General features: G+C 58.2%; 89 protein-coding genes and 10 pseudogenes. 41 read left to right on the plus strand and 58 right to left on the minus strand.

Translation table 11 applies throughout. The features are described 5' to 3' along the window. Positions 1 to 151 precede the first annotated feature (151 nt). Together GHK62_RS30145 and GHK62_RS30150 are read right to left on the minus strand one after the other, a co-directional pair. Positions 152 to 1495: a M16 family metallopeptidase gene (locus tag GHK62_RS30145; RefSeq protein ID WP_153442615.1), complete on the minus strand. Its 1344-nt coding sequence runs from the start codon at positions 1493 to 1495 to the stop codon at positions 152 to 154. After that, positions 1492 to 2841: a M16 family metallopeptidase gene (locus GHK62_RS30150; protein WP_167528406.1), complete on the minus strand. Its 1350-nt coding sequence runs from the start codon at positions 2839 to 2841 to the stop codon at positions 1492 to 1494. The genes GHK62_RS30145 and GHK62_RS30150 overlap by 4 nt, the downstream gene beginning before the upstream one ends. Positions 2842 to 3864: 1023 nt before the next feature. On the opposite strand from GHK62_RS30150, the gene GHK62_RS30155 reads away from it, so the two are divergent. Continuing rightward, entirely contained in the window at positions 3865 to 5232 is a 1368-nt protein-coding gene (locus GHK62_RS30155; RefSeq protein ID WP_153442617.1) for a cytochrome P450, read from the plus strand. Between the two features lie 347 nt (positions 5233 to 5579). Here GHK62_RS30155 and GHK62_RS30160 read toward each other — a convergent pair whose 3' ends face one another. Further along, positions 5580 to 9032 carry a molybdopterin-dependent oxidoreductase gene (locus tag GHK62_RS30160; protein ID WP_184108916.1) on the minus strand — a complete coding sequence of 1151 codons (3453 nt, stop codon included), beginning with the start codon at positions 9030 to 9032 and terminating at the stop codon, positions 5580 to 5582. A gap of 51 nt (positions 9033 to 9083) precedes the next feature. On the opposite strand from GHK62_RS30160, the pseudogene GHK62_RS30165 reads away from it, so the two are divergent. Further along, positions 9084 to 9283, plus strand: a pseudogene (locus GHK62_RS30165) (Tn3 family transposase); the annotation flags it as partial. A 298-nt stretch (positions 9284 to 9581) separates the two neighbouring features. On the opposite strand, the gene GHK62_RS30170 reads toward GHK62_RS30165, so the two are convergent. The 3 genes from GHK62_RS30170 to GHK62_RS30180 all read right to left on the minus strand — a co-directional run bounded on the left by GHK62_RS30170 (position 9582) and on the right by GHK62_RS30180 (position 11968). Continuing rightward, positions 9582 to 10595: a 1-aminocyclopropane-1-carboxylate deaminase gene (locus GHK62_RS30170; RefSeq protein WP_153442618.1), complete on the minus strand. Its 1014-nt coding sequence runs from the start codon at positions 10593 to 10595 to the stop codon at positions 9582 to 9584. Between the two features lie 93 nt (positions 10596 to 10688). Beyond that, on the minus strand, positions 10689 to 10958 hold the full coding sequence (locus GHK62_RS30175; RefSeq protein WP_153442619.1) for a 2OG-Fe(II) oxygenase: 270 nt from the start codon (positions 10956 to 10958) through the stop codon (positions 10689 to 10691). Continuing rightward, positions 10955 to 11968: a LysR family transcriptional regulator gene (locus GHK62_RS30180; protein ID WP_153442620.1), complete on the minus strand. Its 1014-nt coding sequence runs from the start codon at positions 11966 to 11968 to the stop codon at positions 10955 to 10957. The genes GHK62_RS30175 and GHK62_RS30180 overlap by 4 nt, the downstream gene beginning before the upstream one ends. Before the next feature lie 1549 nt (positions 11969 to 13517). Between GHK62_RS30180 and GHK62_RS30185 the strand changes: the two genes are divergently transcribed. Further along, on the plus strand, positions 13518 to 14468 hold the full coding sequence (locus GHK62_RS30185) for a LysR family transcriptional regulator (RefSeq protein WP_153442621.1): 951 nt from the start codon (positions 13518 to 13520) through the stop codon (positions 14466 to 14468). A gap of 613 nt (positions 14469 to 15081) precedes the next feature. Here the strand turns inward: GHK62_RS30185 and GHK62_RS30190 are convergent. From GHK62_RS30190 to fdxB, 6 genes and pseudogenes are all read right to left on the minus strand, one after another. Continuing rightward, positions 15082 to 15420, minus strand: a pseudogene (locus GHK62_RS30190) (transposase); the annotation flags it as partial. A gap of 113 nt (positions 15421 to 15533) precedes the next feature. Next, on the minus strand, positions 15534 to 16901 hold the full coding sequence (locus GHK62_RS30195; protein ID WP_153442622.1) for an MmgE/PrpD family protein: 1368 nt from the start codon (positions 16899 to 16901) through the stop codon (positions 15534 to 15536). Between the two features lie 297 nt (positions 16902 to 17198). After that, positions 17199 to 17420 carry an exopolysaccharide production repressor protein gene (locus tag GHK62_RS30200; protein ID WP_153442702.1) on the minus strand — a complete coding sequence of 74 codons (222 nt, stop codon included), beginning with the start codon at positions 17418 to 17420 and terminating at the stop codon, positions 17199 to 17201. Positions 17421 to 17693: 273 nt separating this feature from the next. After that, positions 17694 to 18182, minus strand: a complete 489-nt coding sequence (locus GHK62_RS30205) for a NifX-associated nitrogen fixation protein (protein WP_153442623.1) — start codon at positions 18180 to 18182, stop codon at positions 17694 to 17696. A gap of 122 nt (positions 18183 to 18304) precedes the next feature. Beyond that, positions 18305 to 18538, minus strand: a complete 234-nt coding sequence (locus GHK62_RS34935; protein WP_184108917.1) for an exopolysaccharide production repressor protein — start codon at positions 18536 to 18538, stop codon at positions 18305 to 18307. 26 nt (positions 18539 to 18564) lie between these two features. Continuing rightward, positions 18565 to 18882: a ferredoxin III, nif-specific gene (gene fdxB, locus GHK62_RS30215; RefSeq protein ID WP_153442625.1), complete on the minus strand. Its 318-nt coding sequence runs from the start codon at positions 18880 to 18882 to the stop codon at positions 18565 to 18567. Positions 18883 to 20048: 1166 nt separating this feature from the next. On the opposite strand from fdxB, the gene GHK62_RS34645 reads away from it, so the two are divergent. Then, on the plus strand, positions 20049 to 20342 hold the full coding sequence (locus GHK62_RS34645; protein WP_234887103.1) for a hypothetical protein: 294 nt from the start codon (positions 20049 to 20051) through the stop codon (positions 20340 to 20342). Positions 20343 to 20775: 433 nt separating this feature from the next. Here GHK62_RS34645 and GHK62_RS30225 read toward each other — a convergent pair whose 3' ends face one another. The 13 genes and pseudogenes from GHK62_RS30225 to GHK62_RS30285 form a co-directional block, all read right to left on the minus strand. Continuing rightward, positions 20776 to 21264: a NifX-associated nitrogen fixation protein gene (locus tag GHK62_RS30225; RefSeq protein ID WP_153442626.1), complete on the minus strand. Its 489-nt coding sequence runs from the start codon at positions 21262 to 21264 to the stop codon at positions 20776 to 20778. A gap of 3 nt (positions 21265 to 21267) precedes the next feature. Beyond that, complete coding sequence (nifX, locus tag GHK62_RS30230; protein ID WP_153442627.1) at positions 21268 to 21750, minus strand: nitrogen fixation protein NifX; 483 nt, start codon at positions 21748 to 21750, stop codon at positions 21268 to 21270. After that, complete coding sequence (gene nifN / locus GHK62_RS30235) at positions 21747 to 23156, minus strand: nitrogenase iron-molybdenum cofactor biosynthesis protein NifN (RefSeq protein WP_153442628.1); 1410 nt, start codon at positions 23154 to 23156, stop codon at positions 21747 to 21749. The genes nifX and nifN overlap by 4 nt, the downstream gene beginning before the upstream one ends. A 9-nt stretch (positions 23157 to 23165) precedes the next feature. After that, the gene (nifE, locus tag GHK62_RS30240) at positions 23166 to 24653 is read right to left on the minus strand and encodes a nitrogenase iron-molybdenum cofactor biosynthesis protein NifE (protein WP_153442704.1); all 1488 of its coding nucleotides are present in this window, start codon (positions 24651 to 24653) and stop codon (positions 23166 to 23168) included. Positions 24654 to 24705: 52 nt separating this feature from the next. Then, entirely contained in the window at positions 24706 to 26247 is a 1542-nt protein-coding gene (gene nifK / locus GHK62_RS30245) for a nitrogenase molybdenum-iron protein subunit beta (protein ID WP_153442629.1), read from the minus strand. 100 nt (positions 26248 to 26347) lie between these two features. Next, the gene (gene nifD, locus GHK62_RS30250) at positions 26348 to 27847 is read right to left on the minus strand and encodes a nitrogenase molybdenum-iron protein alpha chain (RefSeq protein WP_153442630.1); all 1500 of its coding nucleotides are present in this window, start codon (positions 27845 to 27847) and stop codon (positions 26348 to 26350) included. 103 nt (positions 27848 to 27950) lie between these two features. Further along, complete coding sequence (gene nifH / locus GHK62_RS30255; protein WP_153442631.1) at positions 27951 to 28841, minus strand: nitrogenase iron protein; 891 nt, start codon at positions 28839 to 28841, stop codon at positions 27951 to 27953. 619 nt (positions 28842 to 29460) lie between these two features. Further along, complete coding sequence (locus GHK62_RS30260) at positions 29461 to 30516, minus strand: LLM class flavin-dependent oxidoreductase (protein WP_153442632.1); 1056 nt, start codon at positions 30514 to 30516, stop codon at positions 29461 to 29463. 134 nt (positions 30517 to 30650) lie between these two features. Further along, entirely contained in the window at positions 30651 to 32312 is a 1662-nt protein-coding gene (locus GHK62_RS30265; RefSeq protein WP_459559211.1) for an SDR family oxidoreductase, read from the minus strand. Positions 32313 to 32356: 44 nt separating this feature from the next. Next, positions 32357 to 32935, minus strand: a complete 579-nt coding sequence (locus tag GHK62_RS30270; protein WP_153442706.1) for a nuclear transport factor 2 family protein — start codon at positions 32933 to 32935, stop codon at positions 32357 to 32359. A 249-nt stretch (positions 32936 to 33184) separates the two neighbouring features. After that, the gene (locus GHK62_RS30275) at positions 33185 to 33577 is read right to left on the minus strand and encodes a phasin family protein (protein ID WP_153442634.1); all 393 of its coding nucleotides are present in this window, start codon (positions 33575 to 33577) and stop codon (positions 33185 to 33187) included. Between the two features lie 723 nt (positions 33578 to 34300). Then, positions 34301 to 34935, minus strand: a pseudogene (locus GHK62_RS30280) (energy-coupling factor ABC transporter permease). Further along, a complete protein-coding gene (locus GHK62_RS30285) occupies positions 34929 to 35126 on the minus strand; it encodes a hypothetical protein (RefSeq protein WP_153442635.1) in 198 nt (65 codons plus the stop codon). The pseudogene GHK62_RS30280 and the gene GHK62_RS30285 overlap by 7 nt, the downstream one beginning before the upstream one ends. Before the next feature lie 690 nt (positions 35127 to 35816). Here GHK62_RS30285 and GHK62_RS30290 point away from each other — a divergent pair. From GHK62_RS30290 to GHK62_RS30300, 4 genes are read left to right on the plus strand one after another with little or no spacing between them, the layout of a single operon-like run. After that, the gene (locus tag GHK62_RS30290) at positions 35817 to 36707 is read left to right on the plus strand and encodes a SidA/IucD/PvdA family monooxygenase (protein WP_234887104.1); all 891 of its coding nucleotides are present in this window, start codon (positions 35817 to 35819) and stop codon (positions 36705 to 36707) included. A 19-nt stretch (positions 36708 to 36726) separates the two neighbouring features. Further along, positions 36727 to 37101, plus strand: coding sequence for a hypothetical protein (locus GHK62_RS34650; RefSeq protein ID WP_234887105.1), 375 nt, complete (start codon positions 36727 to 36729; stop codon positions 37099 to 37101). Beyond that, on the plus strand, positions 37098 to 38216 hold the full coding sequence (locus tag GHK62_RS30295) for an FAD-dependent oxidoreductase (RefSeq protein ID WP_153442636.1): 1119 nt from the start codon (positions 37098 to 37100) through the stop codon (positions 38214 to 38216). The genes GHK62_RS34650 and GHK62_RS30295 overlap by 4 nt, the downstream gene beginning before the upstream one ends. A gap of 14 nt (positions 38217 to 38230) precedes the next feature. Further along, complete coding sequence (locus GHK62_RS30300; protein WP_234887106.1) at positions 38231 to 40111, plus strand: class I tRNA ligase family protein; 1881 nt, start codon at positions 38231 to 38233, stop codon at positions 40109 to 40111. Between the two features lie 22 nt (positions 40112 to 40133). On the opposite strand, the pseudogene GHK62_RS30305 reads toward GHK62_RS30300, so the two are convergent. From GHK62_RS30305 to GHK62_RS34025, 4 genes and pseudogenes are all read right to left on the minus strand, one after another. Next, a pseudogene (locus GHK62_RS30305) lies at positions 40134 to 41387 on the minus strand (ATP-binding protein). Positions 41388 to 41890: 503 nt separating this feature from the next. Beyond that, entirely contained in the window at positions 41891 to 42310 is a 420-nt protein-coding gene (locus GHK62_RS30310; RefSeq protein WP_153442638.1) for a type II toxin-antitoxin system VapC family toxin, read from the minus strand. Further along, complete coding sequence (locus GHK62_RS30315) at positions 42307 to 42561, minus strand: FitA-like ribbon-helix-helix domain-containing protein (RefSeq protein WP_153442639.1); 255 nt, start codon at positions 42559 to 42561, stop codon at positions 42307 to 42309. Before GHK62_RS30315 ends, GHK62_RS30310 begins: the two co-directional genes overlap by 4 nt. A gap of 87 nt (positions 42562 to 42648) precedes the next feature. After that, on the minus strand, positions 42649 to 42801 hold the full coding sequence (locus tag GHK62_RS34025) for a hypothetical protein (protein WP_210253346.1): 153 nt from the start codon (positions 42799 to 42801) through the stop codon (positions 42649 to 42651). A 115-nt stretch (positions 42802 to 42916) separates the two neighbouring features. Between GHK62_RS34025 and GHK62_RS30320 the strand changes: the two are divergent. From GHK62_RS30320 to GHK62_RS35405, 3 genes and pseudogenes are all read left to right on the plus strand, one after another. Beyond that, a pseudogene (locus GHK62_RS30320) lies at positions 42917 to 43149 on the plus strand (ferritin-like domain-containing protein); the annotation flags it as partial. 48 nt (positions 43150 to 43197) lie between these two features. Continuing rightward, the gene (locus tag GHK62_RS30325) at positions 43198 to 43470 is read left to right on the plus strand and encodes a CopG family ribbon-helix-helix protein (RefSeq protein ID WP_085026101.1); all 273 of its coding nucleotides are present in this window, start codon (positions 43198 to 43200) and stop codon (positions 43468 to 43470) included. After that, a complete protein-coding gene (locus GHK62_RS35405; protein WP_452595822.1) occupies positions 43458 to 43913 on the plus strand; it encodes a type II toxin-antitoxin system RelE/ParE family toxin in 456 nt (151 codons plus the stop codon). Before GHK62_RS30325 ends, GHK62_RS35405 begins: the two co-directional genes overlap by 13 nt. A gap of 531 nt (positions 43914 to 44444) precedes the next feature. Here the strand turns inward: GHK62_RS35405 and GHK62_RS30335 are convergent. The 5 genes from GHK62_RS30335 to GHK62_RS30355 form a co-directional block, all read right to left on the minus strand. Next, on the minus strand, positions 44445 to 46667 hold the full coding sequence (locus GHK62_RS30335) for a prolyl oligopeptidase family serine peptidase (protein ID WP_153442640.1): 2223 nt from the start codon (positions 46665 to 46667) through the stop codon (positions 44445 to 44447). 919 nt (positions 46668 to 47586) lie between these two features. Further along, on the minus strand, positions 47587 to 47874 hold the full coding sequence (locus tag GHK62_RS30340) for a hypothetical protein (protein WP_153442641.1): 288 nt from the start codon (positions 47872 to 47874) through the stop codon (positions 47587 to 47589). 468 nt (positions 47875 to 48342) lie between these two features. Next, entirely contained in the window at positions 48343 to 49560 is a 1218-nt protein-coding gene (locus tag GHK62_RS30345; RefSeq protein WP_184108918.1) for a cytochrome P450, read from the minus strand. Positions 49561 to 49801: 241 nt separating this feature from the next. Further along, a complete protein-coding gene (locus tag GHK62_RS30350) occupies positions 49802 to 51130 on the minus strand; it encodes a dicarboxylate/amino acid:cation symporter (RefSeq protein ID WP_167528401.1) in 1329 nt (442 codons plus the stop codon). 111 nt (positions 51131 to 51241) lie between these two features. Further along, on the minus strand, positions 51242 to 51919 hold the full coding sequence (locus tag GHK62_RS30355; protein WP_153442643.1) for a nitrogen fixation protein NifQ: 678 nt from the start codon (positions 51917 to 51919) through the stop codon (positions 51242 to 51244). A gap of 572 nt (positions 51920 to 52491) precedes the next feature. Here GHK62_RS30355 and GHK62_RS30360 point away from each other — a divergent pair. Both GHK62_RS30360 and GHK62_RS30365 read left to right on the plus strand, forming a co-directional pair. Next, positions 52492 to 53040, plus strand: coding sequence for a peroxiredoxin (locus tag GHK62_RS30360; protein WP_153442644.1), 549 nt, complete (start codon positions 52492 to 52494; stop codon positions 53038 to 53040). Between the two features lie 276 nt (positions 53041 to 53316). Then, positions 53317 to 55650: a S9 family peptidase gene (locus GHK62_RS30365; protein ID WP_153442645.1), complete on the plus strand. Its 2334-nt coding sequence runs from the start codon at positions 53317 to 53319 to the stop codon at positions 55648 to 55650. Positions 55651 to 55980: 330 nt separating this feature from the next. Here GHK62_RS30365 and GHK62_RS30370 read toward each other — a convergent pair whose 3' ends face one another. Next, positions 55981 to 56961 (minus strand): cytochrome-c peroxidase, encoded by a 981-nt coding sequence (locus GHK62_RS30370; protein ID WP_153442646.1) that lies wholly within the window; start codon positions 56959 to 56961, stop codon positions 55981 to 55983. A gap of 524 nt (positions 56962 to 57485) precedes the next feature. On the opposite strand from GHK62_RS30370, the pseudogene GHK62_RS35310 reads away from it, so the two are divergent. Together GHK62_RS35310 and GHK62_RS30380 are read left to right on the plus strand one after the other, a co-directional pair. Next, positions 57486 to 57932, plus strand: a pseudogene (locus GHK62_RS35310) (insulinase family protein); the annotation flags it as partial. A gap of 211 nt (positions 57933 to 58143) precedes the next feature. After that, positions 58144 to 59552, plus strand: a pseudogene (locus tag GHK62_RS30380) (DHA2 family efflux MFS transporter permease subunit). A 71-nt stretch (positions 59553 to 59623) separates the two neighbouring features. Here the strand turns inward: GHK62_RS30380 and GHK62_RS30385 are convergent. After that, the gene (locus GHK62_RS30385) at positions 59624 to 60496 is read right to left on the minus strand and encodes a DMT family transporter (RefSeq protein ID WP_153442647.1); all 873 of its coding nucleotides are present in this window, start codon (positions 60494 to 60496) and stop codon (positions 59624 to 59626) included. 827 nt (positions 60497 to 61323) lie between these two features. On the opposite strand from GHK62_RS30385, the gene GHK62_RS30390 reads away from it, so the two are divergent. From GHK62_RS30390 to GHK62_RS30455, 14 genes are all read left to right on the plus strand, one after another. After that, complete coding sequence (locus GHK62_RS30390; RefSeq protein WP_153442648.1) at positions 61324 to 61644, plus strand: iron-sulfur cluster assembly accessory protein; 321 nt, start codon at positions 61324 to 61326, stop codon at positions 61642 to 61644. A gap of 102 nt (positions 61645 to 61746) precedes the next feature. Continuing rightward, positions 61747 to 62907, plus strand: coding sequence for a cysteine desulfurase NifS (nifS, locus tag GHK62_RS30395; protein ID WP_327791103.1), 1161 nt, complete (start codon positions 61747 to 61749; stop codon positions 62905 to 62907). A 141-nt stretch (positions 62908 to 63048) separates the two neighbouring features. Further along, positions 63049 to 63501: a nitrogenase stabilizing/protective protein NifW gene (gene nifW, locus GHK62_RS30400; RefSeq protein WP_153442650.1), complete on the plus strand. Its 453-nt coding sequence runs from the start codon at positions 63049 to 63051 to the stop codon at positions 63499 to 63501. A 100-nt stretch (positions 63502 to 63601) separates the two neighbouring features. Then, positions 63602 to 64453 (plus strand): electron transfer flavoprotein subunit beta/FixA family protein, encoded by an 852-nt coding sequence (locus GHK62_RS30405; protein WP_153442651.1) that lies wholly within the window; start codon positions 63602 to 63604, stop codon positions 64451 to 64453. 17 nt (positions 64454 to 64470) lie between these two features. Next, on the plus strand, positions 64471 to 65580 hold the full coding sequence (locus tag GHK62_RS30410) for an electron transfer flavoprotein subunit alpha/FixB family protein (protein ID WP_153442652.1): 1110 nt from the start codon (positions 64471 to 64473) through the stop codon (positions 65578 to 65580). Positions 65581 to 65591: 11 nt separating this feature from the next. Next, positions 65592 to 66899: an FAD-binding protein gene (locus tag GHK62_RS30415; protein WP_153442653.1), complete on the plus strand. Its 1308-nt coding sequence runs from the start codon at positions 65592 to 65594 to the stop codon at positions 66897 to 66899. 14 nt (positions 66900 to 66913) lie between these two features. Then, complete coding sequence (locus GHK62_RS30420; protein ID WP_153442654.1) at positions 66914 to 67207, plus strand: ferredoxin family protein; 294 nt, start codon at positions 66914 to 66916, stop codon at positions 67205 to 67207. Positions 67208 to 67369: 162 nt separating this feature from the next. Beyond that, a complete protein-coding gene (gene nifA / locus GHK62_RS30425; RefSeq protein ID WP_167528402.1) occupies positions 67370 to 69031 on the plus strand; it encodes a nif-specific transcriptional activator NifA in 1662 nt (553 codons plus the stop codon). Positions 69032 to 69253: 222 nt separating this feature from the next. Beyond that, complete coding sequence (nifB, locus tag GHK62_RS30430) at positions 69254 to 70735, plus strand: nitrogenase cofactor biosynthesis protein NifB (protein ID WP_153442655.1); 1482 nt, start codon at positions 69254 to 69256, stop codon at positions 70733 to 70735. Positions 70736 to 70769: 34 nt separating this feature from the next. Next, entirely contained in the window at positions 70770 to 70964 is a 195-nt protein-coding gene (locus tag GHK62_RS30435; RefSeq protein ID WP_028002421.1) for a 4Fe-4S binding protein, read from the plus strand. A gap of 66 nt (positions 70965 to 71030) precedes the next feature. Continuing rightward, positions 71031 to 71357 carry a nitrogen fixation protein NifZ gene (locus GHK62_RS30440; RefSeq protein ID WP_153442712.1) on the plus strand — a complete coding sequence of 109 codons (327 nt, stop codon included), beginning with the start codon at positions 71031 to 71033 and terminating at the stop codon, positions 71355 to 71357. Then, positions 71354 to 71584: a putative nitrogen fixation protein NifT gene (nifT, locus tag GHK62_RS30445; RefSeq protein WP_153442656.1), complete on the plus strand. Its 231-nt coding sequence runs from the start codon at positions 71354 to 71356 to the stop codon at positions 71582 to 71584. The genes GHK62_RS30440 and nifT overlap by 4 nt, the downstream gene beginning before the upstream one ends. A gap of 302 nt (positions 71585 to 71886) precedes the next feature. Continuing rightward, the gene (locus tag GHK62_RS30450) at positions 71887 to 72201 is read left to right on the plus strand and encodes a hypothetical protein (protein ID WP_153442657.1); all 315 of its coding nucleotides are present in this window, start codon (positions 71887 to 71889) and stop codon (positions 72199 to 72201) included. A gap of 13 nt (positions 72202 to 72214) precedes the next feature. Next, on the plus strand, positions 72215 to 73264 hold the full coding sequence (locus GHK62_RS30455; protein WP_153442658.1) for an AbrB family transcriptional regulator: 1050 nt from the start codon (positions 72215 to 72217) through the stop codon (positions 73262 to 73264). A gap of 28 nt (positions 73265 to 73292) precedes the next feature. On the opposite strand, the gene GHK62_RS30460 is transcribed toward GHK62_RS30455, so the two are convergent. The 13 genes from GHK62_RS30460 to GHK62_RS30520 all read right to left on the minus strand — a co-directional run bounded on the left by GHK62_RS30460 (position 73293) and on the right by GHK62_RS30520 (position 85646). Continuing rightward, positions 73293 to 74543, minus strand: a complete 1251-nt coding sequence (locus tag GHK62_RS30460) for a YiiX/YebB-like N1pC/P60 family cysteine hydrolase (protein ID WP_167528403.1) — start codon at positions 74541 to 74543, stop codon at positions 73293 to 73295. A 185-nt stretch (positions 74544 to 74728) separates the two neighbouring features. After that, the gene (locus GHK62_RS30465) at positions 74729 to 75529 is read right to left on the minus strand and encodes a dimethylarginine dimethylaminohydrolase family protein (protein ID WP_153442660.1); all 801 of its coding nucleotides are present in this window, start codon (positions 75527 to 75529) and stop codon (positions 74729 to 74731) included. Between the two features lie 41 nt (positions 75530 to 75570). Further along, a complete protein-coding gene (gene ctlX, locus GHK62_RS30470; protein WP_153442661.1) occupies positions 75571 to 76533 on the minus strand; it encodes a citrulline utilization hydrolase CtlX in 963 nt (320 codons plus the stop codon). Beyond that, a complete protein-coding gene (locus tag GHK62_RS30475) occupies positions 76533 to 77606 on the minus strand; it encodes an ornithine cyclodeaminase (RefSeq protein ID WP_153442662.1) in 1074 nt (357 codons plus the stop codon). Before GHK62_RS30475 ends, ctlX begins: the two co-directional genes overlap by 1 nt. 80 nt (positions 77607 to 77686) lie before the next feature. Beyond that, positions 77687 to 78256, minus strand: coding sequence for a carboxymuconolactone decarboxylase family protein (locus GHK62_RS30480; protein ID WP_202982061.1), 570 nt, complete (start codon positions 78254 to 78256; stop codon positions 77687 to 77689). A 137-nt stretch (positions 78257 to 78393) separates the two neighbouring features. Next, a complete protein-coding gene (locus GHK62_RS30485) occupies positions 78394 to 79446 on the minus strand; it encodes a succinylglutamate desuccinylase/aspartoacylase family protein (protein ID WP_153442664.1) in 1053 nt (350 codons plus the stop codon). Between the two features lie 192 nt (positions 79447 to 79638). After that, positions 79639 to 80424 carry an ABC transporter permease gene (locus tag GHK62_RS30490; RefSeq protein WP_153442665.1) on the minus strand — a complete coding sequence of 262 codons (786 nt, stop codon included), beginning with the start codon at positions 80422 to 80424 and terminating at the stop codon, positions 79639 to 79641. After that, complete coding sequence (locus GHK62_RS30495; RefSeq protein ID WP_153442666.1) at positions 80424 to 81182, minus strand: ABC transporter permease; 759 nt, start codon at positions 81180 to 81182, stop codon at positions 80424 to 80426. Before GHK62_RS30495 ends, GHK62_RS30490 begins: the two co-directional genes overlap by 1 nt. Positions 81183 to 81191: 9 nt before the next feature. After that, positions 81192 to 81983, minus strand: coding sequence for a transporter substrate-binding domain-containing protein (locus GHK62_RS30500; protein WP_153442667.1), 792 nt, complete (start codon positions 81981 to 81983; stop codon positions 81192 to 81194). Positions 81984 to 82019: 36 nt separating this feature from the next. Further along, a complete protein-coding gene (locus GHK62_RS30505) occupies positions 82020 to 82829 on the minus strand; it encodes an ABC transporter ATP-binding protein (RefSeq protein WP_153442714.1) in 810 nt (269 codons plus the stop codon). Between the two features lies 1 nt (position 82830). Next, the gene (locus GHK62_RS30510) at positions 82831 to 84087 is read right to left on the minus strand and encodes an NAD(P)/FAD-dependent oxidoreductase (protein ID WP_167528404.1); all 1257 of its coding nucleotides are present in this window, start codon (positions 84085 to 84087) and stop codon (positions 82831 to 82833) included. Positions 84088 to 84134: 47 nt separating this feature from the next. Next, positions 84135 to 84806: an RraA family protein gene (locus GHK62_RS30515; protein WP_153442670.1), complete on the minus strand. Its 672-nt coding sequence runs from the start codon at positions 84804 to 84806 to the stop codon at positions 84135 to 84137. Positions 84807 to 84821: 15 nt separating this feature from the next. Then, positions 84822 to 85646 (minus strand): carbon-nitrogen hydrolase family protein, encoded by an 825-nt coding sequence (locus GHK62_RS30520; protein WP_184108919.1) that lies wholly within the window; start codon positions 85644 to 85646, stop codon positions 84822 to 84824. Positions 85647 to 85800: 154 nt separating this feature from the next. On the opposite strand from GHK62_RS30520, the gene GHK62_RS30525 reads away from it, so the two are divergent. Next, on the plus strand, positions 85801 to 87126 hold the full coding sequence (locus GHK62_RS30525; RefSeq protein ID WP_153442672.1) for an aminotransferase-like domain-containing protein: 1326 nt from the start codon (positions 85801 to 85803) through the stop codon (positions 87124 to 87126). A gap of 219 nt (positions 87127 to 87345) precedes the next feature. On the opposite strand, the gene GHK62_RS30530 is transcribed toward GHK62_RS30525, so the two are convergent. From GHK62_RS30530 to GHK62_RS30545, 4 genes are all read right to left on the minus strand, one after another. Further along, positions 87346 to 88836, minus strand: coding sequence for an aldehyde dehydrogenase family protein (locus GHK62_RS30530; RefSeq protein ID WP_153442717.1), 1491 nt, complete (start codon positions 88834 to 88836; stop codon positions 87346 to 87348). Between the two features lie 146 nt (positions 88837 to 88982). After that, positions 88983 to 90377 (minus strand): CapA family protein, encoded by a 1395-nt coding sequence (locus tag GHK62_RS30535; RefSeq protein ID WP_153442674.1) that lies wholly within the window; start codon positions 90375 to 90377, stop codon positions 88983 to 88985. Between the two features lie 109 nt (positions 90378 to 90486). Continuing rightward, complete coding sequence (locus GHK62_RS30540) at positions 90487 to 91464, minus strand: substrate-binding domain-containing protein (RefSeq protein ID WP_153442675.1); 978 nt, start codon at positions 91462 to 91464, stop codon at positions 90487 to 90489. A gap of 243 nt (positions 91465 to 91707) precedes the next feature. Further along, positions 91708 to 92724, minus strand: coding sequence for a D-alanine--D-alanine ligase family protein (locus GHK62_RS30545; RefSeq protein ID WP_153442677.1), 1017 nt, complete (start codon positions 92722 to 92724; stop codon positions 91708 to 91710). Between the two features lie 1411 nt (positions 92725 to 94135). On the opposite strand from GHK62_RS30545, the gene GHK62_RS30550 reads away from it, so the two are divergent. From GHK62_RS30550 to GHK62_RS35105, 7 genes and pseudogenes are all read left to right on the plus strand, one after another. After that, a complete protein-coding gene (locus tag GHK62_RS30550; protein WP_153442679.1) occupies positions 94136 to 94549 on the plus strand; it encodes a ParB N-terminal domain-containing protein in 414 nt (137 codons plus the stop codon). 10 nt (positions 94550 to 94559) lie between these two features. Continuing rightward, positions 94560 to 95924 carry a type III PLP-dependent enzyme domain-containing protein gene (locus GHK62_RS30555; protein ID WP_153442681.1) on the plus strand — a complete coding sequence of 455 codons (1365 nt, stop codon included), beginning with the start codon at positions 94560 to 94562 and terminating at the stop codon, positions 95922 to 95924. After that, positions 95911 to 96915: a PLP-dependent cysteine synthase family protein gene (locus tag GHK62_RS30560; protein WP_153442684.1), complete on the plus strand. Its 1005-nt coding sequence runs from the start codon at positions 95911 to 95913 to the stop codon at positions 96913 to 96915. Before GHK62_RS30555 ends, GHK62_RS30560 begins: the two co-directional genes overlap by 14 nt. Positions 96916 to 97223: 308 nt before the next feature. Next, positions 97224 to 98105 carry a 50S ribosomal protein L11 methyltransferase gene (locus GHK62_RS30565; RefSeq protein WP_153442686.1) on the plus strand — a complete coding sequence of 294 codons (882 nt, stop codon included), beginning with the start codon at positions 97224 to 97226 and terminating at the stop codon, positions 98103 to 98105. A 682-nt stretch (positions 98106 to 98787) separates the two neighbouring features. Continuing rightward, positions 98788 to 100044, plus strand: a complete 1257-nt coding sequence (locus tag GHK62_RS30570) for an ATP-grasp domain-containing protein (protein ID WP_153442688.1) — start codon at positions 98788 to 98790, stop codon at positions 100042 to 100044. 113 nt (positions 100045 to 100157) lie between these two features. Further along, positions 100158 to 100276: pseudogene (locus GHK62_RS35100) on the plus strand (histidinol-phosphate transaminase); the annotation flags it as partial. 216 nt (positions 100277 to 100492) lie between these two features. Further along, a pseudogene (locus tag GHK62_RS35105) lies at positions 100493 to 100663 on the plus strand (TniQ family protein); the annotation flags it as partial. Here GHK62_RS35105 and GHK62_RS30580 read toward each other — a convergent pair. From GHK62_RS30580 to GHK62_RS30595, 4 genes are all read right to left on the minus strand, one after another. Further along, the gene (locus tag GHK62_RS30580) at positions 100598 to 100792 is read right to left on the minus strand and encodes a hypothetical protein (RefSeq protein ID WP_153442690.1); all 195 of its coding nucleotides are present in this window, start codon (positions 100790 to 100792) and stop codon (positions 100598 to 100600) included. The pseudogene GHK62_RS35105 and the gene GHK62_RS30580 overlap by 66 nt on opposite strands. 70 nt (positions 100793 to 100862) lie before the next feature. Then, positions 100863 to 101885, minus strand: a complete 1023-nt coding sequence (locus tag GHK62_RS30585) for an LLM class flavin-dependent oxidoreductase (RefSeq protein ID WP_153442692.1) — start codon at positions 101883 to 101885, stop codon at positions 100863 to 100865. Positions 101886 to 102305: 420 nt separating this feature from the next. After that, positions 102306 to 103412 (minus strand): histidinol-phosphate transaminase, encoded by a 1107-nt coding sequence (hisC, locus tag GHK62_RS30590; protein WP_153442694.1) that lies wholly within the window; start codon positions 103410 to 103412, stop codon positions 102306 to 102308. Between the two features lie 700 nt (positions 103413 to 104112). Further along, positions 104113 to 104607, minus strand: a complete 495-nt coding sequence (locus GHK62_RS30595) for a DUF2867 domain-containing protein (RefSeq protein WP_153442696.1) — start codon at positions 104605 to 104607, stop codon at positions 104113 to 104115. 461 nt (positions 104608 to 105068) lie between these two features. On the opposite strand from GHK62_RS30595, the gene GHK62_RS30600 reads away from it, so the two are divergent. Beyond that, positions 105069 to 105518, plus strand: coding sequence for a DUF3846 domain-containing protein (locus GHK62_RS30600; RefSeq protein ID WP_153442698.1), 450 nt, complete (start codon positions 105069 to 105071; stop codon positions 105516 to 105518). 315 nt (positions 105519 to 105833) lie between these two features. Here GHK62_RS30600 and GHK62_RS30605 read toward each other — a convergent pair whose 3' ends face one another. After that, on the minus strand, positions 105834 to 106205 hold the full coding sequence (locus tag GHK62_RS30605) for a Gfo/Idh/MocA family oxidoreductase (protein ID WP_234887107.1): 372 nt from the start codon (positions 106203 to 106205) through the stop codon (positions 105834 to 105836). Between the two features lie 77 nt (positions 106206 to 106282). Here GHK62_RS30605 and GHK62_RS30610 point away from each other — a divergent pair, with 77 nt between their 5' ends. The 3 genes and pseudogenes from GHK62_RS30610 to GHK62_RS30625 all read left to right on the plus strand — a co-directional run. Continuing rightward, a complete protein-coding gene (locus GHK62_RS30610) occupies positions 106283 to 106768 on the plus strand; it encodes a Gfo/Idh/MocA family protein (RefSeq protein ID WP_234887108.1) in 486 nt (161 codons plus the stop codon). A 1157-nt stretch (positions 106769 to 107925) separates the two neighbouring features. Then, the gene (locus GHK62_RS30620) at positions 107926 to 108216 is read left to right on the plus strand and encodes a hypothetical protein (protein ID WP_153442700.1); all 291 of its coding nucleotides are present in this window, start codon (positions 107926 to 107928) and stop codon (positions 108214 to 108216) included. Positions 108217 to 109020: 804 nt separating this feature from the next. Then, a pseudogene (locus GHK62_RS30625) lies at positions 109021 to 109529 on the plus strand (calcium-binding protein); the annotation flags it as partial.

Here is a 109529-nt window from a genome sequence, read left to right on the forward strand (position 1 = left end):
GGTACGGATAGTCAGAAGGTGCTTGACCTCACCACGCCGAATAGAGAAGCCATCGGCGGCTAGGCACGCAGGTTAGCGACCGCGAGACGTAATCTGGGCGCGGTGGAGAAGGTCGGCCCGGCCGCTATCAGCCAGGCTTTCCTCTGGACGGTTATCCTTTCGTTTTCTTGAGGGGCGGTCCGACGACCATCACAGTGGGATCGGCGGACAGCAGCCGTTTCGCGACTGCCCGGACGTCCTCCATCGTGACGGCCTGGATCAGTCGTTTGCGGCGCTCGATATAGTCGATGCCGCGATCTTCCAGCTGGATTTCGACCAAAGTGCCGGCGATCGCAGTTGATGAGTTCAGATTATGGATTGCATAACCGCCGATGAGGTTTTTCTTCGCCGCGTTGAGTTCGTCTTCACTGACGCCCTCCTCCGACATTCGCCTGACTTCGGTGCGGATGAGGGAGAGCGTCTCTTCGGCCAGATCTGGGCGGGTCCCCGTACTAATGATGAGCGCCGAAGCATGGTCGCTGTTCACGAGTGAAGTGCGAATGTCGTAAGCGAGGCCTCGCTTCTCGCGCACCTCATTCCAGAGCCTCGACGTGTACGTGCCTCCGCCGAGGATTTGGTTCATGAGACGGGCTGCGAAGAAATGCGGGTCTTTGCGGGTGATTCCCGGGTAGGCCAGGCTCAGCCGTTCCTGAGGTAAGTCATACGGGATTTGAATTGCCTGCCCGAGCTTAGGTACTATATCAGCAACCGGCATTAAGGAGGGGTCAGTAGGCAATCCGCCAAATATCCGATCTAGATCGCGCTTGAGTGTGCCGGGATCGATCGCTCCCACCGCAGCGATGGTAAGATTGCCACGCGCGAAAATGCGCTTATGAAGCGCCTTCAGATCGGAGGTTGTGACAGCGGCGAGTGTTCGCTCGGTACCTTCCTGCCGCCGCGAATAGGGATGATCGCCATAGACTGCCTTCAACCATGCGACCTGTGCGGTCGTCCCTGGATCCTTGGCTGCCGCCACGATGCCGGAGACGATTTGGGCACGAACGCGGTCCACGGGCGCTTGGTCAAAGCGAGGCTGCTCGACGGCTAGCCGAAGAAGTTCGAACGCATCATCCTTCCGATCGGCAAGCACTCGCATATAGCCGTAAACCGCATCGGCGCCGCCCTCGAAAAACATCTCGGCGCCAACATCGTCCAGCCGCTCCTGAAATGCATCGCTGTCAAGGTCGCCTGCCCCTTCATCGAACAAGCCCGTCATCAGATTCACAAGGCCTTCCTTCCCGGACGGATCCTGCGTGCTGCCGCCCCGGAATGCGAAACGAATGGTGACGATCGGTAGCGAATAATCCTCCACCAGCCATGCCTTTATCCCGCTGGATGTTTTAACCTCCTCGATGGACATGCCCGCGAGAGCTGGCCACACGGCAAGGCCCATCAATAGGTATGCCACCACTATTAGTGGCTTGGCCCCGATTGTCCGTCGCTTGAAGATTATCATCGGTTTTTATCTCCTGACGTAGCGCTCTCGCGGGGCAGCAGATATGCTGCCACCGACCGGTCCGGATTAAGGTATTTCCTCGCAGCCGCCTGTACCTGTGCCGCCGTTACGGCGCGGATCCTCAACGGCCGTGCGTCCACGTCATAGGCAGTATTGCCTGTCGCTAGCGTCGCCCCGTAAGTGTTCGCCATTCCCCACGGGCTGTCACGTTCGAAGATCATCGAGCGTACGAAACGGTTTTTGGCCTTGTCGAGCTCGGCATCCGTAACGCCGGACTCCATGATTTTGCGAACTTCAGCGTCGATCGCATCCTCCACCGCCTCGATCTTCGTTTCGGCCCGCGGCGATCCATAAACCGTGAAGCTCGACGGATCGAACGACCTTCCGTTGAAATAGGCGCCGCCCGAGGAGGCTATTCCCTGTTTAACCACCAATTCCTGGTAGATTCGGCTGCGTGTTCCCCCGCCGAGAATCTCCGACAGGATGTCCAAGGCTTCCGCTTCGCCTGGGTCTGCCACACCATAGGACGTCGTCACCCAGGACTTTTGAAAGCTCGGAACGGTCACGCGCGGGTCGGTGAGCACGACGGTCCGTTTAGTGTTCTGCTCCGGCTCCTGCGGCCTCACCCGCTCCAGAACGTCCGGCCCGCGCGGCAGGGCCCCGAAGGTCTCGTCCGCTAGCCGCCACACCGTCCCGGCGTCCACGTCGCCTGCCACGACCAGTATGGCGTTGTTGGGGGCATAGTAGCGATCGTAGAACGCTAGGGCGTCCTCGCAATCAAGCTGTTCCATTTCGTGCATCCAGCCGATGGTCGGGATGCGGTAAGGGTGGTTCTGATACAAGGTCGCCTGCATCTCCTCCTCGAGAAGCCGCTCCGGGTCGTTCTCGATGCGCCAACGCCGCTCCTCAAGAATGACGTCGCGCTCGGACGCGATTACCGCGTCGGTGAGTTCGAGATGGCGCATCCGGTCAGCTTCGAATTCCATCATTGTCCCGAGCGCCTCCGGCGGGACCGTCTGATAGTAGGCGGTGTAGTCGGAAGACGTGAAGGCGTTCTCCTCACCGCCGATTTCTGCGACCTTTGCGCCAAACTCGCCGGCCGGATGCTCCTTTGTTCCCTTGAACATCAGGTGCTCCAGGAAATGAGCGATGCCGGATTTGCCGGGTGGCTCGTCGGCATTGCCGGCCTTGTACCAAACCATCTGCGTGACGATCGGCGCCCTGTGATCGGGTATGACGACCACCTCGAGGCCGTTGCTCAGCATGAAATTTGCAATCTCTGCTTCATGAGGCAGCGCCTCCGCAGCTGCCACTCCTGAGGTCATCAGAGATTGCAGCGCGACCATACTCAAGGCAAATGCATGGATACGCGAAAACACTCCAGCATGGCTCGTCGGCCACCAGGGAAAAAGCGCCGGTGCAGTCCTGGCTCGACTATTTCTTCGCCTTCTTCTCCATCTGGAAGGTTCTGCGTTGGGATCCCCGGGAGCAGACCCCGGCCCGGCTAAAGAACCTTGTTCTGACATTTCGACATTCTCCGTGCGATTATCGTCGTTGATGACGCGTCTGCAGAGCAACGTGCGTGCCAAACGGAAAACTGTCTAAAATCCAGGAATATCGATCGAACCAGCCACGTCAGCGTTCCAACATTGTCGTACATCGGACAAATGCCAGCTACATTGACCTGTTGCACGTCTCGTAGCCAAAAGCAGGACCATCTTCCAATCAGCAACGGCTTGGTCCAGACTGTCGATCCAGGTTCTTGGATTTAGCCGCGATCGCTGCGCTTGCGTTAGAATGCCCGAAGTCACCAACAGGGGCGGCGTTGTTTTGCCCGCCCAGATTTGCGACTAGAGAGCATCAACAATACCCCGCTTGAGGAGCCGCACTATCCCCACCGGGCGGGTGACACCGCAAGCTGTTATTGCTATTGAAAAGGCCGAGTCAGGGACTTCTGCTTAACGAAGGACAAGCGCGTCCATGCGTAGCTGGGGAAGATCCTGAAACACCAAGTAGATGTCTGGGAGGATTAGGCTCCCCGATCTGACGTGACTCAGCGCGAGGCTCCTCGGTATTGGCTTTTTCCGCTCAAATGATCTGGGTCAATGACCCGGGCGTATGGACGCGGAATCGTTGTCGTGTCAATGCGTTGTGGTAGTTGCTGGGACCATGTCCACGCCACATTCCCGTGAGAATCCATTGAACCGTCGTGAAGCGATGGCCCTGTCGCCGTTACGCTCATCATCGTACAGGACGACTGGTGAGGCGCTCACAGGTATAAACGGACCTCAACTGACACGGACGCCTTGGAAAGGACTACAGCGCGTTTTGACGAATGCAGGAGATGATGTCACTTAAGGAGCTTCTTGATGGATGCGAGCATCGATTTGGGGTCCCCGCTTCCCGTGACGAAGCATTCGACCGCCAAGGCGTTCTTGGCGATGATCAAGAATCCGCTAGACGCATTGCCTGCGGCCGTGTTCAAGGGGCAGCCCATTGTCTTTACCAGGCAGATGGGCAATCTGCAGGTGTATCTGACCGACCCAGTGCTCATCCATGAGGCGCTCGTGGACAATGCGGACCGCCTTAGCAAGGGCGAGCATGTTAGGCGTATGTTGGGGCCTGCGTTGGGCCGGGGTTTGCTAACTGCTGACGGTGCGCACTGGAAATGGCAGCGACAGTCCGTGGCCGCCGCTTTCGGGCATGAAAGGCTTCTTGAACTCCGGCCTGCGATGATCGCCGCCGCGGAAGAAACGAAGGCGCGCTGGCTTTCGCAGCACCGCACGGTTGTGGACGTGGGCCAAGAGATGATGCGCACGACCTTCGACATCATTGTCGAAACGATGATGTCGGGCGGCCACGGTATCGATGTCGCTCGCGTCGAGCGCAGTGTAACCGACTTTCTTGAGCCGAGTGGTTGGACCTTCGCTTTTGGGATGATCGGAGCACCTGAGTGGCTGCCGTACCCCGGCCGCACGAGAGCACGCGCTGCCGTCGCCTTTCTCCGGGCGAGCCTAGCGGCGGTGATCGCGAAGCGCCGACAGCAACCGAATGAAAGGCACGACCTCGTCTCCATGATGTTGAGGGCGTCTGACCCGGAATCCGGCCGCACTATGAGCGACGAGGAGATCATTGATAACCTGATGACCTTCATCACGGCGGGCCATGAGACGACGGCGCTCGGCTTGGCTTGGATACTTCACCTTCTCGCCCGGCATCCGGAAGACGAGGCGAACGTCGTGCGGGAGATTTCGCACGTTACGGGAGGCGGCCCAGTGCTTCCCGAACATCTGGCGCACCTCGTCTATACGAAGCGGGTGTTTTCGGAGGCAATGCGCCTCTTTCCCCCGGTGCCGATCATCACCCGCACAGTAAGCGAAGATTTCCAGCTTGGCCGGTACCTGATCCCAGCGGGCACTGTCGTTTTCATTCCCATCTATGCAATGCACCGTAAACCCGACCTATGGCGGGATCCAGAAAGCTTCGATCCCACGAGGTTCGAGCCGGAAAACGTTCGCGCCCGCCACCGTTATGCATATATGCCCTTTGGTGCGGGGCCACGCGTTTGCATTGGCAACGCGTTCGCGCTTATGGAAGCCGTCGCCGTGCTTGCTGTCCTGCTTCAGTCCTTCAAGTTGACTAACTCCACCGAGACCCCGCCGCGGCGTGTGATGAAGGTCACGTTGCGGCCTCATCCAAATATATTGATGTCGGTTCACCGACGAAGGCATCAATAAGTCAAACGTGTGATACGGCTGCAAGAGCCTTCGCTTTGGACTTTCGATTCGAATGCCCCGGGGCCTTGATTGGATTTAGAGAGGATGAAACAAGGCGTCGAGTGCGATCTCATGGGCGAACGTAGACTTCCCAGGTGTGCAAGGCGATCAGTGTTGGCTAAGCTCAAAGAAACGCGCGGTCGTTTCCATGCTTCTCGTTCACCGCAACATTTCGACTGCCAACCGGCTGCGGCGAGCCGATCCAGCGGTAGGAGCGCCGCAAGCTCAGTCGCGATCAGCGTGATCGGGTCTTCTTTGACATGGATGTTCCCCTTGCTTAGCCAGCTGTAAATTGCAGGCGACACCGGTCAGGCGTCGAGCACCAGATCGCTGGTCGGTACGGCCTGACAAATCAGGCAGATCGCAGGATCTTCCGGCTCGGAGCCATGCAAGTGGCGAACGGTGCCTGAGACGATTCGGACAGCGCAGCTTTCGCATTGCCCGACACGGCAGCCGCTCGGCAGTTTGAGGCCAAGCTTGTCGGCGAAATCCAAGAGTGGTCCTTGCGTTGCCGACCATTCATCCGAGGTTTGGCTGGACTGCGAAAACCGAACCGCGTATGTCCGCCCGTCATTGATGAGAGGGCCGGGCGGAGATCGGAAGACTTCGCTGAAAATGTCGAAACGCGGCACACCGCGGGAAATAAGCCCGTCGGCAAAGGCCTTCATCATGCCGGGAGGGCCGCACATGTAAACTCGTGGTCGACTCTCGATCAGGCTGTCCGGCACGACCTCAGCGCTGATGCGCTTACGGCTGGTGAAGTCGCGTCCCTCCACGTCTTCGGGCAACGGCGCGTCATAGTGGTCGAAGACCTGCAGGCCTGGCAGGCGCTTGCAGTGATCGGCAATACGATCACGAAAGGCATGGGTTCGGCTGTCGAGATTACCGTAGAACAGCCAGATCTCCGTTTTGTCATCGCTCGGCAGCGATTCGAGCAGGCTGATAAACGGCGTAATGCCAATCCCGCCAGCGAGCAGGATCAGCGGTTGCGGTGAGTTGCGTGGCAGGATGAAATTGCCAGACGGTGCTTTCAGCTCGACGACATCGCCGAGCATCATGCTTCGATTGATGTGGCTCGACATCCGCCCTTCGAAGGCGCAACCGTCCTCGGCAATGCCTTTCTGGTGACGCACGGCGATGCTGTAGCTGCGGCGATCCTTTACGCGGGCGGGGCCGGTCAGAGAATAGGCGCGGCTCGTACGTCCTTCGTCGTTCAGGCGGATCTGGATATGCTGACCGGGCCGGAAATCCGGCAGCGGCCTGCCATCCACGGCCTCGAACGTGATGCCGCGCACACCTTCCGCTTCCGTGGTGATCGCGGCGACGCGAAACGGACTGTAGCCAGACCAGGCCCGCTGTCGCCGTTCGGTCAGCGGATCAAGCTCGACGTTGCAACGGAAGGAGCGGTGCGGGATCGATCCGCTGACGGGGTCGATGGCATCTCCCGATATCAGGCTGTTGGCGTTGCTGCTTTCCGCCCCCTGGATGGCCAAGGCCTCGCGGTCGAGTTCCGGACACGCCTGCCACCAGCCGAATTCGGCCACGACGACATCATCCGCGAGGCCAGGTACGATACGGGCAACGAAGCGGGCCGCGCCGTTACGCGTCGAGATCCGGATCCAATCGCCATCGTGTATGTCGCGCTCGCGAGCGAGCCCCTGGCCGATTTCAGCAATCGGTTCCGGAGCCCGCCTTCTTAAGGAAGCCAGCCCGCGATGCTGGCTGTGACAGTAGTAGCCATTCTTGGCCGTACTCAGTACCAGCGGGAAATGACGGGAGAGCCCCTTTCGTCTCGTGATTTCGTCTTCGGCAGGAGGCACAAAGGTCGGGACCGCTGGCTGTCCATTGCGATGCAGGAGTTCGGAATAGAGTTCGATGCGGCGGGTCTGCGTATCGAAGCCGCGGACCCTGCCCGAATTGTCGGGGTGTGGCAGCTGGTATTTGCGTTCGCGCGAATCGATCCTGCATTTGACGCCACGCGGATTGGCGCGTAACGCCTCCACGGACAGGCCGAGCGGCTCCAGCATATGGTCCCAACCCGTCTCCAGACTGCCGCCGAAGAATTCCTCGCTCATGCCGAGCCGGCAGGCGAGATCAAAGAGGATGTCGTTGTCGGAACGCGATTCGCCCTGGGGCGTTGCCATGCGCGGGCGAAACTGCACGTGGGACGCAGCATCGTCGCTGATCTCGAAACCGAAACGGATGCCTTCGTGCTCCCAGGGCGTATTGACCGGCAGGAATATGTCGGCATAGCGGGCGGTAGGGGTCTCGAAGAGATCGCAATGGACATGGAATTCCAGTTGCGCCAGAGCGGCTTCTGCAAGGCCGGTATCGGCCTGGGAGACGGTCAGATTTGCTCCGAACGTCATAAGGCCTCGAATTCTGTAAGGATATCCCTCGGTGATCGCGCGATACATGTCACGCGCAGTGATCCAGCCCATGGACGGCGGACCGATCGGCCTTTCGGTGGCACCCAGCGCCTTTGAGAGCTGCTCTTTCGACAACTGGCCGAGAGCATTGACGGGACGATAGAACGGGCCGCGGCGAACGCGGTTGGCTCCGACAAGATCATAGCTGCCGGAAAGGGCATAAAGACATGCGACGGCACGTTCTGTCTGGGTCGCGTTACTGTGCTGGCCGATGCCGGTCCAGGAGTGGTAGGCGATCCGCCGTCCGCCGCAGAGAAGTCTCGTTGCTGCTGCGAGCGCGTCCGGACTGACGCCCGTGATGCGTTCGACAGCTTCTGGATTGAAGGGGGCTGCGGCCCGTATCAGGAACTCAAAGGCGGGCGAGCAATTGACATGCTTGCCGCCTTCACCGCCAAGGGCGACAGAAATCTCACCGCGCAGGCGCAGTTGCGAACCGTCACCAGCCTGGGGAGGCTGGTCCAGATCGATTACGGCAGGGCACTCCTCGCTGTCGTTCCAGACCAGGTATCTGTTCTGCTCGGCATCCGGCCACAGCATTTGCTCGCGCAGAAAGAGGCCTTCGTCCTGCCGGACGAGCAAAGGCGCGTTCGTCCAGTTCGCTACGAAGCTTTCGTCATGGAGGTTTTCCGCCAGCATTATCCGGATCATGCCAAGCGCCAAAGCGCCATCGGTGCCTGGGCGAACCGGCAACCAGACATCCGCCTGCTTGGCGAGCGCGGTTGGCCGGGGATCAATCACAACAAGTTTCGCGCCGGCGGCGCGTCCTTTCGAGATCGCGTTCGCCTGGGCAAGCCAGGTATTGGTGGGATTATGGCCCCAAAGAAGGATCGTCGCGGCATTTTCGTAATCTGCCGTGGGGATGCCATGGCCGAAGGTGAAGGCGTGTGCGTTGTCCTTGTGCCAGTTGCAGATTTCCGTGCCATAGCAGGTGTTCGGGCTGCCGAAATGGCGGATGAAGCGCTCGATCCAGTCGATGCTGTCGGAGAGCGGCGTACCGCTCGGGGTGGTAACGGAAAAGGCTACTGCCTCCGCTCCGCTCTCGGCCTTGATCGCCGCCAGTTTTTCGGCGGTCTCGACCAGGGCCTCTTCCCAGCTGATGCGAACCCAGCCGGGATTGGCGGCACCCTTAGGCGCGGTTCGGCGCATGGGATAGAGTTGTCTGTGCGGACTGTGGACGAGTTCTGGTGCGGCCCGTCCCTTCGTGCACATTGCCTGGCCAGTCGGGTGGGACGGATCCGGGCGCACGGAAACGAGTTGCCCGTTTTCCACGGTATTGAGCGTACCGCACCGCGATCGGCAAAGTGTGCAATATCCTGCGATCTCTGTCGTCACACCTGACCTCGTGCAACGTGGTCAAAATCCCAGCTTCGAGCCGACAGGGCCAACACCGCGCTTATTCTTGAACATTGGGACGATCTTCTGCGCCTGGACGCCTCGATCACGACGCGCACCGTTGCGCCGTCAACGATCCTCAAAAGGTTCTCCGGCTCATCGAAATCCAGCGATCTCGCCAAAGCCTTGCGCGAACTCGGCCGCATCGAGCGCACCTGTTCATGATCGAGTGGTATTCCAGCCCGGCGCTGCCCTTCTGATCAGCCCGGTTCTCGGTTGAAAGCACCACCGCCGCGAACGTACCATGGCCGGTCTTCGCGCGCGCCAGGGGCGAAAAGGTGGCCTGCTCCCAAGACTGACGTCCGATCAGCGCTCCGAAACCATTGGCAAACTTAACGAACGTCGACCGGGCGGCCGACATCGTTCGCCTACCCGGCTCTGTCTGAATTGGAGGGCGGCGAATGCGGTCTCGATTCTGGCAGTTGTTCCTGTACTTGGATAACCGCATCGGCCCCCGCTGCGTTTGTCTGAGACCGTCGCAACGCAGCGTCAGCCTTCGCGAAACGTGTAGCTATAGCCATTGATGGCTGGCGCGCCACCGAGGTGCGCGTAAAGAACCCGCGATCCTTCTGGGAAGAAGCCTTTCTTGATCAGATCGACCATCCCCTGCATTGATTTACCCTCGTAGACCGGATCAGTAATCATCCCTTCAAGCCGCGCGCACAGACGAATAGCCTCCTTCGTTTGCTCGGACGGGATCCCGTAACACGGGTATGCATACTCCTCGAGCAAGACCACATCGTCCTCAACGATTTCCAACCCTAAGTCGATCAGTTTTGCTGTGTGCCGGGCAATGTCTAATACTTGTGCCTTAGTTTGGGCGGGAGTAGCCGAAGCGTCGATACCTATCACGTTGCGTTGCCGGCCGTCCCTGCAGAATCCGACGAGCATGCCGGCATGCGTCGACCCAGTGACCGTGCATACTACAACATAGTCGAAGGCAAACCCGAGTTGCTTCTCTTGAGCGCGCACCTCCTCCGCGAAGCCTACGTAGCCGAGGCCGCCATATTTGTGAACGGAAGCCCCGGCCGGGATGGCGTAGGGCGTGCCACCTCTTGATTTCACGTCGGCTAGCGCCTGTTCCCAACTGCGTCGGATACCAATGTCAAAGCCTTCGTCGACGATATGCACCTCCGCGCCCATGATGCGGCTCAACAGAATGTTGCCGACGCGATCATATACGGCGTCCTCATGCGGCACCCAGCTCTCTTGCACCAGGAGACATTTCATGCCGATCTTGGCGGCGACGGCGGCAACCATCCGCGTATGGTTCGACTGTACGCCGCCAATCGAAACGAGGGTGTCTGCCTTGGAGGCGATCGCCTCTGGAATGATATATTCGAGCTTGCGAAGCTTGTTCCCACCAAATGCAAGGCCTGAGTTGCAGTCCTCGCGCTTGGCGTAGATTTCGACTTTACCTCCAAGGTGTTTGCCGAGGCGATCAAGCTTCTCAATAGGGGTCGGTCCAAAGGTGAGCGGGTAACGCTCAAATTTTTCTAGCATGTTCTCTCCAGGAATAGGTGATGAAACCGAACCCTGTTTACAGCCCCCTGCCCGTCGCAGCGACTTTACCTTAGCGTCTTTCGCCACTTCGGCTCAAACTGCTTTCTTGTCGCAGTGTGCCCACTTGAAGAAGCCTCTTAAGGGCTCGACTGCGTGCGGCACGTCACGCGCATCGAAGCAATAGAACATTCCGCGTTGTGGCTGAATGCGGAACTCTTCTCCATTTTTATTGAACACAAGAGCGCCTCCCTCGTTTTCACCCAATGTCTCGGCGAACAGAAGGCCAGTCACAGGATTGGTATCTAGCTGAATGTATCCATTAGCAATGGGTGCGCCCGCCGCCGAGGCACGCACCTCGATCATTCAGTCTCGGCCCCTTTTGATTTCGTATTCGGCCCGCTCGGGCCGGGCCGCGCTGCCGCAGCGATTTCGTGGCGGAGCCAACGATGTTCCCGGTCGCGATGGGAACGCTCGTGCCAGATCAACGCAACCTCGTAGGGCGCCAAGTCCACGGGGGGATCGACAATCGCGAGCGGCAGCATGGCGGCGATCCGAGTCGCAACGCGATGCGGGACGACTAGTATTAAGTCAGTTGCCGCGATCACTACAGCCGCCGTCAGCACATTGGAGACCACTATTGGATGGCGATCCGACAGCCCCAGCTTGACCAGACCGTCATAGACCTGACCGAATCGCTCATTGGAGTGGGAGACGATGGAGGCATGGCGCAACGCAGCAAAAGTCCGGATATTCCATTCTTGCTCCAGGGCTGGGTGGTCGTGGCGTAGCAGGCAAGCGAATCGGTCGTCGTAGAGCTTGCGCCGCAAGAAGCCGGCCGGTGCGGCATCGATCTGCCCGACGGCTAAATCGATGTCACCGTGTTCCAGCCGGCGCAGTGTACCTTCCAAGAGTGGATGGGTAACAATGTCGAGATGAGGCGCACACTCGCGCAGGCGCGGCAATAGACGCGGCAGCACTACCAACCCTTGGTGATCGGAAATCGCGATTGTTGCCTTCCAGCGCATGTCTCTTGGCTCAAAGCTGCGATTTACCATCTCGCGGATCGCCTTCAACACCGACGGCAGCATTTTGGCCAAGCGTTCGGCCTGTGGCGTGCGGATCAGGCCGCCCGAGCCGCGAACCAGAAGATCATCATCAAACATGCCACGCAGCCTTGACAAGGCTCGGCTCATTGCCGGTTGACTTCGGCCCATGTGTTGGGCCGCATGCGTTACGTTGCGGTACTGCAGTAGCGCTTCGAGCTCCACCAGCAGGTTCAGGTCGATTGACGCAAGGTTCGGCATCTGCCGTTGCTGTTCGGCATCACTCTCACCGACGATCGCATGTGATTCCATCCTGGCGGGTTGATCCATGATTTCTTCTCCTCGGAGACTGATGTTCTCGGGCTAAATCCTCGGGGCCATCGTGAGAGGGATTAAAGAACCTTGTCTCGCGTAAGGATAACGAGCTGCGACCTGGTGAGACGCGCTTTGGCAATGACTTGCTGGAAGCGCCCGGCGCCGCCTCACCATTGCACGGGCGGCCAACACCTGATTGCGGCGGCGTCGCCGCAGTTGCCTTATCGATTTCGACGGCGCCTTCAAGATGTTCATCCGGCTATGTCGGGTGCACGATCCTTTAGTCGGGCGCTGATATCTTGGGCGAGATTTGCTCGGCTTCGCGCTGCATGACAAACGAGGATCGTCGTGCCGGCCGCTGGTAGACGCCTCGAGATGCTTCGACTGTACCTTAGCCTTCACAAAGGGCTTGACTGCCAGTGCGGTCAAAGGCCGCGTCCGACGCAAGCGCAGGCGCTTCACGGCGTGCCGACTGAATTCATCCGCACGATAGCATGTCGTCTGCTCGCACTCCCATGACCTGCCCTGCAGATGGCGCTCATCGGCACCATGATCGCGGTACAGTGGATGAGTGGCAAAACAGTATGCCCGAAAGATGCTCCTGTTAAACTCGATCATGAAGCCTGCCTGAGTTGACGTGAGGCCCGGATTGCCGATTATGTTCTCTGTGCAACAGTGCCTTTTGGGGCTGGCTCACCTGAATTTCCACTTATGCCTCCTGTATTTACCAACGCTTTCTAGTTGAAATCCCCAAGAGTGGGAAAATGACTTTTCGCATGGCTGTCATCCATGCCATGGATACATCCGTGTTAATGCTCTAGCGATCCAATCGGCTCATTCGCTCGGCTGCAGACAACCAGGCGCAAAGGCCTCACCTTTGATGCTGAGGGGTTTGCATCGTCGCCACCCGCTCCTTGGCTGTCAGCAATTCGGCTCTGCTGACCACAGAGCGGGCACCGTTTCGTTACGCTTCCGCTAGAAAGAGTTCCCCGACCATATCTGAAGTGCATGATTGGATGTGCAGTTTGCATGGGGCGTGGAGGGCGGCGCGCAGTAGTGTTTTCCTTACCTTCCATCTACCGGAGAGATGCCATTGATGTATTCTGGAAAGTCTCAGCGCGCGCCACGTCCAAGCAAGATGATCCCACCGGAACGGCGCGCTGGCGACGCCAAGGTGACGGCGGCGTCAGCGCACTCTGCCGACGAAGCGTGGATGCTTAGTACGCTGTGGCTTGGTTGCACTTCTACCGGTGAAATGGTCGACGGCGATCGGCTGCACGCAAAGTGGTGCGGTCACGTCGCAGTCGATGCTCTACAGAACGCAGGGAACCTGACACGATGTGAACGTCTGTGCGTCTCTGCATGCCGCGGTATAGGAACGAGCTCGGTCGCGCAATGATGTCTATAGTTGTGCACCATCGTCACTGCCTTAGCAAAGGCAAGCGACCCAGCTGCTGCTCTCCCTTGTCGTTGCATAGGCTGGCGCAGAAAAACGCCGAGTCCTATCCGGCGATAGAGTTTACTGTTTGGATGTCAAACATCCCCACTGCGGATACACCAGAGCATGCGTTTTAAGGGCCTTGATCTCAATCTCCTTGTCGCGCTCGACGCTCTGATGACCGAACGAAGCGTCACAGTAGCGGCACGCAGCGTCAAGCTCAGTCAACCGGCCATGAGCTCTGCTCTCGCCCGGCTACGCACCTATTTCGGCGACGAGCTGTTTACAATGCAGGGCCGCGAACTCATCCCAACACCACGTGCTGAAGCCCTTGCTCCCGCAGTCCGCGACGCCCTGCAGCACATCCAGTTTTCCATCATTTCCTGGGACATGTTCAACCCGGCCGCGTCGCAGCGCCGTTTCAGGATCATCCTGTCCGATTTCATGCTGCTTGTGTTCTTTGAGAAGGTTGTAAAGCGTGTGGCGCGGGAAGCTCCCGGTGTCGGTTTCGAGCTGCTATTTCTCGATGGCGATCCCAATGAACTGCTGCGACGCGGTGAACTCGATTTTCTGATCATGCCGGAACTGTATATGTCGAACGAGCATCCCAAAGCGGAACTGTTCGATGAGACACTCGTCTGCGTGGGCTGCCCCGAGAACCAGCAGCTAACGCGACAGCTTTCCTTGGAAGGCTATGTGTCGATGGGGCATGTTGCAGGCACGTTCGGATGGACGCTGAAGCCACCCATCGAAGAATCGTTATTGCTCGAGCATCGTCTCCAGAGACGCATCGAGGTGGCCGCGCCCGGGTTTAGCTCGCTACCGTCGTTGCTGTCAGGCACCGATCGTATAGCCACCATACCCTTTCGGCTCGCCCGTTATTTTGCAAAGACAATGCCCCTACAGATCGTCGAGCTTCCGCTGCAAATTCCAGCATTCACCATGGCTGTCCAGTGGCCCGCCCTCCACAATAAGGATCAGGCAAGCATCTGGATGCGCGAGATTCTGTTACAAGAGGCTGCCCCCACGGCTGCTCCGAATAGCACCGCCGGAAGTCTTGAGCCCAAACAGACTTGAGGAACGCACTTTCATCGTATCGAGCGCTAACCGCGTGCGCATTCGGTCTGTAAAGTTGAGTTACGCCATGGAAAGGCACCTAATGGGTGCTTCGATTGACCAGACCTTGAACGGTTCTAGACTCTCATGGTGCGCTAGATGTCACCGCCGATGGCGAGTCTTACCTTGATTGCGCGTAATGCAGCCATCCAACGCTGTCGGATTGTCGACGTCATTCCCTTCACTAAGTCGAGGTAGGCCCGGGTCTCACTGTATCCCTACGGTGACGGTCGCCTTACTGAGATGGCCTGAAGGCTGCAAGTCCTAGCGCAAGCACTTCTCTATGCGGCGGTTGTGGTCAAGTGCTTTCGAGCTTGCGTTCCGGCCGGCTTGGATGTTCTTCGCGGGGTCTTGCTTCTCTTCGGGATCGGCACCTTGGCCCTCCCACCATGGGATCGGAAGAATGAAGCGGTCCAATCTAGGAGACGTCCTGACCGCAACTGCTGCGACCGGCACAGTGCTTGCAACGAACTCACCTCATCCATCGCCCCGCGAAGGACATCCACACCACCGGGGGCGGAATATCATCACCTCCTCTGTTCGGTCTCGAGACGCCAGGCTCGGCGCGGAGCCCTCAATCAGCGCAGCGTTGAGCCGGGCCAGGACCGTCTTTTCTGCTCCAGCAAAACTCCGTTTCGTCACTCCACATGCGATGCATGATTACCGTCAGTCGGCGGCCAAGCGCGACGACCGCTCTCTTGAGGCCACGTCTCCTAGCGACATTCATCGCCCAGGCCTTTAGCCACGACCATTTCTTTACGCGCGTCAACAGCACCTGCGCTGCTTCATAGACCAAAGTGCGCAGCATCGCGTCGCCGGCAAGCGAAACATGACCGATGCGACAGCTCTCCCCCGACTGGTTGAGCACCGGCGTCAGCCCTAGAGCCGGGCCCACTGCCTTGAAATGCTTGAAAGCACAGCGTCATGTTGACAAAGTCACTCACGGTCGGCCGGTTAAATGGTGACGAGCCCATCAGATCTGAAAATATTTGATTCTTCTGTTGCCTTCACGTGTTGCTAGCGTGTTCAGTCCGCCGCAGTCAGGCGATTCTTGATGGGAAGTACGTCAGGCAGTGGACCGGGTTTCAGAATCATTGCCTTCAGCGCCTCGCACGAGATCTCGTCTAGCACTGTGGTGACAAGCTCGTCGAACTTAGCGATAAGTTCGGCGTCGGTCAGCGGATCGTTGGGGTCGCCCTTTCGGGTTTCCTGATGATGCTCCAGCACCATTCCATCATTCAACTCCACCCGAAGTCGGGCTTGGCGACGGCGGGGGTAGAGCGCGGCGATTTCAGGGTCTTCGATCACCATCACTCGGGGCATGAAGGCACGGATCTCTTGGTTAACCAGCACCTCCGGGGTGAAGGCGGCTCGCCGCACACCGCCAAGCATCAGCAGGGCTGCGGAGCAGTACTGCAGACTAAACCGCGCGTCGCGAGCACTTTCCACATGCAGTCGATCGCAGATCGACTTGGTGGGACCATAGCCGCGCACCGTGATACTTTTCACATCTTGACGGGAAAAGCCATGCTGGCCCTGCATCACGATCAGGCCATCAAGCGTCGGGAATATATGGCCGCAACAGCCGTGGTTCTTGAAGGTCATGCGCGTGATAGGCGTCCAGTCGCCTAGCCCCTCCAGCCCTACGTCCCAATTTCCGGTGCAGTCACTGGTAGCGGCGGCATAGCCATGGGGCGCGTGCAGGCTGTTGAGCGATCCCGTGATCCCCGCCGCGGCCGCCAATCCTGCCAATACCCCTGCATCAGCTGCATGGCCCGAATGCATGGGCTTGGTCACCCCTTCGCCCTGCAGATTCTCCTGATGGCCTCCGGCGAAGCTCGTGGCAATGGCGATCGCGTGGGCGATGGTCTCGGCAGTACCACCCATGAGCATTGCGGTGGAAACGGCAGCGCTGATAGTCCCCACTGTCGCGGTGATGTGCCAATTGCGGTAATGGCTAGGTTGCAACGCCATGGCGATGCGACAGCCCACCTCAAAGCCGCCTATAACAGCGCGTAGGAACTGTTCCTGTGTAGCGCCCACATCCTGAGCGACAGCCAGTGCGGCGGAAATGGTCGGACTGCCTGGATGATAGCCACCATCGCGGAAGATGTCGTCAAACTCGGCCGTGTGACTGGCCGTGCCGTTGAGCATGGCGGCATGACGCGGAGCTCCTGTACCACCGTCAACGTAGGAGACAGCGCAGCCCTTGCCGCGTTCCGATGCCATCGCTGCGGCTAACATCAGCGCTGGGCCATTTGCGCAGCCCGGAATCAAAGCGGCGAACCAGTCAAGCACGGAGCGGCGGGCGTGATGCTCCACCTCCGCAGTTAAGGGACAGGTGGTCCAGTCCACTGCCGCAGCGGCGAGAATAGTGAGAGGGTTCGCAATCATTCTTCAGTTCCTTATTGTACCGCATGCCGGAAGGCGCTTCCGAACGGGCTGCAACAAAGGCCAAAGGTTTGGAGCAGTGACACCCGCGGTCCTCACCGGACGGATACGTCTCACTTTGCCGTTCCCTCGAGCTCTGTGGGTCAAGTTCAGCAAATTGGGGCGGCAGCCGCGGCAGCGGCAAGACGGTGAGCGTCTGCTCGACGGTTTCGTAGAACCCTCAGCACACTATCCCAGGCATTGCATCCCTGATCCAGGAGGACCGGCGCGCGTGATACCTTTTTTTGAACGCATTTTCCGTCAACCTTGTCCGCGCGGGCTGGCCTCGCCAAATGCCAAGCCTTGGTTTTCTTTAGTTGCGCGAGTTGAAAAGACCCAAATGCTCAGTCCTTTGGACATCTTTGCGACCGCAGCGAGACAGACTAGAAGGAAGACGCTTCCGATATAAGCTACCTGAAGAAGCAGCGAATAAGCGAGTGTCGTAACAAACAAGCTGCGAGCGGGATGCGAGACAACATACATAGCAAGTGCATTGGTGCACAGGAGCAAGCAAAAGATGGGAGGAAAGGTTCTGAAGGGCACCGTGGTTCTCCTGGTTCTTCTGCTGAATGGTCCCCTCAGCAGCGTCTAACTGAGTAAGGCCCAATGTTTTTTCGGGCGATGGCCACGCTCCAGTCGGTTGCAAAACCCTAGGCAAGGTCGTGCCAATCCAGCTTGCAGTTCCAGCACGCGACTGCAGCTTTCGAACCGTCTTCTTGGTGTCTTCAGGCTCTGGCGTCTCCTCGAACATAGGCTTCATAACGCCCGTGCTACGTCCGGATAAGCTTCGATGACTCGGGCCGCATCGTTGACCAGCTTCGCGCCTGCATTGGCGAGTTTGCGCAGAGTACTGAAGCCAAACCGGTGAACATCACGCAGCGTTTTCGACAGAATGACCAGCCGTCTGGTTGTAAAAAGCACGCGCCCGAAGCCCTCCTGGTTGATTTCCATGGTCCGCAATACCAGCAGACCGGAGCGCTCCTCGATAGCGACACCGACGGCACGGTAAAAAACGTCGAGCCTCCACAGAACGCCCGGATCGGGATCGCCAATGACTGGAATCGCACAGCGGGTTTCTTCAGGGACGGTAAAGTCGGCGAGCAGTTCAGTGTCGCACTTTTCCTTCCACGACCCATAGGAATCCTGGGCGCGAATCAACCGCACCAGGCACCTTATGAAAGGATTGGCAACGGCCTTGTTGTCGCCAAGAACCGGGATAACAGTGGGATCCGTTAGTGTTGCCATCGTTCAGTCCTCATCCTTCACGCACCTTTGCTCTTCTATCGATGTGGGCATAGGGCACCGTTCGATGCTAATGCGAGCTCACCGCCGCTCCACCATGCAAAATGTGCTTCCAGCCATGCGCACTAGGAATAGTCAGAGCCACGCCTTCTTTGGCTGGTCCCTTCGACAGCTCTCCTGTTGCACCAAGCCCGCCAAACCAGCAAAAGTACGCTTGCGAAGTAGGCAACTTGCAGAAGCAGCGCAGTGCCCAATGTCGCAATTATTACCCTGCGGATCGAATGTGAGATGAGGTAGACCCGTAGAGCGTTGGCGCATAGGACCAATTGCAGAACGCGACGAAAAATTCTGAAAGGCACCGCCGTTCTCCCGGTTCGTCCATCAGTCAAGCAACAATCGTGTCAGCCGCGACATGGGTTTGGCAGTTCTTCGGGCAGACGCGCGCGCAGGCTCCGCAGCCGATGCAGCGGCCGGCGTGGTCGACAACCATGATCATGCGACTGAGCTCGCCATCGAAGTCATCGTCCTCGCCATCGCAGATACCGAGAATTTCACCCGATTCGTCGATGCCGTGCAGGTGCATGACCTCGCGCGAGCAGACCTTGAAGCAGCGGCCGCAACCAATGCAGGTCTTGCCATCGATTGTCGTCAGATATTCCGGTATCCATGTCGAGCCGTCGCGGGTAACGAAATGACTTGCCATTGTTAACTCTCCTGCGCAGCGGCCACCCGCAAAAAGCCTGGAATGTCTTGCAAGATCGGATATGACTTCATCCATCGAAAACGGTGCCGTCCGCTGTGGCTCCAATCTTGTTGTCCAGCTTGTCGGGGGTGGTCTGCTGATCATCGGCGGCCTATTGCAATAACTTACCAAGGCATTTTCGAGATTCAACGTTTGGAAGGTCGCGGCAGCGGGACCGGGGGATGGGGAGGAGTGGTCCCGCTGCCTGACGTCGGCTCCCCGTGGGGAACGGGAGCGCCGGCGGTTCGTCATCGCATGGTCGACCATCAGCCGCGTCACTTCTGGATCCGCACACGATCTGATCTAGACCTGCCATGTTGCTTTCCTTCATTGGTACCCTACCGATCGCCAGCTATCGTCGCCTCTCAATGGAATGCCTTCAAGACTCATGCCAGTTGACTGCGTGAAACGGAAATTGCTGCGTCGGTGAAGGGGGAAGGACCGTGTCCCAGCGGCCCAAAGTCAGTCACGGCCCCATTTGCCACCTCTGTGCCGTCTGGCAACGAGGGGATGTTCGTGCCACCTGCCCGAGAAGAGCCTCAGAAGACCAATTGCGAGTCTTATCCAGTCATTTAGGCAGCAGCAGGTCGTCGAACACGCCGTGTCGCGGACGCGACAAACCCGACAGGGCCGCGTCCTCCCGTGTCGAATGCGATCGTCTTGAGCGGAGTTGTTGGCGAATTGGGCGAGCACGTCGCGCCAGGCAAATCTGGCCGGCAACCGGGAGATGTTTGAGCAACCCTTCACTATACCATGGTTGGCATAGTGCTTGCTGTGGATCCGGGGCAGGCAAGCGGCAGGACCTTCGTCAGGGTGCTTGCCGCGATAACGGATATCTACAGGCTGGAGCGGAGCCCAGATGAGGAGCAGCAAGGAATGACGTGTATTGTCGGTCTAATCAGCAACGGGTCAGTTCACATCGGAGGCGATAGCGCTGGTGTAGCCGGCCTCTCGCTTACCGTCCGTGCCGATCGCAAAGTCTTCCGTAATCGAGACTTCATCTTCGGATTTACGAGTTCGTTCAGAATGGGCCAGCTGTTGGCGCACACCTTCAAGCCGCCAAAGAGGCATCCGGAAAAGGATGTCTACGCTTTCATGGTGACGGAGTTCGTCGACGCGCTCCGCCAGTGCCTAAAAGCTGGGGCTACGCGCAGCGCCACTACGAAGGCGAGCGCGGTGGCACCTTCCTTGTCGGCTATGCCGGACGCCTGTTCAAGATCGACTCGGACTACCAGGTCGCGGAGCCGGTCGACGGCTTCGGCGCCTGTGGATGCGGGGAGCAGATAGCGCTGGGTGCGCTCTTCGCATCCTCAGATGCTCCGGCTCGCGAAAGATTGGAGATCGCTCTCAATGCGGCCGAGCGTTTTTGTGCCGGGGTGCGCGGGCCATTTCACTTCGAGACACTTGCGTCACCGGAGTGAAGGAGGTCAATTGCCGCGAGCCTTGCGGCAGTCTGTTAGGGCAATTGTGCAATAGCGGTCGTAGCCGCAATCGACGCAGGTCGTGCCAGAGATGGCGGTCAGATATCTCGGTATCCATTTAGCATCTTCGCAAGGCAAGCAATAAACCGGTCTCATCCGTTGTCGTACGCAAGCGCTCCTTCCGCAGCGGCCAGCAAAAGCATCGACCGTTTTTCAAGATGCAGCAGGACGTTATCCGGCAAGACCGGCAGTCCCAATGTTTGTTGTACAGCTTATCCGCAGCGGTCTTTTAATCATCGGTGGCGCATCGCAGCACCGGGTTTCGGGGCAATGATGGCAGCGGGACTGGGAGTAATGGAGAGATCAGCCCCGCTGCCCACGTCGGCCCCCGGAGGGCGTGAGGGCCGACGATTCATCATTGCCGGATCGATCGTCAGGCCCGCGCCACTTCGGGATAGGCTTCGATGGCGGCGATCGCATCGTCCACTAGCTTTGTACCGGCCTCCGCGAGCTTGCTGAGTGTCGCGAAACCGAATCGGTGGACGTCGCGCACTGTTTTCGAAAATACGACCAGCCGCCCGGTCGTTAGAAGCACTCGCCCGAAGCCCTCATGGCTAATCATCGTAATCGGCGACGCCACCAAATGGGTGCGCGCTTCGATTGAAAGCCCGACGGCGGTGTAAAAGATATTGAACCTCCACATCACGTCCGCATCGGGATCGCCGATGATCGGGATTTCACGGCGCTGTTCCTTCGTCACGATGAAGTCGCCGAGCAGGTCGGCGTCGGATTTATTCTCCCACATTCCGTAGGTGTCCTGTGCGCGGATCAGGCGTATGAGGCATTTGAGAAAAGGAGCAGCGAGGGCCTTCTCGTCCGCGTCAATGGCAGGGATGACCGGGGGCTTTGACGGTGTAGTCATCGTTCAGTTCTCGTCCTCGAACGGTTTCTTTTCGGCGACGCCTGCTTGCGCCAGCACCTTGCGCAACCACGGCGGAGGAGCCGTCTGGAGCATTTTCTGGGTTCGCGAAAGTACGTCTTGAATGGGTTCGGGGTGCCCCACTTTTATCGGATGAATTTTCGCCGCAATGACCTTGGCTGCGGAGGGTCCGCCGATAGCCCGACAAAAAAGGAGATGACAGCCTCTCAAGGCGTTCACCTTCGGGGTGATGCGGTCATCGCCCTCGATCCGATGCTTCCCGGTCTCGTCGGAAACGTCATCGAAGCTCACTGCTTCCACGAAATCCCAGCCATCGAGCGTCACGTCGTAGACTGCAAAGTGCTTGGCCGATCCGAAATGGGCGTTAAGCGATCTCATGTCCTGCGTCGCGATAGCTATGCGCAATGCGCCGGAATGCCTTGGGTGAATCTCGTCAGCGACGAGCGAGAGGCGACGAATGGAAGTCATCCGGCATTTCTCCGCATGTGCAAGGCATCAAGCTTCTCAGGCGACGGCGTGCGCCGGTTGGCCTGGAAAATATTGGCCGCTTCGAAGATCAGGTCGCGCGTCCCCCGATACAGAACTGTGAGCTTGTGCTGACTGCCGAGACGGTCGAATACCGGGAAGCCGACGCGCAGGAGAGGAATGCCGAGGCGCTCCGCCGCCTGGCGTCCGTGCGAATGGGTAACGAGAAGATCAGCGCCGCCGGCTAGATTTTCGAAATCGCCAAGATCGCCGATCTGGATCGATTCGGCTGGCACTTTCTCGAGAATTTCTGACGCACCGGTAGCGGTAACGGCTGTGATGATCTCCGCACCAAGCCCGATGAAGAAAGTGGAGAGCTGGTACAGCTGGTCCGGCTCGGCGGCGATCGCGATCTTCTTGCCGGCGAAATGGAAGTGTCCGTCGAGCAGCGCGTCCTGCAGCTGTGCACGGTAACGATGGATTTTTGCCGGCGCCGGCACGCCCGAGATCTCGGAAAGAAGCGAGACGAACCGGTCGGCGTTCTTCAATCCCGTTAGCGACTCGAACGAGATGTAAGGCACACCCGTCAACTTCTGCAGCAGCTCAGCCGGGCGCCGCATATGCTCTCCGACGCTGATGCATTGCACCGCCGTGCCCAACTCCTGAATGTCTTCAACGCTGGTGCCGCCATAGGTGGTGGGCATCCAGCGATCGGGCACCGTACCGTCGAGCGAACCGGAAACGTCAGGAAGGATCACCGGGTTGAGCCCGAAACTTTCCACCACCTCGCGCAAATGCTCGATGTCGGCGACCGTGAGATGCCAGCCGGGGAGGATCGCGACCTTCCGCCGCTTCGGCTGCTGCTCGCCGGGCTTTCTAATCCTCTCGATCATTGTTGCCTTTTTTGAGCGACGTGCCTGCTGGCCCCGCCGTGTGATCCGTTGGATCATCGCGGTGATAGCCTTGGCCCAGCCCTCTTCGAGGGCGCCGTCGAAATCCGGCGTGTTTGCCAGTACGATCTCCGTGCCTGCAAGTTCCTCCGCTCGCATCATTTTTATCTCGGAGATTTGCCTTGCGAAGTCTTCAGAACGGGTTTCCGCTAGTGCCGTTGTGCAGATCCCGATCAGCCTGGGGTTGGCGCGTTTCTTCAAGTTAAGGATCGCCTCTTCCAGATGGCCCGGCCCACCCAGAACAGTTGCCAACTCGTCCATCGCCGTGGTCTGCAGGGGGACCGTTTCCTTGAAATGGCGTACGCATAGCACTAGCGCGAAGCTGGTACAGCCTTGGCTGCCGTGGAAAAGCGGTATCGCACCCTCCACACCGAGGAAGGCTAACGCGGCACCCAGCGGCTGGGACGACTTGAGCGGATTGACTGCCGCTGATTTGGTTTGTGGATGGATGTGGACCATTGGCTTTCCTCAGCACTCAGCGAAGTCACCGGCGTCGTGCCAGAGAGCATTTAAGGGTGCGACCTGCGCCGTCTCGTTGTGTGTGCGCGGTAGTCGTTCCCCGACACAAGGATCGTCTTCCCACGGTGCCGGCTCCCGCACTTCAGACCAGACAGGATTGTGAATGGCGAGGTCGATCTGGTGAACGAGTTCCACCATGCCGTCATAGCCGGCATAGGGATGGTGTCGCTCCTGGTTGATATCGAGCCAAGGTGTCTTGGCCTTCAACGCGATGAACTGGGTGCGTCCGCCCGACAGCATGATGTCGGCTTTATGTTCTGACAGCATGGCGTACAGCTCTCTGGGCGCCATCGACTCGAACATGTGTTGTTCGTCCTTCAGCACCTGCTTAATGCGCTCCTTGTCTTCGACCGTCGATTTCTTGACCGAGGTGCCAACGATCTCCATGCCGATCTCCATCAGCGCATGAACAAGCGACCAGGACTTCACGCCGCCGCTGTTGATGAGCACCCGCTTGCCTTCAAGCCGCGGGCGGTATGTCTCAAGTCTTTTCCACGCAATCGCCTCCTCCTTTGCAATGAGTGTCTCGGTGCGCTTGAGGATCTCTTCATCGGCACCCTTCTTAACGAGCAGTTCAGCAATCCCCCGGAGTGCTTCCGAGGTGGCGGTGATGCCGTAGAAGGACCCCTCGAAGAAGGGGATTTGCCAGCGCTCCTCCATTTTTCGGGCAAGATTGATGAGTGCCGTCGAGCACACCAACATGGCCGCCTGTGCGCGGTGAGCGGAGGCAACATCTCTGTAGCGCGCATCACCGGGAATGCAGGCGCGAACACGAATGCCAAGCCTGTCCAAGAGTGGCTTTACCAACCAGAACTCGCCAGACAGGTTGAACTCTCCAAGGATATTGATGTCGTAAGGGCCGACGTCATCAGGCTCCACCGTGCCGATGACATGATCGAGCAATGCCTCGCCAGCTAACTTGTTGCCGAGGTTCTTTGAGCCGACGAAGCCCGGCGCATTGATCGGCACGACCGGCAAGCCTAATTTTTCCGCCGCATGCTTGCAGACGGCCTCGATGTCGTCTCCGATGAGTGCGGTCACGCAAGTTGCATAGACAAAGATCGCCGACGGCGCGTACGCTTCCTTGATCTGGCGGAGCGCCTGGAACAGCTTCCGCTCGCTCAGCCCCATAATGATGTCGAGCTCGGTTAGATCGGTGGTGAAGCTGGTGCGCCACAGCGTGGCACCGGATGACGCCGCACCTCGGTTGTCCCAGGAATTGCCTTCGCAGGCGAGTGGTGCATGAACGAGATGCGCGACGTCGGTGATCGGCTGCAGCACTATCTTGGCGCCATCGAAAGCGCAGCCGCCGGCTGCCGCACCGGGGGTCGGCGGTTTCGAACAGCCCTTTTTGCGGGTGTCGGCATCCTTCCTGCGATTTCTCTCGCAGGCTGGTTCGACAAAGGTCTCCTGGATTTTGGCAGCGAGCAAGGACATTTCGTTGACCTCCAACATTTACAGGCGGGCCGGTCTTTGCCGACAGCGGCATTCAACGCGTGAGGTCATAAGAATAATCCGTTACACCAAGCTGCATCGACTCGCGATCGAGTTTGTCGAAGATCTTGTCGAGGATCGTTGTTAGGACACGCAGCCCGCCCCGGTAGCCCATGAGCGCAAAACGATGGTGATGGTGTCTGTCGAAGATCGGAAACATCAGCCGAACGAGCGGTGTGCCGGTATCTCGCTCGAGATACTTGCCATAGGAATTGCCGATCAGCAGGTCCACCGGCTCGGTGAAGAGCAGCGAGCGCATTGCCCACAGATCCTTTCCGGCCCAGACTTGGCCATCCTTGCCGAAGGGAGACGATGCAAGCAGCGCCTTCATCTCGGCTTCCCAGGCCGGCGTGCCGTTGGTGGCGAGGCAGTGGATCGGCTCGCCGCCAGTTTCCATGATGAAGCGGGCCACGGCGTAGACGAAGTCAGGATCGCCGTAAATTGCATATTTTTTGCCGTGCAGCCAGGATTGGCTGTCCGCCATGGCATCGATCAGTCGGCCGCGTTCCAGGCGTATCGCTTCGGGGATTTCCTTGCCGGAAATCGCCGACACCTTCATCAGGAAGTCGTCAGTTGCCTTGACCCCGAGCGGGTAGTGGAAAGAGGCGGTAGCCTGGTCGAACTCCTGGCAATATTCGAGCGTCTTGCGGGTATTATAGTGCTGCAGCGACAGTGTCGCCTCCGCATTGAGTGCCGCCCTGACATCTTTGATCTTCGTGCCTCCGTCATACATGCGGTATTCGCCATCGGACGGCGTATCGAACTGGTCGGAGGCATCCTGGATGAAGGTGTAGGACACACCCATAAGGTCGAGCAGGCGCTTGAGTTCGCGATTGTTCCCAACGCAAAAGCCATCGAAACCCGGGATGATGTTAATCGTGCCGGCGGCTTTCGTACGCTCCTTGCCTTTCCAGAAGTGCTCCAGGATGCCTTTGACCATGCTGTCATAGCCGTCAACGTGGCTGCCGACGAAGGCGGGCGTGTGAGCGAATGGCACGTCGAACTCGGGAGGGACTGAGCCTTCGCTCTTGGCGTTCTCAATGAAACCATGCAGATCGTCGCCAATGACCTCAGCCATACAGGTGGTAGAGACGGCAATCATCTTCGGATCGTACAGCGCGTAAGTATTGGCGAGCCCGTCGACCATGTTCTTCAGGCCGCCGAACACTGCCGCATCCTCCGTCATTGAGGATGACACCGCCGACGAGGGCTCTTTGAAATGCCGCGACAGGTGTGAACGATAATAGGCAACGCAGCCCTGACTGCCGTGGACGAAGGACATGGTCCTTTCGAACCCCGCTGCCGCAAACACGGCGCCGAGCGGCTGGCAGGCTTTGGCGGGGTTCACCACGAGCGCTTCGCGGGCAAGGTTTTTATCGCGATATTCCCAGGTCTTGGTGTATTCACCTTGCTCGGTAACGACCTGGTCGGGATGGGGGCATTCGAAATTCAGCTTCTTGTCTGCTAGCATCCGCCTGTATTCCGGCTCACGGAACAGGGGAGCATGGTCAAGGATTTTTTCGGCCGATTGCGGCATATTGGTCACCCTTTTTCATCTGGCCTCGTCGAACGGCGGCACAGGAAACGTTCGAGATGTCGGGTCTTCCGCAGGTTCCTGCCAGCGGAAGACCGCGCTTCTATTCGGCTGCAACCGCTGCCTCAGGTACTGTCACTTTCTTCCAGGGCGCGTCGTAGAGATCCCAGACCGGATTGTTGATGGCCAGGTCCATGTCGCGGGCGAAGATGGCGAAGCCGTCATAGCCGTGGTATGGGCCGGAATAGTCCCATGAGTGCATCTGGCGGAATGGTATGCCCATCTTCTGCACCGGGTACTTCTCCTTGATGCCGGAGCCGACAAGATCGGGACGAATCCTCTCGATGAACTTATCCAGTTCGTAACTGGTTGCGTCGTCATAGATCAGCGTGCCCTTCTTCACGTAGTGGCCGGTGCGCTGATAGTCGTCGTTGTGGCCGAATTCGTAGCCGGTGCCCACGATCTGCATGCCGAGGTCTTCATAGGCGGTGATGACGTGACGGGGGCGCAAACCACCCACGTAAAGCATCACTGTCTTGCCCTCTAGGCGCGGCCAATACTTATCAACCACAGCATCGACCAGGGGCTGGTACTTGGCGATGACCCTCTCGGCCCTTTCTTCAATTGTAGGGCCGAAATGCCTGGCTATCTTGAGCAGGGAAGCTTCGATCTGGGATGGGCCGAAGAAATTATATTCCATCCAGGGGATGCCGTATTTTTCCTCCATGTGCCGGCAGATGTAGTTCATCGATCGGTAGCAATGAATGAGGTTGAGCTTGGCCTTCGGGGCACGTTCCACTTCCGCAAGCGTGGCATCTCCGGACCAGTTGCCGACTACGCGCAGCCCAATCTCCTCGAGCAGGATGCGCGAGGCCCAGGCGTCGCCGCCGATGTTATAGTCCCCGACGACGTTAACGTCGTAAGCACCAGTTTCGAACTCGACTTCGTCCTCGCTGAAGACCCAGTCACGTATGGCATCATTGGCGATGTGGTGGCCGAGCGACTGCGAGACGCCGCGGAAGCCTTCGCAGCGTACCGGCACGATTGTTTTTTCGTGCTCCTTGGCCTTCTTGCGAGACACCGCCTCGATGTCGTCACCAATGAGGCCGATCGGGCATTCAGACTGGACGGTGATGCCCTTGCTCAGGGGAAACAGCTCCTCGATCTCATCGATGATCTTTTCCAGCTTACCGTCGCCACCGAAGACGATGTCCTTCTCCTGAAAGTCGGAGGTGAACTGCATCGTCACGAATGTATCGATGCCTGTCGTGCCGACATAATAGTTGCGCCGCTGCGACCAGGAATATTGACCGCAACCGACCGGCCCGTGCGAGACATGGACCATGTCCTTGACCGGGCCCCAGACCACGCCTTTCGAGCCAGCATAGGCGCAGCCGCGGATCGTCATCACGCCTGGAATGGACTTGATGTTCGACTTTACGTCGCATTCCGAGATCTGGCCTTCCTCGCCGACCTCCTCGCTGTCGGTTGCGACACTGAGGTGCTTCTGGCGACGCTTCGCCGCTTTGTTCGGGTATCGCGACAGCACTTTCGTGATAAGCTCCTCATGGAGAGCACTGTCATTCTCGTAGTCGAGGCTCATTGGGCCTGCCCCCTTTTCGAGATTCGGATGATGCCTCCAGGAAGAGGCACCGTTGGTGGAATGTTGGGCCGGGTAAGGTTCCGGCCATTGTCTGAGCCGGCGATCACTGGGCAGCAGCCCTCTCTTCTTTGGCCTGGAGTTCTGCAAGCATCTGCTCGTCGGTCTTCATGATGCCGAAGTCGAGCAGCATGTCTTCCAACTCCTCCATGGTGATCGGGGTCGGGACGGTGCCTTGACCCGAATTGGCATGGATCTTTTCAGCCAGCGCGCGATATTCCGCCGCCTGTTTGGAATCCGGCGCATATTGGATAACCGTCATCTTCCTGAGCTCGGCGTGCTGGACGATGTTGTCGCGTGGCACGAAGTGGATGAGCTTGGAATTCAGCTTGGCCGCCAGTGCCTCGGCGAGATCGAGTTCGCGGTCTGTCTGGCGCTCATTGCAAATCAGCCCGCCGAGCCGCACGCCGCCCGAGTGGGCATATTTCAAGATTCCCTTGGCGATGTTGTTGGCGGCATAGAGCGCCATCATCTCACCGGACATTACGATGTAGATCTCCTGGGCCTTGTTTTCTCGGATCGGCATCGCGAAGCCGCCGCACACCACGTCGCCGAGCACGTCGTAGGAGACGTAGTCGACATCATCGTAGGCGCCGTTTTCTTCGAGGAAGTTGATCGACGTGATCACGCCGCGGCCAGCGCAACCAACGCCTGGCTCGGGGCCGCCGGACTCCACGCACTTGATGCCTTTGTATCCGACCTTTAGCACGTCCTCGACTTCGAGGTCTTCCACCGAACCTTCCTTTGCCGCAAGATGCAGTACGGTGTCCTGCGCCTTCGAGTTCAGGATGAGGCGGGTGGAGTCGGCCTTGGGATCGCAGCCCACGATGAGGATCTTCTGCCCGAGGTCGACAAGGGCGGCGAGCGTATTTTGTGAGGTGGTGGACTTCCCGATACCGCCCTTTCCGTAAAATGCGATTTGACGCAGACCTGCCATGTTGCTTTCCCTTCGTTTGCTCGAACCATCGCGGTTGCCCGCAACATGAGTGGTGCGGCAGCTTCCGCCGCCTGCGGAACTATCATTACAAAACCCGTGCCAGCTTGTGGGCGCGTACCGGATAGAGATTGATTTTGCTGAAATATCAGTTGCTTAGATCGAATTGATCACCCGCATCACAAAGGGGTCTTTGTCGCAGAACCGACAACTGGAACCAGCAATTGTCGTATAGCGCTGTCCATCCGACGTTAGGATCCCGACAAAATGATGCTGCCGATCAAGGACTAAGGAACCGGGTTTGGGAACGCTTGTACCGCCGGCTTTGTCAGTTCGAAGTACCAGCCGCCCGATCACGTTTGCTACAGGTGGGCTTTCCGGCCCTTACCCGACTAAGGTGCGAGTGAATTGGGCCATCGGAGATCAAATGAGTACTGCCCCGAAGCTGCTTGCTCGCCATATGAATGTGTATGCGCCCTACGTCGGTTCACGACCGAGTGCTTTGCGAAGAGTTCAGCTGTAATGCATGGCCGACATCTGCGGCGCCGGCTTGCACTTGTCGAGCACTCCGCTGGCGCCTGAGGGACGTGAGCTGACCTCAAAAGTCAGGCACGAGACAACTTCAAGCCTCCGGCTGCCCGAGAGATTTCTGGACTGCTGGGATGATCCTGTCTCCCCAGAGCTCGATCTGGCGCATCATCGTCTTTTGGTTCAAATCCCCTAATTGGGTCTGAATTGCAATCTGGTCCGGCTTCAAGACCTCGATCTCTTCGAGAAGGCGATCAATCACGCGATTTACGCTGCCGATCGGCAGGTTCTTGCGCATGGTATCGAACGACAGATCCTGATACGTCGGCATCTCCTCCAACATGTAGCCGTCCTGGCTCTGTTGGCGACGCTGATGCAGTGCTTCGGAAAGCCGGCGCTGGAAGCGCGCGTTATCGAGATAGCTGTTGATTTCCGCTGCACCGTCGCTGGCATAGCAGCAGCGCAGCAGCGATACCTTGGCGTCGCTCACCTTCTTGCCCTCGGATGCGGCGGCGGTCTGGATGATGCCGCGCAACATACCCAGAGTTTCCAGCCCGTCATGGAAGGCCGTAACAAAAAGGTTGTGTCCCTCACGAAAGGCTCGGGCGACAGTTTTAGGCGACGCGGTAGCAATCCAGATCGGCGGGGTCGGCTTTTGAAGAGTGCGCACCGAAATTGCCGTCGGGGGTATCCGCATATAGTGACCGCTGTGGGAGAAGATCTTTTGCTTGAGCCCCTTGAGCAAGATGTCGAGGTATTCCGAAAAGACGGCCGGCGCCTCATCTACATCGACGCCGAAGCGGTCGAATTCGAACTGCTGGTATCCCGAACCCACGCCGAGTTCGAGCCGACCGTTCGCAACGATGTCGACAAAGCCGATCTCCGCCAGCAGGCGCTGTGGTTGGTAGAGCGGCAGCACGCAGACTGCGGTGCCGAGGCGAATGGTGCTCGTCAACCCGGCACAGTGGGCTACCATCAGCAAAGGCGACGGGACGAGGCTGTAGTTGTTGAAGTGGTGCTCGGCGAACCAGGCTGTGCTGAAGCCAGCCTGCTCCGAAAGGACGGCCTGTTCTATCGAGTTGCGGATCACGCTATCGGAAGATTGATGATAGCCGCGCTGGGCAGCCAGAATGAACGTTGCAAACTCCATGGTGTCTCCTTGTTTTCGGATTAGGGATCACGCAAATCGTGATTGGCACGCCTCGATTCACGAGATCGGTTCCAATGATCCTGCGCATGGTCCTTTTTGCGCTCAGAGCGCCAGAGCTAAAGCGCGTAAATGCTTCAGGGAAAGAGAAGCCGTTGCGTCTCTATTAGCCGACGCCATCTACTGTCCAAAGAAACCGTCCCGTCGATTTCGCTGGCGCCTCCCGCGTCTTTGGACGAGGTCCAGCCTCCGTCCACGTGCAGGGTCGAGCCGTTGATGTAAGAGGCATCAGACGAGGCCAGGAAATAGGCAGCTTCGGCGACTTCTTCCGGGGCCCCAGCCCTGCCCAAAGGGATCTCCAGCCGGAGCGATGTCGGGTTCATACCGGTTACCGTTTCCTCCTGGATGCCGCCAGGCGCGCGGATGTGACCTGGAGCGACTGTGGCTGTGCGGATCCCAAGTGGCCCGAATTCGGCCGCCATGCACCGGGTAAGCATGTCTATGCCAGCATTGTATGCGCCGTGGGCATGACTGGTCGCCAGGGGCAAGCGGCCGCAACTTGACCCGAGATTCACGATTACGCTGCCGGGCCGCATCGATACAGCGGCCTCGCGCACGCACGTGAAGGCGCCAGTAAGATTGACGTCCAGTATATGTTTGAGGACTGCCGACGCCCGCTCGAGATCGGGGCCAAGCGTGTCATTCATGCCAGGACCATTGACGAAGACGTCGATGTGGCCGAAGCGCTCCCGCAATTCTTTGAACAGTGCCACGACCTCGGGCTCGACGGTCCTGTCCACGCGTCTTGCCAGGTGCTTGTTTCCGAGCAAGCCGGCGAGCTTTGTCGCTGCATCGCCGTCTCCGTCAGCGATCACAACCGTGTCGCCGTTTGCGGCAAAGCGGCGAGCGATGGCCGCGCCAATGCCATTGGCGCCACCCATGACAACCACTGTTCGCGCATCGGTGTTCTCGACCGGGCGTAAGAGTTCTGCACTGGGCGTACTGTCCTGACCCGGGTGCGCTCCACCCGGCTGGTTGAATGACATCCAACCACCATCGACCAAAAGCGTCGACCCGGTTATGTAACTCGCCTGCGCGCTGGCCAGGAAGTGCACGACCCGCGCGATCTCGTCGGGACGAGCCAATCGGCCGATCGGTACGCGGCGCCTTATTGCGCTGACATCGAGCTTACCCGCGCGTTCCAATTTGGCAATCATAGGCGTGCGCACGTAGCCCGGCGCTACCGCCGTCACGCGGATGCCGCGCGAAGCCCAACCGCACGCCAGCGATTTCGTAATTGAGATCAGAGCAGCCTTCGAAGCGGCGTAGCCATTGCGCTTCGGATTGCCGAGCAGGCCAGCCAGCGAAGCGACGTTGACGATGGCGCCGCCAGGTTTCATCAGCTTCGCGGTTTCGCACGCCAACGAATACGGGCCCATAAGGTTCACCGCGAAAGTGCGTTGAAAATCTGCGACAGGAGTGTCGACGGTCGCAGCCATGGTTGGCCCTATCCCCGCATTATTGACAAGCACTCCAATCTGCGAGAACTGTTTCTCCAGAAGTGTACGGCAGGCGACGACATCGTCCTCTCGCGACACGTCGAATTCGAGGCCGAGGTGGGGCGGGCCGAGATTGCGGCCAAGTTCAATTACGCCGCTGTCCGGAAGGTCCACCGCGACAACAATATCCCGATTCGCGGCAAAGGTTTCGACTAGCGCACGGCCAATACCCCCTGCGGCACCTGTGATGATGACGACCCGCCCTGGCTGAACCGGGCTAGCGCCTAGGCGTGCACTCACTGCACGGGCGCTGGCGGCAGGAAAGGCTCGGTGGCGCAATCGTATCATTGTTCTTCTTCTCCACTACCAATCCGGTCCTCTGGATACTTTGTCGAAAGAGCCCGCCGCTTCGAAAGTTCGTATACGGGATCATTTGGATACGGTGCCCCAATCGGCTGACGAGGACCGAACCGCTCTGTTTCCGAGGACGTGGGAGGTCTCTGCTCCTCGACCCAATCATAGACCACTGTCCGCTCCGCGATGCGCCACTCTCCTTCCCTTTTTTGAAACAGATCACAGTAGCGTCCGCACAGGAGCACCTGCTTTATTTCGCCTGCCTCGTCGGGGCCGCGCTGCAGCGCGGTGAAATAGCTCTCGACGGCGGCCTCTGCCGGCCCCAAGAACTCTATCATTGTGTTTGCAAGCTGATGGATGTTGCGCGGCTGGGTCTTGAAGACGCTGAGTGCAAACTGGATGAACCCCGCGGCAGAGCCGGAGTAACTTCCGTGATTGTCACATGCATCGGGCCAATAACAGCTGCGCAAAGCGGCCTCGTCTGCCCGGTCGATCCCTCGACAGTAGCGATGGAGACAGTCGCGGATTGCTTCTCGGTCGAAGAGTTCGTTTATGCTTGGTTGCTTCATCATCTATAGAGCTTCTGAAGATCCGGAGCGTTTCCACTTCACGGCTGATGCGGTAAGGACCTGTAGTTGTCCGTGCGCACCTAGCCAGACTAAGGGTGCGGCCCTGTTAACCAAGACAGCCACGCCAAGGCGCGATTGAGAAGAAACGGCACGGACCCAAGCGGCCACTGCCGTTTTGCCCACGAAGGTTGAGGTAAGCACTTTTTGGGCGTGCAGAACTAGCTCGGGCGGAACACTGTTTCCGTTTCGTCACGCCGCCTTGGATTCCGCAAGGAACTGTTTGAAAAAGTCTTTGAACGAGTTTGAGACGTCGACGAGCACCTTCGAGGTAAGCGCCTGGGATTCTCTGATCTGATCGACACTTGCATCCACGCGCTTGCGCACGAATGCCGACTGCAGTTCGACAACCTGGGACGGCGAGTCAGCCTCAAGCAACGCTTGAAGCTGTGAGAAATTGGCTTCGGCGTTGGCCTGCAGCGCAGTAATTGTCTTCAGTGTCAATTCGATCCCTGCCGTAGTCGTGGATTCGAAGATCGAATCAACCAGTTTCTGCGCCTCAAAAGCGTGTGGGTTGATGGCCTTGGAATGACTAAAGAAAGGGTTTTCAAGAGGTTCAAGGGATTTTTCCGCGTTTTTGGTCATATGACTTCCTTCCGGTTACGCTAGTCTGGTTTCCCGCTCTGGAGGTGGCACCATGGATCGAGGTCTCGTTCACTCGAGGCTGTGGTGGGGGGGTCTACTCAGCGGTCACCTGCTCTCAAATGGAGGCATTCAACGTTCATGCCAGTTCCACACGGAGCTCTCCTGATGAACTTTAGGATTCATTTTCAGTTACTTAGGTGCAGGTGTGCAGGAAGTGCTTCAGAAATGCCTTTGTCGTTAATTCGACAAAGCCGACAGGATGTTCCGGATGGCCCGCCTACTGCATGGTTCCTCAAATCGTAGCCGATTTGAGGATAAAAACCTGCAGCGATTCAAAGTGCTACAGCGTCCTTTGCGCGTCTGATTAGACGCGCGGCGCTGTAGTGCGCTGAGTGTGAAGGAAGCGGGATCGTTTCGCCCTCGTAGTGTAGCAGACGTCACTGGCCGCTGTGCTCTCCGGCATGGCCTGGGATGATTATCGCGCCACCACGGACAGCCTAATGAACGGATCATCAGCTCATAAGACTGATAGTTTCCAGCGTCCTATATCTGGCGCGCTGGACGGTCCATTCGTCATTGACATCCTGATCGGTGACTTCGACAAGGTGAGTCTGGAAGGTCGGATCAGTAGCTGACCGTGACGGGAATGATTGAGAGGAGCTTGGCTCCAAATCAACAGGTATCCGGCAGCGCACCGAGGCGCTGCCGGACCGAGCGTTTGCATCAGGTCGGCTGATGCAGGCGGATGTTGAACAGTGGCCCGCGGCTGTAGCGGGCAAAGGTCTTGGCCGCGGCAAGCACTCCAGATCAATAAGCGGTTCGACAAGAATGACGCTCATATAAGCGAGGCCGAAGGAGCCGACCGCCGAGAGATTTTCGACGCTGAAGCCATGGCCATAGAGCGCCCAAAACGCCACCCAGGCGACGATACCGCCCTGGTAGGCCGTCGAAAGCGCCAGCGCCTGGATGTACCTCGTGTCGACGTATGCGGTCTGAGCCGGGATGATCCGCTGCGCGAGCGCACTGATGAGCCAGAGCGAAACCAGCAAAGTCGTGACGTTCATGCCGTATTGCGGCAGATCGTAGAGTGCGAAGAACAGCCCCTGAATAAGAAGACCCGCTGCAAGACCGATCGCCGCCCTGCGCCGAACATCAGCAGCAAGGTCGATCCAAGGATAAGGTGGACCTCCGAGACACCCACCGGACGGTGCGGCAGCAACTCAAAGAAGCAGAAGACGAGCGGTGGTCGCCAGACTGCGCATGGCCAAGGCACCGAAGCCGTCATTGTTGCGGACGCTGTCCACCGCCATCTTGGCCGTTAGGCCGAATGCCCCGGCGGCTGTTGCATAGCTCAGGATGGTTTTGGCGAGGGGGCGCCGATCGCCTCACGGAACCAAGGCAGTGGCCTATGCCATTCTATGAAGCTGGCAGAGTGAACTTCTTCGCCGCGATCGCCGATCTGAGGCAGCCCGCCGCCTTCAGGCTTACCGAGTTCCGCCGCCGCGAGTGCTGCGGTTTTCAACGGCTCGCCGGCGGTATTCCGGCGCATGCGCGGACACCCGGTCTAAGCAAGCCTGCGCAACCAGCTCGGCCTTTTCCGTCTCGATGTTTCCGCCCGAGCTTCATTCGGTCGAACCGCCGCGGTACATGACCCGTACTCCCGGTGATGTGGGAGCGGTGCGGCCGCGAAGCGGCCCCTGTCCGATCACTGTCGGATTTCCGACAGCATAGCAAATCCGCTAACCCATTGCTTTGATGAAACTTATTTGTGTGGCACGGTTCATGCATCGGATCTCCGAACGCATCAGCGAGAAGTCATCCCATGATCACCTTCACCCAAAATGCCATCGCCGCCGTGAAAACGGCGCGCTCGGGTGCCGCCAAGCCGGCGGAAGACCCAATACAGGACCTGTACATGGATAGGGCCGCTTCCGTCGCGGCCATGAAACAGCCATTCCCTGCGGTTTGGGCAGCCAGTAGCCTAATAAGATGCGAAAGAGCTGCGCCACAGCACCACATAGCGGTCCCGTGGTGGACCGCTCCCGCTGTCGATGGCCGACCGCGGGACCGAGGCCCCGGAGCCGCGCAGGCCTTTGGCTTACTCGAACTCGTTCGCGGCCGCGGCTCGAGAGAAGGCGCTCGAGGGGCGGAGCCTCAATGGCTTTTGCCGATATTCGCCGCCACCATGCCGCTAACGTAGTAAACATTAACAGGAGAAAAGCAGGTGGAGTTTTCTTGCATGGGGGTGGGTGCTGGGCCGTCTAATTTGAGTCTTGCGTGTCAGATACACGAAGAAGTTGGACAAGGGGCGCTGTTTCTGGATCGGCAGGTCGACTTCCGTTGGCATCCAGGCGTGGCATTCGATTCTTCGGAGCTCCAGGTCAGCCATTTCAAGGATCTGGTCACGTTAGTGAATCCGCGTTCGGCCTACACCTTCGTGAACTTTCTGTACGAGAACGGCCGTCTGTACCACTTCCTGAACGCACAATTCGAGGCCGTGCTCAGAGCCGAGTTCGAGCAATACCTGAACTGGGCCTTTCATAGGAACCCGCTTGTCCGCAGCGGGGAGACGGTGCGCGAAATCTGCTTTGACGGCGAGTTTCGGGTGCGAACGGACACCACTATTTTTGGCGCTAGAAACGTCGTGGTCGGGATTGGCAAGCAGGCACAAATACCGCCTCAGTTTCAGGGCTGGACTGGACGCAACCTGTTCCACTCATCTGTTTTACTGCACATCCATCCTGAGGTGCGGAAGAAGCATGTCTGTGTGGTTGGCGGAGGCCAGTCGGGAGCCGAGGTGCTGTTGCACCTTGTCGGGCTGCCAAAAAAACAGCGGCCCGCCTCGATCACTTGGGTCTCGCAGCGCGAAAACTACCTCCCTATCGACAACAGCCCCTTTACAAACGAGATGTTCATGCCCTGCTTTTCGGATCACTTCGCGGCCATGAGCGAGACGCAACGCAAGCAGCTCCTCGGCCGCTTCGTGCTAGCCTCGGACGGCATTTCGGAAACCACGTTGCGCGCGGTCTATCAGGAGCTGTACCGCCACGCATTTCTCGAGCCAAACCGATGCGACATCACACTGCGGCCGGGTTGCACCGCGCTGCATCAACGCCGGCGCGGGCCATAGGCTGACCCTGCAGCGCGACATGGACGATATCGAAGAAGTCACGGCCGACATTGTCATCCTGGCCACCGGTTACGAGAACGCGGTGCCGGGCTTCTTGGAACCCATCGCGGACCGGCTGGAACAGATCGACAACGAGTTGGCTATTCGCGAGGACTTTTCGGTGTGCTGGGACGGACCGCATGACAGGCGCATCTTCGTGCAGAACGCCAGCCTCGGGCAGCGAGGGCTGGCCGATCCGAATCTTAGCCTGCTGGCCTGGCGGGCGCGGCGGATTCTCGACAGTCTTCTGGGGCGTGCGTCATACGCGAAACCCGAAAATCCTGGCTTCATCAGTCGCACCTTTGTCGAGAGCTGGCCCGACCCCGTGGCCGTAGAAATGGGCCGGCGGATATGACTCGTCGGCTACTCATAATCGGCGGTGGCATCCAAGGAATGATGTCCGCCTCAGCAGCGGCGAAGGTCGGAACCTTCTCCGAAATCATGGTGACTGAACAAGGCTTTGGATGCATGGGCGCATCGCATTATTCTGGGGGCGTCCAAATCCCTTACGGTCGTCAAGACCGCACTAGATCGCTAACTCGAAAGAGCGCGATGGCCTTGGCGACCATAGCAGGGTCGGATGTCAACGGATGGTACCGGTCTGTAACGATGCGTGTCGCGGCTGGCCCAGAGGAAGCGATTGATCCGGCGCAGTTTACGGAACCTCTAGAGGCGGCTGAGCCTGACATGGGCAGTCTTGCGCCGAGCTTTTCGGACAGTATTCGTTTTTGGAGCATCGGTGGAGCTCATGTCGCAGACGTGCCCGCCCTAGTAGTTCAATTACAACGCGACCTTGCAGCAAAGATTCGCATGAAGCAGGGCTTGCGTTGCGTGAGCCTGCGCGAAAGGGACGACGCCGCGGAGGCGGAATTCGCTACGGGCGAGATCATCAAGGCGGATGCTGTTATCTTGGCGGTCGGCCCTTGGATCGTCCAGCCCCCATTTCGCGAGCTGAGCGAGACGTTCTCAATCCGTATCAAGAAAGTCGTGGCGCTGCATCTCGAGCGGACTTCTACACTGAATGATCCACTTATCTTCATGCCCGGAGTCGATGCCTTCCTGCTGCCACAGCCACGCGTCAACCGCTGGCTGTTCAGCTATGCTTCGGCCGATTGGGACGTGCGGCCCGAAACGGTGGCCTGCGGCCTGTCGCGAAGTGATCTGGAGGCCGGCCGTGCGGTGCTGGAGCGGTTCTGCCCTGGTCTAGGCTGGGATTTGACCTCTGGCCGCGTCTTCTGTGACGCCTATAGCCCGACTGGCGCCCCCGTAGTCGCCCGCCTGACCGCCCAGAGCCGGATTATCCTGGTGGGCTGCCAACGGGTCTGGCTACCGTTTCTCTCCGCAACTTGCATGGGAGGCTGTTTCGATGGCTTCCACCGTCTTAACAGCTTAGGTTTGTCATGCGGAAATTTAGGTTTTCTCAAACGGCGCTGTACCGTGCCTTCGGTATCAACATGGCCACACTTGTAACGGGAAGCGCCGGCATGGGTTTTTCGTTCGGTACGGTGCCACCGGGCGTCACATCCGACCCCCATCGGCACGACGAAATCGAGGCCTTCGTGATCCTGTCAGGATCGGGCAAGACGAGGACCGACCTTGGGGAAGTCTCGGTCGAGGCGGGCGATGTCATTCTGCTCGATCCTTTCGAAGCACATGTGCTTGGAAACGACGGGAACGAAAACCTGAATTTTGTCGATGTCTACTGGCGCGACGGCGAGGCGGCCCTTGATGTCGCTGCACGCGACGCAGCTCCACGCGGGCCGATTTTCGTCTTCTCGACGCCGCCGACGCCAAACGGCGATCTGCATTTGGGGCATATCTCAGGCCCCTATTTGGGCGCCGACGTTTACACGCGTTTCCTGCGCATGAAAGGGGTCGAAGCATATCACCTGACTGGAAGCGACGATTACCAGAGCTACGTCGCCACACGCGCCGATGCCGACCAATCGACGCCCGCAAAGGTGGCGCGCCACTATGCTGACGAGATTCGCGCCACGTTTGCACTTCTTGACTGTGAGGTCCACAGCTTCTTGTCCACGATGCGCGATGACGCCTATGCGGAGTTTCAAGCCACGTGTTTTCGTAGTCTTCTGAGCAGCACGGCGGTCGAACTGCGCGAAAGCGCCGCGCTTTTCGATGCGGTGACAGGCCAGTACCTTTACGAACCGGACGTTAGCGGCCGCTGCCCCGATTGCGGCGAGCCCGCCGGTGGGAACATTTGCGAAGAATGCGGCGCGCCCAACCTATGCCACGACTTGGGTGCAGCCCGGTCACGACAGTCGGCCGAGGGGCCGGTGGTCGGCTCTGTCCGCCGCGCGGAACTTGCGCTGGACCGGCACTACGACAATATCGACAGGCATCTAAGGGCCTCGGGCGCCCCGGCAAGGATCATGGACCTCTTCGCGCGTCTACGCCAGCGCGGCGACTTTTCAGTGCCGATTACCCACCCCTCAGACTGGGGCCTCCCGGCCGAGGGGATCCCAGGGCAGGTGATCTGGGCCTCGCCGGAGATGGCCTTCAGTTTTCTTTACAATATTCAGACGTTAGCTCGCTCGCAAGGTCGCGACTGGAATGCGGCCATACCCAGCAACGACTGGCAGATTGTCCATTTCTTCGGCTTCGACAATTCGTTCTCCCTCGCGCTACTTTGTCCCGCGCTTTATGCCGAGGTCTTCTCCCAGTGGAGGCCGAGCATCCGCTATCATGTCAACGAGTTTTACCTGCTGGACGGGGAGAAGTTTTCGACCAGCCGCGGCCATGCGATCTGGGGCAAGGAGGTTCTGAACCCAAAGATGGTCGATGTCGTGCGCCTCCATTTGGGTTTGACTCGCCCGGAAGGTGAGCGGGCGAACTTCACGCTGAACGCGCTGCGCCGCACCGAGCACGACGTGTTTCGAGGGATTTGGCTGAACTGGCTTGACGCTTTGGGCCAGGAAATCGCGCAGCTTTTCAACGGCCGTGTGCCCGACGCAGGTGACTGGAGTCCGGCCGACCGAGCCTTCTTCGCCCGAATTGAGACCTACCGCGCGGCGATGGAGCGCACCTATTCGGACGATGGCTTCTCGGTCCGACGCGCCGCTGCACAGGCCTGCGACTTTGTGCGCGAATGCGTGAGCTACCGTCAAGCGCAAGACTATGCGGCGGCGCGACGTCTTTATCCCGCCCGCAACCGTACTTCGCTCGCCCTTCAGACGACGGCCGCTGCGATCCTCGCGCAGACACTCGCGCCGCTGATGCCCCGGTTCGCCAGCACACTGGCGCGAGCAATCGGCGGCGTCTCAACCGAAACATGGCCCCAGTCCGTCCAGCGCCTTGCCCCCGACACGACATTTGATCTCAGACCCCTGCTGGTGTTCTACGCCTGACAGCGTTTTACATTATCTGATTTTACATCGTCCATAGAACGGAAAGCGGCGCAGCCTGCAATTTTTCGCTGAACGGCGTCACACGGTCATGATCATGCAGGACCAGTCCGCGCATAAAACGGTCGCCGACGGCCTCCTGCAATTGCCGCAGTCCCCTGAACTCCTCAGGTTTGACCGTGGCCGACGCCATAACCTCGATGCCGACTATCCGGCCGCGTCGGTCCTCGATCACGACGTCAACTTCATTCTGATCCTTGGTTCGGTAATGGGAGAAGGAAAGGCGACGCTCGGACCAGGACGCCAGCTTCATCAGCTCGGATATGACGAAGCTCTCGAGCAAGGGGCCGAACCGGGTTTTGTTGTCGCGCAAGGCATCGACTTCGTCCTCACGCAATGTCGCGAGCAGGCCCGTGTCGAGAAAGTGCAGTTTGGGCGTTTTTATCAGACGGGTCAGCCGGTTGCTTGACCATGGGACCAGCGTCCTGACGAGAAACAGTCGCGCGAGAATCGAAACATACCTCTGTGCGGTAACACTCGACAGGCCTAGCGCCGCGCCAAAACTGCTGTGATTCACCAGTTGCCCTGCATGTTCCGCAAGGACGTCCAGTAGTCGCGGCAGCCGATCCAGCTGATCGATGTTGGCAATATCGCGCACGTCGCGATCGCGGATGAGCGCCACGTAGTCCTCAAGCCAGGCAATTCGTCTGGCAGGTGTCGCCCTGCGCAAGACCTCCGGATAACCGCCGCGCACGACGGTTTCCAAAAGATCATCGCCAAATACTGCGTCTTCATCGATCGACGGCTCCTCGCCTGCGAAGAGCCGATTCAGCAACCGACCCGGAGTGGAGCGGATTTCCGATTGAGCGAATGGCAATAGCGGTATCACCGCCATGCGTCCTGCCAGAGAGTCTGCGATGGCCGGTACAGTCGCGAGATTGGCTGACCCCATTAACAGGAAACGACCCGGCGCATCGTCCCGGTCGACACTTTCCTTGATGGCCAGTATCAGCTCCGGAGCTCGCTAAACTTCATCGATAATTGCCCGTTTGAGACCGCGAATGAAACCGACCGGATCGGATTTGGCGGCATTGAGTGCACCGGCGTCGTCAAGCGTGATGTAAGGACGCTCGGCGCTCGCGAATTGTCGTGCAAGAGTGGTTTTTCCGGCTTGCCGCGGTCCCGCAATGAGCACGACTCGTGTGTCGGCGAGTGAGGCCTGGACGATCGGACGGGCCTTACGGTGGATGAGCGTTTTCGGATGATGTGTATCATTCATGCGTCCAATCTTCATTCAGTTATCGTCTAATTTAAAGCGCTGATGCGTCCAGCTTAAACAATAGACTTGGAGTGACTCCGATAGGCTCATGATGCTCAAGTCGGCTCTCCGTGATCTTCGAAGAGTCGATGGCCATCAGTGGCGACAACGCCACTCTTCATGCAAGCGTCCTCAATAGATCAGGTGGCAACGAGCTTTGGGTAAATCCGAGCCATTCCCGACCGTTTAGCCTTGCCGATTTTGCTATCCCAGTGCGCCTAAGCAGAAAGTGCAAAACGCCAACAAGCGATATCCGCCGCCTCACGCCCGGCGATACGATCTATCCGCTTTCAGTCAGCAACACCTCGTCGCCGCGAGGTGACGATTGCCACCGAGTGTGTTCCGGCCCCCGTTGGTAAACCTTGGAAGGGCAAGCTGCGGGAGGCGGTCGATCTGTCGCCGATGTGACCGTCGACTGTGCATCCCCTCGCCTTGATCCTATACGAACCCGGACCACCGGAAGGTCATCGGTGGTCCCAAGGGTTTACTACGATGACTCCTGCCGCTTCGAAGGGGCTGGTGTCGCGCGTAGCTATGATAAATCCCTTGGAGGCGGCAATGGCGGCAATATATCCGTCGGGCGTCGGGAATCCCTTCCCGGCCGCTCGCGCCGCCACCGCTAGGTCGGCATAATGCCGAGCAGCGCCGATGTCGAAAGGCAGCACGCGATGGCCAAACAGTTCGAGCACGCCGTCAAGCGTTTCGGTCAGAGCCTTCTTGCGCCGCCCGTCAGGCAACGCACCGATACCAAACAACAGTTCGGCTAGCGTCACACTGGACAGATATAGGGTTTCAGCGACCTGCTCGTTCAACCATGAGCGCACAGCCGGATTGGGTTCTGGTTTCATCGCCTCGGAGACGACATTCGTATCCAAGACGATCATTCAAACCTCATTGGTTCCGCCGGCGCCCCGTCACGTACCTGGTCAAACACTGCGAAATCATCATTGGTCAGTCCCAGCCGCCGGCCGAGCTCCGCCAAGGCATCTCCCATACGCACGCGCGGCTCGGGCTTCACTACACTTTCCAAAATCGCACGGACTTCCGCTTCGGTGCTGTGGCCGTGCATCGCCGCGCGCACGCGCAAAGCGCGATGCACCTCATCGGGCACATTCCGAACTGTCAGGATGGCCATAGTCAAACCCTCGCATTGCCTTCAATGACAGCAATATAATCGCTATGCAGTCACCTCGCAAGTTTTCTCCGAGAAACGAGCAGCCCACTACACGGCCGGGAACTCCTCGCCCGGACGTGCGAAGTGGAGTGCCTGGGGACGAATGCAGGCAAATGCCGGGCTGCCCTCCGGCAGATCGAGTCGGGCTGGAAAGTCGCCCAGTGCCGTTTCGATCCGGCCAAGGCGATATGTGCCCGTCACCCGGTTTCACGTCAATCCACTCGGCAGGTAATTAGAATTATTCTAAAACAACAAGCGCCTCAGCCTGAGGCTGATGGTCCTACCAACATCCACCCCTGATAAATGGATGTGTGCCATGAAAGGTGATCCGAAAGTTATCGAGCGGCTCAACGAAGCGCTCTACCTGGAACTCGCTGTGGTCAACCAGATCTGGCTGAACTATCGCCAACTCGAGAACTGGGCTACACCAAGCTCGCCCAGAAGGAGCGCGCCGAATCGATCGACGAAATGCACCATGCCGACAAACTCGTCACACGCATCATCTTCCTCGACGGACTTCCGCACCTGCAGAGCCTGGCGCCGCTCAGAGAAGAGGTATCTTATCACTAGGTATTACTACGTGATAAGGTGTCCACTATGGCAACGTCTCTCAAGATCGACGACACACTGAAAAGTCGCGTCCAGCAGCTCGCCAGCCAGCGCCGCCGCTCGCCTCACTGGATCATGCTCGAAGCGATCCAACAGTACGTTGAGCGCGAGGAAGCACGCGAGAGCTTCAAGCAGGAGGCCTTGGCGTCCTGGGCCGCGTACAAGGAAACCGGTCGCCACCTGACCGGCGAAGAAGTCCGCACCTGGTTGACTACCTGGGGCACCGATGACGAAAAGCCGGTGCCAGAGTGCCACAAGTAATCGTCACCGAAGGCACTGCGGAAGGCTTGGAGCGATGCCGACGCTTCCTGGCCACTAAGGCCCCGGAAGCCGCTAGACGGGCCGGCCAGGCCATCGAGCAATTCCTGCTTCTGGAGACGGCGCCTGACATTGGCCGGCCGTCCCCCGAAGCGCCTGAGCTGCGCGAGCTGGTGATTGCCTTTGGGGACTCCGGCTATGTGGCCCTGTACCGTCACGAGCCGGCCGACGATTCGGTGTATGTTCTGCCTTCCGGCATCAGAAGGAAGCGGGCTACTAACCTAATCGACCATGCCACGCTGCTCGCGGCGGTTGCGCCGGTGGCGTTCGATCGGCGCAGCGCGAGCCTCCGCGCGTTGTTGGCCCCGTCGGCCCGAAGCTGGTCAAGTGAAGAACGTTGTGGGAACATCGCCGACGCAGTTGACGGCTTGCCTGAGAAGGAATGACGGTCCGGATCTGGCTGATCGCTGGAGTCTGAACGTAGCCCACGTTAGAGAACGAGGGATGCAGGGCGGCGGTAGCGAAGAGGCATTCCAAGAACTCATAAAATGGATCGCCGGATATCGTCTTCGCGACAATTCAAGCTTTGCTGCCCATTCCCACTTATTTGAGGCATTCGTAGGCCCGAAATTTTTGCTGAAGAGCCGAATCGAAATCGGCACGCACTTGGATAATGTGTCGCGAAATTCCTGACTTTCGAACGCTGCAAAGGTCAAGATAACTTTGCAGCAGAAATCGGGATTTTCGCGCCAGCTTGACGAATCGGCACTGGCCCGACAATCTTGTTTTGGCGTGGCCTGCGCCTAATCTCCCTCCCCAGCAAGGTCTTGAATGGAGGCAAAGGGACTTCTGTCTCAGGCCGCTGTCTTGGTCCGATCGTAGCAATCAGACGCGTAAAGTAGGGTCCGCGTTCCGTCTCTGTTCTTCACTTGGCCAAAATCGCGGCTTCGGGCCGACACGGCCTACGTGCTTACCAATCACTTATTGTCCATGAGTTTTTGAGACATGTAGATGAATTCGAGCGCGTCGCGACGGGCGCGTTCCTGCAGGTTGGCGGCGGCGGCGTGACCGCCCTCGATATTTTCATAATAGTAGAAGGGCAGACCCATATCTTCGAACAGGGCGGCCATTTTGCGCGCGTGCACCGGGCCGACGCGGTCATCCGTGGTCGAAGTTTCGAAGAAAGGTTCCGGATAGGCCACGCCCGCCCTGACGTTGTGATAAGGCGAGATCGAGCGCAGGAAGGCACCTTCGACCGGATCTTCGGGATTGCCATATTCGCCCTGCCAGGAAGCTCCTGCCGCCATGTGGGTGAAATTGACCATGTCGAGAAGCGGCACCTGGATCACAACGGCGTTCCACAGATCGGGGCGCTCGGTCAACTGCACGCCCATGAGCAGGCCGCCGTTCGAGCTGCCCATGATCCCGAGATGCGGTGTCGAGGTGATCTTCCTTGCGATCAGATCCTGCGCCACGGCCTGGAAGTCGTCATAAGCGCGCTGACGATGAGTCTTCAAAGCAGCTTCGTGCCATTTCGGTCCGAATTCCCCGCCGCCGCGAATATTGGCCAGCGCGTAGGCACCGCCCTTCTCCAGCCATAGCTTGCCAAGCGCCGGCAAATAGTTGGGCAACATTGGAATTCCGAAACCGCCATAGGCGGAGAGAATGGTCGGGCTCGTGCCGTCCAGCTTGACGTCCTTGCGCGCGACGAGGAAATACGGAACCTTCGTGCCATCCTTCGAGGTCGCAAGGAACTGCTTCACTTGCAGGCCTTCAGCATCGAAGCGTTCCGGGGCCGACCTGATCTTCTCGACTTTGCCGCTTGCAGCATCGGCGCGAAACAGGGTCAAAGGTTCGAGGAACCCTTGTGAGAAGGCGAACAGCTGATCACTGTCATTGTCGCGGGACGTCATCGATAGGGTCGAATTTTCCGGCAGGGCCAACTTGAAAGATGACCAGCCGCCGTTGCTGAAATCGAAGCTGCGTACCTCGCTGATGACATTCGACAGGATCGACAGCACGAGACGGTTCTTGGTTTGAGTAATACGTTCGACAGACTGGTGCTCGCTTGGCATGAACAGCACAAACGGTTCGACGCTCGCGGGATCGGCGAGCGCCGCCTTGAGATCGAAAGTGATAATCGCGCCATTGTGGAAGGCGGTGCCCTTGGCCGAGGTCCAGTCCGACTTCAACCGATAGATTGCCTGGCCCTTGTAGTAGCCGCCAAAGGTGGCCGTGGTCGGGAGGGGCAGGACCACCTTGTGGGTGTCGGTGTGGCCGTTCGGGTAAAAGGCTTGTTCTATGTTGGAGGAATCGAGGCCGCGATGGGAGGTGTCCATCACGTAATTGCCGTCGATGTCGCGTAGCACGCCGCGCTCAGCCGAGACGTCCTTCTTATCGCCACGGAAAATCTCGACGGCCTGATCCAGGCTCTGGCCGCGTTTAAGCACCTTGGTGACATAGGCGTAGCCGGAAGCGGTCACGTCGCCCGGCGTCCATTCCCGGGTCACATAGATCGTGTTCTCGTCCACCCAGCTCACCGACTGCTTGCCTTCCGGCAGGACGAAACCGTCCTTAACGAATTGACCCTTGGTAACGTCGAATTCGCGCACCACATGCGCATCCTTGCCGCCATCGGACAGGTGGATCAGACAGAGATTGTTGGCGGGCGGCATGCAGTCCGCGTCTTCGAACACCCAGGTCTTTCCCTCGGCCTTGGACAGCGCATCGATATCGAGAATGGTGCGCCATTGCGGGTTGCCGGACATGTACGATTCCCAGGCCGTACGTCGCCACAGGCCTTGCACGTGCGTGCCGTCCTGCCATAAGCTATCGAATATGCTGCCATGCATGAAACTGTAGTTATCGAACATGCCGCCATGCATGAAACGGGGCGAAGCAATCCGATCGGTGGCCTGCAGGATCTTCAGGATGTCTGCCTGGTATTCTCTGTAGCGCGGATCTTTCGACAGTCTATTGAGGGTCGACAGGTTACGCGCCTTGACCCAGTTCATCGCCTTGTCGCCGTCGATCTCGTTCAGATAGTCGCGAGGGTCAGCGGCGCCCTTGGGAGTCTTGCTGGGGTTGGAATCGATCGCCTTGGCGACGGTGGTCATCTGGGGCTGGGCGGAAGCCGTCATGGTGGTCACCGTGGCCAAGGCCATCGCCATCATTAAGCTGTTCAGAAATGTACCGCGCATGGTTTCCCCTTCGAAAGCCTCGATAAACGTATCCGAACGGTGGAACTAACCGCTTCGCCTCTCCTCTAAGCAAAAGCTGTGCCAGCTAGATAACATTTGAATTCAAAGGGTTGTGTTGGGGCAGTGGGAGGCCGAGTAGGATAAGTGACACTGTGATGTCGCAACCGCAACACGCTTGTTGCTTCCGGATGGTTCTGAGACGCGGCCCGACAACACAAGGGTGCGGCCATCCTCCACCTTCCACAACTCCGCCCCGCCAAGTGCGAAAGAACGGGGCCGTTGCCCTTTACAGGGGTGAGTAAAGTTTCTTTGAAACGCACTCCCCGGACGAATCCTCGGGGCTGCCCCAGCGATTAACTCAGATTTGGAATCCAAAATTCTGTTTCAGCAATACCCGTGATTAGCACGCGTTACCGGCGATTGCGCATGGAGACAGTGGGTTACGCCTTGTGGTTTGGAAACCGGTTCGACGTAAGCATTCGGGGCTTGGATAGCTCCAGCCGGACATCGCGATCATCCGGGAGCTTCTGAGGACTTTGCTGAAGGGCCCTTCACCGCGCAATCATCTTCCCCGAGGGCCGGAGCACGGGCCAGGCGCGGACTTACGGTGGTGGCGCTGAACGGCTGGAGCTTTGGCAACGTGAGCGACCATGGTCCCCTTTCGGTTGATCTGCGCCTTCCGATGCCTTGATGGCCATTTTTCGATCAAGGTCATTACGACCTTGGAATTCAGGGCCCCGCTTGTCACTAAGCAGCAAACGCCGCAGCCATCCTGCGCAGCTCGGGCATCATCCGCGGTTCTTCAGGTTCAACGATCTCCGAGGCAATATCCATCACAATGGACTTGACCAACGTTGTCTTATTCAACGCACTCTTCCTGAAGAGTTCGTCAAACTCATCGCCCACGCGTGGGTCACTTTCATCGAAAGACGCTTTGACGGGGGTATCGTGCCAGCTTTTCCACTTCGCTCGATGAACCTCCGCGTTTCTGCGATGCGATCTCGCGAGCAACACGGATCGCTGGCGTCGACTGCGGCGCGATAGCCACGACGGTACCACACTCGTCGCAGGTGGCCGCCATAATCTGCTTTGCCACGCCGATCCCGCTTTCGAAAGGCACGTCGTGGTAGTCGAAAGTCGTCGTAACGACTTTCCGGCACTTTTCGCAGAGCGCTTTACTCTTATCTCCAGCATACCAGATTTTCATGTTCGCCTACCTTGATGGATGTACGCTTATGAAGACCGTGTCCGGGTCAACGATGGAATTTTATCTACCAGTCATCTCGCTTGAGGATGTGGACTTTAACGCCCTTGAAATCATGGTGGTATTCAGAACTCTCATGATACGTACCATTGCAGCTGTCGATGATCGTTATTAGTTGCTCGGGGGAAATGTCGCCAGTCATCCAGGCATTCTTGTCCTCGATGCTCCCACGAACCTGCCTCGTAATCATTGTTGAAAGCTCGCAGTGTCGACTTGACGTTCCGATTAGTCATCGTCGGCATGATGACGGCATCTCCGATTAGAAGGGCCTCGCCTTGTTCGCTGGCATTCCTTCCGTCAGGTTCGCCATCGCCCAGTTACACCACAAGTGGGGACGCGACCGGAAGCGGCGAACGATGAAGACGCATGGGAGCAATCGTCGCTTCTTTGATAGAGCCTCGCGCGTTCCGATCAGGCCCAGGTCAGAATAAGATTCTTAATTCCGAATACATGACCGCCATGGGTAATCGGCGCCGTACCTTCCTTGATGCGGAAAGCTGGGATGCGCGCTAGCCATTCACGCAGGCCAATGACGATTTCTCGCCGTGCAAGGTGTGCTCCGAGGCAAAGGTGTGGACCATAGCCAAAGGCGGTGTGGTGGTTGCCCCGTCGCGCCAGATCGATAGTGTGAGGGCAATTGAATTCAGACGGATCTCGATTAGCAATCATCGTCGCACAGGAAACATAATCTCCCTCACGGATAGGCACGCCTTCAAACTCAATATCCTTCGTGGCCACGCGGATCATCTGCACGGTTGAAAAGGCGCGCAGCAATTCTTCAGCGGCGAGCGCGAGCCGATCCGGTTCGTTTCGCAACAACTCCTGGTCGGTTGGATTGCGTGCAAGATAGGCCATGTCAAAGCCTATGGCGGTAGCGACCGTGTCAAGTCCCCCGACCAAGAAAAGCACACCGATGCCACGGACTTCCTCTTCTGTTAAGAAGCGGCCCTCGATTTCGGCTTCCACGACGAAGGTCATGAAATCGACAGCTGGTGCCTTGCGGCGCTTCGCGGCAACTTCGTCAATGAAGGCCACGATTGACCGGGCTGCTGCCGTTCGCTCGTCTGCGGTACCGTGGAGCAAATCGCTTACCCAGCCAGCAAGTACTTCGAATCGCCTCTGCGAAAGCCCCAGAAAGCTGAGGAAGACGCTGACCGTGAAGGGCAAGGCAAAATCCTTCATGACGTCGCAGCTGGTTCTCTCTCGCGCGATGCCGTCGATCAGCGCGCCTGCTTTGACGCGGATAGCAGGCTCCAGTGCCATCACTCGCCTGGATGAGAACAACGGATCTAGCAGTGCACGAAACACGCCATGGGCCGGGGGGTCAAGTTCGAGCGGGATGACCGGCCAGTGTTCGCCCAGTGCGGAGGCGAAGATGCTGCGATGGCTGGAAAAGGTCTCTGTATCCTGCAGCACCCGGCGCTGGTCTTTCGCGCGTGTTACCACCCAGGTACCGCGTCCATCACGCGTGTTGCAAGGAGAGTAAAAGATTGGTGGGCCGTCATGAACGCAAGCCACGGCAGCGTGTGGATCCCCATTAGGCGTTGGCGCCATGCCAGGCGACGTAAAAAGGCTGAAGTCCCGGACCAGTCCGGGCGGAACATGATCTGGAATGGGGTTGGTCTTCACTCGCTTTCTCCTTCTGTCAATCACTCATCCGCTGCGCGGGCTGTTGAAAATCTGGGCGGAGGGAGGAATCCGTCCGGAATCGCGTTTGCCACCTGGGCGACCACGAAGGACGCGAGAGGTGGAATACTGGGGAATACACCTGCCCCACAGACAGGCAGCCGATGGTCGCGCAACAAGAAACTGGGGGCGATCCGCGAAATAGACCGCCCAAAAGAGCAGTTGCCGTCCGGGTGCAAGGTCATCACTCCGCTGGCTTGACACCCCCCCGCATGGTGTGGACCGGCGCGTTGCCTGCAAGGGCGGTTGCAAGCTGCGCCCGGGCAAGCTCGCCTTCCCATTTCGCCACGACAACCGTTGCAACCGCATTGCCTATTAAGTTGGTAATTGCGCGGCACTCCGACATGAAGCGGTCGATGCCGAGGATCAGCGCCATGCCGGCGACCGGTACGGAGGGAACGACGGAGAGCGTTGCAGCCAGCGTGATGAAGCCCGCGCCCGTGATGCCGGCAGCCCCCTTCGAGCTCAGCATGGCGACAAGCAGGAGCAGGATCTGGTCACCGAGCGACAGCGGGATATCGGTCGCCTGCGCGATGAAGAGCGCGGCAAGCGTCATGTAGATGTTGGTGCCGTCGAGGTTGAAGGAATAGCCGGTCGGGATGACGAGGCCGACCACCGAGCGCTTGCAGCCGGCCTTCTCCATCTTGTTCATCAGGCCCGGCAGCGCCGCCTCCGAGGAAGACGTTCCGAGCACCAGCAGCAGTTCTTCCTTGATGTAGCGGATGAGCGCGACGATCGAGAAACCGTTGTAGCGCGCGACCGCGCCAAGCACGATGAAGACGAAGAGGAAGGAGGTGAGGTAAAAGGTGCCGATGAGCATGGCGAGGTTGGCGATCGACGCCACGCCGTACTTGCCGATGGTGAAGGCCATCGCACCGAAGGCGCCGATCGGGGCGGCCTTCATCAGGATCGCCACCAGACGGAAAATCGGCAGCGTCAGCGCATGCAGAAAATCGACCACCGGCTGGCCTTTTTCGCCGACCATCGCAAGCGCGACGCCGAACAGAACCGAAATGAACAGCACCTGCAGGATGTCGCCCTCGGCGAAAGCACTGACCAACGTCGTCGGAATGATGTTCATGAGAAAGCCGGTGACCGACGCCTCATGTGCCTTCTCGGTGTAGGTGGTGACCGCCTTCATATCGAGCGAGGCCGGATCGATATGCATGCCGGAGCCAGGCTGGACCACATTCGCGACGATGAGTCCGACGATGAGCGCGAGCGTGGAAAAGGTCAGAAAGTAGATCATCGCCTTGCCGGCGACGCGCCCGACCTTGGCGAGATCGGTCATGCCGGCAATGCCGGTCGCGACCGTCAGGAAGATGACCGGCGCGATGATCATCTTGACGAGCTTGATGAAGGCGTCGCCGAGCGGTTTGAGCTCGGTGCCGATATCCGGATAGAAATGCCCGAGCAGGATACCCGCAGCGATCGCCGCGAGGACCTGGACATAGAGATGCCGATAAAGTGGTGTCTGGCGGTGGACCTCCGCGGAATGTTTTGCGATCGACATGATATCCTCCACGTGGTGCATGCGTGTGTCGTAAAACCGAGCATGCTAATTGGCGGCAAAGCCTTCGCGGCGGTGTAGAGCCGCCTCGGCGGCGCCTAAACAAGGTCGGTCCTAATCGACCCCCAGGGGAACACTCTCGCCCTCCTCAGGGGCAAAGCAGCTCTCCAAGTCCTTGCATTCCTGGCATGCGGGCGCCGTGCACAGCGAAAAGCCCTCAGCCTCACAGAGCTTGCGATAAAGGTATTTCTTCCACCGCATGTTGTCGGTATTGCCGGCCGCAAGCGTTGGGAAGTGGGTGGCGAGCAATCGGTTGAGTTCGACCCGATCGAAAAGACCGAGCTCCCTCCAGAGATGGCCGTGGCGCAAGGCACGGCGGGCTATGATCTTGGCGAAACGTACGCTCGCCAAATCCCCCGCTCGAGCATGCGCAAGCAGCAGACCGCGCAGAAGTTCCTCCTCGAGCCCGGGCTCCGTATCGCTTACGTCCACCAAGCGAAAAGCGTGAATAGTTGGTGCGGGGAAACTGCAGTTCAGGATGTCTCGCAGCTCGACTTGCGAAAGGCCGGTTGCCTCTGTCGCAGTTGCCTCGCCGGCATCGATTTCCTCGAGTGCACGCGAAAGGACACAAGCAAGCACGTACTGATCGAAGTCCATTTCGAGGTCTATAGGCGGCCAGGGTCCAAGTCCTAGCAATTCGGATAATTGTCGCCAACCGGGCCGATCGGTCATTCTGATTCCAAGTGTTGATCTTACGTTCGACAAAGCGCGGACTTGAGCTAGAGTTGACATGTTTGTCTCCTTCCCTTTTCCTTCGACGCACCGCCGCGAGATGCTTCCCTCACGGAAATTCTGCCGCGTCCTGCCGGGCACGGTTCAAAGCTCGTGCCAATCAAATCTGCTGGGCCGAAGAAGTAACTTTCCGGTTGTCATTCAAGGACTAAATGACGGTTTGACAGGAACACAGGGGGAGTGCGGCCGTGTCAGGAAGACGACAAGGACGACATGAGATGTCGGTTCTCTGCCAAGGACAGCGGCCGGATTCCTTAACGGGAAACGCGGAACCGTAGTTTTCGGCAAACTCCGGACATATCGGCTTTGCAGGTCGCAGCGTTGCTACCCGCGAGCGGCTGCCAGCCCATGGCGCCGACCGGTTGAGCCTCAAGAAGTCGCGTGTGCCGGAGTCTGTGCCCCAATTGCCAACACGCGCCACAAAGCAGTGCTGTTGCAGCTTTGATGTCAAGTGGCACGGCGCTTGCTTTTTGCTCGTTGGCAGCCGCCAAGCTGCCATCAAGTGACGGTGGTTTCGCAAGAGAGGCAGAGCCGGCGAGTGCGCCAGTTCTTTTGACGAAGGAGTAATGCTGATGCTTATGAAAAAAAGAATTCCCTTCGTTGCCTTTCGCACCCGCGTACGCGACGAGACGATAGAGGGGCCAAATCCATATCGGTGGGAAGTCAGAACAACCGAGGATTACTTCAGTGGCAAGCGCGTCGTTCTGTTTTCGCTCCCCGGTGCGTTCACGCCGACCTGCTCAACTCGGCAACTGCCAGATTTTGAGAAGCTTTATGACGAATTCCGGAAGGAAGGAATCGACTCAGTCTACTGCCTGTCAGTCAACGATGCCTTCGCCATGAATGCGTGGGGGAAGGCGTTAGGCGTAGAGAAAGTCGGGCTTATTCCGGATGGTTCCGGCGAATTCACCCGCAAGATGGGCATGCTGGTCGCAAAGGACAATCTTGGCTTCGGGATGCGCTCTTGGCGCTACGCTGCCGTGGTCAATGATGGCGTGGTGCAGCAATGGTTCGAAGAGGAGGGTCTCTCGGACAACTGCGAGTCCGATCCCTATGAGGTCTCCTCTCCGCAGAACATTCTTGAAACGCTGAGGACACACAATACCGCGGCCGCCTCTTGAGCGGTCCCCGACAGGATTTTGATGTTTCTGCGAGAGCTTTTCCATATCGCGGAGCCCGGGCAACTGACGGTGATCCCCGCAGCCGCCGGGCCGCCCTAAACGGCCCTTGTCCACCGCACTCTCATGATTTCCGCGCCGCCAGGCAATCGAGTTCAAGACCAACTCTGCAGGCCGCCCAAGCTCGCCAGCTCCTGGATGCCCGCAACTGCACGCCGTTATTGAGAGCCCACACCCAGACTACGGTGCTCGATTTAACAAAGGAAGAGGTCAACATCCATGTACAAGATCGCCGGTTTAACCCTTGCGCTGTGCATTCAAGGGGGAGCGGCGCCCGTTCAAGCGCTCGCGAATGACACTGGCGTAGTGAGTTCTCGGCTACGGCCGGCCGATTTCGAGCGGGCGCTCACGATCAACGATCGCTACGGCCGGCTCGCTGTCTTCCCCGATGTGCCTTTTTGGGTAAACGAGGGCGAAGCGTTCGCCTATCGCCGGACCACCCACGGCCGGAACGAATTCATACTGGTCAATGCCGCCACGGGCGAGAAGCGGCCGACCTTCGATCCGGTCCGCCTCGCGGCGGCGCTGAACAAAGCGAGCTCCCTGAGCTTTCAGCCCGAGAACCTTCCGTTCGACCGTTTCGTGCTGACCGACAATGGTCGCACGCTCAACTTCCATGACACGCGAGCCTGGTGGAGCTGCGACTTGGCAAGCTATGCCTGCACGAACACTAGCTTTGATCCGGGCGCTTCGGACTTTTGGCAGCTCAGCTACGACTATACGCCGCCGGCGGAGAATGATCCCGACAAGAGGAGCGTGTCGCCCGACGGCAAATGGATCGCCTACATCAAGAACTACAATGTCTTCCTGCGCAGCAAGGACGGAGCGCAGGATATCCCGCTGAGCTGGGACGGGTCGGAGGGCAATTACTACGTCTTTTCGACGCTGAGCTGGTCCCCGGACTCTCGTCACCTCGCCGCTTACCGTATTCGCCCGGGTTACAAGCGGGAGGTCCGCTATGTCAATTCGTCTACGACGGACCAACTCCAACCCGAGTATCCGGCAATGGTCTATCCCAAGCCCGGTGATGTCCTTTCGCTACCCCAGCCGGTGCTGTTCGACATTGCCGGCCAGCGCCAGATCGCAATTGACAACGCCTTATTTCCGAACCCTTTCGATCTTTCCTCTCTTAAGTGGTGGGCGGACAGCCGCGGCTTCACCTTCGAATATAACCAACGCGGCCATCAGCTCTATCGGCTGGTCGAGGTCGACGGTACCACCGGCCGAGCGCGGTCCCTGATAGATGAGGTCAGTAAGACCTTCGTCGATTACGAGCCGCTGGGAAGGGACCAGGAGAATACCGGGAAAATCTTCCGTTACGATGTCGATGATGGCAAGGAGATCATCTGGGCATCCGAGCGCGACGGGCGCGAGCATCTGTACCTGTTCAATGGGCGAACGGGCGCGCTCAAGAATCAGATCACCCGAGGTGAGTGGGTGGTCCGGGCCGTCAACTATGTCGATCCGGTCAAGCGCCAGATCTGGTTTGAGGCGAGCGGCATGAACCCCGGGGAGGATCCCTATTTCGTCCACGCCTACCGCATGGGATTCGACGGCAATGGACTGACTGAGTTGACGCCCGAAGCCGCCAATCACCACATCGAGTTCTCTCCCGATGGCCGCTATTATATCGATCTCTCGTCACGCATCGATCTGCCACCGAGCCTGGCGCTCTACCGCGCCAGCGACAACGCCAAACTCATGCAGGATGACACCGCCGATGTTTACGAACTCGCCGCCGCCGGCTGGCGCCCGCCGGTCAGCTTCCATGCCAAGGGGCGGGACGGCAAGACCGATATCTGGGGCGTCATTCACCTGCCAGCCAACTTCGATCCGAAGAAGAGATACCCGGTGGTGGAGAAAATCTATGCCGGGCCGCAAGGCTCCTTCGTCCCGAAATCCTTCTCTCCCCTGGTCGAGCCACTCACGGAATTAGGTTTCATTGTCGTCGAGATCGATGGCATGGGCACCAACAACCGCTCGCGCGCGTTCCATGATGTCGCCTGGAAAAACCTGAAGGACGCGGGCTTTCCCGATCGTATCCTGTGGCATAAGGCGGCGGCCGCGAAGTTTCCGTGGTACGACATCTCCAAAGTAGGCATTTTCGGTACGTCCGCCGGCGGCCAAAACGCAGTGGCCGCGCTGCTATTTCATCCTGATTTCTACAAGGTGGCGGTCGCCAACAGCGGTTGCTACGACAACCGGATGGACAAAATTTGGTGGAACGAACAGTGGATGGGGTGGCCGGTCGGCATTGAATATCAGCAATCCTCCGACGTCGACAATGCCGACAGACTTCAGGGCAAGCTGATGCTCGTCGTCGGTGAAATGGACCACAATGTCGATCCGTCCTCCACCTTCCAGCTTGCCGATCGGCTCATCAAAGCGGGGAAGGATTTCGAAATGGTCTATGTGCCAGGTGCCGACCACGGTGCTCCTGGCGCCTACAGCACGCGAAAACTCCTGGACTTCTTCGTTCGCAACATTCTGGGGCAGAACCCACCCAACTGGAACGCCACACCGCTCGAACTGCCGAAGGAATCGTGGCGATGATGGCGGCGGCCGCTTCTTCTCGTGTGCGGTTCGCGCCGCGACCAGCCGCCCTACTCGTAGCGAATAGCGCCGACACCGCCTTGTGGCGTGACCACCTCACCCAGATCGCATATGGCTATTCCTACTGCATGCCGCCTTTAATCATAGCCGATTAAAGGACAAGAACATGTAGCAATTCAAAGCGCTACAGCGTCCTTTGCGCGTCTGAAAAGACGCCCGGCGCTGTAGGACCGAGCCGCAGACGGTCGTGCCCGAGCACTATTGGTCGAGTGTGCATTTCGGGCGGACTGGAGATGAGATCTGGACGGCGTGCCGACGTGAGCAGTCTGCTCACGGAGCCGGCCGGGGGGTCGTGGGGATGCTCGCCGGTAGCGTCGGATAGGTCACCTGCGGCTGGGCTCCGGTGAGTGTTCGCAAGAAGGCGACAATCTTCGTAACTTCCTCAGCGCCGAGTTCAGTGCCGAGCTGGGTCGCACCCATCACGGCTACGGCCTGCTTGAGGTCCCACGCATGGCCGCTGTGGAAATAGGGGGAAGTGAGCGTGATGTTCCTCAAGGTCGGGACCTTGAAGACGTAGGCATCGTCCAACTTCCCTGTTACCTGTAGGCGGCCCTTGTCGTTGGGCGGCAGGAACTCCGAGCCGGGCTTCTCGACCACGCCAAATGGAGCGTACATGCCGCCGCCCACATTTATTCCGTTGTGGCAGGAGGAGCATCCCTTGTCGACGAAAAGCCTGAGGCCTTCCTTGGCTTCAGCGGTGAGCGCGTTCTCATCACCCTTGAGGTACTGGTCGAACGGCGCGTCGGGTGTGGTTAGAGTTGCCTCGAAAACGGCGACGGCCTTTTCGATATTGTCGTAAGTGAGGGGATCGGCTTCATCCGGGAAGGCTTTGCCGAACGCCTCCACATAGCCGGGAATGCCCTTGAGCTCCTCGACGGCGTGCTCCGGGGGTGTTCCCATCTCGATCGGGTTGGCGATGGGTCCACCGGCCTGCTCCTTCAGGTCAGCCGCCCGGCCGTCCCAAAACTGAGCAGTACTAAAGACGGAGTTGAGCACAGTCGGCGCGTTGCGGCCGCCTCGCTGTCCGCTATAGCCTATAGAGGTGGGTCGCCCGTCAGCGCCGCCGCGCCCGATCTGATGGCAGGAGTTACAGCTGATGTTGTGCGTTTTCGAAAGTCGCGGTTCGAAATACAGCATCTTGCCCAACTTGAGCTTCTCCGGTGTCGCCGGATTGTGCTCCAGGACCGGCGGATCCTTGGGAATGGCGCTGAATAACGATCTCGCCTCATCGAGCAGATTGTCTTGCCCCATGGTTGTAGAGGCAAGAAGACAGGATCCGAGTGCAGTAGCTCGAAAGGTCCACCCCCACGCTGAGTGGAGACGGGTGACAAGACCTGTTTTCGCAAAAGACATAAGAGACATAGACATGACACCCGCAACTTTGATTCGCACTGGTTCGGCGAACGCTGAGCAATAAACATGCCAACGGAGCAATATTCTCCTTGTTCAGATTTTCAAGGTGCTACCACCAGTCCCTCAGCCGTTATCGTCTCTAGCCTCTCGTGACTAGATTCGGCCCCGGGACCGCGAGGATGGTTTCGTCTCAACGCCACGCGTGATCCATGAAGAGGTTACTGGTCCACACCTGCCGACGCCTTGTGCAACACGTCAATGTCGCATGGGGTTGTCCGATGTAGGGCGATGTTGGACATGCGAGACAGCCGGTTCGATCGGTTTACGTTGTATTTAAACGAGTTTTTCCTTTGGCAAGACTATTGCTTTGAATCTTTACATACGCGTCACGGACCAACAACAAGCGTGCAGAGAACGTCGAAATGTCGGCACAATGCTTTATGCCGGGACCAGCGCCCGGCCATCGTACCGCAGGACGCTCCCGATGGGAAAGAAGGAAGAGGCGGAACTCGCGAGGTAATAGTCGAGCCAATACTGCACCGGCGCTTTTGCCCTGGTGGCCGACGAGCCATGCTGGAGTATTTTCGCGTATCCGTGCATTTGCCCTGAGTATGGTCGCGCTGCAATCTCTGATGACCTCGGGAGTGGCGGCCGCGCAGGCACCGCCTCATGAAGCATGAGATTGCAAAATTGATGCTGAGCAACGGCATGGAGGTGGTCGTCATACCCGATACCCGATACCCGGGCGCCAAGGCTGGTAGCGCCGACGAACCACCAAATCCGGCATCGCTCATTTCGTGGAGCATCTAATGTTCAAGGGAACGAAGAAGCATCCGGCCGGCGAGTTTGGCGCAAAGACAGGAGCAATATTCGTCGACCGACAACAGCCTGTGCGCATCCTGCGCGAAAAGGTCGAAGAGCCGTTTGACTTGGGCCGCGTGGGCCACGTTACGGCAATCGGCTGATGATGGTGCGTGCATTGGCGGATCTTGCTGTCATGCATGCAACTGCTCATCGCTTTTGCTGAGGACGTCTGGACGACCCTCGCGTTGCGCCTGACCAGCCCAAGGCAATTCTTTCATGAACCGCATCGTTTCTATGATTCTTGCCATCGCCCTGTTCATAGAGGAGATGGATTCGACCATCATTTCGACATCGCTGCCCGCGATCGCCCGTGACATCGGCGTCGGGCCGATTACGCTGAAGCTGGCGCTGACCTCCTATATGGTGGCGCTCGCGATCTTCATCCCTTTGAGTGGCTGGATGGCGGACCGCTTCGGCGCCAAGCGCATCTTTCGGGCGGCGATCCTCGTCTTCATGCTCGGTTCGGCGCTCTGCGCGATCGCCGATAGCCTCGTTGCACTCGTCCTGTCGCGTTTCCTGCAGGGAATGGGCGGCGCCATGATGACGCCGGTTGCACGTCTCGTGCTCGTCCGCGGCACTCCGCGCAGCGAACTCGTCTCGACCATGGCGATGCTCACGATCCCGGCGCTTGTCGGACCTCTGGCAGGACCGCCGCTCGGTGGCTTCATCACCACGTACTTCTCCTGGCACTGGATCTTCCTGATCAACGTGCCGGCCGGCATTGTCGGTTATGTTCTCTCCAGCGTTTACCTACCCAAGATCGAACGGCGAAACACACCGCCGATGGATATCCTCGGCTTCCTGCTCGGAGGCATCGCTGCTGCCGGTGTCGTCTTTGGGTTTTCGGTCATCAGCTTGCCGGCCCTGCCGCCTGCAGTCGGCTTCGCCTCGGCGTCAATCGGAATCGCGGCAGCGCTCCTCTACGTCTTCCACGCGCGCCGCCATCCCGCACCGGTGCTCGACCTTCGCCTCTTCCGTGACAGCGCCTTTCGGACCGCCTCGATCGGCGGGATGGTTTTCCGCATCTCCGTCGGCGCCGTGCCGTTCCTGATGCCCCAGATGCTGCAGATCGGCTTCGGGCTCAATCCGTTCCAGTCTGGTCTCATCACCTTCATCGGCGCAGTCGGCGCCATCAGCACCAAGTTCGTTGCCCGGCATGTGCTCGCGTTTACCGGCTTCCGCATGACTGTGATCGTCGCAGCGGCGATCGCGGCCTTGGCGACCTTCGCGAATAGCTTCCTCACACCGGCAACGCCCTATCTGGTGATGCTCTGCATTATGCTCGTCCACGGCTTGGCGCGGTCCTTCTTCTTCACCAGTGTCAATACGCTCTCTTTTGCCGATATCGAGGATGCGGACGCGAGCAAGGGACCTCGATGAGCGCGGCGCTGCAGCAGATCAGTTATGCGCTCGGCGTGGCTGTCGCAGGTGCCATCCTCGAGATCGAGTCGGCAGTCAACGGCGGGCCGCTCGCTCTTGAGGATTTCCACGTCGCCTTCATGATCATCGCTGTCGGCAACCTGCTGGCGGCGATCCCCTTCGTGACCATGGCGAAGAATGCCGGCGCTTCCGTTTCCGGGCATGGGCTGGCGATGCATCATGCGGAAACGAAGGCCCGCAGGTAATGGCTATTTAAGTTGGAGAAGGATATCCGGCTCGCGGATGTAAGCAGCGAAGAAATACTGGTGGAACGGCCTCAAGCCTGACGCACTCCCAAGCGGTATTCTCGCCAAACTGTAAACAGACCGGCTCCGACCACGATTGCCGCGCCGGCTATCATATTCCACGTCACAGTCTCACCGAAAAAGACCGTCGCAACAACGACGCTCAAGACGAGTTGGAGATACGTGAGGGGTTGAACCTCAACTGCGTTGAGCAGACCATAAGCCCTGATGAGGAAAAAGTGGCTGAGAGCACCACAAACGCTCAGCGCAGTCATTGCAGGCCAGTCCGCCATATGTACAGGCGTCCAATAAAACGGCCCCACAAATGTTAACGCCAGGGCTCCCCCTACTCCGGCATATAAGACACTTGTGACGGCGGAGTCATGTTGGCCGACCGCACGCGTCGCGATGCCATACAGCGCGTACAAAAGACTGGCAGCGAGGGGAAGCAGCAACCGGATATCGACATGTGCGTTCTGTGGATTTAGAAGCACCAGAACCCCAGCCAAACCGACAGCCACAGCGACACCGCGACGCCAACCGACCTCCTCCCCGAGTAGAGGTACCGACAGAATGGTGACTATCAGTGGTGTCGCTTGGAATATCGCCTGGCTCAACGCTAGCCCAGCAATCGTGTAAGCGTAGACGATGACAACGATGTTGCTTGATAGAAGAACACCACGGAGCAACTGCAGAATTGGTCTCGGCGTGAATAAAGCACCTCGCAGGCCTCCCGGAGAGGATGCAGCAAGAACCGTCACGAACGCCGCAAACGCCCAAAAGCGAACCATTGCCACTATAACCGCCGGATACCTCTCAGCCAGCAGCCTAGAAAAGCCGTCCTGGCCGGCGAATAGGATCACGGCCAGAAGGACATAAAGATAGCCTGGCCTTTTGTCTTGCATGGGTTGCGCTTACTCGTTGGCAACGCCGTCGACGTCGGAGCTTCGCACTGCTAGAAGGGACACGGCCACCATAGATCTCCTCGCTGTAGGTTCCGGATCTGCGCGATCCAGAAGCATTGAAAAAAAGGACTAACGGCACTGGTTTCCGCTGCGTTCAAAGGAAGGCTTCAAGGTTCATGCCACCTTCGGTGTGGGCAGCAACAACTCGTTCCGCGTGGGTTTCTAACTACTTAGGCATGAACATGCAAAAAGCAGATGAAGTAAGGCTGTGTCATCAAATCGGCAAAGCCGACATGATTGTCGCATGGCGAGATGGCGCCGGCCGTGGACGCCTCCCTTCCCTTGGCGATCGCGTTCTTGGCTTGCTCCCGGAGAAAGGTACCGGGCGTAATTCAGCTGATTTGGCCGTGACTATCCGGGGACGTGGCCGCTTCGTTTTCGGTCGCCCGCGAGTTCGGCTGTTCTCTTGACATCAGTGCGAGGTGCGCCTCGGCCTCGATGACACTTGTGATCTGCCATGAGGGCATGATTTGGAGAAACGCCGGAGCTGTTACCACTAGGGCAACTTCCAGGTTCGGGAGCAAGCCGAGCCGACTACCGCCGCGTCGCCGATAAAGCAAACACCGAGAATAGACTTCGACCCTCAGGTCGGAGAGAGCCTCACATGAACCGACTTGATCAACTTGCCAATGTCGCAACTGCGACTGTGTCGTACACACGACATAGCCGTGTTTGGACATCGCGTTGTTTTGCCACCGTTTTTCCATTTGGCACGCCAGGTGCATCATCTTTTGCAAGCGCAACTCGGAACCAGGAGAAACGGTCCTATGATAACGCTTACCGACAGTGCCATTGCCGCAGTGAAGTTTGCGCTTTCCCAGGCTGACGAGCCGGTAAGTGGCTTGCGCATCACGGTAGAAGCGGGCGGCTGCTCCGGTTTCAGATACCACCTAGGTTTGGAAAGCGAGTCGCGCGAGGGCGACGCTGTCATCGAGACGAGTGGGGTTAAGGTATTCGTGGACTCAGACTCTCAACCTCATGTAGGCGGCATGACAGTGGATTTCACAACCGGTGTGAATTCCCCCGGATTCATTTTCGACAATCCCAACGCGAGAGAGAACTGCACCTGCGGAAAGTCCTTCAGTTGACGACAAGACGAGGTAATCATGATAAGAATCAAGGGACGCCCTTCAGTGCTAGTGTCCCGGCGTGCTCCTGACGTCACTTTAATAGGCGGAGGGGCATCCTCGGTGTCTATCTATTTCGATAACAACGCAACGACACGGGTCGATTCCGAGGTTGTCCGGGCAATGCTGCCGTTCTTGACGGATCAGTTTGGCAATCCCTCGTCGATGCATGATGTTGGCGCCGCTGCCGGCGCAGCGATGAAGAGGGCGCGCCAGCAGTTGCAAGCGCTGATCGGCGCCACGTTCGACCATGAGATCATTTTCACCTCGGGCGGGACTGAAAGCAACAATACTGCGATTCTTTCGGCGCTGGAGGTGATGCCTGGGCGAACAGAGATCGTCACTTCAGCGGTTGAGCATCCCGCGGTGCTGGCGCTGTGCGGGTACCTTGAGAAGACAAGAGGAATCAAAGTTCACCGGATCCCGGTGGATCAACATGGTCGAATCGACATTGATGCCTATCGGACGGCCCTCACCCACCATGTGGCAATCGTCTCGATTATGTGGGCGAACAACGAGACGGGAACGATCTTCCCCGTGGTCAGGCTTTCTGAGATGGCCAAGAAAGTCGGCGCAATTTTCCACACTGACGCAGTGCAGGCCGTCGGCAAGCTTCCGATAGACCTGAAATCGACGGCAATCGACATGCTGTCGCTCTCCGGCCATAAGTTCCATGGGCCGAAAGGTGTCGGCGCACTCTTCATAAGGAGCGGCGTGCCCTTTCATGCGCTCTTCAAAGGCGGGCACCAGCAGCGCGACCGACGCGCGGGCACAGAGAACACGCCCGGGATTGTAGGCTTAGGCAAGGCAGCCGAACTTGCCTTGGAGTGCATGGACGAGGAAAACAGGCGGGTGAGATCGCTCCGCGATCATTTGGAGAAAGGACTTCTCGCACGTATCCCCAACACCTTCGTCAACGGCGATTTGCTCGCGCGGTTGCCTAACACGACAAATGTGAGCTTCGAGGGCATCGGCGGTGAAGCCGTGCAATTTCTGCTCAATCGCAAGGGCATCGCCTGCTCTTTTGGCTCCGCCTGTACCTCGGGCTCCTCACTGCAGAGCCATGTTCTAGAGGCGATGAAGATTGCCCCCACTGCGGCACTTGGCGCAGTTCGCTTCTCCTTTTCACGCTTTAACCGCGAGGAGGATGTCGATCAAGTGCTTCAGGTGATACCTGGAATTGTGAAGAAACTGCAGGACTCGTTTCCAGCAGCTGTGCGGTAGGCGAAATGCCGGAGCATGGCAACTGCGCGGCCGCACCGGACTGATCTTATACGGACGCACCTGGCGAAGGTCGGCTGGCGTTGGCTTCAGCGTCCAGCGACAGCCGGGGCTGCCCCCTTAGTCCCCCTACAGGAGAATGCGATGATGCATGATGGTGAGGCCCTGTCCAGTGATGCGATTATCGCGCGGCTAAAGAGATTGTCGGCTGCCGAGGAATTCTTCGAGGCCCTTGGCGTTTCCTATGAGCCGAGGGTGCTCGATGTCTCGCGGCTCCATATCATGAAGCGCATGGGACAATACTTGGCCGAACAGGTATCTTCCGATCCCGACGCCGTGGGGGCCGCCGACCGTGCGCGCGACGCTCTCGAACGCGCCTATGCGGACTTTGCAACCACGTCGCCGCTATCACATCGCGTCTTTAGAGTGCTTGAGGCGCGTGACCCGACTAAGGCAGCCGCGCCTAGCCGCACCTTTGTATCGTTGGACTCCGTCCTGAACGGAAGCGACAAATATGGCTCGAATACGACGATTCGATGTCTCGAATCCGACACCATTGTCGCGCCATCGGCGTGCTGTGAACCGAAACGTGCTTGAGTTTCATGGGCTTGTTGAGCCGCAGGTGGTTGGCACGATTGGTGCTTGGAAGAGAGGCGAAAACGTCATGTTCACATGCGATCGGAGTTAAAGAGACCTCATGCACATAGTAGTCTGTATCAAGCAGGTACCGGACTCAGCGCAGATACGCGTCCATCCGGTGACGAACACGATCATGCGCCAAGGCGTACCGACAATCATCAATCCTTACGACCTGTTTGCCCTCGAAGAGGCACTCCAGGTGCGTGACCACCATGGTGGCGAGGTCACCGTGCTCACCATGGGCCCACCCATGGCGGAGGAAGCACTGCGCAAGGCGCTCACTTATGGCGCAGACCGCGCGGTACTCCTGACTGACCGCTACTTTGCCGGCTCCGACACGTTGGCCACTTCATTTGCTCTTTCCCAGGCGATCGCAAAGATTGGCGAGAGCTTTGGTAAGCCTGATATCGTCTTCACAGGCAAGCAGACAATCGACGGCGACACCGCCCAGGTCGGCCCCGGAATAGCCAAGCGCCTGAACCTCGTACAGTTGACCTATGTCGCAAAAATCACTTCCATTGATCTCAGCGCACGCACGATCAGCGTCGAGCGTCGCTCGGAAGGCGGCACGCACGTCCTGAAGAGCGAACTGCCCTGCCTTATCACTATGCTGGAAGGCACCAATGCCATTCGCCGTGGCTCACTCGAAGACGCCTTGCGCGCCGCACGCAGCGAGATCGTCAAGTGGAATGCGGCGGATGCCGGCATCGAAGACATCACCAAATGCGGTCTGCGCGGTTCACCGACAGTCGTCAAGCGTGTCTTCGCCCCTACCCCGCGAGAGCAAAAAGCGGTGCAGATCGACACCAGCGAGAAGACGGTGCACGACGTAGCTGACGAGCTGGTCGCGTCCATTTTGACCCACCAGCCGGCGCTGGAAAACGAGCTCTCCTCTTCTGGTGGCGCGTGAGCAGATAGGAGCAGATTATGGGAACTCGAAAAAGTAAAGCACCGCCCCCAGCCCAAGGCCGTGCCAGCATGAAGAAGGACCTACCTGAGCAATTCAGGGATTATAGGCACGTCTGGGTTTTCATGGAACTGGAACGCGGTCAGGTTCACCCGGTCTCGTTCGAACTTCTGGGCGAAGGCCGCAGACTGGCTGACCAACTGGGCGTTCAGCTCGCAGGTGTTATTCTCGGCCCGCCGGGAGATCCTACCTCGCATGCCGTTACTGAGGCCTTCGCCTATGATGCGGACCTGGTGTATCTCGTCGAGGAGCCGCTGCTCACCGATTATAGAAACGAGCCCTTCACCAACGCGCTGACCGATCTGGTCATTACCTATAAACCCGAGGTTCTTCTCCTCGGGGCGACGACGCTCGGTCGTGACCTCGCCGGTTCCGTCGCAACGACACTGCTGACGGGGCTCACAGCCGACTGCACCGGACTTGATGTCGACGCGGACGGTTCCCTCGCAGCGACTCGGCCAACATTCGGCGGCTCATTGCTTTGCACGATCTATACGCTCAATTGTCGTCCCCAAATGGCAACTGTGCGGCCAAGAGTCATGCCCATGCCACAGCGGTCAAACAAGCCGATCGGGCGGGTAATCCGGCACGATTGGGGGATGGCCGAGGAAGAAATCGTCACGAAGGTCCTCGGTTTCCTTTCCGATGGCCAGTCGGAGAAGGCTAATCTCGCCTATGCGGACGTCGTGGTTGCCGGTGGGCTTGGACTCGGCGCTGCGGACAACCTGCTGCTCCTGAAGAACCTCGCGCGGACGATCGGCGGTGATTATGGCTGTTCCAGGCCGCTGGTGCAAAAGGGCTGGATGCCGTTTGATCGGCAGATCGGTCAAACTGGCAAAACGATCCGCCCGAAACTCTATATTGCGGCAGGAATATCAGGCGCAGTCCAGCACCGTGTTGGCGTCGAGGGAGCTGATCTCATTGTCGCTATCAACACCGATCCGAACGCGCCAATCTTCGATTTCGCCCATGTCGGTGTTGTAGCCGATGCGATCAGTTTTCTCCCTACATTGGCGGAAGCTTTCACCAGACGGTTGGCGCCGGCCAACCGTCTAAGACTTGTGAACTGAGGTAAAGCCCCATGACCGAGGAAAAATTCGACGCCATTATCGTCGGTGCCGGTATGTCCGGAAACGCCGCTGCTTACACTATGGCAAGTCACGGTCTGAAGGTGTTGCAGTTGGAGCGCGGAGAGTACCCGGGCTCCAAGAACGTCCAAGGCGCCATCCTGTACGCTAACATGCTGGAGACAATCATTCCAGATTTTCGCGATGACGCACCTCTTGAGCGGCATCTGGTCGAGCAGCGATTCTGGGTAATGGACGACACGTCACACACCGGAATGCACTACCGATCGGACGACTTCAATGAGCCGACGCCAAACCGTTATACGATCATTCGTGCTCAGTTCGACAAGTGGTTTTCGCGCAAAGTGCGGGCCGCGGGCGCGACAGTTTTGTGCGAGACCACGGCGACGGAACTGGCTCTCGATGCAACCGGGAAGGTAATAGGCGTCCGCACCGACCGAGAGGGCGGCATCATCCATGCGGACGTGGTCGTTCTCGCCGAAGGAGTAAACGGCCTCCTCGGCACGAGAGCAGGATTTCGCAAGGTCCCGAAGCCCGAAGCCGTGGCACTCGCTGTCAAGGAAATGCACTTCCTGCCGGAGGAAGTCATCGCTGAGCGCTTCGGCCTTACCGGCGACCAAGGCTGCGTTATTGAAGCGGCGGGGACAATCTCGCGCGGAATGGCCGGATTGGGTTTCCTTTACACCAACAAGGAATCAATCTCGCTCGGCATCGGCTGCCTTGTATCCGATTTCGCAGCGACCATGGAAAGACCATATACCCTTCTTGAAGACTTCAAGGACCATCCATCAATCCGGCCGCTGCTTGCGGGGTCCGAGGTTAAGGAATATGCGGCGCACCTCATTCCGGAGGGTGGGTTCAAGGCAATTCCACAGCTCTTTGGGAATGGCTGGGTTGTGGTTGGCGATGCGGCGCAGCTCAACAACGCCGTGCACCGCGAGGGGTCCAACCTCGCCATGACGTCGGGTCGCATCGCCGGCGAGGCTATCTGCGCAATCAAGAGCCGAAAGCGTGCGATGACCAGGGAGAACCTCTCCCTTTATAAAACCATGCTGGACGAATCTTTCGTTGTGAAAGATCTTAAAAAATACAAGGACATACCCGCCCTTCTTCATACGAATTCACGCAATTTTTTCATGACCTACCCGCAGCTGCTGTCGCAGGCGGCTCAAAACTTCGTGCGCGTCGACGGCACACCCAAGATCGAGAAGGAAAGAGCGACCACGGCCGCCTTTATCAAGGCGCGTTCGCGATGGGGACTGGTCAGCGACGCGGTCCGCTTGGCACTGGCTTGGCGCTAAAGGGGAGAAATGAGATGAAAGCTTCAGTCGTTCGCATAGAGGACAAGCTTTACCAGAACCGTTACCTGGTAGACGCAGGGCGGCCCCACATCAAGGTGCGAAAGCATCAGTCTCCGAGCTCGAGCCTGCTCGCGCTGACCCTTGTCTGCCCAGCGAATTGCTATGAGGTGAATGAAGACGGGCAAGTAGAGGTTACTGCCGACGGATGCATGGAGTGCGGTACATGTAGAGTACTATGCGAAGAAAGTGGTGACATTGATTGGAGCTATCCACGCGGCGGATTCGGTGTGCTCTTCAAATTTGGGTGAGCGTCTCGCTTTTGTCTAGCAAGACGGGTACGTTCACTGCGTAATCAAGTGCGAACATAAGCACTTGATCACGTTCGCATGGCGGCATTTTCTCGTTGGGAACCAGAAGCCGTCCCTTACGACGCTTAGGGTGTTTCCCCGCAAGAATCGGCTCGATGACGCATGCCTGAATCATCCGCTACAACCATGCATAAACGGGTATTGGGGTCCAGCGGTCTCTACCGGATATCGCAGGCCTTGATCTCTTCAGCCAGCCTTGAGATCAAGCTTGCCAATGTGATGAACACCCTCCCCGCACTGCTGCCAATGCGGCGCGGCGCAATCGTCGTTCTGAACGCTGATGGAGAGCTCGATACAGCTGCAAGGTTTGGGTTTGAGCATGCATCATCAGGCGCTCGTTACCTTCCGGCGAAGGCTGCAATAGATAGAATCGTCGCAAAAGGCCTGCCGCTAGCCTTCCCGGACGCTTGCAAGTCGGACCTGTTCCAGGATGAGCTGCAGAGCTTGTTGAGCGGCACTGGCCAAGTCACCTTCATTGGTGTCCCGATGAAGGTTAATCAAGAAACGCTCGGAACGTTATGGATAGACCGCGCCAACGATGGCGGCACTCTTGAGAAAGAGGTGCGTTTCCTGTCCATGGTCGGCAACCTCGTCGCGCGAGCGATCCGAGTGGATCGCCACCAGAGCCGCGATGATCAGCCCATCGCGGACGAGGAAGGGGCTCTCAAGAAGAATCCAGGCGACAACGAACTGCCCGAAACCGACCGACAACGGCCCGCAAAAATCGATTGGATTGTCGGGGAAAGCCCTGCGCTAAAGCAGGTGGTTGAAAGTGTCAAAGTCGTTGCAAGAACCAATTCTGCGGTCCTTCTCAGGGGCGAAAGCGGCACTGGCAAGGAATCCTTTGCAAGAGCCATCCATGATCTTTCGCCTCGCAGAAAGAGGCCCTTCGTGAAGCTGAACTGCGCCGCACTGTCTGCAGGCGTCCTGGAATCGGAACTGTTTGGACATGAAAAGGGCGCCTTTACGGGCGCCATCTCTCAGCGCGCCGGCCGTTTCGAACTGGCGGATGGCGGAACGTTGCTGCTCGATGAGATCGGCGAGATTTCGCCGGCTTTTCAAGCGAAACTGTTGCGCGTCTTGCAGGAAGGCGAGCTTGAGCGAGTCGGCGGCACAAAAACACTCAAAGTGGACGTTCGACTCATCTGCGCCACGAACAAGGACCTGGAGACGGCAGTCGCGACGGGGGAGTTCAGGGCCGACCTCTATTACCGCATCAATGTGGTGCCTCTAGTCTTGCCGCCTCTGCGGGAGCGAAATGGAGATATTCCACGCCTTGCGAAGGTTTTTCTCGACCGGTTCAACAGGGAAAACAATCGCGATCTCGCATTCACGCCAGCTGCGCTCGACACCTTGTCGAAATGCAACTTTCCCGGCAACGTCCGAGAGCTTGAAAACTGCGTCCGCAGGACCGCCACTCTCGCGCGTTCAGGAATGATCGGTCCATCAGACTTCTCCTGCCAGAATGACCGGTGCTTTTCTTCAATGCTCTGGAAAAGCGGTGACCATCCGATTGGCGGCCATTCGGTCAATGGGTTGGCTATGAGTAAAGGTTGGTCGGTCGAATCGCCGGTCGGCCTCGGTTACCTCAGCGGTCCTGGCGACTTATCGGGGACATCAAATCTAACGGACCGCGAGCTCTTAGTCAGTGCGATGGAGAAGGCCGGCTGGGTTCAGGCAAAGGCAGCTCGGATCCTCGGCCTCACACCGCGGCAAGTCGGCTATGCTTTGCGCCGGCATGGTATACAGGTGAAGAAAATCTAAGGTCGATGAGCCCACTTACCGTGGGCGTGGCTAATCCTCTTCCTCAGGCACGCGAGTCTATTGTCCAATTTGGCCAGTTGCTGTCGCGACTTCGACAAAACTGCGTCGGAGATATTGGCTCAAATCGAACACAAAATGCCAACCTCTTGAATTTCCATCTCCTTTGGTTGGCACAGCGCTTGCACTTCCGACAACAACCTTACTCACCAGTGGAGCTGTTCGATGAGTGCACCGATAATTTCGCTTGAAAGCCTGACCAACACGACATCCTCTGGGCAGTTGCTGACGACCGCGAAATCCGGTGGCTGTGCATCCTCCTCCTGCGGCTCATCCTCGAGCTCAACCGACACGGATCCGGCTACGTGGGAGAAGATCAAGGATCACCCCTGCTTTTCAGAGGAAGCACATCACTATTTCGCCCGTATGCACGTCGCCGTGGCACCTGCCTGCAACATCCAATGCAATTATTGCAATCACAAATATGATTGCGCCAACGAAAGTCGTCCTGGCGTCGTGTCGGAAAAGCTGACACCGGACCAGGCGCTACGCAAGGTGATTGCGGTCGCCAACGAAGTGCCGCAGCTTTCCGTTCTCGGCATCGCGGGTCCGGGCGATGCCTGTTACGACTGGAACAAGACAAGGGCGACTTTCGAACGCGTCGCCAGTAAGGTTCCCGACATCAAGCTATGCATTTCCACCAATGGACTTGCCCTGCCGGAGCATGTCGACGAGTTGGCGGAAATGAACATCAGCCACGTGACAATCACCATCAACATGGTTGACCCCGCAATCGGCGAGAAGATCTACCCATGGATCTTTTATGGTCATCGCCGCTACACCGGCATGGATGCTGCCAAGATCCTGCATGAGCGGCAGATGTTGGGGCTTGAGATGCTGAGCGAACGCGGCATTCTCACGAAGATCAATTCGGTGATGATCCCCGGTGTCAATGACGAGCACCTGATCGAAGTCAACAAATGGGTCAAGGAGCGCGGCGCGTTTTTGCACAACGTCATGCCGCTGATCTCCGACCCTGCACACGGCACCCATTTTGGCCTAACCGGACAGCGCGGCCCAAATGCGCTCGAACTGAAGGCGCTTCAGGATCGTCTCGAAGGTGGTGCCAAGCTGATGCGTCACTGTCGACAGTGCCGCGCTGATGCAGTCGGCCTGCTCGGCACTGATCGTGGCCAGGAGTTCACGCTCGACCAGATTCCGCTCGAAGTTACCTACAACGGTGGCAAGCGTCATGCCTATCGGGAGGTGGTCGCACGCATACGCGATGACCATTTGGCGGCCAAGAACCAGGCGATCACAACTCTTGGGTCATTGAGCGCGCGCGGGACGCTTCAAGTGGCTGTTGCGACCAAGGGTGGCGGACGCATCAACGAGCACTTCGGTCATGCGAAGGAGTTCCAGATTTATGAGGCATCGCAAGCAGGGATCAAGTTCGTGGGACACCGCAAAGTCGAGCCGTATTGCCATGGCGGCTGGGGCGAGGATGCGAACCTCGTTGGCATCATCGCTGCACTCGAAGGCATAGACATCGTGCTGTGCGCCAGGATCGGAGATTGCCCCAAGAATAAGCTCATGGAAGCCGGGATCCGGGCAACGGAGGCCTTTGGCTATGATTACATCGAAACCGCGATCAGCGCTCTTTACGCCACTGAGTATGGCGATGACCTATCGCAGGCAACGGCTTGAGCTCGCCTATCCGGACCCAATCAGGAGTTAATTAATGGCCTTCAAAATCATCGCATCTCAATGCACCCAATGCGGCGCCTGCGAGTTCGAATGCCCTTCCGGCGCCATCGAGTTCAAGGGCGAGAACTACGTGATCAACCCTGACAAGTGCACCGAATGCGAGGGAGTTTACGAGTTACAGCAATGCGCCTCGGTGTGTCCGATGCCGAAGACCTGCGTGCCGGCGTAAGTCAGGTTCGAACACGGGCTTCCTGCCCGGCAGGCCCTGTTAAGCCCAACGATGAAAGGAATGGCGATGGCTCCTGGACGCGAAGAGCAGGTCGAAATCCACAATCCTCCACGATTTATGCCAGGTGAGAGAGTTTATGCCACACGCCACATAAAAAATGACGGCACCTATCCCGGGAGGGAAATCGGAGAACGCCTCGTCATGAAAGGCGACGCGGGCTTTGTGCGCGATGTAGGCACCTTTCTCCAGCAGTTCTACATCTATGCCGTCGAATGGATTGATCGTGGCGTCGTCGTTGGAATGCGTACGCGTGAACTGAGGAGCCTCGAGGAGACCTCAACCCGGAAAACGACTGAATGCGCCAGGGGTGTCAACGAAGGAAAAGCCAGATGAAGGTAACGATCCGCAGAAGCGGCAGCGGCTTGTCAGCGTATGTTCCCAAGAAAGATCTCGAGGAGCCGATCGTCAAGGTTGAGAACGAAGGCCTCTGGGGCGGCTTTGTGGTGCTCAGAAATGGCTGGCGGCTCTTACTGCCCGACCTTCCGGAAGACACCCGCCTACCCGTAACCGTGGAGGCAAGGAAGATCGTGAATGATGCCGCGCAAGAGGAAACATCATGAATACAAACACTGGCTTCCGCGCGTGTTATCGTTCGGAACAGCCATGACGAACACGACTTGACCCGGCGCGGATGAACCTATGGCCTTGAACGTTCGGCAGCGCTGTTGCCTCCGATTTGCTTGGCGGCTTGTGGCCGTCTTGCCTTGGAGCGTCCCTTCCCCTTCGCCGCCGGTGCGCGATTCGCATTCATAACGACCTGCCGCAGTGCGTCGCCCGGTCGAGGGGCGCCAACATCACCTCGGCGCAATCGGCCCCGTGGGAGTTGCGCGGCGCCCGAGCCCCGCTAAGGAAGGAGTCAACCATGACTGCTGCAAAGGCAGGTATCCTGCGCACTGGCGAACTGAAGTCTGCGATCGGCGCGCCGATTGGCACACGCGAAGGTTCGACCAGCATGATCAAGGGCATCACCGTTTTCGGCTTTGGCGCTCCAATCGGGCTGCACAAGCGTAATTGCGACGATAACGTGATGGTTGCCGACGCCAAGCGATCGCAAACATCGGGACCGTCTAGCCTGTTCCAAACGATGCGGCGGCCGCACCGCTTCATCAAGCCGCTCACAATGCGATTGATGCGCGTTTTGATCGCGGATCAAACGCCAGACAATCCGAGACTGTGACGACCTATGGCCGATGATGCTTAAGAAGGGTGCGCCAATTGCCAAGTTTGCCGTGACTCTCGCGCTGGGAGCGCTTGGCGGCTGGTTGATGCGGCATTTCGATATGCCGCTCGCCTGGCTCAACGGCGCGATCATCGCGACAGGCTTGGGTGCGCTGTTCAGGTTGCCGGTGGCGATTCCACCCTTCGCTCGAGCGCCAGTGACCGCTGCGATCGGTGCCATGCTCGGAACGTCGTTTTCGCCTGCGATGTTCGAGCATGCCGGTTCATGGCTGTTGTCGCTCGGTGGTCTGGCGGTGTTCATCGCGGCCGAGGGCGCACTGGTCTACATCTACTTCCGGCGCATCGCGGGATTCGACCACCCCACGGCCTACTTCTCGGCAATGCCCGGAGGTCTCGTCGGCATGGCGACACTCGGCCTGGAACGTGGCGGCGACGAGAAGATGATCGCGCTCGCCCAGGCCGCCCGGATCATCTTGGTGACACTTGCCTTGCCGTTCCTGATTCGGAGCGTCACCGGAGTTGCGCCGGATCTTTCCGGGGGGGCCGCTTTCATTCCGCTCTCAAGCGTCCACACTAACGACGTTCTGTGGTTCTCCGTGGCTGTTTTGTTTGGCGTGGCTGCCGGGATATTGCTGCGCCTGCCAGCGCGCTACCTGCTCGGTCCCATGTCGGCAAGTGCCATCTTGCATCTCATGGGAATGACGCAATTCGCGCCGCCGACTGCCGCACGCGCCGTGGCGCAGGTCGTCATCGGAGCGACCATCGGCTGCCGTTTTGCAATGGCGCCGCCGAGAAAGATCGTGGCCGTCATCGGCCTGTCGTTCGGGTCTACAATCCTGCTTCTGTCGGTGACGCTAGCCTTCGCGGGCGCTATCTCCTTCCTCACAGGAGACCGGTTCACCGCTCTCATACTCGCCTACTCGCCGGGAAGTGTCGCAGAAATGAGCCTCATTGCTTTGTCGCTCGGGATCGAGATCCCGTTCGTCGTAGTCCATCAGATCGTCCGTCTCTTTCTTGTAGTAGGAGGAGCGGCGGCCGTGTTTCGTTGGGTGAAGCGCTAAAGAGTTCGGAATTCCCTACCTCGACGCCTTACGTCAGAGGAACATAGTACTCGCCAGCCGACCTCCGGATACCGAGACAATCCGAACAGAGCCGAAGGGTGCTAGGTCCCCCTAACGGGCGCTGAGACTCCTCCAGAACATAATCGCTGGCCGGGTCATCACCGCAACCGGAGCAAACATCCGAGCGCCCGACTGCATCGATGACAACGCGTGTCATCATGGCTTGAGGGGGGTCCCACTGCTCCAGTGAGGCAAACCACTCCGGTGTATGCGGAACCAGCTCGGGAGGTCTGGCAGGCAGGGGGTGTCCTCTCATGGTCAGCCAGGCCGTGGCCGTTTTGATCCGCTGTGCATGCAGACTTGCGAGATGCTGGTATAGCTCTGCCATGGCGTGAAAGAAGCGAAAGCCAAACTGCCGACTGAAGAGCCTGTACGCGCCGCGATTCACAATATAACGATGCGGGCCACTCTCTTGATCGCGAAGTGTCATGCGGCAGTAGGCTTCGACCTCCTCTGAATTATGACCATTCATCAAGGCCACGTCATACTGCCAGGGATTCTTCTCAAGCTCGATTTGCCACAGCATGAGATAGCCTGATCGCTCAAGGAGAGCGCAAAAGGCGTCATCGTCTTCAGGATTCTCGACGAGGTGACGATGGACATCGTCGAAGGTCTGGATATCCTTATTTTTCGCTCGTGCACCAGCAAAGACGTCGTTGATTGCCTTCCGCATTATCTCGGTGCTATCGACATGTTTGTCCCAGCGTGCCTTTTCCTCCGCAGGAACTTCAATGGCGGGATTGCCGATCGCCATAAGAAGGGGGCTTTCTTTAAGATCGGCGGGTGAACAGAAGTTCACGTTGCCAACCAGCTCAATCCCTGCGTGCGAGAAAGCTTGAGCGACAAGCCGCGAACAGAACTGCTTTCGGCTCGGGCGTCGTGTTCCGCCGAGCGCCGTCTGCGCAGCCTCCTTGGTCGAATATTGGGTCCCGATTTGTGCGCGCATGAATGTAATCACGGCATTGAGCTGGGCGTTCGTGAAGCCCTTGCGCAGCCTCAGAATATAAATGGAACAGCCATCCTCGTAGAAGAGGCGCTGCGTATTCCGGGCCTGCACACCTTCGGCCGTAGCATCGATAACCGAGTGACCTTCGACACAGACCATGGCATGCGAAATGTCACTGCGCGTCGCGATCCGAATTGCCTTGCTGACGGCCTCCGTCGATGTCGTTAGAATGATGTCGCCCGATTTAAGTACGGTATCATTGATCCGTTTCATAGCAGTTGCACTCTTATGGGCCTTAACTGTTTCTCTGCGCCGGGTAAAATCATTCGACGCCATGCTGAGACGCATGCTGGTTGCGGCCGGCAAGGAGCTCCTAAACTAAGCATCTCAACCCAATCCCATTCCGAACCAGGACAAGGATCCCTCGGATCTACAATACGAACTTGCGTTCTGCGTATTTACCGTTGGCGATACCACCGCAGCGACATGCAGGAAAGGCCAGCATCGATCTTCTCGATCTCGACCGTCTTCAGCGGCACAACCTTGTAGCCTCGGCTCTCGAGCATATCGAGCGTGCGAGGGTAGTAAGCGCTGGCGAAGACGACATCGTTGACCCGCAGCACGTTCGCCGCCGGCTCTTCGCCTTCTGGCACGATGATCTTGCGGAAACCTTCGAACACGGCAGCATCGGCAAGTGCCGCCGTCGCAATCACGGTCTCATCATCGAGCAGCGAGGATGCTGTCTTAAAGTGCAGAACGCCTTTCGGAGTTTCTGCGATCCGCGCCTTTCCACCGAGCTTCTCGATGCAGGTAACGAGGGCCTCGGCGCCAATCCTGTTCGTGCGCGCGGAGAGGCCGATCAGCGCCCCGCTTGGCGTGTACATGATATCGCCGCCGTCCGCGTCGCCGGGCGCAGGCAGTTCAAGCACGGTTTCGAACATCTCGCGCAGAGCTGGCGCGATCTCCGCCGTCTCGTCCACCCGGCTCGGCGTACCAGGACGAAGCAGAATGGCGCCGTTTGTAAACACCAGCGCCGGGTCTTCGACAAAGATCGAATCCGGAAACGCTTCAAGCGGCGGAAGCACGGTGACCTCGACGCCCGCCCTGCGCATGGCTGCGATGTAGGCGTCGTGCTCAGCCTTGACGCCTTCGTAGGTTGGGCCGTCGCGGTCGTCGGCGCGCAGGCCGTTGACAACCGAAGTGGAGGGTTCGCGAACGATCGCAGCGTTAAACTCATAGACTGATCTGGTCACTGACATTTCTTTTGTATCCCGTAGTTCTGGATGTGACTGCGCGGCGCTCATGCGGCCGCGAATAACAGGTGTTTCGTCGGCGCCGTGCGCCGCGACAGATGGATGCCGGCGAGCATGCAGCGAACCGAGCCGCCGGCAAGCTCGATCGTCGAGACGTCGAACGGCAACAGCTTCGCGGAGCGCTCGATCACCGCGATCTGCGCCTGATCGAGGCTCGAGTGGGCGCGCGCGGAAAGCACGACGACACGCCCCTCCCCGCCCTCAAGCTCGATGGCGTTGCCGGCGAAGTTCTCGATCTGCTCGATCGAAATCGCAATTACCTCACGACCGGTCTCTTCGAGCCTCGTGACGATTCCCTGCCGCCGGGAAACGTCGGGGATCATTTGCGTCCCCAGCAGGGCAAAATCCGTGCCGATGCACATCAGCACATTGGTGTGGTAGATCGGCTTGCCGCTGCGATCGACGGCATCGAAGATCATGGGCTCGAAATTGAAGTGGGTGCAGAACCGTTCGAGCGCGACTTCATTGGTGCGGTTCGAGCGCACCGCATAGGCGACCCGGCCGACGTGGTCGAGCACCATCGCCCCGGTGCCTTCGAGATAGACGTTGTCCTTCTCAAGACCCGAGTAATCGATGACGTCCTGGACACGGTACTCGGCCTTCAGCATCTCGATGACGTCACCGCGGCGCTCCATCTGCCGATTGGCGGAGTACATCGGATAGATCGCGATGTGGCCGCCGGAATGGGTCGAGAACCAGTTGTTGGGGAAGACCGAGTCCGGCGTCGAGACGGTTTTGTCCTCGAAGACATGGACGGTGACGCCGGCTCTAGCGAGACCTTCGGCCAGCCGCGTCACCTCGTCGAAGGCCTTGCTCGCGATCGCTGCGGCGGAGCGCTTGTCGTCATTCGACTGGAACGCATTGTCGGCCGCGGTCATCGGGTTCGGCGTGAAGTGATGCGGCCGGATCATCACCACCGACTTCGGCGCTTGTACCGACTGTCTGCTCATCAGAGTGCTCCAACCGTGGCAGCAACGGGAGTAGGCTTGGCGGCACGCAGGATCATGCCGAAGAGATCGCGCGGCTCGTCCGGATCGGCGAGCAGGTCGAGCTCCTCATAGAGGCCGGTCTCCTTCAACCGGTCGCGGACATAGCGAAGCGCGGAAAAGTCCTCGATGGCGAAGCCGACGGAATCAAACAGGGTGATCTGGCGCCCGCCCGAGCGGCCGGGCACTTGACCGGTGATGACCTTCCAGAGCTCGGTCACCGGATGATCTGGATCCAGTTGCTGGATCTCGCCTTCGATGCGCGTCTGGGGCGGGTATTCGACGAAGATGTCAGAGCGCAGCAGGATGTCGCGGTGGAGCTCCGTCTTGCCGGGGCAGTCGCCGCCGACGGCGTTGATGTGAATGCCTGGCCCGACCATGTTGTCGGTGAGGATCGTCGCATATTGCTTGTCGGCCGTGACGGTGGTGACGATCTCTGCACCCTCCACCGCCTCCTGCGAGGATGAGCAGGCGGTGATCTCGAAGCCCATGCCGGCAAGGTTCTTTTGGCAGCGGGCCGTGGCGGACGGATCGATGTCATAGAGACGGAGCTTGTCGACGCCGAGGATGGCCTTGAAGGCGATTGCCTGGAATTCCGACTGGGCGCCGTTGCCGATCATCGCCATGGTGCGCGCGCCTTTCGGCGCCAGATATTTGGCGGCGACGGCCGACATGGCCGCGGTCCTGAGCGCCGTCAGGATCGTCATCTCCGTCAGCAGTATCGGATAGCCGTTGCCGACATCGGCAAGGACACCGAAGGCGGTCACGGTCTGACGGCCAAAACGGGTGTTCTTCGGATGGCCGTTGACATATTTGAAGCCGTAGGCCTCCCCGTCGCTGGTCGGCATCAGCTCGATGACTCCTTCTGCGCTGTGCGACGCGATCCGCGGAGTCTTGTCGAAGCACTCCCATCGCCGGAAGTCCTCTTCGATATAGGCGGCAAGCTCGATCAGGAAGCGTTCGACACCGGTTGCCAGCACCAGCTTCATCATGTGATCGACGCTGACGAACGGGACGATATTGAGTCTTTCTTGCATGCTTTGGAAACTCCTTGTGGGTGCGCGATAAAGCGGCCCATGAGGCCCGTGAGAAAGTTCGGCCCGGACCAATGCGTAGGCTAATCGCGCAAGTAACCTGCGACGTCCTCCCCGTCTGAACAGCAATATTTCCTGAGCCCCTCATCGGACGTGCAAGCGTCCTCAACAGGAGGCGAGAGTGGTCGTGCGGCGAGCTCAATCGCGATAGCCTCGTCGAACGGGGTATCGTAGGTCATCACCAAGTAACCGAGCGTGGAATAGAAGCCGACTGTCGCAATCAGGTCGAAGACAGCGCGTCGGCCTATGGCAGCAGACAGCTCTGCTTCGAGCGCGGACGGAAGCCGCCGTTCATCAAAAAGCGCGTCCACGGCTCTTGCGATAAGACCGTCTTCCCCGTCGGGCGTGCCGCACATGGCTCGTATGCGTTCGTCCGAGAAACCGATTGCACGCGCCCGGCTCACGTGATGCTTCCATTCGTAATCCGAGCGCAAGCGGTAGGCCGCGCGGAGTACCACAAGCTCGGACCGTGTGGGGCCTAGCGCATTGTCCTTGACGACGTGCCGACGCAGTGGCGCCCATGCCCTTAGCAAAGCGGGATGAAGCGCCATGGTGCGATAGGAGTTCATGGTTCCCGCAAAGCCGTTCCGCATGTCAGAGATCTCGGAAGGCCAGCAGTCGTCGTTTATCGGCAGGCACGGAGCCGAGTCTGCAGCATCAGAACGCCTTCTCATCGCGCTTAGACCTCCAAGCGGTGCGTCACAGTATCTTGGATGAGACTTGGAATCTTTCACTCCTCGACCACCACATCCGTGGCACTTCTCCGGTCTCCGATGATTTTCATCAGATCACCGCCTCTGCGCGTGAACCGATGCATGTGCCTCGTGAGCACGTAGCCGCTCTGTGGCGCACGAATGTCAGCCGAGCCGTCCGGTTCGCCCGGAGAATGGACGATCGTCGCAACGAGATCGCCTTTCTCGACCCGATCTCCCGGCTTCACGTGATAGAGCACTGTTCCGGAGCATGGCGACCGCATCATCTCCAGGTTTTCAAGAGGCGCAGCGATACCTGCATAGGGTTCTTGTGGTCCGATTGCTTCATCAGACACGACGCCGCGCCAGACCAAAAGCCGATAGAGACCTTCGGCATCCGCCTCAGCGAGTTCCGGATCGACATCGCGCATGCCGCGGAACTCCACTGTGGCGACAACGCGTCGGTCGAGCCTGGCTACCTCGGGCGATGCCTTCAGGTAGGGGTGTATCGCGGCGACCTCGAATTCACCGTCGCCGGGATCAGACGAGTACAGGATCGCTTCGAGGCGCAAAGCCGATGCGCAATCTGCGATAGCCGGCCACAGAACTGAGTGCGCGTAAATGTATGGCACCCCCTCATAAGCACAATGAAGGTCCAGTACGATGTCGTGCCCCATCGACAGTTGCATCAACCGATCCTTGAGCTCCTGGTCAGCCGTGGTGACCTTGGCGCTCCCACTGAGAGGCGACGCATCAGGCTCATCCAACAGAGCAAAACCGCGGTTGAAATTTCTGCGAGTGTCAAAATGAAACCGCCCATGCATCTCGCCGAAAAGCATTTGCGTGCTCCCGATCGGATTGGCCGACGGGACGATCGTCATGGCGCCGCGGATGCGCCCCTCTGCCTCAGCTTTGCGCAGCCGCTTCATGAGGGCATGAATCGCGACGGTACCTGGCAGCTCGCAGGAGTGCAGTGCTGCCTGAAGGTAGGCCGTCGGCGCATCTGGCGATGTGCCTTCGATGCGGTAGACGGGAAACTCGTAGCTGACACCTTCGGTATCGCCTGCGATACGCTCGATCGATTTCTTCATCATTGTTCTCCTTCGAACCGGTCGTAGTTTCCCTTGGGCCGCAATCCGGGCCGGCCTGGCTGTGCCTCGGCTGACGACGGGGCCATGCCTGATAACTTCGGTTTTGCAACAGTCCCGCCGCGGGCGGCGCAGTTTCCTGCCAGCCCGCCATTGGCTCAGTGGGCGTCTTGAAGCGGATGCAGCGCTCATGCGTCACGCGATCCTGACGGGTATGCGCCTTTCCAAGCGATTGAAAAGGAAGGCAATGAGCCCGGCCATCGCCATGTAGACGAGCGCCAAAAGCAGCAGCGGCTCGTACGTCAGGAAGGTGTCCTGTCGCACCTGGCTCGAAACGGCGTAAATATCGATCACCGTCACCGTCGCAACGAGCGGCGTGCTTTTGAGCAGCAGCACCGCTTCGCCACCAAGCGTCGGCAGCACCCGACGTACGGCGAGCGGCAACCAGATCCGGCGCAAGGTCGTAAGACGCGGCATGCCGTACGCTCGAGCAGCCTCGAGTTGCCCATGATCAACGCCGCAGAACGCACCGCGCATCACCTCGCCGCCATAGCCTGCCGCGCTGAGCGTCAGCGACAGTAAGGCATAGGGCCACGCCTCACGTAGGTAGGGCCAGAGAACAGAGCCGCGCAGCCAAGGGTATGTGGGAAACAGAGAACCAAGACCATAATATAGCATCCAGAGCTGCAGGAGGAGTGGCGTACCTCGAATGACTGAGCAGAACCCCTTGGCCGGGGTCGCCAGATACCAGGGTCCAGCCGCCTGGGCGAGACCCAACCAGAGAGCGAGAAACAATCCAAGGATCCAGGACATGAATAGAATCCAGGTGGTGTTCCACAGTCCCTGAAGGATCAGCCCGTTGTTCCAGTAAGTCGAAATCCAGTCCCAGCGCATGGAGAATGCGCACCAGGCAACGACAGCAAGGCCAAGGGCGGCCATGATCAGGCGGTGAGGCCGAACCAATCGACGGACGATACTCATCACAATGTACCTCCGCTGGCGACGGCCGGCTGGCCTTTGCGGGCCCATCGCTCGATCCAACCGAAGATGCGGCCCGACACGAACGAGACGATGAGATAGAGGAGGCCTGCGGCGATGTAGAAGCTGAAATAGGATTTCGTCGATCCGGCCGCCTGTTTGGTCATCAGCGTCAGTTCGCCGAAGCCAATGACCGCAAGAAGCGCGGTATCCTTAGTAGCGGCGAGCCAAAGATTGGACAAGCCAGGTATTGCGTTGCCCAGCATAAGCGGCAAGGTGACGCGCCGCGCCAGCAAGAGCGGTGGCATGCCATAGGCGCGGCCGGCCTCGATCTGTCCTACAGGCACCGCGAGAATGGCGCCACGCAGGACCTCGGTCATATAGGCGCCGAGCACAACACCGAGGACCATGATGCCCACCGGCATTTGCGGCAGAGCGACGCGTTCAAAGCCAAACTGCAGCAATACGCCGTTCAACGCCGCCGGGCCGGCGTAGTAGAGGATGAGGATGAGGACGAGCTCCGGCACGGCACGTACAATAGTCGTATACAGCGCAAGGACGTCGCGAACGACCTCGTTGCCATAGAGCTTGCCATAGGCCCCAAGCACTCCGATGATAAGCCCCACGGTATAGGCGCCCGCTGCTATCTCCATCGAGCGCAACAGGCCCACCAGGAGGTTCCCCCCCCATCCGGGGGGAGAGAAGGCGAACATACCGAGCAGGCCGTCAGGCTCAAAGACCTGGCTCAATATTTCCAGCATGCCAGTGCCTCAGTTTCCGTAGATATCGAAGTCGAAGTACTTCTTGGTGATCTTGTCGTAGGTGCCGTTGGCGCGAACATTGGCGATCGCCTTGTTGAACTTCTCTTTTAACGCGTCATCGCCTTTACGAAGACCAACCGAGGACCCGTATCCGAAGATCTCATTGTCGATCTTAACCTGGTCCTTGACTTCGCAGCATGCACCGCTTGGTGATTTAAGAAAGGACGCCGATACGATCTGGCCGTCGATCGTGGCATCGATGCGCCCCGCCGCCAAATCTTGGTAAACCTCATCCTGGGTCTGATAGGTTTTTACGGTTGATTTCGGGAAGTACTTTTCCACGTAGCGCTGGTAGTTTGTCGCGGTTTGCACACCGATGATCTTATCCGCCAGGCTGTCGGCCGTTGCCTTCAGATCCGCGCCCTTTGGCCCGAGAATGACAACCGGACCAAAATAATACTTGTCGGAGAAGTCGATGGTTTTCGCACGCTCCTTCGTATGGCTCATGGATGACATGATGGCATCGATCTGGCCGGACGTGAGCGCAGGGATGAGGCCATCCCAGGCAACTGGAACGATCTGGCAGTCCATCTTCTGGTCTTCACACAGGGCATGCATGAAGTCGATTTCCCAGCCCGACCAATTGCCCGAGGCATCGGGAGTGCTGAACGGCGGATAGGGTTCTGCGGCTACTCCGATCTTGACAGTTTCCGCACTCGCTGCACTGGCAAACGCGAGCGGCGAGACCAAAGCGCCCACAAGGCCTGCTGCGGCCATGATGGTTTTCAGAACGTTTTTCATGTCATTCCCCTTTTGTTGGATTGATGTTTCCGAACGCTAGCTCACACTACTGATGAACTGTTTGAGCCGCTCCGATTTCGGAGAGCCGAAGAGCGCGTCCGGCGGCCCTTCTTCTTCCACTTGTCCGCCGTGGAGGAAGACCACATGGGTGGCTACCTCGCGGGCGAATTTCATTTCATGGGTGACCAGGATCATGGTGCGCCCTTCCTGCGCGAGATCCCTGATGACGTTCAACACCTCACCGACGAGCTCTGGATCTAGGGCAGAGGTGGGTTCGTCAAAGAGCATGACGCGCGGCTGAACCGCCAGCGCGCGCGCAATGGCGCCGCGTTGTTGCTGCCCCCCGGACAGAAACGCCGGGTAGACATCCCTCTTCTCCAGAAGCCCTACTCTCGAAAGAAGGCTGTCGGCACGGGTGATTGCTTCATCGCGCCTGACGCCAAGGACGTGGATCGGCACTTCGATCACGTTCTCGATCAAAGTCATGTGGCTCCAGAGGTTGAAGCTCTGGAAGACCATCCCCAACCTGGAGCGTATGCGTTCGATCTGCCGGCGATCGGCGGGGACGCTGCCGCCTCGGCCGTCCGGCTTCAGGCGAATCTCTTCGCCATTGACCCGGATAATGCCGCTTGTCGGATTCTCCAGACAGTTGATGCAGCGAAGCATCGTGGATTTGCCAGAGCCGCTACCACCGATGACCGCGACAACATCTCCGTCACGCGCAGACAGCGACACGCCCTTCAGGACTTCAAGGCTGCCAAATCTCTTGTGCAGGTCCTCGACATGGAGGGCCTCCGCGGCCTCATCGCTCACGCTTTCCCTGGCGTTTAACATGGCCGTGTTCATCTCAAGCATGTTCGCGTTCCTTGGCTCGGAACCCCTTCGAGAATCTCTTAGGAGAGAATGGCGTCAGGTCATGGCCGACCGGATTACCTCTGACGAGGTCGGCCATGACGCGACCGATCACGGGACCGAGCCCGAACCCATGACCCGAAAACCCTGCGGCCATGAACAGCCCGGCATATCCTGGAACCTCGCCGAGGACCGGCAACTCGTCTGGCATGTAGTCAATGAACCCGCCCCATGCGCGCTCAAGCGTGATCGGGCCCGCCTCTGGATACTCTCGGGCGAATAGTGCGGCGGCTTGCTTCAGCACCTTCCATTCAGGTCGGGGGTCGAGAGTTCGATGGGTGGTGAAGTCGCTAAACTCCCCCATGAGGCTGCGGACCGCATGCCTACCAATACTGAACCGAAAGCTTCCCCAGTGATCCTTGGCCACCGGCAGGAACTTGGCGCCGTAACGGAAGCTGTCGGGCACAGTAAGATCATGAAAAGCAACGCTCGCCGCAGCGATGTTCACGCGACCATCCGAACGCTGCCTGTAAGAGGTTTTGCCCCAGGCAAGCAGCTTGCGAAGCTCGATCGGCAATACGTTGGTGCGTACGACATTGCCGCGGATCCACAGCGACGGATGTGACACTCCAAGTGGCTTAAGGAGCCTGCTGGTCCAAGCCCCGCTGGTCACCAGAATGGTGTTGGCCCTTATACGCCCCTGCTCCGTCCAAAGCGCACAGGCGTTGCCATTCTGGGTCTCGATCGACGAAACACTGGTGAGCTCAAGGATTTCTGCGCCTTTCAACACAGCCGCGCGCGCGAAGGCACAAGTGACCTTCTCCGGCTCTGCACAGCCGTCTGATGGCGTAAATAGTGCACCCGTGCATTCTGGGTCGCGGTAATGGGGCAACAGGTCATGCACTTCCTTCGAGGTCAACATCGTCGTGTCGAGCCCGAATTCACGAGCAACAGGAAGCCATTGCTCATATCGGGAACCGGTCTGTTCGTCATATACGAGTGCGATATGGCCCTGATGGTTCCAGTCTAGGCTCGTGCCGAGTTCTTCTTCGAGCCCCGTCCATAGCCGGACTGATTCGATCATCATCGGCAATTCCGCTCGATCGCGCTGCTGCTGCCGAACGGCACCCCAATTCCTGCTCGATTGTTCGCCGCCGACGCGGCCCTTTTCGAATAATCCGACGCTCACGCCGGCTTTCGCGAGGTAATAGGCCGTCGCGGCCCCCATGATTCCTCCGCCGACGATCGCCACGTCATAGGTCCGCTCACCTGAGCGCGTTGCCACAGGATTTGTTGTCATCACAGCCTCATTCCGGCCAATCTCGCCGCGATCTTGGCGCTTGCGCCCGAAAGTTCGCCGAGTCTCTGTCGTCTGAGTTTGGCCACATCGTGCCTTTCGGCTTCCTGCATTGCGATGGCCTTCTCTGCGACGGCCCGTACTTCCTCTCGCGGGATCACGAGAACCCCACTTTCATCGGCGAGAATTGCATCACCCGGCATGACAACGGCACCGCCGCAGGAAACCGGGATGTTCATGCCGCCACCGATGTCATAGAGGCGGGTCGTGATCGGCGAGAGACCGCGGGACCAGACCGGAAAGTCCAATTCTTCAATTTCGCTCGCGTCAGTGCACGGTCCATCAACAATGCCCGCTACCGCGCCAGCGGCCTTCACGCCAACCGTGACCCCTCCGCCCCAGCAGGCGTATTTGTCGTCTCCGAGGCGATCGACGACCACGATGTCGCCCGGGCGTAGCATGCCGGCGGCATGGTGAAGCAAAGTTGAATCCGGGCCTGCAATGCCGACGGTCACCGCCGTCCCGACGACGCGGCGCCTAGGCAAAAGCGGCTGAATGGCTCGGTCCATGAAGCCGAACAAGCGCCAATGCCCAACGGTTGCCGTCTCGACTTCAATCAGCAGATCAAGCTCCTCCTTCGGCACCGGATCAGGCATATCCTTGATGACGTACATGCGCGCCTCCCCTCCTCACGCGCAGGTCAGACGGCGATGCTGCGTCATCGGAATGAGACCGCGCACCCTTCGAATTTGCGCGGCGTCGATCCTGGCGGTTACAAAGCCGACCCCATCGGACGCCCTTGCAACTGTGTGGCCCCATGGGTCGCAGACCAGCGAATGGCCATAGAAGTGGTACTTCTCGTTTCCCTCGGTCGACACGCCGGTTGAGCCACAGGCGACGAAATACGTCTGTGTCTCGATTGCCCGGGCGCGGGCGAGAACTTCCCAGTGATCCTTTCCGGTCTGAAGGGTAAAGGCGGCAGGCAGGACAATGACGTCGCAGCCGGCCCTCTGCAGCTGAAGGAAGAGTTCGAAGAAGCGGATGTCGTAGCAGATTGCGCAGCCGACCTTGAGGCCATCGATGTCATAAGTGACGATATCCTGCCCTGGCTTTACAGTTTCTGACTCCTTGTGCGCCGTGCCGTCCGGCGCGATGATGTCGAAGAGGTGGATTTTTCGGTAAGCCGCGACCTCGCGGCCTTCGCGGTCGAACACGAAGCTCGTGTTGTAGACTCGATTTTCTCCCTCGACCTTCTCGATGATGGTGCCGGCATGGACGTAGACGCCATGCTCCTTCGCGAATTCCTGGGCCATCTGGTAGGCGGGACCGCCGGAAGTGGGCTCGGCCATCGCCAGCTTCTCTTCGACGTTCTTTCCGTACCAGGCGAAGTATTCTGGCAGGACGATGAGATCCGGCCTGTCGGATTTGACGGCGGAGAGCATCAGTTCGCGCGTCACCCGCAGGTTCTCGTCGCGATCTTTTTGCGGACTCGTTTGAATCAGGCTTATCTTCACAATGCTCTCCTGCTCATATTCCTGGCGCGAGTATGACCGCTAGTCCCGCCGACCGCTCTCGCCTCGAATGCCTTTGACTTGCTCCAGATTAAATGTTGAAATCTAAATGTACAAACGTTATTACGTTATTGAACATTTAAAGCGATGGGGGAACATGAGCGACAAATTTGAAGCCAGTTGGTTTGCCGGAAAGATCACCGACAGGACAATTCGCGGCATTGCACTGGAGACCAGTGCCCTGATCAGGGCCGGCATCTTGCCCGTCGGAGCCCGACTGCCTGCGATCCGCGATCTTGCCTACGAGCTCAAGGTGAGCCCGGCGACGATATCGGAGGCCTGGAGCGAACTTCGCCGCCAGAAGATCATCACCGGTAGGGGGCGGAACGGCACCTGGGTCAGCGGAGATCGTTTCGTAGCGAAGCCGGAGCGGCTGGCCAGTTCGGGAAATTATGCACCGGGAGCACTGGATCTGACCGGAGCCGTGCCGGACGTGTCCCTTTTGCCTCCGCTGGCAGACGCTCTGGTGCATGGAGCCTCCGCCGAGGATCTCAACAGCTATGAGCGGAGCCGTATCATTCCGGAGTTGCGCCAAGCCGCGATGCGGCGCTGGCCCTACGAGCCCGAGGCGATGCTTGCCACCAACGGCGGCTACAACGCCGTCTACATAACGGTGCGCGCGCTCGTTCTTCCCGGCTCGACCGTGGCGATCGAACATCCGACCGCGATGCGTCTGCTCGATATTCTCGAAGATCTTGGCGTAAAGATCGTGCCGGTCCTGTGCGATGAAGACGGACCGCTGCCAGATTCACTCGACGAGGCGATGAAGGAACGTCCGAGCGCATTCATTTTCGAGCCCCGTCTGCATTCGGTGACGGGGCGGACGGTTAGCGCCGAGCGGCTGGATCTGCTGGGGGATGTCTTGGAGAAGAGAGACACACTGATTATTGAGGACGACGGTATTGGCGACATCTCGGATGCCGAGCCGAGATCACTGGGCAGCCGCTTCCCAGACCGGACGGTGCATATTCTCTCCTATTCCAAAACGCTTGGACCCGACCTTAGGCTTGCCGTCCTTTCGAGTTCGTCTTCCATAATCGATCAGCTCCAGTCTTATCGGGCATTCAGCGCCGGGTGGACCAGCCGGCTGCTGCAAGGTGCGGTTGCCTGGCTTCTAAAGCAGCCTTCGACCTTTGAGACGATCTCGAAAGCGCGCGCGATCTACAATGCGCGGCGCGATGCGCTCGCCGCCGCCCTCCGGTCGCGCGGAATTGAGATCCATGGCGGCCACGGGCTCTGCCTCTGGGTACCGGTCGATTCCGAGTCGTTCGCCATGGTGACGCTTGCGGCGCGCAATATTGCGGTTAATCCTGGTGAGAAATACTCGATCTTGCCAAGCAGCCATATCCGCGTCGCGACGTCGATGCTCGCCGACAGGTACGACGAAGTCGCCGATGCGATAGCTTTGGCGCACGCAGTGTGAACCATCCGTGGCGCTATTGGCAGGCTACGGCGCGACAAGCTTGGCCTTCGCATACCTGATGATCGATGCCTCTAGCAAAATCCAGAGACTCGCCCGGAGCCCATTACCGACCCACATTTGAACAAGCGCACCGCCAAGCCCGAGGGCAGCGCATCTTAGCTTGCCCTCGAACTGCAACAATTGGTGAAGCGCGCGACAAGCGCTCAAGCGACAGTGGGGTCAATGAAGTCCCCCGATGTAGACGCTCTTCTGGTATAGGAACGCGTCGACATGCTGGGGGCCACCCTTCCAGCCATATCCGCTCGCCTTGACTCCGCCGAAACCAACCGACGGATCGATAGCCCCGTAGTTGTTGACCCAGATCGTTCCTGCTCGGATTCCCTGAACCATTCGCATCGCCTTTCCGATGTCTTGCGTCCATACGCCGCCCCCCAACCCATAAGGAGTTTCATTCGCGAGCTTGAGTGCCTCGGCTTCGGTGTCGAATGGAATAATCGAGACCACAGGCCCGAAAATCTCTTCTCGCGCAATCCGCATGTCATTGTGGACGCTCGAGAAGACGGTCGGGTTGAGAAAGGCTCCGGCCTCCAGAGCGCCTCCCGGCTTCGTACCGCCAGCAACCAATCGAGCCCCTTCTTCTCGGCCGGCATCGATATATCCCATTACGCTCGCCAATTGCTTGTCGGAAATGAGAGGCCCGAGTGCGACGTCGGGCTCAAGCCCGTTTCCGAGTTTCAGAGTCCGCGCGAAGTTCGCAATCCGCTCTTCGAACTCGGGAAGTATGCTGGACTGCACGAACAGTCGCGTACCAGCATAACAAACCTGTCCGCTGTTCGCGAACACCGCCATGGCCGCGCCCGGAATCGCCCGGTCCAAGTCCGCATCGGCGAAGACGATGTCCGGGGACTTGCCGCCGAGCTCCAGCTGGAGTCTTTTGATGTTGGTGGCGGATGCCTTGATTATCGAGCGGCCGGTTTCCGTCGATCCGGTGAAGGCAATTCTATCCACGTCCTGATGCTCGGCCAGCATCGCGCCGGACTTGGATCCGCGACCGGTCACGACGTTGATGACGCCTTTCGGGACCCCAGCTTCGGTCATGAGCTCGGCCATTCTCAACACGCTCAGTGAGGCCTCCGCCGCCGGCTTTAGAACAACCGTGCATCCTGTAGCCAGCGCCGGCGCTAGAACCCAGAGCTGCCCGATCAAGGGTCCGTTCCATGGAAGGATGCCTCCCACCACGCCGACAGGAGCTCGAAGGGTCATGGTCATCAGCCCGCCTGGCAGGGAGGTGGGCAGGGTCTGCCCGCCGGTGTTGGCAGTTTGAGTTGCGAAAAAGCGCAGGCATCGATCAATATAGTTCCAGAACGATCGGGTCCGAGACAAGGGTGCTCCCATGTCGACCGTCTCAATGATCGCCAGTTCTTCGAAATGCTTTTCAATGACGCCGAGGACCTTCATGATCAGGGCGTGGCGGTCGTTGGGAGTAAACCGGGACCACTCACCTTCGAAGGCTCGCCGGGCGGCCGCGACTGCCACGTCAACGTCTTCCTTCGAGGCATCGGGAAGGGTAGCGATCACCTCGCCGGTCGCAGGATTTCGGGTTTCGATACGTCCGTCGGACTGCGAATTGCGCCAGGCTCCATCTATGAAGAGCGACTTTTCGCGAGTCTGGAGAAACGCGGGAAGCTCAGGTAGGGCCGTTTGGTTCATATCGGTTTCACCTCGAATATTCGCGGCTCGCACGATCGCTGCTGCAAGTTCCGCGGGACTGTTTGTGTCGGACCTCAGTTCGGCTTCATCTGTCATCGGAGGAAACAGTAGATCTGCGGTCGGTCCTCTAGCGTTTTCACGCACAGCTAGCCTCGTGCGGATCGTCCTGCTGCGTCCGGCCGCAACCTGATAATCCCCACATCATTCTCGACGGTTATCTCGGTGCCAAACGGCACGGAAAGCCTTTGCAGACGTTTCAGAATGGCTTGTGCCTTGGGCGCCGGCGCCGGACGGGGCACACCGCGATTTGCAAACCTTGCGGAGTAGCCGAGCTCAACCGGATAGATACGCAATTCGGAGAGTTGATTGTCCTCGAAGCGACTGACCGCGATGATGCTCTCATAGTAAACCGGGTCAGTGAACCCTCCATCGGACTCAAAGCCTTTCACCATCACGTCAACGATCAGGTCGGCATCTGTGCTGGTCCGCGGGTCCTTGCCATAGGCCGCAAACATCTCGGCTCCGATCGGAGTCTGCAGATTATCAAACATGAAGTTGCCCAGGCTATAAAAGATCGGCCGGCCCTTGTAGATCTCGATCCCGCGCAACTGATGCGGTCCATGCCCGATATAGGCATCAGCCCCGGCATCAATCAGTCCGCGAGCGAACTCTTGCTCGTAGTCCGGCGGCTCCTGGCACCAGTTTCCGGCTCCATGACCGTGATGGGCAACCATGCAGAAGTCGGATAGCAGCTTGCCGCGACGAACATTACGGAGGATGTCCTCGACATGCCGCCGGTCGGGCTGGAGGCTGTAACCGACCTTCTCGCCCTCTCTGAATGTTGTTCCGCCGAGCACGATCTTTTCGGAGTCCTCGCCGCCCTGCCTGAAGCCGGGCAACGCATCTCGTATCCGCCTCAGGCTTTCCATCATCTCTGGCGGGACCGTGATGCTCGACTTCACAGGCAGTGGATTGAGCCCGGGTCGTCCTGGCGCCTCACCGGCAGGATCGCACGCGGGAGACATCGGCTGAAACGTTGACGAAAACGACAGCAGCGCCGCACGGCCTCGCTCGGTCTCGACAAAGCGCGCGGCGCTGGCTTGAGCGAGGTTCTCACCGACACCAGCGTGAATGATCCCGCTCTGATCAAGCACTCGGCTCGTCTCACGCATGCCCTCGACGCCCCAATCAAGGGCATGGTTGTTCGCGCGACTCACGATGTTGAATCCCATCGCCCTCAGGTCGGGTCCAAGCTCCGGAACGCTGATGACGTAGTCACCGCTCGCCTGGGGGCTTCCCGTGAAGGACCGCATGTCGAAAATGTTGGTTTCGACATTGCCACACGTGACATCCGCATCACGAAGGATCTTGATGATATCATCGAAGCCAGGATGTGTACCCTTCGTCAGCGGCCGGGACGTAAGGAGGTCGCCCACCGCGACCATCGTGAACCCGTCCACCACGTTCGTTTCAACCGAACCAACAGCGTCATAGCCCTCGGCGGACTGGCTCGCAATTGTCTCATTCGAATAGTTGCCCATTCTAGCTCCCACTTCTTCGCGGCCAGTCATCGCACTGGCCTTAGTTTCCCTTGAGCCCGGGGAGCGCTACACGGAATCGCCCCCGACCTCGGCTGCGCACACACACCTGTCAATGCGCCAGAGGTCTTCGACCCGTTGCGTGCATGGGGAATAGTTCGGTCGGCGTCAGGATGCGTGGCAGGATTTTCTGCTCGTAGAGTTCGAAGGCGAAATCGGTCATCATCTTTTCGTTCTGTTGAAAGCCGCTTGCATTCCATGAAGGCGGCAGGTCAGCCGCGCAACGCGCAAGCTCATCAATAATCCATGGCGTCGTGTCGGCATACTTCTCACGCTTCTCAAGCCAGAGGCGGTGCGACTCGTCGATCAATTCGCCAAGCTCGTCGATGACCCACGGATTTTCTCTGACAAAGGCGGCTTTTATCCCGATCAGGTGCATGCCCGGCACGTAGCCGACCTCCTGGAAATAGGCGACTTCGGCTGTGCGAGAATCCTCGAGCACGCGACGGAATGAGGAATTCTGGTCGAAGAACCCCTTCGGCATGAAGGGCGTCAAGACCGCATCAAGGCCGCCTTCAAGCAGCAGATCGACCATCGGGCGTTCATCCGGCGCGGCTTCAATGCGCCCCGGTCGCCCAAACCCATCCAGCCGATCGGTGATCGGATGCGCCTCCGTCAGGCGACCGGCAAACCACGTCGCATCTTCGATTCCCACACCCTCCCGGCGCAAAGCCGCGCGTGTCCAGGTATTGCCCGAATCGCGCCAGCCGGTGAGGCCAATTTTCTTGCCAGTAAGATCTGCAAGAGCGCGGATCGGACTTTGCTTGGTAGTGATAACGCAGCGATGGCGAAAGCCCCGCATGATGAAGTTGGGCATTCCCACTACCCTATCGTCACCCTCGTGTCGGAATTGCGAATAACGGCTGAAGGAAATTTCGGCTGCATCGTGCGCTTCATCCTCTGCAAGATTGCCAACGAGCGCGCTTACTCGATCGACCGCGATATTTAGGCGAGGAGATGAGACATCTCCAACCACAAGCGGGGTCACATAATCCCAGTCACGGAGAGCGATGCGAAGCGTTACAGACATAAGCAAGACCTCAGAGAGAAGCTGAACGTGCCTGAAAAGTAAAATCGAAAATTACAAAAGACAAATGTTATTACGTTATTGAACATTTTGTTTGATGGGCTTTCCGTCAGCTGAGGTCAATTCGGCGGTTTCCCGGTGCAAGAATCTTGCATTCCTGCTGCTAGCCCCGTCCCACCGTTGATTCCGAATTAACCGACCCTTCGACGAGGGAGCGCTGTCCGCAAGCGCTTCAATGGGTTGACGTCAGCGGCTTGCGTTTTCGTCCTTTGGGATCCCGATCCCAAAGTACCGTGTGTGGGCGACATCTAGTATGCGATTTATCATATTCGAGAAGCTGTATCCGGCGGTCGTTGCGGTCAGGACATAGGTGCCGTGAGTACCAAGTCGTGGCATCGAGTTAATCTCAAGGACAAAGGGCTGGCCGAAGCGGTCGACTCGGAGGTCAACACGGGCGTAATCACGGCACGCGCAGGCATGAAAGGTCGCAACCGAAATATCCCGCACTATCTTCGCTAGCTTGCTCTCAATTTGCGCCGGGCAAATCAAGGGCAGTTCCTGGGCTTCTATGTATTTCGCTTCCCAAGTGACGAGGCGCGTTTCGCGATCTCCAAAGTCCTGCTCCAACAAAGGCAGCACCTCCGGTTCTTCGTTTCCCAACAACGCGACACAGAATTCCCGCCCCTCAATGTATTCTTCAACAAGCGCATCCTGCTGATATCGCGCCACAACCAAATCCACGGCCTCTCGCAACTGAGAGGGCTCATGCACCAGCTGCAATCCAAAGCTGCTGGATTCATGACGCGGCTTCACTACCAATGGGAATCGCAACGCGCCGATGCTATCGGTGCTGCGACGCATCACTTGAAAGTTCGGCGTCGGCACGCCGCAATCGCGGATTAGCCTCTTGGTGATGACCTTGTCGAGTGCCAGTGCATGCCCGAGCGGACTTGATCCGGTGTACGGCACACCGGCCATCTCCAGCATGGCCGGAACGTGGGTAAGGCGGCACTCGCCCTGAATTCCGTACGTCATGTTGAAGACCATCCCCGAGGGGCGGGCTTGAAGATCAGGGGGCATGAACCGCTCGAGTGTTGCGAGCAGCCCTTTGTCGGCTTCGCATAGAAGAGGCTCGTGGCCGCTTTCTTGCAGTGCCGCCACCACACATTCGACCGTGTCGCGGTCGTATGCCTCGGGACTAGACTGACCGAACCTGTTGACAACGCCCGTACGATCATCATTCCACACAACGGCTACCCGCATGAGCTACTCCTCGGATGATTGTCCCTTTGCCAGTTCATTAGCTTGTGATTGTTCGAGGGATGGGGCTCGTGTGGCCTCTGTCCCGCCGCCCCGATCAGCCAGGCACGTAGCGGGTTTGCTCCCTCCGGAGTCAGCCTGTCAATGTCGCTGAAAGATTTGCAGCGTACCTCGCCGGCTCGTCGAGGCACGATAATGAGAGCCCAGCACAGCTGCGAAGGCGCGCTAGACGCTTCGCTACCTTCAACCCGCTCGAGTTCATTCTGGCCAACGGCTCTGGCAAAAGGCGTAACTGATATACTGCGCGGCAGGGAAACAATCCAATCCGCACCGGTGCGGCGTAGAGTACGTTGTGTTCGAGCCTGCGGATCAGTGGACCGACCTGGGAGGTCGCACGCGACCTGCCCTTCCTGGTGAATCAGCGTCGCGAGCGTCTCAACACCCGCAGCCGCCAGATCGCCCCGCATCAGCGGCGGGCCATCGGCCTCCCACCCGATCTGCTGGAACGGCTCTCCGTCTACGGTTCCGGAAGCGTGCGGCACCTCTTTTCGTGCCACGAACCAATCCACAGCCAACCGCGGGGCCACCGCAGCCAGCTTTTCGCAAAGCGGCATCTCGTTACAAAGCTCGCTTCCGTCCCCCTCGTACGATACAAACATAAGCCGATGTCGGAAGTGTGAGAGCGGCGTCCGCGAAGGGCGCAGCAAAGGCTCAATGGCCGGGAACGCATTAAGTGCTCCAGCTTCTAACTCGTTGATTTCGATCGTTTGAGCACGTTTCATGTGAACCTTCGCACGGAAATCTCGTGACCGCCATAGTCATGACGGAGGCTTCGTCGGCCCCTGCAATCTGCGTGCCAAAGAACCAGACTATCTGGGCAGATGCTAAAATCCATCGCTGTCGCGCCGGACCGGCCAATACGTTGCCTCAGATATGACCCGCGTTCGAACATAAATGTCTGCAATGGGACACGGCTGAGCACCTACCACCTGACCTCGGCCCAGCGAGGATGCGCCGCTGCGCAAGCGATTTGCCCTTGATGATGATAAGTCCGGCGGCTGAACCCACGGAGGGCCAAAAAGCCGACCCTTGCCGAACGTCGAAGTTACCAGGCCTTCGGTCGGTCGTGCCTGGCAAAACTAGGCAACGTTTCTCTCCTTCTGGCAGTAGGCGAATCGGCCGCGGCCACGCCACACGCAGGCACTTCCGATGCTTGCCAGCGCGTTCGTTCAGCGGCGTTTCCGCCTTCGTCGGCGTCCACGGTAAGGTGCGCTTCCCAACGTCCTTTGTTCGACAAAGTCTGACATGCGACATCTCTAGTCGGAGCAACAGAACGTTGTTCTAAAACGCTTTTTTCGTTCGGCCCGATAAATGCTTAGGTACCGCAGACGTGTCACTAACTGAGGAGAGGCCCTTGTCCCCCGCAGAGCGCATCTCGAACTACACCATCGTAAGACTACCCGTCAGCCAACTCAGACCGACCGAAGAAATCAACATTCTACGTGCTAGGGAGCTATCCAAGGTGATCGCCGAAAAGGGACAGTGGACCCGGCCACTCTTCGTTGAACACCGCCATTTGGTGATCATGGACGGTCATCATCGCCATTTCTGCGCCAGGGAGCTCGGCTTGACCTCTGTTCCCTGCATGTTGCTTTCCTACGATGATCCAAACTTGCATGCGACCTACTGGTCCGATCCCGGGCCTGTTGATGTGGACCGCGTTATCCAGGCCGGTCTGTCCGGAGACCTTATGGGGTTTAAGACGACAAAACACAAGTTACAGGTCGCTCTGCCAGGCTGCTCAATCGATTTGGACGACCTAAGATGAGGAAGGATCAATGTTCCAGAAATACTCTGCTGACGAACCGGTGCCGCTACTCAGCGAATGGACGCTTGATTTGCTCAACAGTCGATCCGAACTTGCCGCGTGGGTAGATGGATTCGGGTCCCCGTTGCACGTAGTGTGTCCGGACCAAGCCACCAAAAATTACCTCCAATGGCTTAAGGAACTGCAACAAGTCTATTGGGATTGTCAGATCCAGTTCGCATTGAAGGCCTGCAAGTCTGCTTCGCTCCTGCGAGCATTCGCGATGGCTGGCGCTGGCGCTGACGTTTCATCCGCTCAAGAGATGACTTCGGCCTTCATGAACCTGGTTCCAGCGGCGCGCATGTCGATGACGGGCCCAGCGAAATCCAATTACGAAATCAATCTGTGTTTGCGCCATCAGGTGGCGATCCATATCGACTGCATCGAAGAGCTGAAACGCGTTCTCGCACTTGCCGACGCTGTAGGAGGTGTCGCTCGTTTGTTTCTTCGGAGCCGTCCCCTCAGCGAACCCGGCTCTCGCTTTGGAATGACTGAGGATCAACTGATAGCGTGTCTGCCGCTGCTCGAAGAGGCTAAAGTGGAGCAGATCGGTGTATCGTTTCACATCAATGACTATGAGATTCAGACGCGAGTAGAACAAATGCGCTTCTGCATCGCATTTCTACGGCGCATCAGCGCCAACGGTCTCACGCCCGGCGGAATCGACATTGGTGGTGGGTATCCTGTGCGCTACCTAGAGAGGTTCGATCCGGTTGCATACGATCGTGGCGTCCATTGGGGCAGCATAGCAAAGCCCGGCAACTATCCTTATGCTCGGGGTCTCGCTGGGGTCCATCATGCAGCTGAGGTAATCCAGACCGCTCTAGCTGACCCATCCGACCTTGACTTCCTCCACCGGCACCGGCTGCCGATCCTGCTGCAGCCTGGTCGCTCGCTTCTAGACCAGTGTGGGATCAGCGCCTTCGATGTGATCGACGTAAAGGACTTTGGAGACGGTCGCTTCGGGGTGGTGCTTGATGGTATGTCCTTTTCACTTTCCGAAACCTGGTTTGGCGCCGATTTCGTGCCTGCTCCGGCCATCCTGCGCCGAGAAGGGCGGGCGGTGCCGCAACACAATGCACGCTATTTTCTCGTCGGCCGAAGCTGTCTTGAGTCAGACGTCATCCGTTGGCGCGGCTTAACGGCCGAGGATGGCGTTGCCCCTGGTGATCTCGTCATCTTCACCAACACCGCCGGTTACCAAATGGATTCTAACGAGAGTTCATTTCACCAAATTCCCTTACCCAAAAAGGCGGCCGCCGTACGGCTCCCGTGTGGATGGAAGATTCTAGCCGACGAAACTCCTTCAAAGGAATTGCTCTATGATCGTCAATAGCATCCTTGAAACGATCGGACAGACGCCCATGCTCCACATTCCTTTACGCAGTGGGGAGGTCGACCTCTATATCAAGCTAGAAATGTTCAATCCTACTGGCTCGATGAAGGATCGGATGGCGTTGAGCATGGTCGACAGGCTACCTGCTTCGCAAAATGAGGGCGCCGTTCGCATGGTCGAATCCTCGTCGGGGAATACGGCCGGTGCGTTGGCCATGATCTCTGCCGTGCGCAGACTAGAGTTCACTGCTCTCATGGATTCCCATGCAAGTCCCGACAAGATCCTTACGGTTCGTGCATTTGGCAGCACCGTCCGCCTCGTTGGTAGTGGCGATGGCACGCTAGCAACAGACGAGCGTGACGAGGAAGCCATGCGAATGGCCACAGAAGAGGGTGCCTGCTGGACCGAACAACACAATAATCCTGCAAACGCCGCCGGCTACATTGGGTTGGCGGCTGAATTGCTAGATGATCTTGGGCCGACAATTACGCATTTTGTGTCGGCCATCGGTACGGGGGGATCACTTTGCGGGACCGCGCGTGAACTGAAGCTGCATATCCCAGAGGTCCAAGTGATTGGTGTCGAACCTGTCGGAAGTGTTATCTTCGGCGGTCAGGGCGGGTGCTACCGCCAATCGGGTACCGGAACGCCTGAAGGCGCCAACGTAGGCATGGTGATTGATTACGACGTGATCGATTGGGGTCGGAAAGTGAGCGATGAAAAGGCTTTTTCGACCTGCCACTACTTGGCGCGCCGGCACGGTTTGTTGGTGGGCGGTTCGACTGGCGGCGCGATTTACGAGGCTCTCAGCGTAGCCCGTGAAGCGCCGGTTGGCTCACGGATCGTTACCCTAGCCTGCGACAGCGGCACAAAATACCTTGACGCAATCTTCGATCAGGATTGGCTGTCGATTCACGACATCCACATACGTGACGTTGAAGCGGAATTTGCCGAGCTCGTCGAGACCCCATGGGGTTCCAGTAGCCGCTAAACTAAGTGTCGGGAAATATGGCGGAACCTGCGTTACCCCAGCAGACGGACGCTTACTTTCGTAACTGGGGAGCCCGCAGGGTTCGTCGAAGCCTTCGCGGTCTTCAACTCGATACGGGTTGCCGATCACCAGAGAGGGCGAAGGAGGCGACGGATCGGAGATGGCACACAACGGTTGGTGTGAACGTGCAGCACGCCGCTTCAGAACTGGCCAGTGTCGAGACACGAATTTGCCTGCCATCGAACATCGTTGTTTGTTCGGCCCGCGAGATCTCTGCCGCCAATCATCTACTCCTTCGGAGGACTAATATGACCGAGAAATCTGTGCGCGCTCACGCCGGTTGTGAAATTCCAAGATGGCATTTCACCATGCTACGCGATTCCGGGCGAAATGCAGCAATAGAGGCGGCGATTGCGTCATGTAATGTCGTCGGCAAGACTGTTGTTGAAATCGGCACAGGGGCTGGACTTCCAGCGATGCTTTTCGCAAAATATGGCGCAAGCAAAGTATTCACATGCGAGGTGGATGAGCGCCTTGCTGACGTGGCATGCGAGGTCATTCGGGCAAACAATCTACACGAACGGATTGTTGTTATTGCAAAATCATCGAGGCAAGCAATCTTAGATGGCGATCTGCCTTCGGCACCTGATGTTATATTCACAGAAACATTGGACTGTGGAGTCGTTGGTGAGGGATACGAAGTTATTGCTGAAGACATTCGCACTCTTGCTGGTCCTAGTACAATTGTCATGCCGGCGCGCATTCAGCAATTAGGCTTTCTTTGCACCGATAGACAAGCCTACGAAAAAAACTCAGTCTCTACCCAATGTGGTTTCGACCTATCGAGCTTAAACTTGCTTGCCGAACGTTCATATTTTGCCGTCAACAAAATGTTGCACGATCCCGAGTGTATTTCGGCAACTGTTCTTTTCAGACAATATGACTATCTCGATCCAAACGCATTAGATGCCGTAGAGCATCGAATCATAGCCCACAGTTCCGGCCTCTGCCACGGAATGGCGTCATACTTCGAGGCCTTTTTTGGCGAATTCCTCGTCACGTCGAGAGATCCGAAAAGCCATTGGGCCATTGCTTTCCATCCTTTACGAGAGCCTATGCCGGTGGAATCAGGACGGCATTACTGTCTGAGAGGCACCAAAACTGGGCTGATCGAGCTGGTTTCAATGTGAACAGACATTTCGAAGGATTCGTGTACGGCATGCCGGGCACCATGAAGGTGCTCGTTGGGCGGGAGCCGTATCGCGGCGCCCGTCATAGGGGCAGCCGGGAAGCAAGATGAGATCGCATGCATTCTTGCTCATAGACCTCAGCGCAGACGCGGATCTCAGAGAAGACCGGGCGAATGCGTCGTAATTCTGCATGGCATAAGAGATGTTCTTGCTCGTTCGGACTACTGCACTACTTCTTTAGGTTTCCGATGAGCGGCGCAGCGGTAACCCGTTCGGAGTCCAGGCCCGTTCCGGTGAGGTAAGGCAAGCTGCCCGTAGAAGGCGGCGTAGTGGTTGACCCGATTGAAGGAAACACCGCCAGACTGTCCATCACCAGGATCTTCCTATTCGGCCAGCATGGCAAGATCCGCGTTGGTCTGTTCTACGCTCTGACAGTCGGAGCCCCCCATCCCATTCCGCGTGATCAACAGGCGGTGCCTATGCGGCACCACACTTACAAAAAACTACGGCAAATCGTCGTTCCAACTGGCTAACCAAGCCTTCAAATAAGTTAACAGAATCTTCACGACCGCAAATCGGTGACAATGGTACGTTGACTGCAAAGCCTGAGGTCAGGCACGGCTGAAAAGCTGATGCCGATGCGCTCGGAGCGACGCCTTACACACAACGGAGGTCAACACCGATGGCAAGAAGAGCGTTAATCCTGGTTGGAGGCCACCGGCGTATTGGTCTGCAATACGTGAACGCTGCCCAGCGTCTTGGTCTCTGTCCAATTACCCTGTCGGCTGATCCAACTCAGTACGACTATCTTGCGGCGGAAGGCATTGAGGCAATCCGGGTTGACACAGACAATCTCGATGCGCTGATCCGCGAATGTTCCCGGCTACGCGCGACCTATGACATCGGCGGCATTACGAGCGCCGAGGAGACGGTCTATGCGACAGCTGGCAAGCTCTGCCGGCATTTCAACCTGCCGGGACCGAACCCCGAATCGATTGAACGATGCTGCGACAAATTCGCTCAACGTCAGCTCCTCGCGAAGGCCGGCGTTCCAATACCTGCTTATCGCTTGGCAGCGAATGCGACGGACGTAGGAAGCTCGGCTGCGGAAATCGGCCTGCCGGTGATTGTTAAGCCAACTGTCGGCCGCGGCGGCATGGGTGTCCGATTGTGCCGCAACCTCGATGAGGTGGCCGAACATGCGGCCTATCTGTTGGGCGGCAAGCACATATGGCGATCTTCGCCGAGGATCCTAGTTGAAGAATTCGCGCAAGGCCCCGAGTTTGCCGCTCACATAATGGGAAATGAGGTCATTGGGATTGAAGCCGGTGACTCAGGTCCTGGACCGCATTTCGTCTTTCGTGAATTCACCTATCCCGCCCCGCTGACCGATGACGAGCACGAGCGTATCGCCGACGTTTCGCTGAGCTGTTTGCAAGCTCTCGGCCTTGGCTGGGGGCCAGCGTGCATTGAATTCCGGTGGACGAAGCGTGGCCCAGTCGTCATTGAAGTCAATCCGCGTCTTGCGAGCGGGACCTGCCCTCAATTGGTTCACCTAGCTTATGGTGTCGATCTCATCACCGAGCACATCAAGCTTGTCATCGGCGACGAACAGAATTTGCGCAGAAGGCATTCGCATACTGCAGCCGCGCGGTTCCTACTTCCTGATCGCGATGGCACCCTCGATTGGATCGATGGCGACAGGCAGGCGGCTGCCGTATCAGGTGTCGCCGAGGTCAAATTGTATTTTGAACCCAAGACGCCGATCATCAGGCAAGGCGATTATCGAGATTTGATCGGACATGTCATCGCCTCTTCACCCAACCTTGCTCAGACCGAGGCGATACTTCGGCGTGCCGTCGACTTAATCAATTGGTCGATCACACCATTTCCGACCCTTGGCGAACAGGTACACTCTGCATCCCCTCACGAACATTGACAATCGAGAGCAGGAGAGAGACGGGGTTTCTAACGGGATCGTCAGCCGGACAGGATCAAGCGTAAGCGGTTAGCCTACGCGCTTACGATCAAGCCGCCCGTCCGCAAGCAGTTGAGGATCATCTTACTGCGCGCGGTTACATTCTGCGGGCGTGGCAGGCTATGGTCTTCCCACCACGCTGCGGATGACGGTCGGAACCGAAGAAGCCATCGCGGCTGTCATTTTCCCATAAAGCGGAGTCTGGGCCCGACACGGCGACATCAATCTGCATTACGGCAGCGAGCCGGGCACGAAACTCTACAGCGGCCTCTCCGATCAATATGGCTACTTTAGCATCCTGCCGATCAGACCGACAGAGAGGGAGCCGTCGAGGGCGGCCGCGACGCATCACCGACGAGATGGATGAGAGCTGGGAGCCGGAGTTCGATGCCGAGGCGACATTCGCGTAATGGAGAACGCGATTCGGCGGTGGTTGCCACTGATTTACCGCCCCTATCCTGACGAACTCCTGTCGTCGTGGATCAGCCGGCACGCCACCTTCTATGCGGTCCGGCTACGCGCCATGCTTCGGCACTGCTTGCCGGGGGTCTCCTCGTTGCGAGCTGCGGATCTTCGTCTGACCGAGGATCAGGAAATCCGCCTCGCCAACATGTTCGCCACCGAGCCGGCCGAAGGATGCAATCTTGCCATGGACCTTAGCGCCGACGCGGATGCGAGAGTTGCGGTTACTGGTTTCGATCTCGCTCACGGCTACGGCACGAGCTGGCAGCGAAGAAGTCACTTCTTCACATACCTGACTTCGTCGGGCACCATGGCAGTCAGCCAACCATTAATTCAGATTGAATGGTCATTGCGGTGTAGAGCGAAGCATCCAAGGGCAAATCCCCGAAGGCGACCTGACAAAGGAGATAGTTGGCGCCCGCCTCTTCCAGTTGATCAAGCAGAGCTCGTCGCACAAAAGCCGCCGTTCCAACCACACACAATTCACTTTCGATTGCTGCATCGAAGGTCAGGGGCAGATTTGGTGGAACTGGAATCGCGTTGAGGTCGTACAGGAATTTGAAACTTTTAAGCCATCGTTCATATGCAGGAGCAGCAAGCGAGTAGGCATGAGTTGCAGACTGCCCGACCACAATCATGCGAAGCATGCCGAGAAATGACGCTTGGTTGTTCGCGTCAGTGTTGTGTCCTTCCTCGGAGTGGAAAGCGTCAGTAATCTTGCGAACAATCGAAGCGGGTCCCACACACGCGATATTTGCGCCGTTTGCAGCGGCCCAGCGCGCGGACTCGGATCGGCTGGTGGCGACCCAGATCGGCGGGTGCGGACGTTGATGAGGGCCCAAGGTCAAAGGGACATCGTTTAGCTCAAAATGGTGGCCACTGTAGGAAAGAGTGCCGCCTGTCATCGCCTCCATTAGGATTTCACTGGCTTCGAGATAACGTCCTTGCACCGCGTCCGCATCAACTCCGAAGTAATTTAGCTCGACCGGAAGAGAGCCGCGCCCTATGCCTAACTCGGCCCTGCCGCCGCTCAAATGGTCAAGCATGCAGATCTCCTCAAACGCACGCAGCGGATGACAAAGGCTAAGCAGCATGACAAGGGGACCAAGACGAAGTTGGCAGGTGCGCTGCGCGACGCTCGACAAGAACAGATTCGGCGAAGGGCCTCTCCCATGCGGCGAACAATGGTGCTCCGCTAGGTGGTAAGCATAAAAGCCGAGCCGATCACACGCTTCCGCTAGGCTGAGGCGGTCTGCGTATTGCCGTGCAATGGCGCTACCATCCTCGTCCAAATGGTCGAATATGCCGAAAGCTAGTTTTGAAGGAAGGGCTTTTCTCATTCTACCGTCTCCGACTTTGTCCCGGGAGCCCCGGAACTTGATCCAAGCGAAGTCGGACTGGGGGCATTTCTCGGCTGAGCATCACTAGTCACGCTATGTCTGCCGTTGGCCGCCGGCGGAAGCCGGATCGTTGAAGCTGACGACATTACGGGCACCTCCTTTCCACGCTCGGCTATTGCTCAAAAGCTCTTTAGTGTTCCGCGGACCAAACCGCTTTGGCCCAGCGGCCTTGTCCAGGTTGTTGAGAATCGAGGGACGCGCCGTGCCCCTACGTTACGTGCAAGCGCCTTTGCAGCTCAGTGTTCCCTACGGGGGTGTTTAGGCTGGCCACCACTGTTAGGAGATCATTCTTGCAGTCGTCGCTCTCTGTCCTGTTCCCATGGTCCATTCGCAGGCGCAAAAGAGTAGAACCTGAAGCTGCTATACTGCCGATCTTTGAGACGTCTCAGATCCCAAAATGTCCTCGACAGCTGCTAGAAACGCATCCATTTGTGGTTTTGTCCCGATGCTGACGCGAATGCAGTCTTCGAGACCCTCATCAGGAAGGACGGCCACCAGTATCTTTTTGCGTTTCAAGCAGGTTTGCCACCAGGCGCCGTCTCGTCCTGCCGGCACACGGACCAGCAAGAAATTCGTATGCGAGGGCGTTACAGAGAACCCAAGTTGCGACAGCGCGAAATTCACACGCACTCTCTCATACTGAATGTGTCTGTGGTTTTCAGCGTAGGCGGTCTGGTGGGCAAGGATACTGACGCCAACCGCATGACCGATCACATTCATGTTGAACATGTTCTGGATGTTGCGCAGCCTGCCTATAACCTCAGGATGACCGAGGCCGAAGCCAATGCGAATGCCGGCCGCGGCATAGCTCTTCGAAAATGTTCTTAAGAGCAGGAGGTTCGGATAGCGGTCAACGAGACGCAGAGCACTGTCAGGCGCAAAGTCCACATAGGCTTCATCTACCACGATCAACCGGTCAGATTGTGCTACGAGGCTTTCAATATCCGCAATTGGCACAAACGTTCCGGTCGGGTTGTTGGGATTGGCCAGCAGAATGAACTTGGCCTCCTTTGCAGGACCGAAAAGCAGTTTGCGTATCGGCAACAAGCAAGTTTCGCCCCATCTGATTTCAAGCAATCGAGCACCTTGTAAGAGTGCGAGCTTGTGGTTGTATGCAAAACCAGGGGACAACATTGCGAGAGTGTCACCCGGGTCAAGGAATGCTTTATATATGAGCGAAAGGAGTTCGGACGATCCGTTACCGGCGATCACCTGATCCCTGGAAAGGTTATAGGACGCCGCTGCTGCGTCCCTCAAGCTGACGTTGTCATCCTCTGGATAAAGATACTGCCGTTCGAGAGCGGCAACAGCGCTCTCCAGTACCGGCGCCGGCAATGCGAATGGATTCTCATTTGTGTTTAGTTTGATACACTCGTCATCTGCTGCCGCATTGGACGGAAGAGAATTCAGCTGTCTGTGCACTTGCGAAAGAGACGAAAGTACGCTTTGCAGTTTTGCATCAGACATAGTTTTTCCCTTTCGGTCGCGGAGCACAGTCGCTTCGCCTGAAAGGCAAAACGAGTGAATTACCAGTGGCCGCCGTGGCTCCAACTTTATTGGACCGTTCTTTAGTACAGCTATACCACGTCCGTAAAATCGTTTGTTTGCATTGCATCTATCGATGCGATGAATAAAAACGACGAGTAGGAATTTCGATTACTCAGGTACTGCGCTCGAAGCCTGCCGGAGATCTTCTTGAGCGCGCTCGGGCCGAGCCCCTGGAGCTGGGACATATGGCCTCAACGCTGACAACGGTGCACTGGGCGGCACGACCTGGAGGCTGACTATGTGGTGAACGCCGTGAAGCGATCCCATGATAGTGCTTAATACGCTGTGGCGACGTGGCGCGTGGCCGACGACGTTCGGCATTGCTTTGCGCCGCCACTACACCGCTTTGCGGCAGCTTGTTATCGCAAATTCGCGAGAGTCGTGTGGACGAATTGAATCCGGTTCGGCTCTTTGGATCCTGCTGAGCATTTACACGACGCAGAATGAAAAGAGTCTTTCATGATGCTCCTGCCGAGCGGCGGGCGACGCGTCTCCGCGTGGCAAATGCGACTGCGGGTGAGCCGCTTCGGGTTGGCTGAGCAATGGGAGAGGGTCTTCAAGACCTTCTTCGATCGCGCGTCGTTTTCCAGCTGGGCGATATTCCTCTGTCGCCGAGCATTCACCTTCTTCGTGATGCGGTGTAGCAGGGTCGTTCAACCGCCGTCAGCAAGGACGGGATAATTACCTTATGAAATGGAATGGCGGCGGCAAGATAGAGCCAGCCCATGAGACTCCTGCGGCGCACAAGGGTGGTCACGCCGACGATCTGGCCATCAGCCGGCCCTTCACCGACATCCACGACCAGGCGAAAAAGCAGGTGGCGGTCATCATAGCCGAATACCATCTGGCGGTTGTCGCTATGCATTAGGGGAAGGCTGGCGAGCAGATCGGAATGCCTCGTGTCCGCAGTTGCGTTCAGACCGACCAAAGGCGCGAGCCGGTTTCGAAAACTCAGAAGGCTTCGCGCCCAGTAAGGTGCGCTCTCAAGCGCTCGCCGTGCCGCCTCAGTCGCTGTCATCCGTTCGCCCAAGACGAGGACTTCGTAGCGATCAGCCCAATCGGCTCCCGGAAGCCAAGCATTCGGCAGTCTTACGGTGGCTATTCGTGGTCTCATGAGCGCTCACCTTTCGCCCTTTACAGCTTCCGCCGATTAAGGCGGTTACCGTGCGTTTGACCAAATACATAATTGCCCAGGAGGGCCGCGCGAGATAGCGGACCGCTTGCCGCAGTTTAGGGCCAATTTGTCGCAAAGGGCTGACGCCGACAGTGATCATGGTTTGCCGGCCGACCGTTTCAAGGTGCTGTGCCGTTAATGCAGTACGCGGTCATTGATAGCGGATTGCAGTACGAATCGGACATGCTGAGCCGCGGTGCACCGGTCTGAGCACCGTGGGCTCAAGTCCGCCCTTGCTGAGCGGCGAGGATCTCACGCATCCATCGCGCGGATGGATTCCATACAAACAATCGATTTTGTTTGGCCCGCGGAATGCGGCATAGGCAGCAACTGAGGTGCACGGATCACCGCTCGATCGGATTTGACGGGCTTGAGACCGCTTCACCATTGGAAGGACTAAGATGAAAAATTTGGTTTACCTGTTGGATCCGGAAACCGCACTCTTTCGAGTTGTTCAGCTTGTCGGCGCTGTCAGCATTAAGCCGATCAGTGACTTGCTCGGCTGTGAGGTTACTCAAATGGTCCGCTTTGACGAGTCGCATTGGCTATTCGTAGATGAAGAAGCACTACGGCCTGGTCTAACAGCCTTCACCATTTTCGATGGGTACCCACAGCCTCTTGGCGGGAAAATCGTTCTTTCCGGTAATGACCGGAGCGAGTCATATCATTCTCCATCGATAGACATTGGGACTGCCGCTGGACATTTCCAGTGCTGCCGACCCGTGCTTGACCCGGTTTTCAGCGCGCCTGATGATGTGCAGCCGAAGGGGCTTACACTTGCGGGGGCACTGGTGGATTTGAAAGTACGCATCGAGAGCCGCCCCCCTATGCTGGTGAACGGAAGTGCCTGAGACTGCAACTCCGGAAAACAAGACCCTCAGTATCATTCCGGAGACGTTCGCCCGAAAGCCCGGCAAAACAACAATCAGTCTGAATTGCAGAAAACGAATCATAATCGAGGCGACAAGTTCCATCTCTTATCGAGTTTACCGGTATGCAGGGAAATCGAGGCGGCGCTTTGCTTTGGACTCATTCGCAGTTCCCTGCACAGGCCGCCGGATGACACGGATTGCAGACGAATTCAGTGCTTTATCGACACCCAAGACCCACCGGATTCGTGGCTGTCGGCACAAGCATCAATGAACAGCATGCCTTTAAGCCCATCTTCAGCCCCGGAAAGCTCCACGCAACCTTTTGGGAGCGCGTATCCTGCGCGGCAGGCGGCGATTGCCAGCTTCTGCATAGAGGTTTGCCCATGTATCCACAGCCGCTTCGCCGTGCCCCCGCGGAAGATGTATCAGGCGTTCCGCCTCAGGCAGGATTCCATTGCCGTGGCCACGGAGGAAAATCTGTTCCTGCTCCCCTAAGGGCACATAACGCAACACCTCGGGCTTTTCCTGATCCCAATCTAGCCCACCCATGTCGCCCCACACACGAATGCGGAGCCGGCAATATTGGCCCGGCGCTGCCTGCGTCACCCAAAGAATGCCAGGAGCACCATTCTCGAGATGGAAATTGATATAAGCCGTGTCTTCCATCGGTTTCGGAGCTCCACAGTTGTGAACCTCAGCCCTGACGCTGGCGACCCGACCGTTCGTACGGTGACTGGAACCAAATGGCAAAAGGAGAAGCCGAGCGCAACGACGGTATAGAAGCAATCGCAATCGTCACGCCAAACTGGACGCACCATCGGATCGCGGCGGCCTTTCTCAAGGCTGGTATCGACGTTATACTCGACAAACCCATGACCACGACCGCTTCCGATGCTCGAGAGCTTGTGGAGCTTCAAAGAGCGACGGGCCGCGTCCTCGTCATGACTTACCCATATGCGCATCACGCGATGGTTCGCCAGGCCAAGCACATGATCCGAAACGGAGCCATCGGAACCATCCGGCAGGCACACGTGGAATATGCTCAGGAGTGGGCGACAAGTGCAGTTCCCGCTCGCGGCAAGGGTGCTATTTGGCGCCAGGATCCCGAGAAGGTCGGCCGTACCTCAACGACCGGCGATACTGGGCTGGATATTGCAATCATCCATTCTGTTGCCGATGCGTGTGCGTTCTTCGGGTCCGATGATAGAGCTCCCGCGACGACTTCCTAGTGATTCGACAACCTCGCCCCAGCGAAGTGCCATTGCCCGACAAGTCCGCCTCTTCCTCCGCCGACGAATCCCAGTCGCAATCGCCGACCGAGGATTGGATTTCGCAAATCGCATTTCCCGACAGAGGTCATCTAGTTCTCCATAGTGATTCATTCTTCTACGAAATCAGCAGCGGCATGCATCTGCCCCATACAGAAAGCCCTCATCACTAGCCTCCACAAGAGTGCCGCTTAGTTTCTGCTTGCTTCCTTGATGCTGCCCTAGTGTCGCGTCGATCACCTCGGCGGTCCGTTTCGTGTCGTGTTCGCGCCAGGAGGTCGTTTCTTGGTTTGGCCGGTTTGATCGTCATTTTGCTCCTGCTCAAGTGCTTGCGAGTTTGCAGACTTCGAAGCACGCGCCGTGCCAAAGGATAATATACTCTAGAAACAACAGGATAGCTCTATTCCGCCCATGTCGCATGTCCGACATCGCCGGAGATCCGACATAGCGCATGTCGAACGCGGTCAAGCTGGGCGGCTGAAAGTCATCGTGGCGACGCCACGATCGAAAGGTTTCGGGGACGAGGTTCGGAAGGCATTGCACCGCGCGGCGTGTGGCGAAACAAGGGCATGGAATTGGACGGGGAACATGCCGTCACCGACACTTCTATGTAGGCCCCTCTCACGCCGGTATGGTCACAGGTGGCGCCCGCGCTGACTATTCAAAGGCGCCGGTCTGCTGCAGTCGTGCGCCCTATTATGCTCGCGCAGGCATATGGGCAATTGCGACAGGCGCCGAAGGATTGCTTGGATCTTCGGGCATTTCCTTTCCCACCTGTATTCAGGCCTTGCAGGGACAAAGCAGACTGGCCACTGCTGCGGGCCATCGCCATTGTTGTCTTCATTCTGACGTACTCATGCCCATTTGCCGGATGACGGATATTCCGATACCTCAACACCTTCCCGGTAAGGCCGGGTCGACGCGGTTGAACACATGGCGTAATTTATGCAAACGTGAATCGTTCCATGCGGATAGCCAATTTGACCGCTCGTCCTTGATGTTAAAAGACTGCAGCTGGCGTTTAGCGGGAGGAGCCTTCCGCGATGCGATAGGATGTGCCTGGGCTGAAGTTGCTTTCAGACAGTCCTTGTTCAAGAACAAGCCTGCAGGATCGGACCATGAGCTCAACGACGGATTTTATTGCAGAGCTGATCAGGGCAGCAAACGGGATAGAGAAACTCACGCACTATGAGATAAGCCGCCTATTAGACCTCTCAATTGACACCATCCGCGACATGTGCAGGCAGACTGGCGTCGCAGGAATACACAGTGCCCGGGACGTTCTTATTGATCTCAGGTTATCGTCGGAGCGCGCCCGAGATCTGCCTCCGGAACAAGTGAGGGACGCTCTCATCGACGCAGCCGACGTCCTCAGATCATTAAAAATTGTACTGGATCGCAATGAGTGAGTTGTTTATGTCGGTTGTCCTCTGAAGCCGCTCGTGCCGACTGTATTTCGGCGCTTCAAGGCGGCAACAAGATTCAGTCATGGTGGCGGGTCGCCAAGTGAGCCTTGCTCGGGGGGCGAATCGCTGGAATTGAGGGCCGTGCGACCAGGTAATGGCAGCTCTAGTCTCGCTCAGAACATTCGAAACTCGTGCGAAACCTCCGGCTTAGGGAAGAATCGTGCGGCGGCTGCCTGAAGGGCCCTTAGGTCCGGTGCCAACCTGGTTGCGGCGATGGTGCCAGACAGCAATCCCGGGACCGGTGCGCATATCAACAGCAGTCGCCGTCACCAACGGCGATAAAAGGCGACGCAGCGGTCCAGCGACCACCGCTCAGCCAGCAATGTGTAGACGTCGGCCAAACCATCCGTGATCGGGAGATCGCTTTATGCTTTCCGGTCCAGTGTTGAAGGAGCATCGCTTACCGAGCGCGCTTTTCTTGACAAATGGTGGAGGTTTCCATGGTCACGCAGCCTTGATTTGCTCGACCTAGCGGCGGTGGGCGCTGTCCAGGCCACCCGAGGAAGCGCGAGGCGGGGCGGAGGAGCTGGGGCTGCCCGCGGCGCTACGGCTGTCCCGCCGGCTCGCGGCAACGCATGCATGATCCCGTGTCGGCGCCGCGTTGGTCCGAAAATTCGAAACTGTGAAGTCAAGCGCACCGGATGCATCCGAAATGTCGATGCCCATAAAATCAATCGATTACTCCAATGGTCTGATAAGGAGTAAAGGAGGTGGTGTTGAGGCGTTAAATCATAAGGAGGATCTGCAATGCTAATCCGTGGTGGTCCAAGTGACAACAGCCTCCTCGGCAGCGATGATGACGATGTGCTCCTCGAGCCCTCCGGCAATGACTGGATTGACGGTGCTCGCGGTAATGACTCCGTCTCGGCGGGCGAAGGCAATGACCGAGTCTTTGGTGGCGAGGGCAATGACCATGTCTTCGGCGAAGCAGGTAACGACTATCTTTACGGAGACAATGGCCGCGACAGACCGCCCGTGGCCGGTCAGGACAATGACAAGCTTTACGGCGGTCCCGGCGACGACGTCCTCTTCGCCAGTGACGGCAGAGATCAGCTGACCGGCGGCGACGGCCAAGACACCTTTGTGTTCCAATCCCACAATCCGGTCCGCGACCCAGCGGGCTGGCCGGACCCGGGCTACACGGTCATCTTGGATTTCGACCCGAACGAGGACACTTTCGCCTTTGATGCGGCAGGCTATTACAGTGACGGTACCAGCGCAAACTTCGTCAGTCACGCCAGTTCGCGGTCTGGCCA

It is taken from the genome of Sinorhizobium terangae, assembly GCF_009601505.1.
Taxonomy (GTDB): domain Bacteria; phylum Pseudomonadota; class Alphaproteobacteria; order Rhizobiales; family Rhizobiaceae; genus Sinorhizobium; species Sinorhizobium terangae.

Coding starts and splice junctions, on each gene's coding strand:
- GHK62_RS30145 (WP_153442615.1), bottom strand. CDS start 1,495: ATGATAATCTTCAAGCGACGGACAATCGGGGCCAAGCCACTAATAGTG.
- GHK62_RS30150 (WP_167528406.1), bottom strand. CDS start 2,841: ATGGTCGCGCTGCAATCTCTGATGACCTCAGGAGTGGCAGCTGCGGAG.
- GHK62_RS30155 (WP_153442617.1), top strand. CDS start 3,865: ATGGATGCGAGCATCGATTTGGGGTCCCCGCTTCCCGTGACGAAGCAT.
- GHK62_RS30170 (WP_153442618.1), bottom strand. CDS start 10,595: ATGCTAGAAAAATTTGAGCGTTACCCGCTCACCTTTGGACCGACCCCT.
- GHK62_RS30175 (WP_153442619.1), bottom strand. CDS start 10,958: ATGATCGAGGTGCGTGCCTCGGCGGCGGGCGCACCCATTGCTAATGGA.
- GHK62_RS30180 (WP_153442620.1), bottom strand. CDS start 11,968: ATGGATCAACCCGCCAGGATGGAATCACATGCGATCGTCGGTGAGAGT.
- GHK62_RS30185 (WP_153442621.1), top strand. CDS start 13,518: ATGCGTTTTAAGGGCCTTGATCTCAATCTCCTTGTCGCGCTCGACGCT.
- GHK62_RS30195 (WP_153442622.1), bottom strand. CDS start 16,901: ATGATTGCGAACCCTCTCACTATTCTCGCCGCTGCGGCAGTGGACTGG.
- GHK62_RS30200 (WP_153442702.1), bottom strand. CDS start 17,420: ATGTATGTTGTCTCGCATCCCGCTCGCAGCTTGTTTGTTACGACACTC.
- GHK62_RS30205 (WP_153442623.1), bottom strand. CDS start 18,182: ATGGCAACACTAACGGATCCCACTGTTATCCCGGTTCTTGGCGACAAC.
- fdxB (WP_153442625.1), bottom strand. CDS start 18,882: ATGGCAAGTCATTTCGTTACCCGCGACGGCTCGACATGGATACCGGAA.
- GHK62_RS30225 (WP_153442626.1), bottom strand. CDS start 21,264: ATGACTACACCGTCAAAGCCCCCGGTCATCCCTGCCATTGACGCGGAC.
- nifX (WP_153442627.1), bottom strand. CDS start 21,750: ATGACTTCCATTCGTCGCCTCTCGCTCGTCGCTGACGAGATTCACCCA.
- nifN (WP_153442628.1), bottom strand. CDS start 23,156: ATGGTCCACATCCATCCACAAACCAAATCAGCGGCAGTCAATCCGCTC.
- nifE (WP_153442704.1), bottom strand. CDS start 24,653: ATGTCCTTGCTCGCTGCCAAAATCCAGGAGACCTTTGTCGAACCAGCC.
- nifK (WP_153442629.1), bottom strand. CDS start 26,247: ATGCCGCAATCGGCCGAAAAAATCCTTGACCATGCTCCCCTGTTCCGT.
- nifD (WP_153442630.1), bottom strand. CDS start 27,847: ATGAGCCTCGACTACGAGAATGACAGTGCTCTCCATGAGGAGCTTATC.
- nifH (WP_153442631.1), bottom strand. CDS start 28,841: ATGGCAGGTCTGCGTCAAATCGCATTTTACGGAAAGGGCGGTATCGGG.
- GHK62_RS30260 (WP_153442632.1), bottom strand. CDS start 30,516: ATGGAGTTTGCAACGTTCATTCTGGCTGCCCAGCGCGGCTATCATCAA.
- GHK62_RS30270 (WP_153442706.1), bottom strand. CDS start 32,935: ATGAAGCAACCAAGCATAAACGAACTCTTCGACCGAGAAGCAATCCGC.
- GHK62_RS30275 (WP_153442634.1), bottom strand. CDS start 33,577: ATGACCAAAAACGCGGAAAAATCCCTTGAACCTCTTGAAAACCCTTTC.
- GHK62_RS30285 (WP_153442635.1), bottom strand. CDS start 35,126: ATGCGCCGGAATACCGCCGGCGAGCCGTTGAAAACCGCAGCACTCGCG.
- GHK62_RS30290 (WP_234887104.1), top strand. CDS start 35,817: ATGGGGGTGGGTGCTGGGCCGTCTAATTTGAGTCTTGCGTGTCAGATA.
- GHK62_RS34650 (WP_234887105.1), top strand. CDS start 36,727: ATGGACGATATCGAAGAAGTCACGGCCGACATTGTCATCCTGGCCACC.
- GHK62_RS30295 (WP_153442636.1), top strand. CDS start 37,098: ATGACTCGTCGGCTACTCATAATCGGCGGTGGCATCCAAGGAATGATG.
- GHK62_RS30300 (WP_234887106.1), top strand. CDS start 38,231: ATGGGTTTTTCGTTCGGTACGGTGCCACCGGGCGTCACATCCGACCCC.
- GHK62_RS30310 (WP_153442638.1), bottom strand. CDS start 42,310: ATGATCGTCTTGGATACGAATGTCGTCTCCGAGGCGATGAAACCAGAA.
- GHK62_RS30315 (WP_153442639.1), bottom strand. CDS start 42,561: ATGGCCATCCTGACAGTTCGGAATGTGCCCGATGAGGTGCATCGCGCT.
- GHK62_RS30325 (WP_085026101.1), top strand. CDS start 43,198: ATGGCAACGTCTCTCAAGATCGACGACACACTGAAAAGTCGCGTCCAG.
- GHK62_RS30335 (WP_153442640.1), bottom strand. CDS start 46,667: ATGCGCGGTACATTTCTGAACAGCTTAATGATGGCGATGGCCTTGGCC.
- GHK62_RS30340 (WP_153442641.1), bottom strand. CDS start 47,874: ATGAAAATCTGGTATGCTGGAGATAAGAGTAAAGCGCTCTGCGAAAAG.
- GHK62_RS30350 (WP_167528401.1), bottom strand. CDS start 51,130: ATGTCGATCGCAAAACATTCCGCGGAGGTCCACCGCCAGACACCACTT.
- GHK62_RS30355 (WP_153442643.1), bottom strand. CDS start 51,919: ATGTCAACTCTAGCTCAAGTCCGCGCTTTGTCGAACGTAAGATCAACA.
- GHK62_RS30360 (WP_153442644.1), top strand. CDS start 52,492: ATGCTTATGAAAAAAAGAATTCCCTTCGTTGCCTTTCGCACCCGCGTA.
- GHK62_RS30365 (WP_153442645.1), top strand. CDS start 53,317: ATGTACAAGATCGCCGGTTTAACCCTTGCGCTGTGCATTCAAGGGGGA.
- GHK62_RS30370 (WP_153442646.1), bottom strand. CDS start 56,961: ATGGGGCAAGACAATCTGCTCGATGAGGCGAGATCGTTATTCAGCGCC.
- GHK62_RS30385 (WP_153442647.1), bottom strand. CDS start 60,496: ATGCAAGACAAAAGGCCAGGCTATCTTTATGTCCTTCTGGCCGTGATC.
- GHK62_RS30390 (WP_153442648.1), top strand. CDS start 61,324: ATGATAACGCTTACCGACAGTGCCATTGCCGCAGTGAAGTTTGCGCTT.
- nifW (WP_153442650.1), top strand. CDS start 63,049: ATGATGCATGATGGTGAGGCCCTGTCCAGTGATGCGATTATCGCGCGG.
- GHK62_RS30405 (WP_153442651.1), top strand. CDS start 63,602: ATGCACATAGTAGTCTGTATCAAGCAGGTACCGGACTCAGCGCAGATA.
- GHK62_RS30410 (WP_153442652.1), top strand. CDS start 64,471: ATGGGAACTCGAAAAAGTAAAGCACCGCCCCCAGCCCAAGGCCGTGCC.
- GHK62_RS30415 (WP_153442653.1), top strand. CDS start 65,592: ATGACCGAGGAAAAATTCGACGCCATTATCGTCGGTGCCGGTATGTCC.
- GHK62_RS30420 (WP_153442654.1), top strand. CDS start 66,914: ATGAAAGCTTCAGTCGTTCGCATAGAGGACAAGCTTTACCAGAACCGT.
- nifA (WP_167528402.1), top strand. CDS start 67,370: ATGCCTGAATCATCCGCTACAACCATGCATAAACGGGTATTGGGGTCC.
- nifB (WP_153442655.1), top strand. CDS start 69,254: ATGAGTGCACCGATAATTTCGCTTGAAAGCCTGACCAACACGACATCC.
- GHK62_RS30435 (WP_028002421.1), top strand. CDS start 70,770: ATGGCCTTCAAAATCATCGCATCTCAATGCACCCAATGCGGCGCCTGC.
- GHK62_RS30440 (WP_153442712.1), top strand. CDS start 71,031: ATGGCTCCTGGACGCGAAGAGCAGGTCGAAATCCACAATCCTCCACGA.
- nifT (WP_153442656.1), top strand. CDS start 71,354: ATGAAGGTAACGATCCGCAGAAGCGGCAGCGGCTTGTCAGCGTATGTT.
- GHK62_RS30450 (WP_153442657.1), top strand. CDS start 71,887: ATGACTGCTGCAAAGGCAGGTATCCTGCGCACTGGCGAACTGAAGTCT.
- GHK62_RS30455 (WP_153442658.1), top strand. CDS start 72,215: ATGATGCTTAAGAAGGGTGCGCCAATTGCCAAGTTTGCCGTGACTCTC.
- GHK62_RS30460 (WP_167528403.1), bottom strand. CDS start 74,543: ATGAAACGGATCAATGATACCGTACTTAAATCGGGCGACATCATTCTA.
- GHK62_RS30465 (WP_153442660.1), bottom strand. CDS start 75,529: ATGTCAGTGACCAGATCAGTCTATGAGTTTAACGCTGCGATCGTTCGC.
- ctlX (WP_153442661.1), bottom strand. CDS start 76,533: ATGAGCAGACAGTCGGTACAAGCGCCGAAGTCGGTGGTGATGATCCGG.
- GHK62_RS30475 (WP_153442662.1), bottom strand. CDS start 77,606: ATGCAAGAAAGACTCAATATCGTCCCGTTCGTCAGCGTCGATCACATG.
- GHK62_RS30480 (WP_202982061.1), bottom strand. CDS start 78,256: ATGCGGAACGGCTTTGCGGGAACCATGAACTCCTATCGCACCATGGCG.
- GHK62_RS30485 (WP_153442664.1), bottom strand. CDS start 79,446: ATGAAGAAATCGATCGAGCGTATCGCAGGCGATACCGAAGGTGTCAGC.
- GHK62_RS30490 (WP_153442665.1), bottom strand. CDS start 80,424: ATGAGTATCGTCCGTCGATTGGTTCGGCCTCACCGCCTGATCATGGCC.
- GHK62_RS30495 (WP_153442666.1), bottom strand. CDS start 81,182: ATGCTGGAAATATTGAGCCAGGTCTTTGAGCCTGACGGCCTGCTCGGT.
- GHK62_RS30500 (WP_153442667.1), bottom strand. CDS start 81,983: ATGAAAAACGTTCTGAAAACCATCATGGCCGCAGCAGGCCTTGTGGGC.
- GHK62_RS30505 (WP_153442714.1), bottom strand. CDS start 82,829: ATGAACACGGCCATGTTAAACGCCAGGGAAAGCGTGAGCGATGAGGCC.
- GHK62_RS30515 (WP_153442670.1), bottom strand. CDS start 84,806: ATGTACGTCATCAAGGATATGCCTGATCCGGTGCCGAAGGAGGAGCTT.
- GHK62_RS30525 (WP_153442672.1), top strand. CDS start 85,801: ATGAGCGACAAATTTGAAGCCAGTTGGTTTGCCGGAAAGATCACCGAC.
- GHK62_RS30530 (WP_153442717.1), bottom strand. CDS start 88,836: ATGAACCAAACGGCCCTACCTGAGCTTCCCGCGTTTCTCCAGACTCGC.
- GHK62_RS30535 (WP_153442674.1), bottom strand. CDS start 90,377: ATGGGCAACTATTCGAATGAGACAATTGCGAGCCAGTCCGCCGAGGGC.
- GHK62_RS30540 (WP_153442675.1), bottom strand. CDS start 91,464: ATGTCTGTAACGCTTCGCATCGCTCTCCGTGACTGGGATTATGTGACC.
- GHK62_RS30545 (WP_153442677.1), bottom strand. CDS start 92,724: ATGCGGGTAGCCGTTGTGTGGAATGATGATCGTACGGGCGTTGTCAAC.
- GHK62_RS30555 (WP_153442681.1), top strand. CDS start 94,560: ATGTTCCAGAAATACTCTGCTGACGAACCGGTGCCGCTACTCAGCGAA.
- GHK62_RS30560 (WP_153442684.1), top strand. CDS start 95,911: ATGATCGTCAATAGCATCCTTGAAACGATCGGACAGACGCCCATGCTC.
- GHK62_RS30565 (WP_153442686.1), top strand. CDS start 97,224: ATGACCGAGAAATCTGTGCGCGCTCACGCCGGTTGTGAAATTCCAAGA.
- GHK62_RS30570 (WP_153442688.1), top strand. CDS start 98,788: ATGGCAAGAAGAGCGTTAATCCTGGTTGGAGGCCACCGGCGTATTGGT.
- GHK62_RS30585 (WP_153442692.1), bottom strand. CDS start 101,885: ATGAGAAAAGCCCTTCCTTCAAAACTAGCTTTCGGCATATTCGACCAT.
- hisC (WP_153442694.1), bottom strand. CDS start 103,412: ATGTCTGATGCAAAACTGCAAAGCGTACTTTCGTCTCTTTCGCAAGTG.
- GHK62_RS30595 (WP_153442696.1), bottom strand. CDS start 104,607: ATGAGACCACGAATAGCCACCGTAAGACTGCCGAATGCTTGGCTTCCG.
- GHK62_RS30600 (WP_153442698.1), top strand. CDS start 105,069: ATGAAAAATTTGGTTTACCTGTTGGATCCGGAAACCGCACTCTTTCGA.
- GHK62_RS30605 (WP_234887107.1), bottom strand. CDS start 106,205: ATGGAAGACACGGCTTATATCAATTTCCATCTCGAGAATGGTGCTCCT.
- GHK62_RS30610 (WP_234887108.1), top strand. CDS start 106,283: ATGGCAAAAGGAGAAGCCGAGCGCAACGACGGTATAGAAGCAATCGCA.
- GHK62_RS30620 (WP_153442700.1), top strand. CDS start 107,926: ATGAGCTCAACGACGGATTTTATTGCAGAGCTGATCAGGGCAGCAAAC.